The sequence below is a fragment of the Mycobacterium gastri genome (genome assembly GCF_002102175.1).
Lineage (GTDB): Bacteria > Actinomycetota > Actinomycetes > Mycobacteriales > Mycobacteriaceae > Mycobacterium > Mycobacterium gastri.
On sequence record NZ_LQOX01000143.1, the window covers coordinates 1 to 84960 of the forward strand.

67 protein-coding genes and 7 pseudogenes are annotated in these 84960 nt (G+C 66.2%); 30 read left to right on the forward strand and 44 right to left on the reverse strand.

Going from position 1 to position 84960, the window contains the following annotated elements:
- From AWC07_RS28185 to AWC07_RS23125, 5 genes and pseudogenes are all read left to right on the forward strand, one after another.
- A partial coding sequence (locus AWC07_RS28185; protein WP_208622458.1) for a hypothetical protein occupies nucleotides 1-315 on the forward strand: 315 nt, incomplete at its 5' end.
- Nucleotides 316-520: 205 nt separating this feature from the next.
- Complete coding sequence (locus AWC07_RS23110; RefSeq protein ID WP_036411359.1) at nucleotides 521-748, forward strand: ribbon-helix-helix protein, CopG family; 228 nt, start codon at nucleotides 521-523, stop codon at nucleotides 746-748.
- Nucleotides 745-1047 carry a hypothetical protein gene (locus AWC07_RS23115; protein WP_036411360.1) on the forward strand — a complete coding sequence of 101 codons (303 nt, stop codon included), beginning with the start codon at nucleotides 745-747 and terminating at the stop codon, nucleotides 1045-1047. The genes AWC07_RS23110 and AWC07_RS23115 overlap by 4 nt, the downstream gene beginning before the upstream one ends.
- Before the next feature lie 446 nt (nucleotides 1048-1493).
- Nucleotides 1494-2018, forward strand: a pseudogene (locus tag AWC07_RS23120) (PPE family protein); the annotation flags it as partial.
- Between the two features lie 698 nt (nucleotides 2019-2716).
- Nucleotides 2717-3328 (forward strand): TetR/AcrR family transcriptional regulator, encoded by a 612-nt coding sequence (locus AWC07_RS23125; RefSeq protein ID WP_036411362.1) that lies wholly within the window; start codon nucleotides 2717-2719, stop codon nucleotides 3326-3328.
- Between the two features lie 181 nt (nucleotides 3329-3509).
- Here the strand turns inward: AWC07_RS23125 and AWC07_RS23130 are convergent, their stop codons facing one another.
- The gene (locus tag AWC07_RS23130) at nucleotides 3510-3965 is read right to left on the reverse strand and encodes an alpha/beta hydrolase fold domain-containing protein (protein WP_084293422.1); all 456 of its coding nucleotides are present in this window, start codon (nucleotides 3963-3965) and stop codon (nucleotides 3510-3512) included.
- Between the two features lie 443 nt (nucleotides 3966-4408).
- Between AWC07_RS23130 and AWC07_RS23140 the strand changes: the two genes are divergently transcribed.
- The 4 genes from AWC07_RS23140 to AWC07_RS23155 all read left to right on the forward strand — a co-directional run bounded on the left by AWC07_RS23140 (nucleotide 4409) and on the right by AWC07_RS23155 (nucleotide 9118).
- Nucleotides 4409-5866 (forward strand): NAD(P)-binding protein, encoded by a 1458-nt coding sequence (locus AWC07_RS23140; RefSeq protein WP_036411369.1) that lies wholly within the window; start codon nucleotides 4409-4411, stop codon nucleotides 5864-5866.
- Complete coding sequence (locus AWC07_RS23145; protein WP_051507891.1) at nucleotides 5850-6614, forward strand: acyl-[acyl-carrier-protein] thioesterase; 765 nt, start codon at nucleotides 5850-5852, stop codon at nucleotides 6612-6614. Before AWC07_RS23140 ends, AWC07_RS23145 begins: the two co-directional genes overlap by 17 nt.
- Nucleotides 6615-6751: 137 nt before the next feature.
- A complete protein-coding gene (locus AWC07_RS23150) occupies nucleotides 6752-8080 on the forward strand; it encodes an acyltransferase family protein (RefSeq protein WP_036411372.1) in 1329 nt (442 codons plus the stop codon).
- A gap of 126 nt (nucleotides 8081-8206) precedes the next feature.
- Entirely contained in the window at nucleotides 8207-9118 is a 912-nt protein-coding gene (locus tag AWC07_RS23155) for a universal stress protein (protein WP_036411374.1), read from the forward strand.
- A gap of 478 nt (nucleotides 9119-9596) precedes the next feature.
- On the opposite strand, the gene AWC07_RS23165 is transcribed toward AWC07_RS23155, so the two are convergent.
- Together AWC07_RS23165 and AWC07_RS23170 are read right to left on the reverse strand one after the other, a co-directional pair.
- Nucleotides 9597-10265, reverse strand: a complete 669-nt coding sequence (locus AWC07_RS23165) for a TetR/AcrR family transcriptional regulator (protein ID WP_036411376.1) — start codon at nucleotides 10263-10265, stop codon at nucleotides 9597-9599.
- 72 nt (nucleotides 10266-10337) lie between these two features.
- A complete protein-coding gene (locus tag AWC07_RS23170; RefSeq protein WP_036411378.1) occupies nucleotides 10338-10724 on the reverse strand; it encodes a MerR family transcriptional regulator in 387 nt (128 codons plus the stop codon).
- 141 nt (nucleotides 10725-10865) lie between these two features.
- Between AWC07_RS23170 and AWC07_RS23175 the strand changes: the two genes are divergently transcribed.
- Nucleotides 10866-11315: an Hsp20/alpha crystallin family protein gene (locus AWC07_RS23175; RefSeq protein WP_036411393.1), complete on the forward strand. Its 450-nt coding sequence runs from the start codon at nucleotides 10866-10868 to the stop codon at nucleotides 11313-11315.
- Nucleotides 11316-11515: 200 nt separating this feature from the next.
- Nucleotides 11516-11812 (forward strand): annotated as a pseudogene (locus AWC07_RS23180) (GTP cyclohydrolase I); the annotation flags it as partial.
- On the opposite strand, the gene AWC07_RS23185 reads toward AWC07_RS23180, so the two are convergent.
- Both AWC07_RS23185 and AWC07_RS23190 read right to left on the reverse strand, forming a co-directional pair.
- Entirely contained in the window at nucleotides 11809-12696 is an 888-nt protein-coding gene (locus tag AWC07_RS23185) for a universal stress protein (RefSeq protein ID WP_036411380.1), read from the reverse strand. The pseudogene AWC07_RS23180 and the gene AWC07_RS23185 overlap by 4 nt on opposite strands.
- Nucleotides 12697-12940: 244 nt before the next feature.
- A complete protein-coding gene (locus tag AWC07_RS23190) occupies nucleotides 12941-13825 on the reverse strand; it encodes a universal stress protein (protein ID WP_036411382.1) in 885 nt (294 codons plus the stop codon).
- A gap of 243 nt (nucleotides 13826-14068) precedes the next feature.
- On the opposite strand from AWC07_RS23190, the gene AWC07_RS23195 reads away from it, so the two are divergent.
- Nucleotides 14069-14368 (forward strand): cold-shock protein, encoded by a 300-nt coding sequence (locus AWC07_RS23195; protein ID WP_051507889.1) that lies wholly within the window; start codon nucleotides 14069-14071, stop codon nucleotides 14366-14368.
- Between the two features lie 9 nt (nucleotides 14369-14377).
- Here AWC07_RS23195 and AWC07_RS23200 read toward each other — a convergent pair whose 3' ends face one another.
- The 8 genes from AWC07_RS23200 to AWC07_RS23235 form a co-directional block, all read right to left on the reverse strand.
- Nucleotides 14378-15256 (reverse strand): formate/nitrite transporter family protein, encoded by an 879-nt coding sequence (locus AWC07_RS23200; protein ID WP_051507890.1) that lies wholly within the window; start codon nucleotides 15254-15256, stop codon nucleotides 14378-14380.
- A 38-nt stretch (nucleotides 15257-15294) separates the two neighbouring features.
- Entirely contained in the window at nucleotides 15295-15756 is a 462-nt protein-coding gene (locus AWC07_RS23205) for a flavin reductase family protein (RefSeq protein WP_085105252.1), read from the reverse strand.
- Nucleotides 15757-15851: 95 nt separating this feature from the next.
- Nucleotides 15852-16118, reverse strand: a complete 267-nt coding sequence (locus AWC07_RS23210) for a hypothetical protein (RefSeq protein ID WP_023364555.1) — start codon at nucleotides 16116-16118, stop codon at nucleotides 15852-15854.
- Nucleotides 16115-16729: an RNA polymerase sigma factor gene (locus AWC07_RS23215; protein WP_036420010.1), complete on the reverse strand. Its 615-nt coding sequence runs from the start codon at nucleotides 16727-16729 to the stop codon at nucleotides 16115-16117. The genes AWC07_RS23210 and AWC07_RS23215 overlap by 4 nt, the downstream gene beginning before the upstream one ends.
- Nucleotides 16730-16748: 19 nt before the next feature.
- Entirely contained in the window at nucleotides 16749-17816 is a 1068-nt protein-coding gene (locus AWC07_RS23220) for an acyl-CoA dehydrogenase family protein (protein ID WP_036420008.1), read from the reverse strand.
- Nucleotides 17813-18289 carry a cyanase gene (cynS, locus tag AWC07_RS23225; RefSeq protein ID WP_084293783.1) on the reverse strand — a complete coding sequence of 159 codons (477 nt, stop codon included), beginning with the start codon at nucleotides 18287-18289 and terminating at the stop codon, nucleotides 17813-17815. Before cynS ends, AWC07_RS23220 begins: the two co-directional genes overlap by 4 nt.
- A gap of 10 nt (nucleotides 18290-18299) precedes the next feature.
- Nucleotides 18300-18824, reverse strand: a complete 525-nt coding sequence (locus AWC07_RS23230; RefSeq protein WP_036420006.1) for an OsmC family protein — start codon at nucleotides 18822-18824, stop codon at nucleotides 18300-18302.
- Between the two features lie 173 nt (nucleotides 18825-18997).
- On the reverse strand, nucleotides 18998-19834 hold the full coding sequence (locus tag AWC07_RS23235) for a DUF3097 domain-containing protein (protein WP_036420004.1): 837 nt from the start codon (nucleotides 19832-19834) through the stop codon (nucleotides 18998-19000).
- Nucleotides 19835-20237: 403 nt separating this feature from the next.
- Between AWC07_RS23235 and AWC07_RS23240 the strand changes: the two genes are divergently transcribed.
- The gene (locus tag AWC07_RS23240) at nucleotides 20238-20879 is read left to right on the forward strand and encodes a maleylpyruvate isomerase family mycothiol-dependent enzyme (protein WP_036420002.1); all 642 of its coding nucleotides are present in this window, start codon (nucleotides 20238-20240) and stop codon (nucleotides 20877-20879) included.
- Between the two features lie 33 nt (nucleotides 20880-20912).
- Here the strand turns inward: AWC07_RS23240 and AWC07_RS23245 are convergent, their stop codons facing one another.
- The 6 genes from AWC07_RS23245 to AWC07_RS23270 all read right to left on the reverse strand — a co-directional run bounded on the left by AWC07_RS23245 (nucleotide 20913) and on the right by AWC07_RS23270 (nucleotide 27683).
- Nucleotides 20913-21887, reverse strand: coding sequence for a patatin-like phospholipase family protein (locus tag AWC07_RS23245; protein WP_139829843.1), 975 nt, complete (start codon nucleotides 21885-21887; stop codon nucleotides 20913-20915).
- Between the two features lie 44 nt (nucleotides 21888-21931).
- A complete protein-coding gene (locus tag AWC07_RS23250) occupies nucleotides 21932-23002 on the reverse strand; it encodes an ABC transporter ATP-binding protein (RefSeq protein ID WP_036420000.1) in 1071 nt (356 codons plus the stop codon).
- A 4-nt stretch (nucleotides 23003-23006) separates the two neighbouring features.
- Nucleotides 23007-23849, reverse strand: coding sequence for a carbohydrate ABC transporter permease (locus AWC07_RS23255; RefSeq protein ID WP_036419998.1), 843 nt, complete (start codon nucleotides 23847-23849; stop codon nucleotides 23007-23009).
- Nucleotides 23836-24777 carry a carbohydrate ABC transporter permease gene (locus tag AWC07_RS23260; protein WP_244187677.1) on the reverse strand — a complete coding sequence of 314 codons (942 nt, stop codon included), beginning with the start codon at nucleotides 24775-24777 and terminating at the stop codon, nucleotides 23836-23838. Before AWC07_RS23260 ends, AWC07_RS23255 begins: the two co-directional genes overlap by 14 nt.
- 5 nt (nucleotides 24778-24782) lie before the next feature.
- Entirely contained in the window at nucleotides 24783-26099 is a 1317-nt protein-coding gene (locus AWC07_RS23265; RefSeq protein WP_036419994.1) for an ABC transporter substrate-binding protein, read from the reverse strand.
- 237 nt (nucleotides 26100-26336) lie between these two features.
- Complete coding sequence (locus tag AWC07_RS23270; protein ID WP_051508294.1) at nucleotides 26337-27683, reverse strand: MFS transporter; 1347 nt, start codon at nucleotides 27681-27683, stop codon at nucleotides 26337-26339.
- Between the two features lie 328 nt (nucleotides 27684-28011).
- Here AWC07_RS23270 and AWC07_RS23275 point away from each other — a divergent pair, with 328 nt between their 5' ends.
- Both AWC07_RS23275 and AWC07_RS29085 read left to right on the forward strand, forming a co-directional pair.
- On the forward strand, nucleotides 28012-28887 hold the full coding sequence (locus AWC07_RS23275; RefSeq protein ID WP_051508293.1) for a helix-turn-helix transcriptional regulator: 876 nt from the start codon (nucleotides 28012-28014) through the stop codon (nucleotides 28885-28887).
- Nucleotides 28875-29204, forward strand: a pseudogene (locus tag AWC07_RS29085) (transposase); the annotation flags it as partial. The gene AWC07_RS23275 and the pseudogene AWC07_RS29085, both read left to right, overlap by 13 nt.
- A gap of 71 nt (nucleotides 29205-29275) precedes the next feature.
- Here AWC07_RS29085 and AWC07_RS23285 read toward each other — a convergent pair.
- Both AWC07_RS23285 and AWC07_RS23290 read right to left on the reverse strand, forming a co-directional pair.
- Nucleotides 29276-30553: a ferritin-like domain-containing protein gene (locus tag AWC07_RS23285; RefSeq protein WP_084293781.1), complete on the reverse strand. Its 1278-nt coding sequence runs from the start codon at nucleotides 30551-30553 to the stop codon at nucleotides 29276-29278.
- A 16-nt stretch (nucleotides 30554-30569) separates the two neighbouring features.
- A complete protein-coding gene (locus AWC07_RS23290) occupies nucleotides 30570-31676 on the reverse strand; it encodes a ferredoxin--NADP reductase (protein WP_167380125.1) in 1107 nt (368 codons plus the stop codon).
- 172 nt (nucleotides 31677-31848) lie between these two features.
- Between AWC07_RS23290 and AWC07_RS23295 the strand changes: the two genes are divergently transcribed.
- Complete coding sequence (locus AWC07_RS23295; protein WP_036420017.1) at nucleotides 31849-32478, forward strand: TetR/AcrR family transcriptional regulator; 630 nt, start codon at nucleotides 31849-31851, stop codon at nucleotides 32476-32478.
- Between the two features lie 23 nt (nucleotides 32479-32501).
- Here the strand turns inward: AWC07_RS23295 and AWC07_RS23300 are convergent, their stop codons facing one another.
- On the reverse strand, nucleotides 32502-33299 hold the full coding sequence (locus AWC07_RS23300) for a nuclear transport factor 2 family protein (RefSeq protein ID WP_036420015.1): 798 nt from the start codon (nucleotides 33297-33299) through the stop codon (nucleotides 32502-32504).
- Nucleotides 33299-33859 (reverse strand): isochorismatase family protein, encoded by a 561-nt coding sequence (locus tag AWC07_RS23305; RefSeq protein WP_036420013.1) that lies wholly within the window; start codon nucleotides 33857-33859, stop codon nucleotides 33299-33301. Before AWC07_RS23305 ends, AWC07_RS23300 begins: the two co-directional genes overlap by 1 nt.
- Before the next feature lie 96 nt (nucleotides 33860-33955).
- Here AWC07_RS23305 and AWC07_RS23310 point away from each other — a divergent pair, with 96 nt between their 5' ends.
- The gene (locus AWC07_RS23310; protein ID WP_036419990.1) at nucleotides 33956-34780 is read left to right on the forward strand and encodes a DoxX family protein; all 825 of its coding nucleotides are present in this window, start codon (nucleotides 33956-33958) and stop codon (nucleotides 34778-34780) included.
- A gap of 82 nt (nucleotides 34781-34862) precedes the next feature.
- On the opposite strand, the gene AWC07_RS23315 is transcribed toward AWC07_RS23310, so the two are convergent.
- Nucleotides 34863-36848 carry a DUF7064 domain-containing protein gene (locus AWC07_RS23315; protein WP_036419988.1) on the reverse strand — a complete coding sequence of 662 codons (1986 nt, stop codon included), beginning with the start codon at nucleotides 36846-36848 and terminating at the stop codon, nucleotides 34863-34865.
- A gap of 2 nt (nucleotides 36849-36850) precedes the next feature.
- Nucleotides 36851-38356, reverse strand: coding sequence for a carboxylesterase/lipase family protein (locus tag AWC07_RS23320; protein WP_036419986.1), 1506 nt, complete (start codon nucleotides 38354-38356; stop codon nucleotides 36851-36853).
- A gap of 78 nt (nucleotides 38357-38434) precedes the next feature.
- Between AWC07_RS23320 and AWC07_RS23325 the strand changes: the two genes are divergently transcribed.
- The 4 genes from AWC07_RS23325 (at nucleotide 38435) to merB (ending at nucleotide 40461) form a co-directional block, all read left to right on the forward strand.
- Nucleotides 38435-39103, forward strand: coding sequence for a hypothetical protein (locus AWC07_RS23325; RefSeq protein WP_085105253.1), 669 nt, complete (start codon nucleotides 38435-38437; stop codon nucleotides 39101-39103).
- 224 nt (nucleotides 39104-39327) lie between these two features.
- Nucleotides 39328-39444, forward strand: a complete 117-nt coding sequence (locus AWC07_RS23330; protein ID WP_244187675.1) for a MerR family DNA-binding transcriptional regulator — start codon at nucleotides 39328-39330, stop codon at nucleotides 39442-39444.
- Between the two features lie 85 nt (nucleotides 39445-39529).
- A complete protein-coding gene (locus AWC07_RS23335) occupies nucleotides 39530-39802 on the forward strand; it encodes a hypothetical protein (protein WP_036418266.1) in 273 nt (90 codons plus the stop codon).
- Nucleotides 39802-40461, forward strand: coding sequence for an alkylmercury lyase family protein (gene merB, locus AWC07_RS23340; RefSeq protein WP_051508224.1), 660 nt, complete (start codon nucleotides 39802-39804; stop codon nucleotides 40459-40461). Before AWC07_RS23335 ends, merB begins: the two co-directional genes overlap by 1 nt.
- A 1-nt stretch (nucleotide 40462) precedes the next feature.
- On the opposite strand, the pseudogene AWC07_RS23345 reads toward merB, so the two are convergent.
- The 4 genes and pseudogenes from AWC07_RS23345 to AWC07_RS28190 all read right to left on the reverse strand — a co-directional run.
- Nucleotides 40463-41091, reverse strand: a pseudogene (locus tag AWC07_RS23345) (DUF222 domain-containing protein); the annotation flags it as partial.
- Nucleotides 41092-41166: 75 nt separating this feature from the next.
- Entirely contained in the window at nucleotides 41167-43791 is a 2625-nt protein-coding gene (locus AWC07_RS23350) for a sugar epimerase family protein (protein ID WP_085105254.1), read from the reverse strand.
- 70 nt (nucleotides 43792-43861) lie between these two features.
- Complete coding sequence (locus AWC07_RS23355; protein ID WP_085105255.1) at nucleotides 43862-56308, reverse strand: type I polyketide synthase; 12447 nt, start codon at nucleotides 56306-56308, stop codon at nucleotides 43862-43864.
- Nucleotides 56309-56648: 340 nt separating this feature from the next.
- A complete protein-coding gene (locus AWC07_RS28190) occupies nucleotides 56649-57032 on the reverse strand; it encodes a hypothetical protein (RefSeq protein ID WP_084293504.1) in 384 nt (127 codons plus the stop codon).
- Between the two features lie 167 nt (nucleotides 57033-57199).
- On the opposite strand from AWC07_RS28190, the gene rbpA reads away from it, so the two are divergent.
- On the forward strand, nucleotides 57200-57535 hold the full coding sequence (gene rbpA / locus AWC07_RS23365; RefSeq protein ID WP_023364597.1) for an RNA polymerase-binding protein RbpA: 336 nt from the start codon (nucleotides 57200-57202) through the stop codon (nucleotides 57533-57535).
- Here rbpA and lnt read toward each other — a convergent pair.
- From lnt to AWC07_RS23385, 3 genes and pseudogenes are all read right to left on the reverse strand, one after another.
- Nucleotides 57510-60143, reverse strand: a pseudogene (lnt, locus tag AWC07_RS23375) (apolipoprotein N-acyltransferase). The gene rbpA and the pseudogene lnt sit on opposite strands and share 26 nt — an antisense overlap.
- A gap of 178 nt (nucleotides 60144-60321) precedes the next feature.
- Complete coding sequence (locus AWC07_RS23380) at nucleotides 60322-61929, reverse strand: amidohydrolase (RefSeq protein ID WP_036412965.1); 1608 nt, start codon at nucleotides 61927-61929, stop codon at nucleotides 60322-60324.
- A 51-nt stretch (nucleotides 61930-61980) separates the two neighbouring features.
- The gene (locus AWC07_RS23385) at nucleotides 61981-62511 is read right to left on the reverse strand and encodes an FxsA family protein (RefSeq protein ID WP_085105256.1); all 531 of its coding nucleotides are present in this window, start codon (nucleotides 62509-62511) and stop codon (nucleotides 61981-61983) included.
- A 72-nt stretch (nucleotides 62512-62583) separates the two neighbouring features.
- Between AWC07_RS23385 and AWC07_RS23390 the strand changes: the two genes are divergently transcribed.
- Both AWC07_RS23390 and AWC07_RS23395 read left to right on the forward strand, forming a co-directional pair.
- Nucleotides 62584-63294: a dienelactone hydrolase family protein gene (locus AWC07_RS23390; protein WP_036418755.1), complete on the forward strand. Its 711-nt coding sequence runs from the start codon at nucleotides 62584-62586 to the stop codon at nucleotides 63292-63294.
- Between the two features lie 10 nt (nucleotides 63295-63304).
- Nucleotides 63305-63883, forward strand: a complete 579-nt coding sequence (locus AWC07_RS23395) for a hypothetical protein (RefSeq protein ID WP_036418757.1) — start codon at nucleotides 63305-63307, stop codon at nucleotides 63881-63883.
- Between the two features lie 17 nt (nucleotides 63884-63900).
- Here AWC07_RS23395 and AWC07_RS23400 read toward each other — a convergent pair whose 3' ends face one another.
- The 4 genes from AWC07_RS23400 to AWC07_RS23415 all read right to left on the reverse strand — a co-directional run bounded on the left by AWC07_RS23400 (nucleotide 63901) and on the right by AWC07_RS23415 (nucleotide 69160).
- The gene (locus AWC07_RS23400; RefSeq protein WP_036418759.1) at nucleotides 63901-64296 is read right to left on the reverse strand and encodes a PPOX class F420-dependent oxidoreductase; all 396 of its coding nucleotides are present in this window, start codon (nucleotides 64294-64296) and stop codon (nucleotides 63901-63903) included.
- 96 nt (nucleotides 64297-64392) lie between these two features.
- Nucleotides 64393-64809 (reverse strand): hypothetical protein, encoded by a 417-nt coding sequence (locus tag AWC07_RS23405; protein ID WP_036418762.1) that lies wholly within the window; start codon nucleotides 64807-64809, stop codon nucleotides 64393-64395.
- Nucleotides 64810-64817: 8 nt separating this feature from the next.
- A complete protein-coding gene (cobN, locus tag AWC07_RS23410; protein WP_036410628.1) occupies nucleotides 64818-68393 on the reverse strand; it encodes a cobaltochelatase subunit CobN in 3576 nt (1191 codons plus the stop codon).
- Nucleotides 68394-68674: 281 nt separating this feature from the next.
- Nucleotides 68675-69160: a hypothetical protein gene (locus tag AWC07_RS23415; protein WP_036410631.1), complete on the reverse strand. Its 486-nt coding sequence runs from the start codon at nucleotides 69158-69160 to the stop codon at nucleotides 68675-68677.
- 737 nt (nucleotides 69161-69897) lie between these two features.
- On the opposite strand from AWC07_RS23415, the gene cobG reads away from it, so the two are divergent.
- From cobG to AWC07_RS23430, 3 genes are read left to right on the forward strand one after another with little or no spacing between them, the layout of a single operon-like run.
- Entirely contained in the window at nucleotides 69898-71013 is a 1116-nt protein-coding gene (cobG, locus tag AWC07_RS23420; RefSeq protein WP_036410634.1) for a precorrin-3B synthase, read from the forward strand.
- Between the two features lie 4 nt (nucleotides 71014-71017).
- Nucleotides 71018-71644: a precorrin-8X methylmutase gene (locus AWC07_RS23425; protein WP_036410635.1), complete on the forward strand. Its 627-nt coding sequence runs from the start codon at nucleotides 71018-71020 to the stop codon at nucleotides 71642-71644.
- The gene (locus AWC07_RS23430) at nucleotides 71641-73113 is read left to right on the forward strand and encodes a precorrin-2 C(20)-methyltransferase (protein WP_036410637.1); all 1473 of its coding nucleotides are present in this window, start codon (nucleotides 71641-71643) and stop codon (nucleotides 73111-73113) included. The genes AWC07_RS23425 and AWC07_RS23430 overlap by 4 nt, the downstream gene beginning before the upstream one ends.
- A 194-nt stretch (nucleotides 73114-73307) precedes the next feature.
- Here AWC07_RS23430 and AWC07_RS23435 read toward each other — a convergent pair whose 3' ends face one another.
- The 3 genes from AWC07_RS23435 to bla form a co-directional block, all read right to left on the reverse strand.
- Nucleotides 73308-76226 carry an MMPL/RND family transporter gene (locus tag AWC07_RS23435; protein ID WP_085105257.1) on the reverse strand — a complete coding sequence of 973 codons (2919 nt, stop codon included), beginning with the start codon at nucleotides 76224-76226 and terminating at the stop codon, nucleotides 73308-73310.
- Nucleotides 76223-76654 (reverse strand): MmpS family transport accessory protein, encoded by a 432-nt coding sequence (locus AWC07_RS23440; RefSeq protein WP_036409325.1) that lies wholly within the window; start codon nucleotides 76652-76654, stop codon nucleotides 76223-76225. The genes AWC07_RS23435 and AWC07_RS23440 overlap by 4 nt, the downstream gene beginning before the upstream one ends.
- 305 nt (nucleotides 76655-76959) lie before the next feature.
- A complete protein-coding gene (gene bla / locus AWC07_RS23445; RefSeq protein WP_051507780.1) occupies nucleotides 76960-77886 on the reverse strand; it encodes a class A beta-lactamase in 927 nt (308 codons plus the stop codon).
- 69 nt (nucleotides 77887-77955) lie between these two features.
- On the opposite strand from bla, the pseudogene AWC07_RS29090 reads away from it, so the two are divergent.
- Together AWC07_RS29090 and sigC are read left to right on the forward strand one after the other, a co-directional pair.
- Nucleotides 77956-78576, forward strand: a pseudogene (locus tag AWC07_RS29090) (DUF2275 domain-containing protein); the annotation flags it as partial.
- Between the two features lie 159 nt (nucleotides 78577-78735).
- On the forward strand, nucleotides 78736-79290 hold the full coding sequence (sigC, locus tag AWC07_RS29095) for an RNA polymerase sigma factor SigC (RefSeq protein ID WP_244187678.1): 555 nt from the start codon (nucleotides 78736-78738) through the stop codon (nucleotides 79288-79290).
- Here the strand turns inward: sigC and AWC07_RS23455 are convergent.
- From AWC07_RS23455 to AWC07_RS23470, 4 genes are read right to left on the reverse strand one after another with little or no spacing between them, the layout of a single operon-like run.
- Nucleotides 79287-80015 carry a cobalt-precorrin-6A reductase gene (locus AWC07_RS23455; protein ID WP_036409320.1) on the reverse strand — a complete coding sequence of 243 codons (729 nt, stop codon included), beginning with the start codon at nucleotides 80013-80015 and terminating at the stop codon, nucleotides 79287-79289. The genes sigC and AWC07_RS23455 overlap by 4 nt on opposite strands.
- Nucleotides 80012-80761: a precorrin-4 C(11)-methyltransferase gene (gene cobM, locus AWC07_RS23460; protein WP_036409318.1), complete on the reverse strand. Its 750-nt coding sequence runs from the start codon at nucleotides 80759-80761 to the stop codon at nucleotides 80012-80014. Before cobM ends, AWC07_RS23455 begins: the two co-directional genes overlap by 4 nt.
- Nucleotides 80758-81948, reverse strand: a complete 1191-nt coding sequence (locus tag AWC07_RS23465; protein ID WP_036409331.1) for a bifunctional cobalt-precorrin-7 (C(5))-methyltransferase/cobalt-precorrin-6B (C(15))-methyltransferase — start codon at nucleotides 81946-81948, stop codon at nucleotides 80758-80760. The genes cobM and AWC07_RS23465 overlap by 4 nt, the downstream gene beginning before the upstream one ends.
- A complete protein-coding gene (locus tag AWC07_RS23470; protein ID WP_036409316.1) occupies nucleotides 81945-82694 on the reverse strand; it encodes an SDR family NAD(P)-dependent oxidoreductase in 750 nt (249 codons plus the stop codon). The genes AWC07_RS23465 and AWC07_RS23470 overlap by 4 nt, the downstream gene beginning before the upstream one ends.
- A 29-nt stretch (nucleotides 82695-82723) precedes the next feature.
- On the opposite strand from AWC07_RS23470, the gene AWC07_RS23475 reads away from it, so the two are divergent.
- Nucleotides 82724-83140 (forward strand): F420-dependent biliverdin reductase, encoded by a 417-nt coding sequence (locus tag AWC07_RS23475; protein WP_139829842.1) that lies wholly within the window; start codon nucleotides 82724-82726, stop codon nucleotides 83138-83140.
- On the opposite strand, the pseudogene AWC07_RS23480 reads toward AWC07_RS23475, so the two are convergent.
- Nucleotides 83079-84584 (reverse strand): annotated as a pseudogene (locus AWC07_RS23480) (phosphoinositide-specific phospholipase C-related protein). The gene AWC07_RS23475 and the pseudogene AWC07_RS23480 sit on opposite strands and share 62 nt — an antisense overlap.
- Nucleotides 84585-84960: the final 376 nt, after the last annotated feature.

The following is an 84960-nucleotide window of genomic DNA, read 5'->3' on the forward strand; positions in this document are numbered from 1 at the left end:
CATCACTGGCAAACGGGTGGTCCCATGACCGTGGCTAAACCCTGCTCAAACCGGTCCCATCACGGTGGCGGTCGACAAATGTATTTCAGCTGTAACCTGCTTGTCGATAACTGGTCGATCGGTATATGCACTCGCGCAGCCATGTTTGAGACAGGTCGTCATCTTCGGACGATTCGAACGATTGCGCTGAAGCTGGGCAGCCATATTTACAAGGAAATGCTTGCAATCACAATGAAGGTCCGCGGAGCGGCGGCAAGAGAACGACTCCCCGTCGGCGCCGCGGAGCAACTCGCACCCCTTGAGCACGCACCGTAACCAACTAAAAGTAGCGAGTTGCGGTGGTGTGCAACGTATTTCATCATCTAATTCATTACTGCGCAGTCCTTCTCCACGCAGCTTTTGCTCAATCTCGCGCGGCCGCAGACAGGGGGGTCCGCCTTGGCCTTAAGCAGCCACAGACACCGAAGACCCCCGGCGTGATGCGCTAGACCAGTAGTAGGATGATTAGTAGGATGATCATATGGCGAAAGAGAAGATTTCTGTCACTGTCGACGCGGCCGTGCTTGCCGAGGCCGACGCAGACGCCAAGGCGGCCGGGCTGAATCGGTCGGAGATGATCGAGCGGGCGCTGCGGAACGAGCATTTGCGTCGAGCGCTTCACACGTACACAACCCGTACCGCGCCGGCGCTCAATATCGACTCCTACGCCGAGCAAGTCTATGAAGCCAACCGGGCCGCGGGGCTGTGATCGCCCCCGGTGACATCGCTCCGCGCCAAGACACCACCCGCGAGCTCTATGTGGCAGTGCTGTCCAACTCGATTCACCTGGCCGCCAACACCGGCCGTGTGATCACCTGCCCGTTCATCCCCGGCCAAGTCCCTGACGATGCGATGGCGATGGTCGTGCCCGCCAGCCAGCCCGAAGGAACGCTTCTCCCCGAGCTGGTGCAGTGGCTGCCGACTTCGGCGCTCGGTGAACCGATTGGCAACATGGGTCCAGCCGCCCTTACCGAAGCGACATCGATCGTCACCGCGCTGATTTCATAGGGCGCAATCCCACGTTCGAACTGGGCTACGCGGTTGTCAACCGGGCCTCGCTCACGCGTCGCCCTTTCCTGGTTCGCGAGGGCTACTTCGAACTCGCACCTCTTGAGCACGCACCATTACCAGCTAAGGTCGCTGCCACAGGCCAATACGTCACTGTGACCTATCGGCCCTTCCTCGTCTTGCGGTGGTTCCGGTTTAGAGAACCGTGATCGCCTGCACCTCCGCCGTTAGCCCTTGATGCAGCCCAACGAGTCTGACCGGCTCTCGGCGGCAGGTGGTTTTGGTGATTGGCACGCGCAAAGTTGCCTACATTAGCACATCGCATATGACCGTACATCCTATTGGTAAATATATCCAATATGGTATCCCATCCGATACGGTGTTGTATCGTCATTGCGAGGGTCTCGACCCACGAGATGAAATCGGGCTAGGGAGGTAGCGGGGTCATGAACTTCTTGGTGTTGCCGCCAGAGATAAATTCGGCGCGGATCTTTTCGGGCGCCGGCTCGGCGCCCATGTTGGAGGCCGCTGTCGCTTGGAATGCGTTGGCGGCAGAGCTCGATTCGGCAGCGGAGTCGTTTTCCTCGATGACCTCGGGCCTGGCCGCCCAGGCATGGCAGGGTCCGGCGTCTACTGCGATGCTGGCTACCGCCGCGCCGTATGCGGGCTGGTTGCGGACGGCGGCATCCCAGGCTGCCGGGGCCTGTGCCCAGGCCCAAATGGTTGCGGGGGCATTTGAGTCGGCGATGGCGGCCACGGTGCACCCGGCGGTAGTGGCGGCCAATCGTTCTAACTTTGTGTCCCTGGTGCTGTCGAATCTATTCGGTCAGAACGCGCCGGCGATCGCGGCTGCCGAGAGCATCTACGAGGAAATGTGGGCTCAGGACGTGACCGCGATGGTGGACTATTACGCGGGAGCGGCGGCGGCTGCCGCGCAGTTGATCTCGCCCGCGCAAGCGCTGCAGAGCCTGCTGCCCAACTACGGCTACGGCAACATCGGCCAGGGCAACATCGGCTTCTTCAACGACGGCACCCTCAACGTCGGCATCGGCAACCTCAGCCCCCACTTCACCCCCACCGACCCCATCACCACCTTCGGCGGCGTCGGCCTCTTCAACGGCGGCACCGACAACCTCGGCGCAGGAAACTACGGCACCCAAAACGTCGGCGCCTGGAACCACGGCACGCTCAACCTCGGCCTCGCCAACACCGGCATCGCCAACAGCGGCCTACCCCTCAGCGCCCTACAACTCCTCGGCGTAGCCAACCACGGCACCTACAACCAAGGCCTCTTCAACACCGGCAACCACAACATCGGCATCGGCCTCACCGGCGACCACCTCATCGGCATCGGCCCGCTACACATCAGCACCTAGATCCGGGTCCGTTGATGGCCGCCCAACCCGGCCGGTGCGCCCGGACGGGACGGTAGCAGCTACGCCGTGCGCGGCATGCCGTAACGCAGCGTGGGAAATCCGCTGGCCCATCGTAACGGGTTGGCGTGGCCCGGCTTCGGTGCACGCCCATGGCCTAGATGCTCACTGATGTGGAGTTGCCATGGTGCGGCTTGGTCTTTCGGAGCGACATGGACGTCCAGCGCGGCGAAGTGGCCCGTCACGTATCCGATGTGGCAATGTATCGATCACACCACCATCGAAGGCGAGTGCAAATGCCGTCAACGACCACCAGCGACAAGCCAGTACGGGTCACCAAACGCCGCGCCGAAACCCGCGGCCGTCTCATCGAGGCGGCATTCCGGGTGTTCGCCGACAAGGGGTACGGGCACGTGACCATCGAGGATGTTTGTGAGGCCGCCGGCTACACCCGAGGCGCGTTCTATTCCCAGTTCGACAGCCTCGAGGAACTGTTCTTCCTGCTCTATGACCAATGGGCGGCCCGCACCGCCGAACAGGTCCGCGCCGCCATGGAAGGCAGCGAACCTGTCACCGACCTGACCAGTGTCGTCGAACGCATCGTGGACACCCTGCTTTTCGAACGCGACTGGCTGCTCATCAAGATTGACTTCCTGCTCCACGCCGCTCGCCACCCCGACCTCGCCCACCGCTGGGAGGTGCACCGCGCGCAATTGCGCAACGTGATCGAAGAGCGGCTGATTGCCAGCGGCATCGAATTCAACCAGTCCCTCAGCACCGTCGCGGACACGGCCCGGGCAATCGTCGCGGTATACGACGGCGTCAGCATCCAATTACTGCTCGACAGCGATCAGGCCGCCGCCCGCGCCTGGCTCACCCAACTACTCAATGTGGTCCTGAGTCGCTGAGCCGACAACGTTCGTGAGAGTCGTTGTGCGGCACCACACTCGGCGAGGTCGGCGCGTGGTCAACAGTCCGGGCAAAGCCGCCCGGTCGTATTGTTTGATCCCAGAGACGCTTTCACGCTCACCCCTGGGGCGCGGGCACTGGCCAGCGGCGCACCTTGCTCGCTGCACCGAATCTTTGGTGCTAGTGCGCGCGCAGACGCTCGACGATAACTGCCCGCGCAGCACGGGCTTCCGGGATAGGCATCAGCGGGTAGACGTGCAGCAAACCGAAGCGCTCGTGATAGTCAATGTCCACACCGGCCGCGCTAGTCTTCTCGACGAGCGATCGTGCGTCAGGGTTGAGGATGTCGCGAGGCCCGCTGAAAACGGTCAGCGGGCCAAGACCGGTCAGATCCGCCGCTAGCGGACTGACGCGCGGATCCTCCGGAATGAGATCGCCACGCCAACACTCCCCGAACACCGACAGTGCCTCGCGCGCCAGCCACGGATCGGTCAGCTCGACCGAATTGATCATCGGGTTGCTCAACGACACGTCCAGGGCCAGCGAGATCAATACGGTCCGCGGCAGCACCACGTCATGGTCGTCGCGCAGTAACAGGGCGGCCGACAGGGCGATCTCGACTTCCGGCTCGCCCAGCTGGGCCCGCGTGTCAAGGCTCGTTCCTTCGGTTTATCTCAGGCAACGGCGCGACGCCGTGGCGACCGTGAGGGTAAGGCCGGTCATATCCAGCTCCCGGCGTCCGCATCAGAGGGCACCCCGGATGATCCACAGGTGGGCAGGCGGATGTCCACGTTCTTGACACCTCCTCGATAGCGCATCCCCGACCGTCATACACCGCGGCATGCTTCGCGGGTACCTGCGCTGCCCTGGATACAAGGCCCCTCCACGCCGAAGCCGACGTCGGTAGGATCCCACCGGTAACTCACGCCGGCCGCGGCTAATCGCCGGTCGGTCCCGATGCCGGGCTTAGACTCCATTCGGCTCCGTTGCAGCAACAGAGACCGCTCCGCCACGGCGACGACTGGCTCGCTTCCCGCCGGCGACTGGTCGTCCATATCCCAATGGTCGAAGGAGGGCTTATGAAGGGGCCAGCGCAAGGGCCAACGACAGCCATCGAGACCGACTACCTGGTGGTGGGCGCCGGGGCAATGGGAATCGCGTTCACCGATACGCTCCTCGCCGAATCCGAGGCACGCGTGGTCATCGTCGACCGGGCACATCAACCGGGTGGGCATTGGACCGCCGCCTACCCATTCGTTCGGCTGCACCAACCGTCGGCGTATTACGGAGTCAACTCACGAGCCCTGGGCAACAACACTATTGACGCCGTCGGCTGGAACCAAGGACTGAACGAACTCGCCTCCGTCGGCGAAATCTGCGCCTACTTCGACGCTGTGATGCAACAGCAATTCCTGCCCAGTGGGCGCGTTGAGTACTTCCCCATGAGCGACTACCTCGGCGACGGCCGATTCCGGACGCTGGGCGGCGCGCAATACCGGGTCACGGTCAGGCGGCGCATCGTCGATGCCACCTACCTGCAAGCCGTCGTGCCGTCGATGCGGCCGGCTCCGTACCCGGTGGCGCCGGGCATCGACTGCATTGCACCCAACGACCTGCCGAAATTCAGCGCCCGCGACCGATACGTGGTCGTCGGCGCGGGCAAGACCGGCATGGACGTCTGTTTGTGGTTGCTGCGAAACGGCATCACCCCCGAGAAGCTGACCTGGATCATGCCGCGCGACGCCTGGCTGATCGACCGGGCAACGCTGCAGCCGGGACCGACATTCATCAAGAAGTTCCGGGACAGCTACGGCGCCACGCTCGATGCCATCGGCAACGCGACATCGGTCCAGGACCTGTTCGACCGGCTCGAGGCAGCCGGAACCTTGCTCCGGCTCAATCCCGAGATACGACCCACCATGTATCGGTGCGCGACCGTGTCACAACCCGAATACCAGCAGTTGCGCCGGATCGACGACGTCGTCCGGATGGGCCATGTCCAACGCATCGAGCCCACCATCATCGTGCTCGACGACGGATCGATCGCCTCGTCTCCGTCCGCCCTCTACATCGACTGCACCGCCGACGGGGCACCGCAGCGGCCGGCCACACCGGTTTTCGACGGCGACCGCCTCACCCTGCAGGCGGTGCGCGGCTGTCAACAGGTGTTCAGCGCGGCGTTCACCGCACACGTCGAACTTGCCTACCCTGACGATGCGGTGAAAAACGAACTCTGCGTGCCGATTCCACATCCGGACTCCGACGTGGACTGGTTACGGCTGATGCATTCCGATCTGCGTAATTTTCAGCGTTGGCTCGCCGACGCCGAGCTGACCGACTGGCTCGGCTCGGCACGGTTGAATCTTCTCGCCGAGCTGCTGCCGCCGTTGTCGCACAAGCCGCGGGTACGCGAGCGGGTGGTCTCGATGTTCCAGTCGAGGTTGAATGCTGCCAGTGAGCGACTGGAAAAATTGTTGAGCGACCACGGCGGCGATACCGCGGCGACGTTGAGGAGTGGGCGTGCTGCAGCACCCTGATATCGACGCACCCTTGATTGACAAGCCCGACTCGGGATACGTGTACCGGACAAGCTGGCGACTGGCCACCACCGACATCGACGAGCACCAGAGGCTGCGCCTGGACGGAGTAGCCCGGTATATCCAAGAAGTCGGCGCCGAGCACTTGGCCGATGCCGCGCTGGCCGAAGTCCATCCCCACTGGATCGTGCTGCGCACCGTGATCGACGTCATCGAGCCGATCGAGCTACCCAGCGACATCACCTTTAGCCGTTGGTGCGCAGCGCTTTCCACCCGATGGTGCAACATGCGCGTCCAGCTTGAAGGCGCTGCCGGCGGACGGATCGAAACCGAGGGTTTCTGGATCTGTGTGAACAAGGACACCCTGACGCCGTCGCGGCTCACCGATGAATGCATCGCCCGCTTCGGCAGCACCACCGACAACCACCGGCTCAAGTGGCGCCCCTGGCTCACCGAGCCGGTGACCGACGGCACCGAGACGCCATTTCCGCTGCGCCGCACCGATATTGATCCTTTCGAGCACGTTAACAACACCATCTACTGGCACGGCATAGTCGAGGTACTCGGCCAGCTGCCGGCCGGCGCAGAGCTGACCGCGGCTCCATATCGCGTGGTGCTCGAGTACCGCAGCCCGATCAAGTACGGCGAAGCCGTCACTATTCGTTCCGACCAGCACGACGGCCGCATCCGCATGCACTTCGTGGTGAGCGACGACGTCCGTGCCGCCGCCTTGGTGCGCAAGCTTTGAGTCGGATCTCGTTGGCGGCCGCGGATGTCCGCGTATCGGCCCCCGAAGCGTTCCACCGGAGCAGTGTCCGCACCAATTATGTGGGCGCCGGCGAGTACCCTCGCGCTCGTGCAGGTCGCTGAGCTTCCCCCGATCTGATGGACCACGCAGGCACCGGTCGACCGGCCCGCGATCTGGCCGTCGACTTTTACCGGGTGTCGGGCGTGGTCCTCATCGTTCTGGGCCACTGGCTGGCCGGGTCCGTGACGTATCACAACGGACAGTTCGGCCGGCAGAATCCGCTTGTCGACCAGCCCTGGACGCAGTGGCTGACGTGGCCTTTTCAGGCGGTGCCGGTTTTCTTCCTGGTGGCCGGCTATGCCGGCGCGGTGTCATGGACACATCGTTACGGCGACGGCGGTGTGTCGCGGCAGGGCTGGATACGGCATCGGGTGGCGCGAGTGCTCGGACCCACCGCGGTGTACGTGGGGCTGATGTCGGCAGTCGTGCTGGCGCTGCAGGTCTCCGGCCTGCCCGGCTCGGTGCTGGAGTATGCGGGTTGGGCGGTGGCCATGCACCTGTGGTTCCTCGCGGTGTATTTGGTGGTGGTATCGCTGACGCCCGTCGCGATAGCCGCACACCGACGGTGGGGGCTCATGGTGCCGGCGACACTGGCAGTTGCGCTGGCAGCGGTGGACGCCGCTGCGATAGCCGGTCATATGCCCTCTCTGGGCGGTCTGAACTACCTGTTGTGCTGGGGCCTGCTCTACCAGCTGGGAATCTGTTGGCAGGCCGGGCTGTTAGCCGGTCATCGACCGGTGGTGCTTGCCGCCGGATCGGCAGTCGCGCTGGCCCTGCTCATCTGGATCGGCCCCTATCCGGTCAGCATGATCGGGGTTCCCGGCCAGGCGGTACAGAACAGCATGCCGCCGTCGGTGGCGATGCTGGCGTTCGCCTGCACTCAGGCCGGCATCGCGGTGGCCATCGCACCCGCGCTCAACCGCGTGCTTCGTTCCCGCCGATTGCAGCGGCTGTTGTCAGCCGCTAACAGCAATGTGATGGCGCTCTACCTGTGGCACATGGTGCCGGTGGTGATCGTCGCGGTCGTCGCCTACCCGGCCGGGCTGCTGCCGCAACCGGCCCAGGGAACGGCGGCGTGGTGGCTGGCCAGGCTGGAATGGGAGGTTGTCTTGAGCCTGGTGACGGCCATGGAGATGGCATTGTTGTGGGGGCTCCGGCGATTCTTCGCGGCACCGTTGCCGACTATCCGGATACCGCTGCCGCAGCGTTGGGCCGAACCAATCATGCTGGCGGGCACCCTGATGGCTGCTGGCTTCCTGTGGGTGGTCGCCGCGGCGGGATTTGCTCCGGACGGGAAATATCCGTGGATGAGCGCGCTGGTTTTCGCGCTCGGACTGGCGCTCGTGGCATGCCGGTCCGCCAAGGCCACCCGGCGGTCAATCGATACCGCCGCAGGGACCAGCTGAGCTCGGCGCCAATCTCGACGGTGCGTTCCCGGTTAGAGGTCTGAAGGCCCATCGACAAGGGACCAATGCCTCGTTCCGCATTGCCGCTGAACCAATAGCGTTCAAGCGCAAAGAACGAGGAAACGCATGTCCAAGATCGACAGCCATCGGGGAATCGTCGTCGGCGTCGACGGCTCGCCGGGCTCCCAAGCAGCGGTCCGATGGGCCGCCCGTGACGCCGAGTTGCGCAATGTTCCGCTGACCTTGGCCCATGTTCTCCCGCCCGCGACGGGAACGCGGCTGGCCTCGTCGGTAGCCGCAGGACGGACCCGCAGCCGAATTGACGCCGGACAGCAACTGCTCGACGCGGCGCTCAAGGTCGCCGAGGAAAGCTGCGAACGCGGACTAACCCAGATCTACCGCGAAATGACCAGCGGGACAACCGTTTCAACGCTGACCAAACTGTCCGAAGATGCCCATTTGGTGGTGGCCGGTTGCCGCGGCACTGGCTCATTGCGGGGCCGGCACTTGGGTTCGGTGACTTCGGGTCTCATCCATGACGCGCGGTGCCCGGTGGCGGTCATCCATGATGACGTCCCAATGGCCGCCGATTCCGAGCGAGCCCCGGTACTGGTAGGCATCGACGGGACACCGGAGTCGGAAGTGGCGATCGCCATCGCGTTCGACGCTGCCTCTCGTCGCAAGGTGGACCTGGTGGCCGTGCACGCGTGGAAATCTCCGGGCGTATTGGATCCGATCGTCAGTTTGCCGGGTCCCGGCTGGCCGGAACTGAGAACACAAGAGGACAAGATCGTCGCCGAGCGCCTGGCCGGTTGGGGCGAACAGTACCCCGATGTCGTTGTCCGCCGAATGATCGCACGCAACGATGCGGCGCCTGAACTTGTCGGTACGTCCAAGTCGGCCCAACTCGTGGTGGTCGGCAGTCGCGGAAGCGGCGGATTCGCGGGGATATTGTTCGGTTCGGTCAGCGCCGCCGTGGTGCTGTTGAGCCATGTGCCGGTCATAGTCGCACGCAAAACGGTCGCCAAAAGACGCTGACCCCCCGGTTCGCCTGGTTCGGCACAAGCTTCGCAAGTCCCCGCCGGTCGCGGTAGGTTCTCCCGCGAGTTCGGCCTGGAAGTACCCGCCGGAAACCGCACCGGAACTCTCCTGGTTTGACGGGTGTACATATGGGCAGCCTATCCTAACTAATCGTTAGACAGAGAAAGGCTGACTTCGCTCATGTTGCCCATCGATCCACACGCCGACGCCGGCCGGCGCGCCTGGCTACCCTGCCCGAATTGCAACTGGGGCCGCAACGCATGTTCGGAGTGCCGCAGTCGGCGCAATTGCGGGACCCACTGGCAGTATCTGCTGAGCAACCGTGCGACCGAACTGCATCTCCAGTGCCCAGGTTGCACCGCCGTGTGGTCCACCGACACGCGAAACAGCCTGCAAGACAAGGCGGTTAGTCGTCACTGATGTGGCGACGGCAGCGGTTACCCGCCCAGGCCGGCACCGAACCGGCACCAGACCGTCAGCCAACCGAACCCGATTGTCCCCGGGCATCGAGGGCAGGAAGGGGGCGTTGGCAAATGGTGCGCGCCTCCTGGGAATCGAGTCCGAATAGACGCAGCAACCTCTCGGTGACCATGTCGGCAGCCAACGCGTCGTCACGATGCGGATCCGCGCGCAACAAGGTGCCCAGCCCCAGCAACGCGCCCCCGGCAGTCGCTAACGCCAGTTCGGGGTCCCCCACCCGAAACCGTCCGGCTTCGGCGGCGGCCTTGATGTCCCGCAGGGCACGGGGGGCCAGCCCGTGGTCGGATGACAGCAGGTTGGTCCCGGTGGCCAACAGAATGTCACTCTCCAGTGGTCGCCGACGAAACAGCCTGCCGGTGAGCCGGAAACTGACGGCGAACGTTTCGGCAGGGTCGTCGATCGACGCGGTGAGCAGGTCCAGCAACGCCCCGTGGGTGTCAAGGACGTCAGCTACCGCAGCCGCGAACAGCTGCTCCTTGCTGTCGAAGTGGTTGTAGAACGAGCCCATGCCCACGTCGGCAGCCTGGGTGATCTCGAGCACCGGCGCGTTGAACTTTCCTTCGGCAATTAGCCGCTGCGCGGCCCTAACCAACGCTGTCCTGGTGCGTTGTTTGCGTCGTTCGAGCCGGTTCGGCGGCTCGGCGGGGCCGTCACTGGGAGACATCACTATGGCAAGTATGACTCGATCATGAGGATATCGTCAGAAATGTGGCTAGGGTGGGACCGCCTGATCCGGTCAGGCTTCGCCGTTGGCGGCAACCCGGGTGGCTCGGGTCGATCTTGCGGCCGCTTTCGCGGCGTTGCGCAGGGAGCGGTTGTTGGCCTCCAAGTCGTCGTTCGCAGCAGCCAGTGCCGCGTTGTCGTCTTCGAGACTGAGGATGCGCGCAATTCCGGCCAGATTGATTCCGGCGTCAACCAGAGCGCTGATCCGCTGCAGCCGGGCCAAGTCGTCGGCGCTGTAACGCCGTGTTCCACCGTCACTACGAGCGGGTGTCAACAATCCGTAGCGTTCGTACAGCCGCAGTGACTGCACCGCGATACCGGAGAGCTCGGCTGCCACCGAGATGCCGTACACGCCCTGATCGGGCGCCGGCGCGCCGGTTTCGCCGGGACGGTCAGCCATAGCTTATCCCCTCGACTGCTACTCGCATAGAAAACTTCTCTATCACACTTGCATTACAATGTCGATAATGTTATAAAAAATCTATGGCTTTAGCCATAGATATCTACTGGACCCAGCAGATTGGAGTGAAAGGTGACCACCATGCTGATGCGCACCGACCCGTTCCGTGATCTGGACCGCTTTGCCCAACAGGTGCTGGGCACGGCCGCCCGGCCAGCCGTGATGCCCATGGATGCGTGGCGGGATGGCGAAAAATTCGTCGTCGAGTTCGACCTGCCCGGCATCGACGCCAACTCCCTAGACATCGATATCGAGCGCAACGTGGTGACCGTGCGCGCAGAACGGCCCAGCGTCGATCCGAATCGGGAAATGCTGGCCAGCGAGCGGCCGCGCGGAGTGTTCAGCCGCCAGCTCGTGCTTGGCGAAAACCTCGACACCGACCGGATCGAGGCTTGCTACCAAGAAGGCGTCCTGCGACTGGTCATCCCGGTGGCCGAACGGGCCAAGCCGCGCAAGATCTCGGTTGCCCGCGGCAATGGCCACAAGGCCATCGACGAGGCTGACGCGCAACCCGAGGTGATCGAAGCCTAATCGGAAGGTGGATGGCGCGGGGACCGCCGCCGGCATCGCCGGCCCCGACTCGCCGCGCCTCCGCCAGACGTCATGTCGCACAACGGATGACTCGACGCGACTGGTAATTCGAGGTGCCGAGGAACCGTGGTTCGTAGGGCGCGTCGCCTCCAAGCGCCCTCGGCCTTGGGCTTCAGCGCTGCTTATCGGCCTACCGCCCCCATCCCGGTCAGCGCATCGTGGGCCTGTCCAAGCTGGCTCGGCTGGTCCACGGTTACGCCGCGCGACTGCAGGTTCAGGAGCGTATCGGGCACCAGGCGACCGGCGGGATCATGCGCAAGCTCAACCCTTCCGGTGCCATGTGCGTCATTACCGGGCGACACGACTGCATGAGACTGCGTGGAATACGCGAACCAGCCGCCGAGGCAACCGCCGAGTCCCGCAAAGGCATGTGGCTGGACCGGGAATTAGCGCTGGTCCATCAGCTACATGCCAGTGGCCGCCCCGGTGTGTGTTAAGCCGACCGCGCCACGATCACGGGCATCCGCACGGCGTGCACCACCGCGTTGCTCACCGAACCCAGTAGCACGCCGGTAACGCCACCCCGGCCGTGGCTTCCGACCACGACGAGCTGGGCGGTTTGCGACCTTTCGACAAGCTGTCGCGCCGGGCGATCAGCCACGACCACTCTGCGCACAGTCACATCGGGATAGCGCTCCTGCCAGCCGGCCAACCGCTCGGCCAGCAGGACCTGGGCTTCTGCTTCCACCGTGGACCAGTTCAGTCCCGGCAGCTCGACCACCTCGAGGTCGCTCCACGCATGCAGCGCGATCAGCTCGACCCCGCGACGGGATGCCTCGTCGAACGCCACCGCGACCGCGGCCTCCGACGCCGGTGACCCGTCGATCCCGAGCAGCACTGGGGCGTGCAGCGGATCGGGCATCAATGGATCTTCGTCACGGATGATCGCGACCGGGCACCTGGCGCGTCTCACCAGGCTCGAACTGACAGAACCCAGCAGGACCCGGGCCAACGCACCGCGACCGGAGCTGCCGACGACGATCATCTCCGCCTCGGCCGACATTTCGACCATGGTGGGCACCGGCGTGGAAAACACGATCTCGCTTTTCACGGTGAGCTTCCGGTCCCCCGTGACGGACTCGTCGGCGATCTTGTGCGCTGCGGCCAGGATCTTGCGCCCCTCGTCTTCCTGCCACACCGCCCAGGTGTCGGGGTAAGGCATCGGCGGCCAGGTCGCCACATCGGTGCTCACCACATGCGCGATGGTCAGCTGAACGTTGCGCATCGCCGCGTCGCGGGCCGCCCAACATACCGCGGCATTCGAGGCGGGTGAGCCGTCGGCTCCGACGACAACGCCGAGACGCTTCTCCAAAATCGACATTTCGTTGCTCCTCCGATTACCTGACGTGTGTCGGCAAAGCTGCGACCAATGGTGTGTCGACGCCGATTCGGCCCACCGTGGCGGCCCAGCCCAGCGCGCCGGCGCAGTGCCGGCCGATCACACAGGTCATCACGCCAAGCTACAAAACACATACCGCTGTGGCGTCTTCCGAACGGCCTGACCAGCAGGGACCAAAGACCTCTGTTTCGGGTGTTTCGGGTGTTTCGTGCACGGCGGCCGGCGATCAGGCGGGACGCACGACGATGACCGGGATTTTCGCCGAGTGCGCCACGGCAGAGCCGACCGAACCGAGGAGCATGCCGGGAAATCCTCCGCGGCCGCGACTTCCGACCACCACCAATTGCGCGCGCTCGGCTCCCTCGAGCAGCCAGTGCGCTGGCTTGTCACAGACCAGCGACCGCTGAACGTGGACGTCCGGATACTGCTCTTGCCAACCTGCGAGGCGTTCGGCGAGAACCTCCTCTCCCTGACTCTCGCGATCACGCCAGTCCATCCCGAGGATGGGGAAAACACCGACGTCACTCCACGCGTGCAACGCGACCAGGTCTACACCGCGACGGGAGGCTTCGTCGAATGCCAAGGCCGTCGCGGCTTCCGAGGCCGGTGATCCGTCGATGCCCACCAGCACCGGCGCGCTGGTGTCCGGAGCCACACCGTCGTCGGAATGAATGACCGCTACCGGGCAATGCGCATGGTGCAACAGCGCCGAACTCACCGATCCCAACAGCGTTCGGCCCAGCGCGCCCATCCCCTGACTGCCGACGACGGTCATCCAGGCGTCCTTGGAGGCGTCGATGAGCGCCGGCACGATGTTGGCATAAACCACCTCGGTGCGGACATCGGGCGGGGGTGATTCGCCCAAACTCTCGTCCAGCGCCCGGCGCGCCCGTTCGATCACGGTTTGCGCTTCGTCTTCCTGCCACTGCGGCATTTCGGTGTAGAGCTGGCCCACCGGCCAACCGACAACGACGGGGGCGACACCGTGCATCAGGGTGACGGGCATCTTGTGCAGGATGGCCTCGCGGGCGGCCCAGGCCACCGCCGCGTCGGACTGCGCCGAGCCGTCGATGCCTACCAGAATCCCGTACTGCGTTGTATCCCTGGACATTTCACCCTCCTTGCGGCGGCCTGACGGATACCAGCGACCGGCACCGGATCCTCACGTCAGCACCAACCGGGCGGACGCGAGTATCGACCTGACCGTATACGACGGCCGCCCGGTTCAGCAGAGCCCATGGACCCAACTTTGAGGCAGGCGGTCCCCCATCAGCTCGCCGGTGCGCCGAAGAACTCGCGAAATCAGAGTCGAAGGACCCTACGCCGATTCCCCGCTCGATGGATACGGTCGGGCATGTCGGAGTCCACCGGCAGTAACGAGGGGAAGGCTGTCAAAATGCCCGTCATCAATAGCTACAACGTCGAAGCGATGCTGGATTCGATGGCGACCGTGTCGTATGGCGTTATCAACTGGTTCGATGACGAGCACGGCTTCGGATTCGTCCATCCCGTAGACGGCGATCGCGACGTCTTCATCGACTCTTCCGAGATCGTCGATTGGCCTGCTAGCGGCATTCATGCCGGCCAGCGCGTGAGCTACCAAACCGGGGGAACGCGCCACTGGCCGCTGGCGCAAGCCGTGCACATCCTCTGAGGCGCTCGACTACTCCTCCCGCGGCTGCAGACGGGCGATGACGTAAAAGGGCAGCGCCACAAAGATCGTGCCGCCAACCAGATTGCCGAGAGTGGTTACGAAGATATTGGTGACCAAGCCGTGGTCCCCCAAGCCCCAGCTGATCCCGCAGTGGGGTGTATCCTGGTGAAATGCATTGAGCAGCAACGGCATTCCCAGGAATCCGACATTTGCCACGACGTGCTGATCGCTGCCGATCACGAATGCGAAGGGTCCGTAGAACGCCAAGCCCATCCGGGCGACGTCGCTGCGCGCCTTGTAGTACATGCACATGGCGGTTTGCAGGAACCAGGTGCACAGCACCGCCAGGAGGAAGGCGGTCCATAAGGGCTGGCCGGCCTTCTGGGCGCCGACGATTGCCGCACGCGTGGCGAAGGCACCCAGATACGGACCCCCGGCCGCGGCGCACACGGCGACAAACACCAGTGCGCCAACGATATTGCCTATCAGTCCGATGAGCAGCAGCTGTAGATAGCAGCTGATGCGCATGCGTCCCTGCAGCACCGCGAAAAAGCCGGCTGCCATGTCGGCGGTGATCAGCGATGCCCCCGATACCAGGATGAGAACAAAGGACATGCCGAACGCCAGCCCCATCAGCAGGCTGGCGATACCGGGCGTGCTGACCCCGGTGCTGACGACCAACGACAGCAACGCGCCGAAACCCACCATCGCGCCACCGACCAGTGAGCGGATCAGGAAAGCCCACGGATGGGCGGATTTCTCGAGCGCCATGTCCGCTATTCGGGTCACCATGGCCGGGACACCGAGTGGTTCGAACGGATCGCCGGCCCGGCGATCATCGGACAATGGGGGGCCCACGCGGTCTGGGCCCAGGGCAAGCTGGGACATGGTGCGCCTATCGGTAAGTATGGAAAGTGTTGCGTCGCTTAAGAAGCCACCGGGTGGACGGTGTCTGCCCAATCGTGCATCCGTCCCGAGTAGTAGAGCAGCGGCAGGCCGCCGGCGCGGCGCACGGCGCAGGCGCGGATGAGCAGGATGACGTGGTCGCCCGCATCGTAGATCCGGTCGATAAAGCCGCTTACCGAGGCGGCCGCACCGACAAGAACCGGACAACCGCAGTCATCGGTGTCGAATTCGACTCCCTCGAACCGGTCGTCGACCTTGCTGGCGAAACGGCGCGCCAGGCTCGCTTGGTCGTTCGCCAACACGTTGACGGCCACCGAGCTGCCGACGCGGAACGCCGGAAGGCTGCCCGCGCTGCGCGCCACACACTGCAGCAACAGCGGCGGGTCCAGGGACACCGAGGCAAACGAGCTGATGGTCATGCCGACCGATCGGTCGCCTAGTCGGGTGGTCAGGACGGTGACGCCGGAAGGAAAGGCGCCCATGGCGTTTCGCATCGATGTGGCGTCAACGGGTCCCCCCAGTGTCCAAACCTGGTCCGGGCGGCGATCCGGTTGCGACGAGTGTGCACTGGCGTTCGTCATTCTTGGCCTTTCCTGAGGGTGTTGATCGTGTTGATAACCCCCGCGATGTGCTCGTCGCTGAGCTTTTCCCCATCGAATACGTGATTGAGCAGAACCTTGAGGTCCAGCATTTGCTGCAGATACACCAGGCATGGCGGGCACTCGTCGATGTGTTTGGCCACGATCGCTCCCCACTCCTGCGGGTCCGAGTCCACCAGGTCGTCGACGAGTCGGACGAAATCAACGCAGTCGACGGCGGGGACCGTGTTGTCGTAGACGGTCATCGTTGGTACCGCTTTTCCAGTTCATTTCGGAGGTTTGCCCTGCCACGGTAGAGCAGGGCACGTTGCGCCTCGGCGGACAGCTCGAGGATCTCGGATGCCTCTTCGGCGGAGGTGCCGACCAGGTCGCGCAGGATTACCAGCTGTCGCTGCCGCGGCGGCAGCGTATCCAGCGCCGCGCGCACCTGCTCGACGAGTTCCCTTGCGACGGTGCGGTCCTCGGGGAGGAACCGCCTCGACGGCGGCACGCTCCAGTGCCCGGAGTCGGGGTGACCGGCCGGGTGCATCCGCCCCGACAGCGGGTCGGCGTCGTCGGTGGCCAGCACCTCGTGCTCGCGGATCCGGGATTCGCGGCGCCGGTGCCGCGACGCGGTGTTCTTGACGATCCCGAACAACCAGGTGGCCACCGACGAGCGGCCCTCGAACGAGGCCGACGACTGCATCACCTGAACCCATGCTTCTTGTACTGCTTCTTCGGCCACCGTCGGCGAATTCACCATTGTGCAAGCAAAACTCACCATTTGGCGGTGATAGTCGCGCACCAAGCCGGCCAGCGGAACCCCGCCGACCATGTGCTCGGATGCGGATCCGGGTGGGACCGCGACCGGGGTCATCGTCGACCCGAGCGGTCACTCAACGGCATCCCCCCAGTTCCCATCGCAGCTGAGCCTCCGACGGCGACTGCACGGGCAGGAATGCGGCTTCCCGGTATCGGCGGCTCGCCGGCGTCCTGCTGGCATAGCCCTTCCCGCCGGCCGTACGAATCTCCAGCGCGGCGCTGGCACTGGCGATTTCGGCGGCGCTGAGGCGCAGCGAGAGCAACTCCTTCTTGCTCGGCGGCTGCTGGCCGCCGACCGATGCGGCCACGCTGGCCAAGGTGGTCTCGGCCAGCGCAAGCTTTCCCGCGATCAGGTCGACGTCGGGGGCGAACACCGAATTCACTCCGGTGAGGCCGATCCGGCATTGCGTCAGCGTGGTCTTGGCCAGCCCGAGGCACATTGCCGACTGCAGGACCAGGAAGGTGGGGCGAACCGCGTCCAGAAACCCGTCGAAGTCGGTGGACAGCACCTGCTCATCGCCGACGTACACATCGGTCAACTCCAGATATGACGAGGCCGTGCTGCCCATCGCCAAGAGTTCGAAGTGATCACCAATGGTGATACCCGGTGTGCTCAACGGCACGGCCACGATCAATTTGTCGCCGCGTTCGGTGCGCGCCGCGGTCACCAGGACCGAGTCGTGGTACAGGTTGCTGGCCCACCTGATCGACCCGCTCAGCTGGTAGCCGCCCGGGACGGCTGCGGCGGTGAGCTCGAGGCTGCCGCAGCCGGCCGCGTCTTTGAAGGCGGCCGCCATTCCGGTGATGCCCAGCGCGGTGCCGGCCAGCAGCGGCTGGGCCGCGGCCATGCTGTATTCCGTTGCGGCGGTGAGTAAATACTCGATCACCATCCGGTTGGCCCACACGCAGAACCCGGTGCTCATGCACTCGCCGGAGATCATTCGGATCACCTGGGCCATCTGTGGCAGCCGTCCGTCGATGTTGCCGGGAGCACCGAGCCCGAGCAGTCCAACTGCCCCTAGGCCCGCAAAGCTGCGGCGGGCGGTGTCGTCTCCGCGGTCCAGCACACCGGCGTGCGCGCGGATGTCTGCCAGCAGCTCCGAATCGAGCAAGTCGATCGCGGCGTCGATGGTCGCGGTCACGACATGACCTCCTGTTCCGTGTTGTTCCATGTGTAGTCGAGAAACTTGCCGTCGAAGGTCACAATCACCCGATCACCTTGCGGATCCGGGCGCCGCTGCACACTCATCCGGAAGTTGATGGCGCTCATGATCCCGTCGCCGAACTCCTCGGCGATCAGCTCCTTGAGTGCGGGCCCGTAGAGCGACAGCGCCTCATGGAACCGGTAGATCGTCGGATCCGCCGACGCCGATTCGGCGGATCCCCGGTAGGGCATCAACTGCAGAGCGCCGACCGCGTCGGCGTCGAGGTCGAGCAGTGCCGCGACGGTCGAGGCGTCGTCAGCCGACAGCGGGTGCTGGCCGAGGAGCGCCGCTACCGTCCACACCCGGTCCTTGCCGATCGCGTCGGCGATCTTGGTCCAGCTCAATCCCTTTGCCATCCGGGCCAGCTTGATGGCTTCGGCGAGCTGCAGCCTGGTCGCGTTGCACGTCACGTCGCGATGCCTAGTCGATGGTCAGCGTCGAGTCGACGGTGGCCGGACGGCGGAACGTGTTCACCACGGGCGACCAGGCGATCGCGTTGTCGTGGATCTCCTGCAACGTCTGTTCGTCGGCATCTCCGGCCAAGGTGACGCGACAGCGCACCGCGGTAAAGCCGAGGACCTTGCCGGCCGGGGTGTCGCCGACGCCCCACACGGCGGAGATGTCGATGTCACCTTCCATCTCGACCTCGATCTTGGTCAGGGTCACGCCACGGTGGGTGGCGTTGGCCAGCAGACCCACCGAGATGCAGGATCCCAGGGCCGCCAACGTCGTCTCCGAGGGGTTGGGCGCCGAGTCGTCACCCAGCAGCGCGGGCGGTTCGCCGACGAGCATGGGCGCCAGGTCGCGCACGTAGGTCATGTTGCGAAAGCCGCTTTCACACACCGTCTTGGCTTTCAGTGTCTTCTTGCCCGTGCTGGGGTCGGTCTTGGCGCTGCACGACAGTCGGTCCAGGCCTTCGGCATCGATGACGAGCACGTCGGTCATGTAGAGTCCTCCATTTCTTTCCAAAGCAAATAGTTTTCGGCGTCAAGCTTTTAGTGCTCGGCAGACGCGCAGACGTGACGGCTTTCGGCAGCCTTTTACACGATCGACACAAAGCTCACCTGCCGGAAACATGGAGGGCCGCAGCTTTGCCGCTGCCACCGGTCGCCGGGCGGCTAGGCGGCAGGCCGGGTAACGAAGTCGATGAGTTCTTCGACCCGGCCGATCAGCGCGGGCTCCAGATCGTTCCAGTCGCGCACGGTTGACCGGATACGCCGCCACGCCGTGGCGATGTCGGCCTGGTCGGCGTGCGGCCAGCCCAGCGCCTGACAGACTCCGTACTTCCACTCGATGTGCCGCGGCACACTCGGCCACGCCTTGAGGCCGAGCCGGTTGGGTTTCACGGCCTGCCAGATGTCGACGTAAGGATGACCGACGACCAGGGTGTCCGAGCCACCCGGCCCCTGGCGCACCGCTTCGGCAATGCGCGCCTCTTTCGACCCGGCGACCAGGTGGTCCACGAGGACGCCGAGTCGACAGCGCGGTCCGGGCCGGAAATCGGCGACGATGCGCACCAGGTCGTCGACGCCACCCAGGTGCTCCACCACAACGCCTTCGATGCGCAGGTCTTCCCCCCAGACCTGGGCGACGAGCTCGGCGTCGTGACGTCCCTCGACGTAGATCCGGCTGGCACGGGCAACCCGAGCGCGGGCACCGGGGACCGCTACCGAACCGGATGCCGTTCGCTTCGGCGTGACCGGCGCCGGGCGGCGCGGCGCAGTGAGGATTACCGGTCGACCGTCGATCAGGTAACCGGGCCCGAGCGGAAAACCGCGGGTCTTACCGTGGCGGTCTTCGAGGTCGATGCGGCCGTATTCGACTCGGACCACGGCGCCGACGTAGCCGCTTTCGGCGTCCTCGACCACCATGCCGATCTCGACCGGATGCTCCACCGATCGCGGCGCGCGCCGCCCTCCCCCGGACAAGACGTCGCTGCCATAACGATCCACCACGCGGCAATACTAGGCAGTCGCTCGCCGGACGCGGTTGCGGCGCGCCGCGGCCGTCTAGCGAAAATGCCTGTCTCACTCGGATATTCATGGGACCACGAATACGGCTGGTCAACGATGTCCTCTTGCTCAGGCTTGGCTGCCCACGTCTTGGCTCTGTCTTCGGCACGCCGATGCCGCACCTTCGCTCAAACCGCTTGTGATGGCAGGCGTTCGGGGATGTTTCACGTGCTCACCGTTATCGGCTGTCATGCCGCTGCATCGAGTGTGCAGTGTCGGCTCTGAGAGTGAATGTAGGGCGGGAACCGCCACGATCGGCCGCCCGGACGGCACGCTCGGCGCCCTCAGCGTACAGTCGGTGCCTTCAGCCACCGACCCAAGACTTGTTCGGTGTCGAGGTGCGGCCATGACTATCGACGGTGGTGGCGCACAAGCCACCATGATGAGCATGGCCCGTGCCGAGCGCGCAGAACTGACGGAATTCCTGGCGACCCTGACTCCACAGCAGTGGGCCACACCCAGTCTGTGCGCCGGATGGAGCGTCAAAGATGTTGTCGCGCATATGTTCAGCTACGAAGAGCTCAACGCATTCGGGTTGCTGATGCGGTTCGTCAAGGGCCGGGTGGTACGGGCCAACGAGGTCGGCGTCCGAGAATTTTCAGCGCTTACCCCACCGGAATTGCTGGAGTTCGTCGGCCAGCACCTCCAGCCGCGGGGGCTGACAGCGGGTTTCGGCGGAATGATCGCGCTGGTCGACGGCATGATCCACCACCAGGACATCCGGCGCCCACTCGGTCAGCCCCGCACCATTGCCGCCGGGCGACTCGAACGCGTGCTGCAGCTGGTGCCGAAGAACCCCCGGCTTGGCGCTCGACCGCGAATCAACGGACTGCGGCTGCGGGCAACCGACCTCGACTGGACACACGGCAGCGGACCCGAAGTGACCGGGACCGGTGAGGCATTGCTGGTGGCCATGGCCGGCAGGCCGGCGGCCGTCGCCGACCTCAGCGGTCCCGGTCGACGCACCCTCGCGCAACGACTGAGCTGATCGCCGCTTCGGCGGACCCTTGGCCCGGAGCGCTCAGTCCAAAGGGGTGGCGGGGCCGCCGCACTTCGCGATGTAGTCCTGGTAGTTCCAGGTCTGCAGAAACTCTTGACCCGCTTGCACCCCGCGCTGGTACAGGGCCTCGCGTTGTTCGGCGGTGATATCGAAGTCGATCGGGCTGATGGTCTTAGCGGGCACGAAGATAGTGCGCCGCACGGTACAAGGGTCGTCGATGTAGGCGTTGTCCTGATTGCTGACCAACGTCTCAATCGCGGCGATTCCCAACGACACTGGCCCATGAACCGGATGAGTCGGCGGAATGCCCGGACGCGACGACAGCCGGATCCCGAAGGTCGGCCACTCCGGTCCGCCATCGGATCGGTCGAACAGCCCCACTGGAAAGTTCGACAGCAATGCTCCGTCAACCCACGTCGCGCCGGCGACCCGAACCGGCTCGAACACGAACGGAATCGCCGACGAGGCATGGACCGCGCGGGCCACCGAAAAGTCGTCAGGGTCAATGCCATAGGAGTCCAGATCCCATGGGATGCGAACCAACCGGTGCCGAGACAGGTCGCTGGCTGTGACCACCAGCGACCAGGCAAATTGCTCGGGTTCATCGCCGGTACGCAAGTCAGCGAAAGTGCGCACGCCCAGGTCACCGAGCAAGCCGGTGAGCAGCTGTTCCAGATAGGCTCCCCGATACACGCCATCCGACGTCAGCAGCGAGAGCACCCCGCCGATCAACGGCACGTGTCCGGCGAGACTGCGGTCGAGAAGCTTCCGGTAGTCGATGCTGCGCATGATCTCGGAGAGCCGTGTCAGCGGTTCCCCCGCCACCTGCAGCGCCGCGACCAGCGACGCGACGATCGCACCGGCGCTGGTCCCTGCGACACGGGGAAACCTGTAGCCGGCCGCGCCCAGCGCGTCCACCGCGCCGACCAACCCGATCCCCCGGACCCCGCCGCCTTCGCAGACCAGATCGACACGGTGCGTGCTCACGGCCGTCACCATAGTCGCATCGTGGGTGGTTATCGGTGTGCGGCACACCGGTGTCAGGCAATCCGACGGCCGTCGGCTCCGAAGAAGTGCAGTTGGCCGGGTTGAGGGCGCAGACGCACGCGGCTGCCACGCGCGGGCGGCTGGCGGCCGTCCGTTCGAGCGACGATCGCCTGACCGGCGAGCTGGCCTGCCCCGCTGATCCGGCCATACAGATAGGCGTCGGCGCCGAGCTCCTCCACCACGTAGACCTCAATTTCCACGCCGACGTTGCCCACTTCGAAATGTTCGGGACGAATGCCGACAACAATCTCCGGTGCCGCGGTGGCTATCTCGCGCGGCACGTGCATATGCCAATCCCCAAGCTTCACTGCCGAATCGGCAGTCGGGAGGGTAAACAGGTTCATCGCCGGCGATCCGATGAATCCGGCGACGAACACGTTGTCCGGGTTGCGGTAAAGTTCCCGCGGCGCCGCGCACTGTTGCAGCACCCCGTCGCACAGCACCGCGACCCGGTCGCCCATCGTCATGGCCTCGACCTGATCGTGGGTGACGTAAACCGTGGTGGTGCCGAGTTGCCGTTGCAATGCGGCGATCTGATTGCGGGTTTGCACCCGCAGCTTGGCATCGAGATTGGACAGCGGCTCGTCCATCAGGAAAACCCGCGGACGGCGCACAATGGCACGCCCCATTGCCACCCGCTGGCGTTGTCCGCCGGAGAGGTCCTTGGGCTTGCGGTCCAGGTATGGTTGCAAATCAAGCAATTTCGCGGCGGCCAGCACTCTTTCGCGGATCTCCGGCTTTGGCGTCTTGGCAACCTTCAACGCGAATCCCATGTTCTGCGCCACCGTCATGTGCGGGTAGAGGGCGTAGTTCTGGAAGACCATGGCGACATCGCGATCCTTGGGATCGACGTTGGTGACGTCCCGGTCGCCGATCCGGATCTTGCCCGAATCCAATTTCTCCAATCCGGCCACCATCCGCAGCGACGTGGTCTTGCCGCATCCGGACGGTCCGACCAGCACGACGAACTCACCGTCGCCGACAACGAGGTCAAGGCGGTCCAGGGCGGGCCGGTCTGCGCCGGGGTACTGCCGGGTGGCCCCCTCGAAACTCACCGTGGCCATGCGGCTATCCGCCGAGTCCGGTCGCGGCGATACCGCGGATGAACGAGCGCTGCGCCGCCGCGTAGACGAGCACCAACGGCAAGAGTATGAGCATCGACGTCGCCATGAAAACCGGCCACCGTGCCACGTATTCGCCGCGCAACCGCACCAGACCGAGCGTCAGGGTGGCCAGGCTGTTGCGTTGGATCATCAGCAGCGGCCAGAGAAAATCGTTCCATACGTTCACCCAGGTGAGCACTGCCAGCACCATCACCGCCGGCCTGGCATGGGGCAACAGGATCCGCCAGTAGATCTGCCAGGGCGAGCAGCCGTCCAGAATCGCCGCTTCTTCGAGATCGGCTGGGAGAGTGCGGAAAAACTGCCTCATGAGGTAGGTGCCGAAGGCGCTACCGAACAAACCCGGCACGATCATCGCCCATGGGGTGTCCACCCACCCCACGGTGCGCATCAGAATGAACTGCGGGATTACGGTGACCGTCAGCGGCACCATGAGCGTGCCCAGGTACATGACGAACAAGGTGTCGCGGCCGCGAAAATGCAGTCGCGCAAAGGCATATCCGGCCAGCGAGCAGAAGAACACCTGGCCGGCGGTGACGCAGCCGGCATACAGCACGGTGTTGAAAAACATTCGCCAGAACGGCATCAGCGCGAACACTTCGCTGTAGTTGGACCACTGCGGGTGGTCAGGGACCAACTTCGGTTGGCTCACTTCGCCTTCCCTCTTCAACGAGCCCGACAGGGCCCAGATGATCGGGAACAGGGCGCACCAGGCGATCGCGATCAGCGCGGTGTACAGGGCGACAGCGCGAACGATGTTGCGGTTGACCACTCGATCAGCCGAGCCCACGGGAAACCTCCCACGAGCGGCGCCGCGTGAGGCGCAGCTGAAGTACGGTCAACACCAGCAAGACGGCGAACATCACCCAGGCCAGCGCCGAGGCGTAACCGAATTCCAGGAATCCAAAGGCGTTTTGGAAGAGCATGATGCCTAAGACATAGGTTCCGGTTTCCGGTCCGCCGTTCGCGCCGGTGAGAACGTAGACCAGATCGAATGCCTGGAACGCGTGGATGATCGAGATGACAACGACGAATGACATGGCGCCGCGGATCAACGGCACCGTGATCGACACGAACTGGCGTATCTCGCCGGCGCCATCGATTTTGGCTGCCTCGTAGACGGTTTCGGGAACCCCTTGCATCGCGGCCAGCAGCACGACGGTGGCAAACGGCACGCTTCGCCACACACTGACCAGGCACAACGAGGCCATGGCCCACCTGGGTTCGATCAGCCATGGGATGGGACCGATCCCGACCCAGCCCAGCATGATGTTGAGTAACCCGTTGTTGGTATCGAAGACGAACTGCCAGATCACTGCCATCACCACCGACGAAATAGCCAACGGTAAGAACGTGATCGTCCGAAAGACGCCGATGCCCTTGACTTTCCGGTTCAGCACGCCCGCGATGGCGAGGCTGATGAGGACGGTCGGCACGACCGTCCCGACAGTGAAGATCACCGTGTTGCGCACCGCGATGGGAAACAGCGGGTCAGCGGTGAACAGGTTGCGGAAATTCCGCAGACCCACAAACGTTGGCCGGGCGAACAGGTCCCAGCTCTGAAAGCTCATGTACAGCGAGAACCCGAGCGGGAACACCATGAACACCACGACAGCTGCCAGATTCGGTGCGACGAACAGTCGCCCGGCCCACGGCCGCCGGCGCCAGCGGCTCGGCCTCTTGTGGCGCGTCGGGGGTACCGGTTCGGGTGTGTCGATCGATGTCACGGACTGCGCAGCACCTCGTCGACGGCTCGCGACAGCCCGGTCAGCGATGTCGCCGGGCGCGATCCCCGTAGCACCGGTCCGAAGGTGCGTTCCATCAGGGCGTAGACCTTCGGCCACGCCGGGGTGATGGGCAGGCCCTGGGAATGGCTCGGTCCTCCGGTGAGTACGGCGAGGTTGTCAACCCTACTGTGTGCTTTGGCGAATCCAGCGGAGTTGATCGCGGACCACACCACCGGCACGAAAAGGTTGGTTTCGCCGATCAACGCCTGACCGATGGGTCCGGTTGCGAACTTGATGAACTCCCATGCCTGCTCTGGGCGCCGACTGCTCGCCGCGATGGCCAGTCCGGTGGCGCCGATATTGGAGCAGGGCGCGTGGCCCCGCGGGCCTAACGGCAGCGTGGTCACATTGAAATCCAAGCCGTCGGCGCGGTCGAAAGTCTGGTAGCGCCAGTGCCCGCCCAAGGCCATCGCCGCCTTGCCTCGCGAGAACAACTCCGGCGTGGCCGTCGACTGCAGCTCGGATGCGGTGGGCGCCACCTGGTGCTTGTTGGTCAGGTCGGCGTAGAACTGGACGGCTTCGATGAAGGCGGCATTGTCGATGTTGAGGTGCGCCGGGTTCGTTCTCGGCGAAGACCACGGCACGCCGTTGTTCATGGCGAACAGCCCCGCGGAGATGGCTGGGACAAAGGTGTCGACGAACCCCCACTGCTTGACCCGTCCCGCGGCATCGTGCTGGGTGAGCGCGCGAGCCGCGTCGAGGAATTCGGCAAAACTCCACGGCTGCTCCCAGCTCGTGGGTGGTGGCCGAATGCCGGCGTCGGCGAAAAGCCGCTTGTTGTAGTACAGGTAGTTTCCCGACCATTGCTCCGGAAGGGCGTATTGGCCGCCGTTATAGGTGAACGTCTCATACAGTGGCCCAATGCCATCCGACGACAGCTCGGCGGCAAAACTGGGATCCCGCGCCAGCATGGTGTTCAGGTCCAGGAACACACCCCGGTCAGCCAATCCGGCGTAGCTCAACTCCCACGCCATCAGCACATCGGGACACTTGCCGCCGGCGCAGAACGTCGATATTTGCTGCAGGGGGCCGGGTCCGGACAGCAAAGCCCGCACCTTGATGTCGGGGTGCCGGCGGCAAAACTCATCGACGATGCGCATCCGGGCGTCCGCTTCGTCGGGATTGGCGGCGAAGAAGAAAGTCAAGGCGTCGTCGTCGGAGGCGCAGCCGGCGGACCACGGTGCCAATGACGCCACGGTGAGTGCGCCGGCGCCCCGCAACAGGCTGCGCCGTAGGAACGGCTTGTCGAACATGCTGCTCCCGGATCTGGGCCTCGACTCCGGTGCCGACTGTATGCCATTTGGCACGTGATACTTCGTGGTATTCCCGGGATGGCTAACTCGGCAACGCTAAGGCGGCATGCTCGGCATCGGGGGTGATGTCGATCGTCCGGATTCGGGTTGTGCACTTCGAAGTCGATCTGCAGGTACACCTGGCCTCGGCCGGCCGCGCGATCGCGATGCCGGGCGTATGTGCAGCCGCCGATCTCCTTACTGCGCAGGCCGTTTCGGAAGACGCGCGACCACTGGAACGGCGATAAGGACCAGGGTGGCGGCTGCCACAGCGAAGGCGAGGTGGTAACCGGTCAGCGACAAGCCACCATCAGCAGTCACAGCCGTGGATTGGGCGATTCCGGCGAGGACAGTGGGGCCGATAGCGCTGCCGATCTGCAAAGCAGTGACGGTGATGGCAGACGCCATACCGTGCGCAGCATCCGGCACATCCTGTAGACCGATGGCTATGACGGCCGGAAACGTCAGGCCTTGTCCGATACCGGTGATAATCAGGCCGGCGAGGATACCGCCGAGGTAGGGGCTGTGCGTCTCGGCGGTGCACCATAACAGGACACCGCCGGCGGTCAGTGGAATACCCAACGTCAGCAGCACACGGGGACCGCGGGTTTTCATCAACCGGCCAGCCAATAGGGCGGTGGCCGACACGGCAAGGCTGACCGGAAGAATCGCCAGCCCCGACGATGCGGCCGACATGCCGCGCACCTGTTGCAGGTAGAGCGGAAGCAAAAACAGTGAACCGGTGACACAAAAGAAGAACACGCACGCCGCCACGGCCGCGGTGCGCACCGAACCCAAGCGCAGCATCGCCGGGTCCAGCAGACTAGCTTGCTCGCCGTCTGCGCGGCTGCGACGCCACCACAGGTATCCCGCGCTCGCGGCGATAACGAGCATTGCAGCAGCGAGCCCAGCGCCGTTATCGCGCGATGCCATGTCGGCGGCCAGGATGACCAGCGTGATCGCTGTGACCAGTGCGCCCGCCCCGACACGATCCACACGCTGTTGGCATTGACGTGCGGTGACCGGAAGCCACCGCAGCGCAGCCGCAGCGGTGAGCATGGCCACCAGCACCTGCAGAGCAAAAACCCACCGCCACCCCAGCGCGGTGGTGATCAGACCGCCGACCACCAGACCGGCCGCGTAGCATCCGGCCTGCGCCGAAGAGAACACGCCCAGGGCGCGTGAACGCATCGGGTCGTCCGGATACACCGACGTCAGCAGGGCGGTGGCCGCCGGCATCGTGATCGCCGCGCCGATTCCCTGCAATATTCGCCCGACCAGGATCAGCCAGAACACCGGCGCGGTGAACGCGAGCACACCACCGGCAGCGATCATCGCCAAACCCCAAACCAAAACCTGCCGGCGGCGCAGCCGATCGGCCATCGCACCCCCACATAGCAGCAAACCGGCAAATGCCAGTGCATAGCCGCTGACCGCCCACGACAGGGTCTGCGCAGACGTGCCGAACTGCGCCCCCATCGACGGCAGAGCACTGTTGAGGATCGCCACCCCACCGGCGTCCAGCCCGGCCGCCGTGCTTAGCACTACCAGCGGCAAATACCGCCGCAGTCGGCTGCATCGGCTGCTAACCTCAGCGCGACCGACAACCCAGGATGTCGGCCCCAACGCGCTCGAGTCCAAAGACGACGAGACCGACGGCACTGGATGGCAGGTAGGGGTAGTCACACATAGCTCCTAGGTTCAATGGCGGGAAGCTGGCACAAAACACCCGAGCACAACGGGTCCAAGCCGCATCTGCAGCCAGTCTGATCCCAGCTGCACACCACGACCAGACACCGCTTGGGGCGAGTACTGCTGAAGCTTGCTCTGCCAGGGCCACCCTGGCCACGAACGGCCGACAATAATCGAGGGCATGTCAGCGACTGCACCAGTTTCCGACCTGGCCCACTTCCTACGCTCACGCCGGGCCGGTCTGGCGCCCGAGGTTGTCGGGCTGCCCCGCACCGGCAGCCGGCGACTCTACGGGCTGCGCAGGGCCGAAGTCGCCGCACTGGCCGGCATCAGCCCCGAGTACTACACCCGCCTGGAGCAAGGTCGCCAACGCCGCCCTTCCCCGGAAGTCCTCGACGCGCTGGCCACCGCGATGCGGCTCGATGAAGACAGTCGCCGACATCTGCACCACCTTGCCGCCGGCGGCGCCCACCAAGCCAACGACCGGGCACCGGTCGACCCGCCGACGGTGCCAAAAGCCACCTTGCGCCTGCTTAGATCGCTTTCCGTTTGGCCCGCGCACGTAGTCACACCGATGCGCGACATCCTGGCCTGGAACGACGCCGCGGCCTGGCTTCACGTCGACTTCGCATCCCTGCCGACCCGATATCGCAATTTCGCCTGGTTCGCGTTCTGCGATCCACGCGCCCCCGACCTGTTCGCCGATTGGCACGCGGTAGCACACAGCAACGTCAATCGGCTACGCCACGCACTCGCAGCCGATCCGCACAACGAACGCGGCCGCCAGCTCGTGGCCGAACTAGCCTCACAAAGCAGCCAGTTCAAGGCGATGTGGGACAAGCACGACGTACGAGGGCCCCACACCGGAAGCAAAACATTCCTTCACCCCCAAGCCGGCCCTCTTCAACTGGACTACACCGCCTACGTGATCCCCGGCCGGCACGCACTCGAACTCGTCGTACTGACCACAGACGAGAATTCTCCGACGTACGCAGCACTCACCACCGCAGCCAGCCAGCGCCGAGATCGTGTTATCGCGCACCCGCAATGGGATTGACGACTGGTGAGGTCGCCGCGCACTTTGCCGACGTTTACGGGGCGACGGTGTCGACGGACACTATCTCGCGGATCACCGACAAGTTATCGGTGAGATGGCCGAGTGGTGCAACCGGCCGTTGTAGTCGGTGTATCCGGCGGTCGTCGACGCCATCCGTGTGAAGATCCGCGACGGGCAGGTCACCAATCGAGCCATCGACCTTCCCCGTCGGGGACACCTGCGCCGGGGAACGCGACATTCTCGGGTTTTGGGCCGTCGATGGGGCTGAAGGTGCGAAGTTCTGGCTGGCGGTGCTGACTGGCGTGCCCTCAACTTTCCGGACTGCGAACCAAATAAGATCCGATCCGGAAAGGATGGGCTGAACATTGCGGCGCAACCGACGGCTGGATCAACCATTGCCGACTCTCGAGGCCGAGGTTCCCGCCGCCAACTCCTGCAATTCCTCCGGCATCTCGTCGGAGTCGTAACCGGGACCGGCGTCGACGGTCAGGTCGTCCTCGGTGAGCTGTGTGGCGTTCTTGCCGCCCAGATATTGGGTGAGCCCGGACTTTTCGTAGTGGGTCTTGATCCGATCGCTCATCAGCCCGATGTATTCGAGGTTGGGAATGAGCCGCTCGAACATGATGCTGCGGAACTTGACCATGCTGGGCGAGTCCAGCATCTGTTCGTCCCAGACCTTGAGCGGCACCTTGTGGGAGAACCACTCTTCGTACACCTCGTGCATCAGGAACCGGTTACGCATCAGCAGCGCCACCTCATAGACCCAGTCTTCGCGTTCGCGGCGCTCCTTCTCCGAGATGTTCTGGGTGATGTGGTCGCGCAACGCCAGCACACCGTAGTGCACATGGCGGGCTTCGTCCTGGATCACCATCTTGAGCAGTTGCTTGAGCAGCGGCTCGCGCGTCTGCTGGAAAATAGTGGTGAACGCGCCGAGCGCCAGGCCCTCGATCATGATCTGCATACCGAGAAACTTGAAATCCCAACGGCCGTCGGTCATCAGCTCGTCGATGAGCACGAACAGGTTGTCGTTGACGGTGTAGATCTTCTCGAGCTTGGTGTCGAGGTAGCGCAGGAAGACCTCGAGGTGCCGGCCCTCGTCCATCACCTGGGTTGCCCCGTAGAGCTTGGCGTCGGTCCAGTGCACGCACTCGGTCACCTGAGCCGAAGCGAACAGGGCGCCCTGCTCGCCGTGCATGAACTGGCTGAGCAGCCATGCCGCGATGTCCCATGTCAACTTGCGCTCCTCCAGCGCCGTCAGTTTGACGCCGAACCCCTCGATTTCGTTGAACGGCACGAAGCTGCGCGGCAGGATCTGCGCATTCGGGTTGTCGGGGGTGACGTCGAGTTCCCAGGGCAGGTCGGCGTCACCGTCCCACTGCTTGGACACCGCGCGACGGTACAGGTCATACATCTCGGCGAAGTCGCTTTGGTAGTTGAGCCGGAAGTGCGCGCTGTGGTGGGCAGGCATGTCCACGTGGTCGCCGCGCTTGCCTTTGCCCAGCACCAGTCCCCGCACCGCCGAAGGCGCCATGGAGACGGCAACTTTCGGGTTCTGCACCGACAGCATCAACCCGACACTGTCGAGGGTCTGGTGAATCTTGTTCTGCGCCTTGATCGGTAGGCCGCGCACCATCGATTCCACCGAAGTCTTCACTGTCGAAGTCATCTCCAACCTCCTGGGGTTATGCGTCGAGGACGACGCTTTCTTGGGCGTATGCCGAACAGCTGAGGATGTAGCCGTCGGATCGTTCCCGGTCGCTCAGGCAGTTCGGTTCGTCGACCGTCACCGCGCCGCTGATCACTTTGAGCTTGCATGCGGCGCAACCGCCGACAGTGCAACTGAAGTCGAGCTTCACTCCGCTGCGCAGACCCGCCTCCAGAATCGTCTCGCCCGGCTGTTGGGTGACCGTGCGACCGGTAATGCGGAACTCCAGATCGTGCGGTTCGGTCGGCAGCGTGCGAGTGTGCTGGGGCGCTGCGTAGAACCGTTCCCGATGGATGCGACCGGCGTCGACGGCACCGCTCGTCAACGCAGCGGTGGTTGCGTCCATCAATTCCGGTGGGCCGCAAAGAAACACCTGTGCATCCAGGCTTGGCGCCAATAACGCGGCGGCACGCTCGCCGGTTAGCCGTCCGGTCTCGCCCGGCCATGCCGACGCGGGCTGCGAGAGCACGTGCACCACCCGCAGCTGCGGATAGTTGGCGGCCAATGCTGACAGCCGCCGCGCGAAGATGATCTCGCTTTGCCGGCGCGACGCGTACACCAGCGAGATCTCGCGTTCGGGCGACTGTCGCAGTGCGGTTTCGATCATGCCGATCACCGGCGTGATGCCGCTGCCGGCAGCCAGAAACGCCAGCGGCACCGCGTCATTTTCGTCAACGCCGGGAAGGACGAAATCACCCGATGGTCCAAGCACCGTGTACTCGTATCCGGCAGCGACGTCGCGGTGCACGAAGCCTGACACGACCCCGCCGTCGATCACCTTGACGGTGCAGGCCAGTCGATCGCCCTCGGCGGCGCTAATCGAATAGGCGCGCTTTACGGTCACGCCATCGATGGCGAAGCAGTGCGTCAGGTATTGCCCGGCGCGGAACTCGACCGGCCGCCCGTCGGTGACTTCCAGCACCAGTGTCACCGCATCGTCGGTCTCGCGAATCACCTCGACAACCCGAACGCTGCGCCGCGCCGACGCCGTCCCCGACTGCCCCCACCGCCGAGACGGGCCGTCGGGCCGTGGCAGGACAACCGGATTGGACTTCCTCGGGCGGAAAAGGGTAACTCGCGGCATGGTGGGAAGGCTCGGCATCGGGTCCCCTGCCACAAAGTAGGAACTGGATAGTTCCGACAATGTTGACAGGTGTCATGTTTTGGCCGTAGGGCCGAAAGTCCCTAATCCAACCGGATCGGTCCGAGCAGCTCCAAACAGCATGGGCGGCACGACGCTGTGCCAAGATAACGTCGTGATCCCGGTCGTGAGACCATTTCGCGGCGTCAGCGCAGAGGAGCGACGCGACCTGCGGCGAAAGCAATTGCTCGACGGGTGCCTCGAAGTTGCCGGTACCGCCGGGATGGCGGCAACGACCATCGATGCGGTCAGTCGGCAGGCCGGCCTGTCGAAGCGGTACTTTTATGAAAGCTTCCGGACCCGCGACGAGCTTTTCGTGGCCCTGGCGCAGCGTCTGCTGGCCGAAATCAGCAGCGGCGTCCTCGACTCGATGACCGATTCGGCCACCGAACTGATCGATCGCGCGCGGATGGGCATCGGCCGGGTGATCACCGTGCTGACCGATGATCCGCGCAAGGCGCGGTTGTTCACCGAGCTGATCGGCAGCGAACTGCTCAAGGACACCGTCGGCGGGGCCGAGCACGAACTTGCCGAGCTGCTCACCCAGCTGTTGCTCGCCGGAACCGGCAGCGACCAGAGCCAGTACCATCGCCTGCGGCTCGCCACCCTCGTGATCGTGGCCGGTACTGCCAAGGCCGTCACCAGTTGGCTCGACGGCAAGCTCACCGTATCCCGAGACGACCTCATCGAGGAGGTGGCCCAGATGTCGGTCGCCGCGGCACACACGGTGCGCAGCGATCTGTGACAGCTACCGTGGGCCTAACCGAATCACGCCGGGAAGTACCGGATCCGGTTGATCAGATGGCCGCGCCACGGCAGGTCGGCGAACATGATCCCGCGCCCATGATCGGATGCCAGCGACACCGTGACGGTTGATCCGGCGCCGTTGATCTTCGACCAGCTGACCCCACGGAGCTGTTGCCGTAGTTCGGCCAGGTCCAATACGTCGTCATCGCCCAAAGTCATTGCCGCCGTTGGCGACAGCGCGCGTCCCGCGGCGTAGGTGTCGCCGCGCCCCACCGCGTCGAGAAATGTCGTCACCACTGTCTTGCGACGCGCGCCCGCCCGGCGAAATCCGGTCAGGAAGCCGGCGGTGCCGCGCAAACCCTGATTACCCAACAACCCCTGCGACAGCTTCAGCGCCGGCGACATCGCCGGTGATCCGCTCCGCAGGAACTGCAGCATCATCGCCGGCAAATCCCAGTATGCCCGGAGAACGGCAATCTTCCAGTCGCCGTTGACCTTTCGCAGGTCGTAGCGCAAAAAGGCGGGAACGAACATCGTCACGGCGGGGGCCATCGCCACCTCGAGTTCGACGTCGCGCAGGACGACCGGGCCGGAGACGATGTCGAGGTCGCGGTGGAACTTGATATCCCGCGGACCGATGAACGTATCGAAGAACCGGCCGATCTGCTCGTGGCCCATATGCGGCTGCGAACCCACCGGGTCTTGGACCCGGCCGTCGCTGGTGAACAGACCTACCCAGGCGGCGCGGTCGTGAGCTGCGGCGGCCCGCGGCGACCGCTCGACGGCGACCAGTAGGTCGTCGCGATCCGGGAGCGCCATCAGCGGCTCCACGCCAACGCGATGCCAGCGGGGGGCAGCTGCTTCAGCGCCTCGTTGGTGGTATCGGCCGACGCGCCCGCGGTCAGGTCGACCAACACCCTGGTAGTGAAGCCGGCCCGAGCCAGGTCCTCGGCGGTGCGCCGTACGCAATGATCGGTGGCAACGCCTACCACGTCGACCTCGTCGATCCCGCGTTGCCGCAGCCAATTCGGCAGCGTGGTGCCATGCTCGTCGACCCCCTCAGCCCCGCTGTAGGCCGCGCCGTAGGCGCCCTTGCGGAAGACGGCATCGAGGTGGCCGGTGTCGAGGTCGGGATGGAAGTCGGCACCGCAGCTTCCGGCGCGACAGTGCGGAGGCCACGACGAGCGATAGTTTGGGTGGTCAGAGAAGTGGTCGCCGGGATCGATGTGGAAGTCCTTGGTGGCCACCACGTGCTGGTAACCCGGCCGGCCGGCCAGGTAGTCGTTGATCGTGTGTGCCAGCCGGCCGGCGCCGGCCACCGGCACCGAGCCGCCCTCGCAGAAATCGTTCTGCAGGTCGACGATGATCAGCGTTCGCACAATATCCACCCTAGTCCCAACGGTCGCGGGCTGCCGCGGGCTCCCGCGACCGCCCTGGCCGGTTTGCCGGCCCGCGGACCGGGGAATACCCCGGCCATGATGCTTCGCAGAATCGCACGACCCATGCTGTCAGCGGCGTTCATCGGCCAGGGTGTGGAGTCGCTGCTCAACCCCAAGCCCGCGGCGGAAGCCGCCCAGCCCACCGTGAGCCGATTGCGGACGCTGCCGGATCCGGTGGGCAGCAGCATTCCGTCCAATGCCGAAACGTTCGCTCAGATCAACGCCGCCGTTCAGATCGGGGGTGGCGTGCTACTGGCCGCCGGCCGACTACCCCGCCTCGCCTCGGCGGCGCTGGCGCTGACGGTGATACCGGGCAATCTTGGCACTCATATGTTTTGGAGCGAGCCGGATCCGGAGCTCAAGGCGCAGAAGCGGCGTGAATTCCTCACGGACCTGAGCTTGCTGGGCGGACTGATCATCGCCTCGGCGGACACCGCGGGCAAGCCGTCGTTGGCGTGGCGCGGCCGGCGCGCCGCGAGCCGACTCTCGGAGGCCGTGTCCTCGACGCTGCCGGGATCCGACGACACCGTGGTGGGCGCCGAACTCGGAGAGCTCGGCGACAAGATTGTGCACCGCCTGAAGGCCGGAGCCGAGCGTGGCCGGGAGCTGGCCGAGACAGCCGCCGAACGGGGGGCGCCCTACGCCGAAGCCGCCCTGGAACGCGGGCGCCACCTGGCCGGTACCGCGGCGGCAAAAGGCGCGCCATTGGCCGAGGCGGCCCGCGCCCGGGGCGAGAAGCTGGCCAGTAAGGCCCGGTTGCGCGGCCTGGAACTCGCCGAGACCGTGCGCCACCAAGGTTCCCACTTGGCCGACACGGCACGTGAGCAGGTCAAGGCCCCGGGAAAGCGCCTGCAGTCATAGGTAGCGGTCGTCGTCGTCGAGGGTTTCGCCGGCCGCCATCTTGGCGATGTTGGAGAACGCATCGGCGACGTCCGGCCCGTGCTCACACCTGGTTGCGATTCCATTCCAGCCAGCCGACACCGCTGCGGCCGTCGGCGGTGCTGACGCCGACCCAGGCGCGCGGGAATTGGCTTACCCGCCCGTCGACGGCTACCAGCCGCACCGGTGCGTGCGCGCGTACCTCGACGGCCGCCGTGAGCTCACCGTGATCGAGGCTCAGTGTCGCGTGCAGCGGTAAACCGTTGGCGCCGAAGCTATCCTGGATGTCCACCGCCTGCAGCTCGGTGAGTTGCCCCCGAGCGTCTTGAACGTAGCCGACACTGAAGGCTGGTGCGCCCGGGATTTGGATCTTGACGCCGTGCAGATGCGTACCGTCGTCGAGGTGCACCGCACTCCACATCCAATCCATGCTCCACCAATCGCGCACGCCCCAGGAGTGGTCCCGTTGCCCCGGAACGGAGTCGAAGCGGTAGCCGGTTCCATCGACGGTGACGGTTCCCGAAACGGTGCAAGGGATTTCGTAGCGCGACGTCATTCGATACCGATATGGGCTGCCGTCGGTTGTCCAAACCAGGCACATCGTCACTTCGACCGGATCTCCGGGCTCCCCGCGCAACAACGCCGCGGGGTCGGCGTATGACTGCCCACGCGCCCGTAGGTCGACACGATAAGTCTGCAGCGGTGCGCTGACGGCATGGTCCAGCTCGACGGCGTCGGTGCGCACCACCCACGGGTCGTCGGGCAGCGCGACGTCGACGTCGACGACGGCCACGGTCGGCATGTCGGGTCCGCACAGCAGCGCGTGCACCCATGCCGTCTGCTGATTGGCAATCCGGCCCAGCCGAAACCAGCCGCCCAATCCCTGTGGCGCGTCGACGAAGTCGGCGTACCAGCTCTCGCTCCACAGCGGTTCGTCGGTCGGTGCGTGGGCGAGTTCGTCGTCGTCGGAAGGCCGCAGCGGCTCGGGTCGCTCAACGGCCGGCAGCGTCGCCAACGCGTCGGTGTCCAGCACGTGGTCGCAATGGCGTTGCAGCATCGTCATGAACAACCGGTCACCCCGCTCGGTGCGCTCCACCAGCATCGAGGAGACAATTGCCATCATGACGCCGAAAAAGCTCTGCCCGCGGACACCTTCGGCGACCTCGGTCAGGCTGATCGGCGGCTCGGGCCCCAGCGCTTGGTGATAAGTCCGCAGTAGGTCGTCGTAGTGAGTCCGGCGGTCCTGCGTCGATAGCGCACAGCCCAGGAAGTACGCCAGATCGGTCATCGCGGGGCCCCAGGAGACGGTCTGCCAGTCGACCACCGTCAACGCCCGGTCGGCTCCGGCTGCACCGAAAAGCAGGTTGTCCAACCGGTAGTCGCCGTGTACGAGCCCCTGGATTTCGGTGTGCGCCGCCTCCTGGTAGCCATCGAACGCGGCTACCAGCCGGTCGCACACTTCCCGGTATCGGGGTGCAATCTGGTCGCCGTAGCGCTCGACAAAACCGGCGTAGAGCGACGCGATCATCGTCTGATTCAGCGGTGCGTCACGGTTGAGCCACGGCGCATCGGCCAGCGTCGCGTCACCGAGCAGCGGTCCGTGCAGCCGCCCCAGCTCCCTGACCGCAAGCCTGGCTTCTTCGATTGTGGCCCCGGCGATTTCGTCACCAACGACCGCCGGTCCGGCGTCACCGAGCAGCAGGTCGAATGCGCCGGTCGAGACGTCGGCCGCCGCGTGGTAACAGGGGGCTATCGGCCCGTCGAGGCGTGGCGCGATGTCGCGGTAGAACCGAACCTCACGCTGGTAGAGGCCCAGCGTCCGGCCGGTCTGCCGGCTCATCGGATCGGTGGCCGCGACCTTGAGGACTACCGATTGCGGGCCGGCGGCTGCTGCGTAGGCGGGCACGACGCGGTAGCACTCGCTCATCTGGCCGGTGCCGATGCGCTCGACGGTGAAATCGGTGACCGTGCCGGCCCCGATCGCCGCGGTCAGCCACGACGCGGTGAGATCGTCCGGTCGCTCGATGACGCGCTCGCTTTCGGGATCCATGGTCACTGAACCAGCGAAAAGCCGTCCCAGACCAGCCGGCGGTGCTGGTGCGGATCTAACTCGACGCGGCACTCGCGGTCGATCACCAGCACGGCTCGCTCGGTGTGCGTATAGGCCGGCCAGTCGTCGCCCGGCGCACCGGTCTGGCTGAAAGACCGCCAGCGTCTTATGACTTCGTCGCTGACCCGCAGTGCATGTCTCCGGTCGGCGGCAGCAGTCAGCAACGCACCGAACGTGGTCCGGTAGATGTCGAAGACGGCAAGCAGTTCGGTCGCGTGCGTAGCCCCGAAACCGGACCAGCGCAGAGTCCGCGGGGCGTAGTCGTAGCGGTAAAGGTAAGTAGGGGCGTGCGCGCCGTGCGCCTCGGCGATCTGCCAGGCGGCCGCGTTGAACGCGAAATCCCCGCCAAGTTGGATGCATGCCGACGGCTTGGGGTAATCCGGGTAGGCCGAGGTAATGCGTTCCCGGGTAGCCGGTTCCGCGTCGGCCAGTAGTTCGTCGATCATCGCCTTGTTGGTCGGCAGCATCTTGAGGAAGCGGGTGAACAACCGGCCCTCCTCGGCGTTGGTGCCCACGATGAGCGGCACCTGGTGCGATTGTCCAGACCGCATCGCCTCGACGGGATCGATGGGCAGGCAGTCGTCGCCGAAGGTGGGACCAATCGGGAAGGCGCCCAAGCGTTTCTGCATGCCCTGCTCGATCAGTCGGTGCTGGGCTTGGACCAGTTGAGCCGGGGTCGCCCGGATGAGCGCGCTGGCGGCATCGCGCGGGCGGGCACCGAGCAGCTCGGCAAAGCGTGCGGCGAACTCAACGGCCAGCTCACGAGGACGCACCATGCCCGCCGCCGGACTTTCCGAAATCGCCTGCGCAAAAAGGTCTTTCGCGGCCGGCACGGCCAGCAATGTGGCGGTGATGTGAGCGCCCGCGCTTTCCCCGAAAATGGTGACGTTGTCGGGGTCACCACCGAATTGGGCGATGTTGTCCTGGACCCACTGCAACGCCAGCACCAAATCGCGCAGGTACAGGTTGCTGTCGATGGTGATGTCGGCCGTCGACAGCGACGACAGGTCCAGACAACCCAGCGCACCCAACCGGTAGTTAACCGACACGTAGACGCAGCCCCGCCGGGCCAGTGCGGCGCCGTCGTATAACGGGGTGGCCGAGCTGCCCAGGATGTAGCCGCCGCCGTGGATGAAGACCATGACCGGCAGCGGTTCGGGTGCGGGGGCTTCGGGCGTGACGACGTTGAGGGCCAGGCAATCCTCGCTCATTGGTTGATACTTGCCGACGCCGAGCATCGTGTAACGACGTTGCTGGGGCGCGCAATTGGTGAACCCGTGGCAGTGCCGCACACCGGACCAGGGCTGCGCCGGCTGCGGTGCCCGGAATCGCAACGGCCCCACCGGCGGCCTGGCGTAGGGGATGGATCGCCAGCGGTTCACGCCGTCGCGAGTGAAGCCCTCGACGATGCCGGTAACCGTGCGTGCGCGGACGGTGCGCTCGTGCATAACCCGACGTTAGCGGATTGGCAGGGCGCACCGGATGGGCAGCGCCTTAAACCGGGGCGAGGCGGCTAGCCTGAATCGATGCGAATCGCCGTGCTGGTCGCAGTGCCATTGCTGGTTGCCGGGTGCTCGCACGACATCGGCAGCCAGCCGGGGCATTCGCAGACCAGCACGCCGACGTCGGCGGGGTCGTCGGCGAGCAAACCGACGGCCGGGTCGGCCACGCCGGCGGCCGGTGTCCCGATCTCCGAGGTCATTGCCTGGATCGAGGCAGGCCGACCCGCCGATCCCGCGCGCTATCACAGCGTGAGCCGCGACGGTGTCACCACCGAACTCGGCGACGACATCGCGTTTACCGCCCCGGCCGGCAAAGCGTTGTGCCTGACCGACGCCAAACACACCGGCAGCGCGCTGGCCTGTCTGGTCAGCCTGACCAATCCCCCGCCTGCTCCCGCCACCGCCTACGGCGAATGGAAGGGCGGCTGGGTTGACTTCGACGGGGTGAAGCTACAGGTCGGAGCGTCCCGCGGTGACCCCGGGCCGTTCGTCAACGGCAACGGACCCGAGTTGGCGGAGAGGGACTCATTGTCGTTCGGCGACTACCGCTGCCGCGCCGAACAATCCGGGCTGCTCTGCGTGAACTACGCGCACCAGTCCGCGGTTCGGCTCAGCGCCGGCGGCGTCGAACCGTTCGGTTGCCTGCGACCGGTGCCGCCGCCCGACGGCGTGGGAATGGCATTCACCTGCTGAGGTACTCCACTGCCGGGATGCCTCCAGTCTGCCAGCGCGCCCTACGCGGCATATTCGCAGTTCACAGCGGTTCTGGGTCGCGGCGCTACGATGCCGCTATGAACGGGGTACAGACCCGATTCGCCGTCGGCCGCCGGTGGTATCCCGGCGATCTTCTTCCACGGCCATCGGCATGTCGTCGTCGGCTTGACTAGGTAGTTGAATCCAAGGTTCATACTTGAGAGGTGAGAACCAGCGAGGTCGCCAGGCAGGCGCAGGTCAACGCTCAAACGCTGCGCTACTACGAACGCCGCGGTTTGCTGCCCGAACCCCGGCGGACCCCAACTGACCGCGACCTGTGATCGGCCCGCTCCAAACTGGATTGCCCGATCTTGCATGACATCGAAACAGCGCCACCACAACGTCAACCGCTGAGGACTGAACATGATGCGAATTGAACTGCTCACCTCGCCGGGATGTCCCAATGCCGCCGCCGCCAGGGCGACGATCACAGAATGCCTGACTTCGTTGGGCATCGACGTGCCGATAATCGACCGCGTCGGTAGCTATCCCTCACCGACGGTCCTGGTCGACGGGGTTGACGTGATGCGTCCCGAGGCCGGACCACCAATCGGCAATGCGTGCAGACTCGACTTGCCCACGCCGTCGCGGGTTTTCGACGCATTGCGGGCGCACGCGCCCAAGACAACGGAATCGTGATGCCCGACCAGTTCGCGAATGCACCCGAGTCGCCGGCCACCGCCGCCCAGCAGCTCCCGCCGACGATCCGGGAACTGCACCGAGCTGTACTGCGCCGCTTCCTCGACCACGGCCGATGTCACCGTGACGACTTACGCAAGACAGCCAACGCGCTGGGTGTCGAACTCGACGACGCGTTGTACCGACTGGAATCCGACGACCTGGTGCACACCGCAGCTGACGGACACATCGAGGTCGCCTACCCCTTCTCGGGTAGGCCCACAACGCATACCGTCCATCTGACCGGGCACCCTCCGGTCGCGGCGATGTGCGCCATCGACGCGCTGGGCATCCCGCTGATGAGCGGAAGCGACGGCATCATCTACTCCGCCGATCCCGTCAGCCAAACGCGGATACAGATTCGACGCCACGGTAGCGACTGGATATGGCAACCCGCCTCCGCCGTCGTAGTCATCAGCCGAACCGATTGCTGCGGAACCCTGGCCAACACTGCATGCGAGTCGATTACATTCCACACCGCCGCGCAAGACGCGCAAGCACATCTGGACAGCCATCCCGAGCTTCGTGGTGTCATCCTCGGCCAGGCCGACGCGATCGCCATCGCCGACAGCGTATTCGGATCCCTGCTCGCAGCCGACGAAACCACTTCGCCCGGTTAGCACTAATGCGCGACATTCCATCAAGGCCTTGGTTACCCAGTGTCAGGCCGCGTCGTCGGGCCCTGTCCTCATCGGTGTAGCTGCCGTCCGGGTTGAGGCAATCCATCAGCCGCTGAGCCAGCTTGGTCAGTTGGTCGGGGCCGAACTGGGTGGCCAGCCGGGCCAGATGGGCTTCGGCTCTTTCGCGCGTCTCGATGTCCACCCCAAATAGCAAGTGGCGAAAGAAATCTCGATGATCCGCACATGCCCAGCACCGATGCGCCCGTCGCGCTGCAGGTCAGCCGCGGCGCTCAGCTGCGGCGCCAGCGGCTCGCCGGTGAGCGCACACCGTTGCCCCAAATCGGCGGCCTCGCTCACCCGCCGGCTGGCCTCCGCCCGCGTGATACGCAACCAGCTGGCCAACGCCAACGGCAGCCTACCGCCGAGCTCCTCCTCGCTTGACTGCTCACCGATCTGATTGATCAGGGCATGCTGGGCTGCCGGCAACCGGCGCGCCACCCGCTCGAGCCTTTCCAATACGCGTAACCGCTCCGGAGTCGTCAGCGCCTCAAACGACAACTCAGTCAAGTCATCGATCGCAGCGTCGAGACGGTCGAGCACCGCCACCACCGACTCCCGATCCGAACGCATGTTCGAATACTATCGCAGCCCACCGACAAGAACCCGCTCCGTGGGACTCCTGAAACCACAGTGACGTAAGTGATTTCAGTCGCTGGCCAAGCCCCCCGAAGCCAGCTCGAGCACGTGAATCTCCCCGGTTGCGCCGTCAACCTCGACGAGCGCGCCGGGCTGCAGGAATCGCGTCGCACCCTGTACGTCGACTACACACGGGAAGCCGAATTCGCGGGCCACCACGGCCGCGTGGGACATGGGGCCGCCGAGTTCGGTGACCACGGCCGCGGCGTAGCAGAAGGCGGCGGTATAGCCGACGTCGGTGACCTCGGCGACCAGGATCTCGCCCGGCTGCAGGTCGTCGATGGTTTCCGGACGCACGATCCGCACCCGGCCGCGGACCCGGCCACCGCAGACGCCGACCCCGCGCAACGTGTCTCCGGCTCCCAACACGGCCGACGACCCCGTCGATGGCTCCCAAGTCCCGCTGAACACCGTGGGCGGAACGACGGCAGTCAGTCTGCGTTGTTCGGCCCGGCGCCGGGCCACCACTTCGGCGATGTCGGCAGGCAGCGCATCGAGCTCGTCGACCAACAGGTAGAACACATCATCGGGGGTTGCCAGAACACCGGCCTCGACCAGTCGGCGCCCATACTCACGCAACAGATCGCGCAGCACCCAAATCGCGCGGACCATCCTGTCGCGGCGGACTTCCCGATCCCGTAGCTGCCGGGCAGCCAACAGCGCAACCGGCTTGGCCCGCAACGGTACTACCGGACGCTGGGGTTCCGGTGCGGGCGGCGCGCTCAGCGCCTTGGCCACCATTCGGACCAGCAGTTCCGGATTGTCGGCGTAGCTGGTCGACAGCATCTCAACCTCGGCCGGTCCGCGATGGCCGATCAACGAAATCTCTTGCAGCACCAGGGCGTGAAACTGCGGCGCCGCCACCGCCAGCTTGCCCAGGCGCTCCCCCGGTTCCCCCAACACACGCATCACGTCGGGATCGCGCCGCGCCGCACTCGCCAGCCGCTGCACGGCTTCCACCGGACGCGCGCTGACCAATTGCGGCCCCGCCGCCGGCGCCGTGTCCCGTCCACATAAGGCACGCAGGAGCACGTTGAAGGCGGCACACAGCATGAACGACCCGGATGCCAAGACCCACCCGTGAACCACGTGGTCTCGTGCCAGCAGGATCAGGCTCAGCAGCCGGCGATCGTCCAGCTGCGAGATGTCGCGGGTCAGACGCTCCAGGCGGTCGACGTCGTCAAGGTAATCACTGGTGTCCAGTGGCGAGCCCGCGCTCAACCCCACCAGGTTGATGCCGAATACCCCGATGTTGCGGATGGTGCGCAGCAGTCGGCGGGCTCGCCGCGATTCCGACGGCGGGCGCTCGTCGCCGAAGATAGGTAGCGACGCCATACTGGGGCCGAAAAACCCGCTGTTGCTGACGATCATCGCCGGCTTGGCGAACGGCACGGTCTCGGCCATGAAGTGCGCCGAGGTGATGGCCCCATACAGTCGGTGGGCGAAGACCGCCACCGTTCGCATCGCGATTTCCCGCTGAATCACCCCGCCGGGCCGCAGCCGTTCGGCGATACCTACCCCGCCGGCACGCAGTCCGCGCACCGTGACCGACGCCGACGACGGCGAAAACGGACCAGGCAGCGCCTCGGACAAATTCGTGGCCAGGAACGTCGGGAAACGGGGGTCGATCGGAGTGTCGAATTCGCCGTTGACCCCTTGGGGCCCAGCCAATCTGGGAACCACACCGTCGGCTGCCGGGGCGTCGACGGCCGGAAGGTCCTGGATCGTGGCCAGCCGCCAGGGCAGCGATACCACCCTCCTACCCACGCAGACCCGGCCGCGCACCGCGAGCACGAAGTCCTGGATGGCCTCCTCGGCGGTCCACGCCGGCCGGAATCCCCACTCGTGGTGCAGCCGTGACGTGTCCATCATCGGAACGCCTTGCACCAGTGCTAGTTCGCTGAAGGGTGAGACACGCTGCAGCGCCCGGGAGCCAACCGGCAGAACCGGGCGGCCCAGCGCGGCGGCGATCTGGCGAAACGTCGGCTGACCCGCAGCGGCCAGGTTCACCACACCAGTGTCGGTACCCAGGATCGTCCGGATCAGCAGGCGCAGCACGTCGTCGATGTGGACCACCTGCACAACGGAATCGGCCGACCCGTCAGGGAACACCGGCAAGGCCCACACCCGGCGCACCCAATTGTCGACGCTGCGACCCACCATCAGTGCCGAGCGGACGGCGACCCATTTCGCGCCGGAGTCCGCCAGCAGCTGCTCAACCCGCGCTTTGTCCCGGCCCTCGATGGAACCTGGTGCGACTTCGGAGTTTTCAGCGGCCGGTGGTTCCCCAGTCCGGTAGACGTGGGCGGAGCTGGCGAAGACGATGCGTCCGGTTCCGGAGACGCTCATCGCTTCCAAGATATTGCGCGTGCCGTCGATATTGACCTGCTGGCTGAGGTGGCTGTCCGGCCCGGGGCTCCTGGCCCATGCGCAGTGTGCGACGACGTCGGCGCCGCTGATCGCGCGCCTGACCGCGGCCGCATCCCGGATGTCTGCCGTAACAAAATCGGCTGCACTGGGCCAGCTCTCGGGTCGATGGCGGGCGATGCCGATAACCTGGTGACCTTGGCTGAGCAGTCTGGCGACCAGGCCCCGGCCGAGCACTCCGCTGGCCCCGGTGACCGCCGCTCTCACTGTGTCGGCCGGGTCATGGTCACCCGCTCCGCGTCGCTTTGTCCTGCATCGTTGCCGGTGTCGCTCATGGCTATTCGTCGTCGTCCATGAATGCGGCGTTGACCAGGTCATCGAGGTCCATGTCGGCAATGTCTTTCTCGGTGGTCGCTGCCTCAGGCTGACCGTTCACCTCGGTTTCCTGGGCCAGCGACAGCAACAGGTCCAGCACTCCCGCCTGCCGAAGGCGCTTGATCGGAATGGATGCGACCACGCGCTGCAGTTCGGCCTCGCCGGGGGCGGTGGCCGGGGCGTCGTGCGGCGCCGAACCCAATAGTTCGCGGTGCATGTAGCCGGCCAGCGCAGCCGAATTGGGGTAGTCGAAAATGAGCGTCGGCGAAAGCGCCAGACCGGTCGCGGATTTGAGCCTGTTGCGCATCTCGACCGCGGTTAGCGAATCGAAGCCCAGCTCCTGGAACGCCCGGTCCGGGTCGATCGCTTCCGAGCTGGAATTGCCGAGTACGGTCGCGATGTTGGACCGCACCAGATCCAGCAGGATGGCGTGCTGCTCGTCTTCGGGCAGGCCGTCCAGACGTTGCAGCAGCGCGGATTTCGATTTGGCCGCGGCCAGCGAGTCGTCGACCTGGCGCCGGGTGGGCGCGTTGATCAGGTCGACGAACATCGGTGGCAGCGTGCCATTATCGAATTTGACCCGCAACGCGGCAAAGTCGATAATGGCGGGCAACATGAAAGGCTCGTCGACAATCATTGCGGTGTCGAGCAATTCCAGCGCTTCATCTGACGACATCGCCACGATGCCGTCGCGGGCGAACCGCTTGAAGTCGACGCTCGCCAACCCGCCGGTCATGGCGCTGGCCTGATTCCACAGACCCCAACCCAGCGAGATTGCCGGCAGGCCGTGCGCCCGCCGGTGGACGGCCAGCCCGTCCAGGAACGAGTTGGCGGCCGCATAGTTGGCCTGTCCTGACGACCCCACCAGCCCGGCCATCGACGAAAACATCACGAAGGCAGACACATCCAGATCGCAGGTCAGCTCGTGCAGATTCCACGCCGCATCGACCTTGGCCCGCATTACCGTTTCCAGCCGCTGCGGTGTCAGCGAGGTCACCACGGCGTCATCGAGTGCGCCCGCGGTGTGGATCACGGCCGACAGCGGATGCTGGACCGGGATATCGGCGATCACCTTTGCCAACGCGACCCGATCGACGGCATCACAAGCGACCACGTGCACCTGCGCGCCGGCCCCGCTCAATTCGGCCACCAATTCCTCGGCCCCGGGTGCGTCCGGGCCGTGCCGGCTGACCAGGACCAGTCGACGCACCCCGTGACGAGTCACGACGTGGCGCGCCAACGCCGAGCCGGCCATGCCGGTCCCGCCGGTGATCAGCACGGTGCCGGCCGCCCACGCGTCCGGCATGGTCATCACCACCTTGCCGACATGGCGTGCCTGGCTCAGGTACCGCAACGCCGCAGGCGCGCGACGCACGTCGAATGTCGTGACCGGCAACGGCCGCAGCACCTCGTCGTCGAACAGGGCGGCCAGCTCGGCAAGTATCTGCGCAATGCGGTCCGCTCCGGCCTCGAAGAGGTCGAAGGCGCGGTAGCGCACCCCCGGGTGCTGCTGCCCGACCACGCCAGCGTCGCGGATGTCGGTCTTGCCCATCTCCAGGAACGCTCCGCCCGGTGCGACCAGACGCAGCGACGCGTCCACGAAATCACCGGCCAGCGAGTCCAGGACCACGTCCACACCGCGCCCACCGGTAGTAGCGCGGAACTTGTCCTCGAATTCCAGGCTGCGCGAGTCGGAGATATGGTCGTCGTCAAAGCCCATGGCCCGCAACGTGTCCCACTTGCCCTTGCTGGCGGTGGCGAATACCTCGAGGCCCCAATGCCGGGCCAGCTGCACCGCCGCCATACCGACACCGCCGGTGGCGGCGTGCACCAGGATCCGCTGCCCCGGCCGCGCGGATGCCAAATCGCGCAGCGCGTAGTAGGCGGTGGCGAACACCACCGACGTGGTGGCGGCCGCGGTGTGCGACCAGCCCGCCGGAACCTTGACCAGCAGCCTGTGATCGGTGGTGGCGATCGTTCCGGTGCCTTCCGGGAACAAGCCCATGACTCGGTCGCCGACGGCGAAACCACCTTCGTCTGGCCCGGTTTCGGGGCCGGTTTCGAGGACGACACCGGATGCCTCGACACCCATCACGGCGTCGGGGTCGGGGTAGAGCCCCAGTGAGATCATGACGTCCCGGAAATTCGCTGCCACCGCCGACAACGCCACCCGGACGTGTCCGGGCCGCAGCGGGGCGTCGGCGTCGGGAATCGGTTCCAGCCGCAGGTTTTCGAACGTGCCGGCTGCGCTCATGCCCAATCGCCACGGCCCGTCGCCCGGGGGAACCAACAGAGCCCCAACGGCGCGGCTGCCGTGGACGCGGGCAATGTACACCTGCCCCCCGCGCCACAACACCTGCGGCTCGCCGGCGGCCAACACCGCCGCCAGCGCCGATTCGTCCAGGGCCGCATCGGTATCGACCAGCACGATACGTCCGGGATGCTCGGTCTGCGCCGAGCGCACCAGGCCCCACACCGCCGCGCCCGCCAGGTCGGTGACATCTTCGCCGGGAAGCGCGACAGCGCCGCGCGTCGTCACGACCAATACCCCTGCGCCGTCGCGAATCAGCCAGGACTGCAGCACGTCGAGCACCGAGTTCGTGGCGGTGTAGACACCCGCCACCGCGTCGCCAGCCACCGGCATGGATTCGAAGACCACCGTTGAGGAGTCGCTGTCCGCTGTTGTGCCCCACGCCTGTACGGGCACCGGTTCCAGGTCGGCCGACGGCTGGGCCGACCAGTCCACCTGGAACAGCCGGTCCGGACCCGACCCGGATACCGCGGCGCGCAGCTGCTGATCGGTGACGGGCCGCGCCAGCATCGACGCGACCGACAGCACCGGTAAGCCGAGCCCGTCAGCCAGCTCGATCGACACTTTGGACGGCCCCACCGGCGCGATACGCGCCCGAACCGCCGATGCGCCGGCGGCATGCAGCGACACGCCTTGCCAGGAGAACGGAACGAGCACCGAGCCGTCGGCTACGCCGAAATCGTCGGCGCCGTTGGAGGCCAGAATCACCGCGTGCAACGCCGCATCCAGCATCACCGGATGAACTCCGAAGCCCGCGACCGACACCCCGGCGTCGGCCGGCAAGGAAACCTCGGCGAAGACTTCATCGCCGCGGCGCCACATCGCGTTCAGGCCGCGGAATGCCGGGCCGTAGCCGTACCCGCGCTCGGCCAACCGCTCGTACCCGTCGGCGACCTCCACCGGTACCGCGCCCACGGGTGGCCACGCCGCCAAATCGGTTGTCGGAGCTGCGGACCCGTTAGCCAGCGTGCCCTCGGCATGCAATACCCAGCCGGCGCCGGCCTCCGCGCGGGAATACACCGACACCGCACGAGCGCCGGACTCGTCCGCACCGCCCACGATCACCTCAACCGCAACCGATGTCCCGGCCGGTAACACCAATGGCGCGGCGAGGGTCAACTCGTCGACCACTGTGCAGCCCACTTCGTCGCCGGCACGAATCGCCAACTCGACGAAGCCCGCTCCGGGGAAGATCACCACGCCGCCGACGGCATGATCGGCCAGCCAACCCTGCGCGCGCAAGGACAACCGCCCGGTCAGCACCACGCCGCCGGAAGTCGGCAACTCCACCACCGCGCCCAGCAGCGCATGCTCGCCGGCCTGTAGCCCCAGATCGGCGGCGTCGGCCGCAACGCCGTCAGCGGACAGCCAGAACCGCCGCCGCTGGAATGCGTAGGTTGGCAATTCGACGAAATTCGCCTGCCCCACCACCGTGCGCCAATCCACGTTGCCGCCGGCGACGAACGCTTGCGCCACGGCGTTGACCAAAGTCACCGGCTCGGGCCGATCCTTGCGCAGCGCGGAGATCGTCAGGATCCCGGTATCCGGCAGCGATTCCTCAATCGACACGGTGAGGCCGCTGCCCGGCCCGACCTCGAAGAAGCGGGTGGCACCGGCCGATTGGGCGAATCGGACGCTGTCGGCGAAGCGCACCGCCTCCCGGACATGACGCTTCCAGTAGGCCGGGGAGCCGAAGTCGTCGTCGGCCAGCGCGCCGGTGACGTTGGAGATGACCGGAATCGCGGGTTGTCCGGTGGCCAGACCGCTTGCCACGGCTCCGAATTCGTCGATCATCGGGTCCATCAGTGGCGAGTGGAACGCGTGCGAGACGGCCAGTCGATGCACCCGTCGGCCGTCAGCGCGCAGCCGGTCGGCGAGCGCAAGCACCGCGACCTCGGCACCGGAAATCACCACCGAGGCTGGGCCGTTGACCGCGGCGACGCTGACGTCGGCGCTCAGCAAGGGCGCAACTTCTGCTTCGGTGGCGGCCACCGCGACCATCGCTCCGCCGGGCGGCAGGGCCTGCATGAACCGGCCGCGCGCGGCGACCAGTACCGCGGCGTTTTCCAGGGACAGCACGCCGGCTACATGTGCCGCCGAGATTTCACCGACCGAGTGGCCCATCACGAAGTCCGGTCGCATTCCCCAGGACTCCAGCAGCCGGTACAGCGCGACTTCCAGCGCGAACAGCGCCGGCTGCGCGAATTCGGTTGTGTTCAGCAGGTTTTCGTCATGGCCCCAGACGACTTCCCGCAGTGGGCGCAGCAGGTGGCGGTCCAATTCGGCGACCACGGTGTTGAACGCCTCGGCGAACACCGGATATCCGGCATGCAATCCCATTCCCATGCCCAGCAATTGGGAGCCTTGGCCGGGGAAGACGAACACCGTCTTGCCCGCCGGTGTCGCGGTACCGCGAACCACCGACCCGACCTCGTCGCCGGCCAACTCATCCAACCCGGCCAGCAACCGCTCCCGATCCCCGCCGACCACCACCGCACGATGCTCAAACGTCGAACGCCCCGCCAACGACCACCCCACATCGGCGACATCCAGCTCATCTTGGGCCCGCAGATACCCGGCCAACCGCACCGCCTGCCCCCGCAACGCCGCATCCGACTTCGCCGAAACCACCCACGGCACCACCGGCCGCGGCCCGACCTCCCGGCGCTGCTCACCGGCCACCGCCTCGACAATCACATGCGCATTAGTGCCACTGATCCCAAACGACGACACCCCCGCCCGTCTCACCCGGCCATCACCCGGCCACGGCTGCGGCGACGTCAACAACGACACCGCCCCCGCCGACCAATCCACATGCGGAGACGGCTCATCGACATGCAACGTCGCCGGCAACAACTCATGGCGCATCGCCAACACCATCTTGATCACCCCGGCCACCCCCGCCGCCGCCTGGGTATGACCCATATTCGACTTGATCGACCCCAACCAGAGCGGCTCGCTACGACCCTGCCCATAGGTGGCCAACAACGCCTGCGCCTCAATCGGATCACCCAACGTGGTCCCGGTCCCATGACCCTCGACCACATCCACATCCGCCACGCTCAACCCCGCATTGGCCAACGCCGCCCGCACCACCCGCTGCTGCGACGGACCATTGGGCGCCGTCAACCCATTCGAGGCCCCATCCTGATTGACCGCCGAACCCCGCACCACCGCCAACACCGGATGCCCCAACCGCCGCGCATCCGAAAGCCGCTCCACCACCAACATGCCCCCACCCTCGGAGAAGCCGGTGCCGTCGGCCGCGCCGGCGAACGCCTTGCAGCGCCCGTCGGGTGACAATCCGCGCCAGCGACTGAATTCCACGAAGATGTCGGGTGTGGCGTTGATGGTCACTCCGCCGGCCAGCGCCAGGTCGCACTCCCCCGAACGCAGCGACTGCACCGCCATATGCAACGCCACCAACGACGACGAGCACGCCGTGTCCACCGACACCGCCGGGCCCTCCAAACCCAACACATACGACACCCGGCCGGAGGCCACACTGGACAGCTGGCCGGTCAGCCGGAAGCCTTCCACCGGTTCGGCGGCGAACATGCCGTAGCCCTGCGTCATGACTCCGGCGAACACACCGGTGGCGCTGCCGCGCAGACTGCCGGGCTCGATTCCGGCTCGCTCCAAGGCTTCCCACGACAGCTCCAGGAACATGCGCTGCTGGGGGTCCATCGCCAGGGCCTCACTGGGCCCGACGCCGAAGAACGCGGCATCGAAGTCGCCCACCCGGTCCACAAAGCCGCCGGTGCTGGTGTAGCAGGCGCCGCGCACGTCGGGGTCCGGGTTGAACAGCCCCGCCAGCTCCCAGCCCCGGTCGTCGGGGAATTCGGACAGCACATCGCGGCCCTGAACCAGCATGTCCCACAGGTCATCTGGCGAGTCGATCCCACCGGGGTAGCGGCAGGCCATGCCCACGATGGCAATCGGGTCGTCTCCCGTAGCGCGCACGGCCGGTACGGGCTTGATTTCCTGGGGAACACCGGCGAGTTCGCCGCGAATGTAGCCGGCCAGGCTGTTGGGGGTCGGGTAGTCGAAGATAAGTGTGGGTGAAAGCGTAAGGCCGGTGGCGGTTTTGAGCCGGTTGCGCATTTCGACCGCGGTCAGCGAGTCGAAGCCCAATTCCTGGAACGCCTTGTCCGCATCAACGGCCTCAGGGGCGATGTTGCCCAGGACGGTGGCGATGTGGGACCGCACCAAATCCAGCACCACGGCGTGCTGTTCGGCTTCGGGCAGACCGTGCAGGCGATGCGCCAGCGCCGATTTCGACTTGGCGGCAGCCAGCGAGTCATCGACCTGGCGCCTCGTCGGCCCGTTGACCAGATCGCTGAACATCGGCGGCACCGCCACCGCGTGGGCCCGCAGTGCGCCCAGGTCGATGCGAGCGGGCGCCAGGAACGGCTGGTCGACGATCAGCGCGGTGTCGAACAACTCCATCGCCTCATCCGAGGCCAACGCCAGCACACCTTCGCGACCCAGCCGGGCACGGTCGGCGGCGTCGAGTCCGCCGGTCATGTCGCTGGCCTGCTCCCACAGCCCCCAACCCAGCGATATCGCCGGCAACCCGCGGGCCCGCCGGTGCGCGGCCAACCCGTCCAGGAAGGTGTTGGCCGCCGCATAGTTGGCCTGTCCCGACGACCCAACCAGCCCAGCCATCGACGAAAACATCACGAACGCAGCCACATCCAGGTCACGGGTCAGCTCGTGCAAGTTCCACACCGAATCGACCTTGGCCCGCAGTACGGCATCGACGCGTTCCGGTGTCAACGACGAAATCACCGCGTCGTCAAGCACACCGGCCGCATGGATCACGGCGGACAACGGGCGCTGCGCCGGGACGCCGGCGATCACGTCGGCCAGTGCCGCCCGGTCGGTCGCGTCACACGCCACCACCTGCACCTGCGCGCCGGCGGCGGCCAGCTCGGTCACCAACTCCGCGGCCCCGGGAGCGTCGGCACCGCGTCGGCTGAGCAACACCAGATGACGGACCCCGTGGCGGGTCACGACGTGACGCGCCAATACCGAACCGGCCATGCCGGTTCCACCGCTGATCAGGACGGTGCCGGCGGCCCATGCGTCGGGCATGCTCATGACGACCTTGCCGATATGGCGGGCCTGACTCAGGTAGCGCAAGGCCGCCGGCGCCCGCCGGATGTCAAACGTCGTCACCGGCAATGGCCGCAACACCCCGGCGTCGAACAATGCGGCCAGTTCGAGCATGTACTGGTGCATGCGGGGACGGCCGGGTTCGAACAGGTCGAAGGCGCGGTAGCGCACACCCGGATATTCCTGTGCGATCACGCCGGGGTCGCGGATGTCGGTCTTGCCCATCTCGAGGAATACCCCGCCGGGGCCCAGCAGGCGTAGCGACGCGTCGACGAATTCACCGGCCAGCGAGTCCAATACGACGTCCACGCCGCGGCCGCCGGTGACCGTACGGAATTTTTCTTCGAATTCCAGGCTGCGCGAGTCGGAGATGTGCTCTTCGTCAAAGCCCATGGCGCGCAGGGTGTCCCATTTACCCTTACTGGCGGTGGCGAACACCTCCAGACCCAGGTGCCGGGCCAGCTGCACGGCCGCCATGCCGACCCCGCCGGTGGCGGCGTGCACCAGCACCCGCTGGCCTGGCCGAACGTCGGCCAGGTGCACGAAGGCGTAGTACGCGGTGGTGAAAACCGCTGAGATGGCGGCGGCTTCGGCGTATGACCAGTCGGCGGGCATCGGCAGCAGCAACCGAACGTCGCCGGCCACCAGCGTGCCACTGCCGTCGGGGAAGAACCCGTATACCGAATCCCCGACCACGAATTCGGTCACTCCCGGCCCGACCTCGACGACGACGCCGGCGCCTTCGCCGCCGATCAACGCATCGTGGGTGAACATGCCCAGGGTGATCATGATGTCGCGGAAGTTCGCGGCGATGGCGCGCATGGCCACCCGAACCTGGCCGGGACCCAACGGTGCGGCGGCGTTGGGAACCGGCTCCAGCCGCAGGTTCTCGAAGGTGCCCGCACTGCTCAGACCCAGCCGCCACGGCCCGCCGGCCGGCGGCACCAGGATGCCGTCAACGTCGCGGCTGGCATGCACCCGCGGGGTGTAGGCCTGTCCGTTGCGCAGCAGCACCTGCGGCTCGCCCACCGCCAGTGCCACGGGTATCGCCGAATCATCCTGTGGCACATCGGAATCCAGCAAGATCAACCGGCCAGGGTTTTCGGTTTGCGCTGACCGCACCAACCCCCACACCGCGGCCCCCGCCAGGTCGGTGACGTCCTCACCCGGCAACGCCATTGCGCCCCGGGTGGCGACCACCAACACTCCGGACTCATGCTCGGCCAGCCACGTCTGCACGGCCGCCAGCGCCCGGCGGGCGGTTTCGTGGGTCGCGGCCACCGGATCGTCAACAGCGGCAACACATTCGAAGACGTCGTAGCACGAGGGCGCGTCAGCGCTGGCGGTCCTCGCAGGTGACCAGACCAGCTCGAACAGTCGGTCCGCACCCGCACCGGACAACACGGTCCGCAGTTGCTGCTCGCTGACCGGTCGGGCCACCATCGCGGCGACCGACAGCACCGGCAAGCCGAGGTCGTCGGCAAGCTCGACCGAGACCGCTGACGGTCCGGCCGGCGCGATCCGCACCCGTACCGCCGATGCCCCGGTGGCATGCAACGACACCCGTTGCCAGGAGAACGGCAGAACCAATTCGGCGTCCGGATTCGCGATCACCGCGGTGTGCAACGCCGCGTCCAGTAGCGCGGGGTGCAACCCGAACCCGGCCACGCCGCCGGCCGCCTCCGGCAACCTCACCTCGGCGAACAGCTCGTCACCGCGAGCCCATAGCGCGGTCAACCCGCGAAATGCCGGACCATACCCGTAGCCGCGCTTCGCCAGCCGCTGGTAGCCGTCGGACACATCCACGGCGGCGGCACCTGCGGGCGGCCACACCGACAGGTCGGCCGCGGGTTCAACGGTCCCAGCGCGCAACGTCCCCTCGGCGTGGCACACCCACACCGAACCGGCGTCGACGTCGGCGCGCGAATAGACCGAGACGCTGCGCTCCGAAGACTCCGCTGCGGCGCCGACCACCACCTGCACCGCCACCGATCCCGCCGCCGGCAGCAGCAGTGGTGTCCGCAGGGTGAGCTCGTCGACCACCGGGCAGCCGACTTCGTCGCCGGCGCGGATCGCCAATTCGACGAAGCCGGTGCCGGGGAACACCACGACGCCGGACACGGCGTGATCGGACAGCCAGGCCTGGGAGCTGATGGACAACCGGCCCGTCAAAACCACGCCACCCGATGCCGGCAGTTCCACCACGGCGCCCAGCAACGCGTGCTGACCGGCTGTCAATCCCAAACCGGATGCGTCGGCGCCCATGCCCTCGCCCGAGAGCCAAAACCGGCGCTTCTCAAAGGCATACGTCGGCAGCTCGACGAACCCGGCTCCGTCCAGTGCGCCACGCCAATCCACCTGCACACCTGCGACGAAGGCGGCAGCGGCGGACAACAGGAACCTGTCGAGCCCGCCGTCCTCGCGGCCGAGGGTGGGAACGACGACGGGTTCTGAGTCAGCCGTGCAGTGGTTGGCGGTGTCCTCGATGCCGGCGATCAGCGCGGGATGCGGGCTGGACTCGATGAAGGTGCGGTGCCCGTGTTCACATGCGCTGCGCACCGCCTGGTCGAACTGCACGGTCTGGCGGATGTTGCGGTACCAGTAGTCGGCGTCCAACCCTGCTGTGTCCAAACGGTTTCCGGTCACCGAGGAGAAGAAGACCGTGCGCGAGGAACGCGGCTCGATACCCGCAAGGGCGCCGGTGAGCTGGTCCCGAATGGCTTCGACCTCTGCCGAATGCGAGGCATAGTCCACCTCGATCCGGCGGGTGCGCAGCTCACGGTCGGCGCAAACCTGGATCAGCTCCTCCAGCTCAGCCGCCTCACCCGACACCACGACGGCCGAACGGCCGTTGACCGCGGCGATGCTGATCCGAGTTCCGAAGGGCGCCAACAACTCCTGCGCCTGCTCGGCGCCGCACGCCAGCGACACCATGCCGCCCGGACCGGCGAGCCCGGTCAGCAACGAGCTGCGCAGCGTCACCACCTTGGCGGCGTCGCGCAGCGACAGCGCACCGGCAACGTACGCGGCGGCGATCTCGCCCTGGGAATGACCGATGACGGCGTCCGGCCGCACGCCGATCGACTTCCACAACTCGGCCAGCGACACCATCACCGCAAACAGCACCGGCTGCACCACGTCCACCCGGTCGAGGCCGGGGGCGCCCGGGGCGCCGCGCAGCACGTCGGTCAGCGACCAGTCGACGAATTCGGCGAACGCCTCGGCACACGCCTCGATCTGCTGTGCGAATACCGGTGCGGTGTCAAGCAATTCGACACCCATGCCGACCCACTGGGAGCCTTGGCCGGGGAAGACGAACACCGTCTTGCCCGCCGGTGTCGCGGTGCCGCGAACCACCGACCCGACCTCGTCGCCGGCCAACTCGTCCAACCCGGCCAGCAACCGCTCCCGATCCCCACCGACCACCACCGCACGATGCTCAAACGTCGAACGCCCCGCCAACGACCACCCCACATCGGCGACATCCAACTCGTCATGAGCCCGCAGATACCCGGCCAACCGCACCGCCTGCGCCCGCAACGCCGCATCCGACTTCGCCGAAACCACCCACGGCACCACCGGCCGCGGCCCGACCTCCCGGCGCTGCTCACCGGCCACCGCCTCGACAATCACATGCGCATTAGTGCCACTGATCCCAAACGACGACACCCCCGCCCGTCTCACCCGGCCATCACCCGGCCACGGCTGCGGCTGGGTCAACAACGACACCGCCCCCGCCGACCAATCCACATGCGGAGACGGCTCATCGACATGCAACGTCGCCGGCAACAACTCATGGCGCATCGCCAACACCATCTTGATCACCCCGGCCACCCCCGCCGCCGCCTGGGTATGACCCATATTCGACTTGACCGACCCCAACCAGAGCGGCTCGCTACGACCCTGCCCATAGGTGGCCAACAACGCCTGCGCCTCAATCGGATCACCCAACGTGGTCCCGGTCCCATGACCCTCGACCACATCCACATCCGCCACGCTCAACCCCGCATTGGCCAACGCCGCCCGCACCACCCGCTGCTGCGACGGACCATTGGGCGCCGTCAACCCATTCGAGGCCCCATCCTGATTGACCGCCGAACCCCGCACCACCGCCAACACCGGATGCCCCAACCGCCGCGCATCCGAGAGCCGCTCCACCACCAACATGCCCCCACCCTCGGACCAGCCAACCCCGTCGGCAGCGCCCGCGTAGGCCTTGCAGCGCCCGTCCGGCGCCAGCCCCCGGTGCCGGCTGAACTCCACGAAGACGGTCGGTGTGGCGTTGACGGTGGCGCCCCCGGCCAGCGCCAGGTCGCACTCCCCCGAACGCAGCGACTGCACCGCCATATGCAACGCCACCAATGACGACGAACACGCCGTATCCACCGATACCGCCGGGCCCTCCAAACCCAACACATACGACACCCGGCCGGAGGCGACGCTGGAGGTCATGCCGGTCAGCCGGTAGCCCTCGATCTCCTCGGCGAACATGCCGTAGCCCTGGACGATGAGTCCGGCGAACACACCGGTGGCGCTCCCGCGTAACCGCGTGGGATCGATCCCGGCTCGCTCCAGCGCCTCCCACGACAGCTGCAGCAGCATTCGGTGCTGTGGATCCATCGCCAGCGCTTCGCTGGGGACAATGCCGAAGAACGCGGGATCGAAGTCGGCGACACCGTCGACGAACCCGCCGGTGCTGGCATACGACTTGTGGGGTGTGTCGGGATCGGGATCGAACAGCCCGGCCAGGTCCCAGCCGCGGTCGGTGGGGAACTCGGACATCACGTCGCGGCCGTCGGCGACCATCTGCCACAGGGCCTCCGGAGTGTCGACCCCGCCGGGGAAGCGGCACGACATCCCGACAATCGCGATCGGCTCGCTCGACCGCTCCAGCAGTGCGCGGTTGGTCCGTTTCAGGCGTTCAACCTGGACCAGCGCTTTCCGCAATGCTTCGGTTGCATGCTGGAGTTGATCAACCATTACTAACCTCGCCTAACCCTCGCCCAAGCCCTGGTCGTCGTCGACCGGGTGCGGCCTTTCGCCGAATCACGGAAGTTGTTGCACGAATCGGCCTCGCCGTTTCGCCGACCAGCGTCGCTTTTTCGACCGGCGTCGTGCTGCGTTCCGACCGAAGAATGTCGCTGGTGAGTATCGCCAACTGTGGCAGGATTTCAAAACGTCCGATACTCCCAGATATGCGCGGGCGGGCCGGGTGCCCTGGAAGCTGTTGCGGGCGAGCAGCCGCGGCCGCTTGCATACCTGGGTACACCGAGCCCGCCGTCCATGGCGCGACTTTACCCGGTTCGCCAGTGCCTAACGGCTAGACACCCACCCTGCGCCAGCCGTCGGCGGCCCTGGCCGCACGGAGCAGCTCGCCGCACAGCTCACGCAATTCGGGCGCGCCGGCCCCTTCGTCGAGGGCGGTGGCGACGTCTTCGGCCGCACATCGCATCTGGTAGATGCGGTCGGACAGATCGGCCGCTTCGTCGGCCGTCAACACCACCGCGTCGGCGGGCAGGGCCACTGCGGCCCCGGCATCACCCCGCGTCATCATGGTCCGCTGCTCATAGGCCCGCTGCCGGCACGACTGCCGGCAGTATTGGCGGCGGCGGCCCATTCCGGCATCGGTCACGTCACGTCCACACCAGCGGCATGGCTGGGGACGGGCACGTTGACGTCGGGCCGGGCTCACGCCTGCCGACATTAGTCCGCTCGGGCTCCTGATCCCGGTATCATTGATGGTCGCGGATGGTCGTGTCGCGTGCTGTCCACCAGCCCGGGAACTACGCAGCCGGCTGCGGCGTTCGCTAAAGCGGAGAGAATCACTATCCGGAGCCAACCAGCTCAACGAGTCCAGAGGAGTTAGCGTCGATGGCTGATCGTGTCTTGAGAGGCAGTCGTCTGGGAGCCGTGAGCTACGAGACCGACCGCAACCACGACCTGGCACCACGTCAGATCGCGCGGTACCGCACCGAGAACGGCGAAGAGTTCGAGGTCCCGTTCGCCGACGACGCCGAGATCCCCGGCACGTGGCTGTGCCGTAACGGCATGGAGGGCACCCTGATCGAGGGCGACCTGCCCGAACCGAAGAAGGTCAAGCCTCCGCGCACGCACTGGGACATGCTGCTGGAGCGTCGCTCCGTCGAAGAGCTCGAAGAGCTGCTCAAGGAGCGCCTTGAGATCATCCGGTCGCGTCGGCGCGGCTGATCCGGACGCTATCCGGCCGGTTGAGAGCGGTCGCGAGCGTGGGCTGCTCGACTGCGGTCACGTCTGCCCTCAACACCCCATCGGGTGACTTTGACCAGCGCCTCGCGAATGTTGGATCCGCTCATCTTTGACACGCCGATCTCGCGTTCGGTGAAGGTGATCGGAACTTCGACGACGACGAACCCGCTGTTCACGGTGCGCCAGGTCATTTCTATCTGGAAGCAATAGCCCTTGGAGTCGACGCTGTCGAGATCGATCGTCTCGAGTACTTCGCGGCGGTAAGCGCGATAGCCGGCGGTAATGTCATGGACCCCGACACCCAATGCGAGCCGCGAATAAGTGTTGGCCGTCTTGGACAGCGCCAGGCGCCGCCACGGCCAGTTACGGACCGTTCCGCCGGGCACATAGCGTGAGCCAATGGCCAGATCGGCCCCGGCGCCGACGGCGTCCAGCAGGCGGTGCAGCTGTTCGGGCGCGTGGCTGCCGTCGGCGTCCATCTCGACAAGCACCGAGTATTCGCGGCTGAGGCCCCAGGCGAACCCTTCCAGGTAGGCCGCCCCCAGACCGTTCTTGACGGTGCGATGCAAGACATGGGTGCAGCCCGGGTCGGCTTGCGCCAGTTCGTCGGCGAGCTGACCGGTGCCGTCGGGGCTGTTGTCGTCGATGATCAGCACGTGCACGTCGGGGCAGGCGTCCTTCACCCGCCGATGAATCAGCGGCAGGTTCTCCCGCTCGTTGTACGTCGGAATGATCACCAAGACACGCTGGCCGAGACGATTGCCCGGCACCTCGGCCCCAGGTTGGCCGCTGGTCATGTAGCTCCTTCAGGTCGCCCGAACTCGTGGTGGCCGCCCGCGTTGGGCGGAGTGTCTTGCGCGGTCTGCAGGCCGCCCCCGGATTCGTTCCGGAGCGCCGCTTCCGAGTCGTCGCCGTCGTCCGGGGGTCCGTCGGACTCGCCAGCTCCACGCGGGAGCCCGAACAACCGACGCCCCGGACGCGGGAACCACCCATTGTGCCGTATCGCGACCAAAACGACCGCGCCCGCCGCCCCGACCAGAATCCACTGCAGTAACGGAGCCCAGCGAGTCGCCGGCGTCAGCCTGGTCTTCAGCCGCACCTGGGTGTCCAGATAGGCGGGCTCGAAGAAGTCGGTACGGACGACCTCTGCACCGTCTGGGGCGATCACCGCGCTGATACCGGTGGTACCGGCGACCACGACGTATCGGTCGTGCTCGACGGCCCGCACCTTGCCGAATGCCAGCTGCTGCTCACTCATGGTCTGGTTGAAGGTGGCGTTGTTGCTCGGCACCGTCAGCAGCTGGGCACCGTTGAGCACGGCCTTTCGCGGGGCGCGATCGAAGATCACCTCCCAACAGGTGGACACCCCGACCGGCACGCCCGCGATGCGCACCACACCGGAACTCGTGCCGGGCACGAAATTGCCGGCGCGGCTGGCGTAGCCGGAAAGATGGCGGAAAAGCCACGGCATGGGCAGGTATTCGCCGAAGGGCTGCACGATCTCCTTGTCGTGGCGGTCCGCGGGCCCCGTTCCCGGATTCCAGACGATCACCGTGTTGGTGAACTCCGGGTCCTGTTGCAGTCGACCCGGCGCGTCGAGCACGGTGCCGACCAGGATCGGCGCGCCGATCGCCGCAGCCGCCCGGGATATCTGCTGGGCAGCGTCGGGATTGACCAACGGATCGATGTCCGACGAATCCTCGGGCCAGACGACGAATTGCGGTCGCGGGGCACTGCCCGCACGGACATCCTCGGCCAGTCGCAGTGTCTCCTGCACATGGTTGTCCAGGACCGCTCGCCGCTGCGCATTGAAATCCAGACCCAGACGCGGCACATTGCCCTGAATGACCGCGACGGTGACTGCCGGTTCGCCGCCCGCTCCCGCGCCGGCGTGCCGCACCTGCGGCCACACGATGACGGCGGTCAACAACACCAGGCAGATGCACACACCCGGCAGCACCACCGCCGGCGGCGCCGCCGTTTCGGCCGGCCCGGATTTGCCGCCGGTCCGCCACCACATCTCGATTTCCAGCGCGATCGCGGTCACACTGCAGCCCACCAGCACGATCCCCGCGGACAGCAGCGCGACACCTCCCAGCTGGACCAAGGGCAGCAGCGGACCCTCGGTCTGACCGAACGCCACCGACCCCCAGGGAAAACCACCGAACGGCATGATCGACTTCAGCCACTCCTGCGCCGCCCACAGCACCGCAAACCAGATCGGCCAACCGGGCAGCCCGCGGACCACGACGGCCAATAACCCGAAAAGACCCGGGAACAGCGCGGACACCGTCGCCAACACCAGCCAGGGCATCGGTCCCACCAGCGAGCCGATCCACGGCAACAACGGCACATAGAACGCCAGACCGAACAGCAAGCCGTAGCCCAGCCCACCTACCGGCGTGGTTGCCCGGTGCATCAGCACCCAGGTCAGCAGCGCGACCGCGACAATGGCCGCCCACCACCAGTTGATCGGCGGGAAGCTGGCATACAGCAACAAACCGGCCCCGACACAGACCAGCAGACGCGGCAGACGCGGCCGGACCGCGGCCCACAGCCCCGGTAGCCGCGTCACCGCCCCGGTGCCCATCGCCCACAGGCGCCGACGGGCCGCGGCGCTGAGCCGAATGGTCGCCGTCGAGGTGCCGGCGTCCAGCGCGGACTCTTGCGGATAGGTGGGATCGGCGGCCATCTCGGCGTCAGGCACCTCAACCGCCGAATCGACCTCGCTGCGGTCGAGGTTCGGCACCTTGCGGCCGGGCCATCCCCTAGCCATAGATGACCGCACCCCGATGCACGGTTTGACGACAGCGCGGCAACGCGTCCTGCGGACCCAGCCGAGGTAGCGCCGGCACCCGGGACCGCGGATCGGTAGACCAACGCTGAACGGCGTCACGCGGCGCACTGACGTCCAGAACATTGACGTCGTCCCACACGGCGTACGAGGCCGGCGCGCCCGGCACCAAGGTGCCGGTCTGCCCATCGCGGACACCGCCGGCCCGCCATCCCCCGCGGGTTGCCGCGGCGAACGCCGCCCGCGCCGACACGGCGCTGCCCGGGGTGCGGTGGTTGACCGCCGCAGCCACGCTCGCCCACGGGTCGAAGCCGGTTACCGGCGCGTCGGAACCAAGGGCGAGTGGCACGCCTTGGGATGCTAACAGCGCAAGCGGGTTGAGCCGGCACCCTCGATCCCGCCCGAGGCGCTGGGCGTACATCCCGTCGACGCCGCCCCAGAGTGCGTCGAAATTGGGCTGCACGCTGGCGATGACACCCCAGGTGCCCAACTTGGCGGCCTGATCGGCAGTGACCATCTCCACGTGCTCCAGACGGTGTCCGCACCGGGCGACCGCGACCACGCCGAGGTCCTGCACGACCCGTTCGAAGGCTGCGACGACCGCCGACACGGCGGCATCGCCGATGACGTGGAAACCGGCGGTCACCTGCGCGGCGGTGCACGCCCGCAGATGCGCTTCGATGGCGTCTGAGTCGAGGTGACAGGTTCCGGTGCAGCCGGGCGCGTCCGCGTACGGCTCATCCAGCCAGGCGGTGCGCGACCCGAGTGCGCCGTCGACGAAAAGGTCACCGGCCAACCCGTGGGCTCCGGTCTGCTCGATCAACCTTCGGGCCTGGGTCGGTGTGGTCACTGCCTCACCCCAGTAACCGATCACTTCGACGCCCTGTCGGAGAGAGCGCAGCGCCAGCCAGTCGTCGAGCCCGCCGATTTGCGGGCCGGCGCACTCGTGCACGGCGACGACGCCGGACGCGGCCAGGGCCTGCATCGCCGCGGCCCGGGCTTCGGCCAGCTGCGCGTCGGTCAGCAGGTCGCGGGCCGCGGCCCGGACCAGGTGGTGAGCATCCCCGGTCAACGGCTGCTGTGCGGCGAAACCCGCGGTGGCCGGTAGTTCGGGGACCAACCGCCGCAACGCCGACGAGGCCAGCGCCGAATGCACGTCCACCCGGGCCAGGTAGGCGGGCCGACCGTCGAGCACGGCGTCCAGGTCCGCGGTGCTGGGCGCGGTTTTTTCGGGCCAGGCCGACTCGTCCCAGCCGTGTCCCCAGACCGGCCGGCCGGGGTGCGCCGCGGCGTAGTCGCCAACCATGCGCAGGCATTGCGCGCGTGAGGTCGCGGAACGCACGTCCAGCCCGCTGAGCGTCAGACCGGTCGCGCTCAGGTGGATGTGGCTGTCCACGAATCCGGGCGCGACGAATGCGCCATCGAGGTCCTGAACTTCGACATCCGGGAACTGGTCGCGCGCGACATCGTCGCTGCCCAGCCACGCGACGATGTCGCCGCGCACCACCATGGCGGTGGCGTCGGGGTGGGTCGGGCTGTAGATCCGGCCGTTGACCAGCAGCTTGGAGGGAATCTGCGTCACACCGCAAAACTACGTGGGAAGTCCAACACCTAGTTCTGTCCTAGCTCTGTCCTAGGTCCAGGTCGGGGCTTGGTCGGGAATGCGAGCCTGCGGCAAGGTCGGTGGTTCTCCGTCGATGACGTCGATGACCTCGCCATCGATGAAGTCACGCTGATCGGGTTGCTCGCGGCGGGTGAACGCGCCGGCCATGCCGGCGGCCGCGGTCGCCGTCAACGGCACCCGCCGCAGGATCCCGCGCAGCGCGATCGCGGTCAGCCCGGGGCCGGCGGCCGCCCGGATCGGCGGCGCCAGCAGCAACAACCCCACAGCGGTGCTGACCAGCCCGGGAACCAGGACCAAACCGGTGGCGACGGCAACCAGGGCGCCGTCGCTCAACGCGCGGTGCGGTTCCTGCACGCCGGACCGCAACTGCATGAGGTGCCGCCCGAGCTGCCACCCGCCCATCGGAGCCCACAGGACCAACCCGAGGACGAAGGTGGCCAGCAGCACCACCAGGGCCCAGCCGAACCCGATGGCCGCCGCCAATCCGATGAAGGCCATGAGCTCGACGACGGCGTAAACGAGAAGCAGCCGACCTAGCATGTGATGCCAACGTCTGCGGGCGGCGCCCGAGTTCCGCAAGCGGTCGCGTCACGGCTGCAGTTAGATGACGCTATGACCACGATCGACATCGACACCCCGGCCGGACCGATCGACGCGCTGCTGAGCGTTCCCGCAGGAGAAGGTCCGTGGCCGGGCGTGGTCGTCGTACATGACGCGGTCGGGTATGCCCCGGACAACGAGTCGATTTCCCAGCGCATCGCCCAAGCGGGTTATGTGGCGCTGACCCCGAATATGTACGCCCGCGGCGGCCGCGCCCGGTGTATCACCCGAGTCTTTCGCGAGCTGCTGACCAAACGCGGTCGTGCCCTCGACGACATTCTGGCTGCCCGTGATCACCTGCTGGCCATGGCCGAATGTTCCGGCCAGGTGGGCATCGCGGGCTTCTGCATGGGTGGCGGGTTCGCGCTCATTTTGTCGCCCAGAGGCTTTGGCGCCTCGGCGCCGTTCTACGGCACACCGCTGCCCCGCCATCTCAGCGAGACCCTCGAAGGGGCATGCCCGATCGTCGCGAGTTTCGGCGGCCGGGACCCGCTGGGGGTGGGCGCTGCCGACCGATTGCGCACCGTCATCCAGGCAAAAAGGATCACCGCGGACATCAAGGTCTATCCGGGGGCCGGGCACAGCTTCGCCAACAAACTTCCCGGTCAACCGCTGATTCGGGTTGCGGGATTCGGCTACAACGAGACCGCGACCGAAGATGCGTGGCGCCGGGTGTTTGCGTTCTTCGGCGAGCACCTGAGTAGCGGAGCCGACGGGCAGTGAGGACCCGACGATGCATGCTGGGCTGAAGAGCGCATCCACGGTATTCGCGGTGTTGGGGGTTCTGGCCGGAACGGGTGTGCTGACGCGTGGCGCGCCGGCGTCGGCCCCGACGTCCACGCTCGTGACGGGTATCGCAACCACCGAGGCTGCCGCTGAGCCGTTTACCCCGACCGAACAGCAGATTGTCCGGCTTTTGCCGCCTGGCTACTCGGCCGGTTCGTGCACGCGAGCCACCAACCCGTTTCCTGCTGCCATCGCCAGCCTGGACTGCACCGACGACCGGCAGTCAGACACGCCTGACTATGCCCGCTTCACGCTGTACGACAATGTCGACTCGTTGACCGCCGATTTCTATGCGACCGCCGAAAGCATGGCGGTGTCACCGTGTCCCGGGGGCAACGCCTCGCCCGGCAACTGGACTTACGGATCGAGCCCCGGCGGTGCCGGCGGCAAGATCGTGTGCGGCAGCATCGAGGACCGTGCTGATCTCGCCTGGACCCGCGACGCCCAGCTGCTGCTGGCCACGGTCAACGGCGGAGGCAGCCTCAACGACCTGTACCGGTGGTGGTTGCGCTATGGCGGCTCTTGAGCTCCCGTCGGCGGTGACTAGGCGCCAGCCACTCTGAGCTCCAGTCCGACGTTGTTTTCCATGCCGCCGCGCAGCTTGCTGACAAAGTTGAAGACCTTGCCGAGGATGCCGTACCGCTTGGCGATCGCGTCGTAGACGGCGCCGGTCTGCGAATCGTCGAGGATGGCCGCGGTGCCCTCGACGGCCTCGCTCTTCGGGCGACCGCGCACGTCGCAGATGGCCATCGTTACTCGCGGGGTATTGCGAATTCGCTTGACTTTCCACGCTTTTTTCTCGGTGATGACCAGCAGCCGGTCACCGCGGTTCTTGTCCCAGGCGGCCCAGATGGGGGTCGGCTTGGCCCGGCCGTCTTTGGTGAAGGTGGTCAGCAGGATGTACTGCGCCTTGGCAAGGTCGGCGAAGGTGGGCGTCACGGTGTCAACTTAGCGCTGAGCAGACGCGGAATCGCACGCGGAAGGCATTCCGCGTGCGATTCCGCGTCTGCTCGCCGGCGCTTCCGTAGCCTGACATCACGGGACCACCCGGTCCTGTCTGACGTCGACGATCAGGTCGCCGGAGAAACCCCGAGTCGAGCCGGGCTCGACTCGGACAAATCTGTCCTCGCCTTGGTAGTCGCGGACGGTCAGCGCGACAGCAACTTTCGCACCCGCCACCACCGCCAGAATGTTGCGCACCGGCAGCCCCTGCGACGGGGTGCCCTCGCCGACCAGGCTCATCGACGGCGTGCCCACCCATGGGTACGGTGCGAAACACGAGCGGTCTATCAGGTCTGTCAGTGGCTCCGGGCAGCCCACCTCCCAGTGCGCACCCGCCGCGGGGGCAGAAGTCGGGCCGGGGTCGGCCCAGGCCGGCGCCGACGTCCATCCGAGGGCACCGGCGGCCAGGGCAGCAGCCGCCGTGGTGAGCCGGAAAAGGCGTGTCCTCATCGGATGGCTCAACCCTCCAAGTCACCTTCGGTGTCCAGCAAAACCTGACGCAATCCGTCGAGGGTATCCGGTTGCGGCTGGGCCCACATGCCGCGACCGGCCGCCTCCAGCAGGCGTTCGGCCATCCCATGCAGCGCCCACGGGTTGGACTCCGCCATGAACTTGCGGTTCTCGGCATCCAGCACATAGCTCTGGGTGAGCTGCTCGTACATCCAGTCGGCCATCACCCCGGCCGTCGCGTCGTATCCGAAGAGATAGTCGACGGTGGCGGCCATCTCGAATGCGCCCTTGTAGCCGTGGCGGCGCATCGCGGCCATCCACCGGGGATTGACCACCCGGGCCCGAAACACCCGGGTGGTCTCCTCCGACAGCGTGCGGGTGCGGATCGCGTCGGGCCGGGTGTTGTCGCCGATGTAGGCGGCGGGCGCGTGGCCGGTCAACGCGCGCACGGTGGCCACCATGCCGCCGTGGTACTGGAAGTAGTCGTCGGAGTCGGCGATGTCGTGTTCGCGGGTATCGGTGTTTTTGGCGGCCACCGCGATGCGCCGGTACTGGCGGTTCATGTCGTCTACGGCTTCGCGACCGTCGAGGTCGCGTCCGTAGGCGAAGCCGCCCCACGCGGTGTACACCTGGGCCAGGTCCGCGTCGTCTCGCCAATTGCGGCTGTCGATAAGCTGCAGCAGCCCGGCACCATAGGTTCCCGGTTTGGAGCCGAAAATCCTTGTGGTGGCGCGACGTTGGTCGCCATGTTGGGCCAGGTCGGCTTGGGCATGGGCGCGCACGTAATTCATGTCGGTGGGTTCGTCAAGATCGGCGACCAACCGGACCGCGTCGTCGAGCATCGTCACCACGTGCGGGAAGGCGTCCCGGAAGAATCCGGAAATGCGTACCGTCACATCGATCCGGGGCCGGCCCAGCTCGGTCAGCGGGATAGCGGTGAGATCCACCACGCGCCGCGACGCGTCGTCCCAGACCGGCCGAACACCCAGCAGGGCAAGCACTTCGGCGATGTCGTCGCCGGCGGTGCGCATCGCCGAGGTGCCCCACACCGACAGGCCCACCGACTGCGGCCACCGGCCATGGTCATCGCGGTACCGGGCCAGCAGTGAATCAGCCAGGGCCACACCGGCTTCCCAGGCCAGCCGCGACGGCACTGCCTTCGGGTCGACGGAGTAGAAGTTGCGACCGGTGGGCAACACGTTGATCAGACCGCGCAGCGGTGACCCCGACGGGCCGGCCGGGATGAACCGGCCGTCCAAAGCCCTCAATACCTGCTCGATTTCGGAAGTGGTGCCGGCGAGCCGCGGCACCACTTCGGTTGCGGCGAAACGTAGTACCGCCGCGACGTCGGCGTTGTCCGTGAGATGATTCGCGGCGGCCGGGTCCCAGCCGGTGGCTTGCAGCGCGGCGACCAGCTTCCGGGCGGCTGCCTCGGCCTGGTCGACCGAGGCGCGCTCGTCGGTGCCGTCGTCGGCCAGCCCGAGCGCCTGTCGCAGGCCGGGCAGCGCCTGCTCGCCGCCGAACAGCTGGCGGGCCCGCAGGATGGCCAGCACCAGGTCGAGTTCTTGTTCGCCGGAAGGCTTTTGGCCCAAGATGTGCAGGCCGTCACGGATTTGGACGTCCTTGATCTCGCACAGCCAGCCGTCGACGTGCAGCAGCATGTCGTCGAACGAATCTTCGGGCGGCCGCTCGGTCAGCCCCAGATCGTGGTCCATCTTGGCGGCCCGGATCAGCGTCCAGATCTGCTGACGGATGGCGGGTAGTTTTCCGGGGTCCAGCGTGGCCACGCTAGCGTGCTCGTCGAGTAGTTGCTCCAAACGCGCTATGTCACCGTAGGTTTCGGCGCGCGCCATGGGTGGGATCAGGTGGTCGACGAGTACGGCGTGCGCTCGTCTTTTCGCCTGGGTGCCCTCGCCGGGATCGTTGACCAGAAACGGGTAGATCAGCGGCAGGTTGCCCAGCGCCGCGTCGGACCCGCAGGCCGCCGACAGGCCTAATGTCTTTCCCGGCAGCCACTCCAGGTTTCCGTGTTTGCCCAGGTGTACCACGGCGTGCGCCCCGAATCCCGCCTCCAGCCAGCGGTAGGCGGCCAGATAGTGATGGCTGGGCGGCAAATCCGGGTCGTGGTAGATCGCGACGGGATTGTCCCCGAAGCCGCGCGGCGGCTGCACCATCAGCATCAGATTGCCGGATCGTATACCGGCAAAGACGATTTCGCCGTCCGGATCATTGGTGCGGTCGACGAACAACTCCCCCGGCGGCGGCCCCCAATGGTGTGTCACGGGCTCGGTCAGCTCGGCGGGCAGCGTGCCGAACCAAGCGCGATAGTCCTTGGCGGACACTCGGATCGGGTTGCCGGACAATTGCCCCTCGGTGAGCCAATCGGGGTCTTGGCCGCCGCGTTCGATCAGCGCATGGATCAGGGCGTCGCCGTCGTTTGACTCGACACCGGGCAGGTCGCCCAGCTGGTAGCCGCGCTCGCGCATCGCCTGCAACAAGGCGACCGCGCTGGCCGGGGTGTCCAATCCGACCGCGTTGCCGATCCGGCCGTGTTTGGTCGGGTAGGCGGAAAACACCACGGCCACCCGCTTATCGGCGGGTGCGACGTAGCGCAGCCGCGCATGGCGGACCGCCAGACCGGCGACCCGCGCGCAGCGCTCGGGATCGGCGACATAGGAGATCAATCCGTCGTCGTCGATCTCCTTGAACGAGAACGGGACCGTGATGATCCGACCGTCGAACTCAGGCACCGCCACCTGGCTGGCGACGTCGAGGGGGCTAAGTCCGTCGTCGTTGTCGCACCACTGGTCCCGGGCGCTGGTCAAGCACAGGCCTTGCAGGATCGGGATATCCAGGGCGGCAAGGTGTTCGACGCTCCAGCTGTCGTCATCGCCGCCGGCTGAGGCGGCAGCGGGCTTGACTCCCCCGGCGGCCAGCACGGTGACCACCATGGCGTCGGCGTCGGCAAGTCTGTCGAGCAGTTCCGGTTCGGCGGTGCGCAGCGACGCGCAATACACCGGCAGCGCCCGACCACCCGCGTCCTCGATGGCCCGGCATAGCGCCTCGACATATGCGGTGTTTCCGGCCAGGTGTTGCGCGCGGTAGAACAGCACCGCGATCGTCGGGCCGTCGACCTTGGAGCCGTCAGCGCGGGCCAGTTCGCCCCAGGTGGGCGTCACCAGCGGCGGGGTGAAGCCATAGCCCGTCATCAGCACCGTGTCCGACAGGAAGGCGTGCAGCTGCCGCAGGTTGTCCACACCGCCGTGGGCCAGGTAGATGTGCGCCTGCACCACCGTGCCGGCGGCAACCGTGGACAGGTCGGTCAACTCGGCGTCGGCGGCCTGCTCACCACTGACCAGCACGGCCGGCACCCCACTGGCGATCACCACGTCGATGCCGCGCTGCCAGGCGCGGTAGCCACCCAGGATCCGCACCACCACGATCGAGGCGCCGGACAGCAACTCGGGCAGCTCGTCGTCGGACAACCGCGACGGGTTGGCCCGCCGATAGTCCTTGCCGCTGGAGCGCGCGCTGATCAGGTCGGTGTCGGACGTCGACAACAGCAGGACGGTCGGCTCGGCCACTCACCATTCGTACCGCAAACCCGTAAGACCGTCCCGGGGCGGGTCGCGTAACCAACTCCGCGGTCAGCGCAAAGGTGGCTTTCGGTCGATGGCAGATCTTTCGGTATCGGCGGCGGCTGCGGGATTGGAGGCGACAAAGCGCCCATCCTGCACGGTTTCTCGAATTGCCAGCCGACCGCAGTCGGATTCCAGTGCAGAGCAGTCGATTTCGCCGCCCCGATGCAGGTGACGCAACCGTCGTTGCGGTCATCACCGCACGGACGCGCAACCAAAAAGGGCCGTCAGCCCTTATCGCGCCACCACTGATACAGACTGGCACTGTCTTTGCCCTCGACAACGGCGAGCCGGAGTTTGGCATTGTCGGTCCAGATGACCGCATAGTTGCCCTCGACGGAAGTGCCGCACTCGACCTGACCGGCGGTCTGGTTGGAGTTGCGGTAACTCCATGTGCCGGGAGAAGCGCCGCCGCCCGGACACGACGATGCCACAGCGTATCCGCTTCTGCCGGGTCCCTGGCGGAACTCCGTTGCCAGGTCGCTGCCGCTCCCATAGAGAAGGAACACGCCGTAGGAAGGTCCGCCCGGGTCGGTGCTTTGGCCGCACATCACCCTTTCGAGCGAACCTTCCACCGGGTCTTTCTCCTGGCAGTTAGTCGAGGAGAAGCCCTGCGGGAGCATGTCCATCAGCTTGCCCGACGGCGCTGCGGCGCAATCGGCTGTGGAGCCGAGAACAGCAGCAGCACCGCTGCACGCGGCAATCGTGATCAACCTGGCAGCGCCAGTGCAAAGAGACATCTCCGACTCCTATGGGCGCAGTGACTGAGGCTGTCGGTCAGCAACGGCTCCGAGCGCACCGCATGCCTCACCGCCTCAGTGGCAAACGATATCGCCGCCCGGCTGATCACAACGGCGGTTCCGCCAAATGTCCGGCCGCACGCGGCCCGAAGACCTGGCAAGGCCAGCGGCCCGCGCTACCACTCGCCGATCACCGCAGGGAGATGTCGTCTTGATTGCTTTCTCCCGGCGGTGCCGCCTTCGATGGACTTCCGGATCTCGGCTCAACTGCTTATGCCGCAACGGTTTCCGAGGCGCCGGGGCTACCAGCGAATGGACAGCCGCCGAGGCGGCCAACGCCTCGCCGTTGCAGACCGTGGTGCAAGACCTTTTGGGCGTGATCAATGCCCCCGGCGGGGCTGCCGGAACAGGGGGAGCCGGCGATCCGGGCACCGCCATCCTCACCGCCCCCGGTCCGGCCGGTTCCAGCTACACCTTCAGCATCCTCAACAACACCGCCGGATCCGCTAACGTCTCCTCCAACTGCGGTGCTAGCCTCGGGCGCCACGACCACGACGACGGTTGCGGTATCCGCGACCTCGGCCACCGGGTCGGCCGGCAAGGTCGTCTCGCTCGACCACGGTCACCGGCCGTCACCGTCCGCATGGATCACGAGGGTGCCCAGCCGACGGGGGATCCAATCGTGATTGCCGGGGCCGTACCGTGGACGGGTGGTCAGGTCTCGCGACACCGACGCGTGCCCGGGCGCGCTGCAGGTGCACCAGGCCGCCGACGGAGCGCTGGTGCGGGTGCGGTTGCCGGGCGGATTGGTTACCGCGGCTCAAATGGGCGCGCTGGCGCGGGTTGCCACCGGCTTTGGCTCGGCAACGCTGGAGCTGACGTCGCGCGGCAACGTGCAGTTGCGCGGTGTCACCTACGTGGCAACGGTCGCCGAAGCGATCGCCAAGGCGGGCCTGTTGCCGTCGCCGACGCATGAGCGGGTCCGCAACATCGTCGCGTCACCGTTGTCGGGGCGAGTGGGCGGAAACACCGACATCCGGGACTGGGTCGACGAGCTGGACGCCGCGATTTGCGCCGAACCCCGGCTTGCCGGCCTGGGCGGCCGGTTCTGGTTCAGTCTGGACGACGGTCGCGCCGACGTCTCGGGTCTGGCTGCCGACGTCGGCGTCCACGTATTCGACGACGGCTACGCCTTGACGCTGGCGGGCCGCGACACCGGAATCCGGGTCAGCGATGTCACCGCGACACTGGTCCGGGTCGCGCTGAGGTTCATCGAGATCCGCGGAAAGCATTGGCGGATAACCGAATTTGCTGACTTGGGTGACTTGGGTGCCCTGCTCCCCGGAGCGCAACCCGGTGCTGCCTTTTCGCCGGTCACCACACCGCCGGTGGGCTGGATACCCCAGGACGACGGCCGCGTCACGTTGGGCGCCGCCGTTCCGCTGGGGGTCTTGCCCGCTCGCGTCGCCGACTGCGTGGCCGCGATCGAGGCCCCCCTGGTCATCACGCCATGGCGGTCACTGCTGATATGCGATCTCGACGAAGCCGTTGCCGACGCCGCGCTACGGGTGCTGGCGCCACTGGGCCTGGTGTTCGACGAGACCTCGCCCTGGCTACGGGTCAGCGCCTGCACCGGCAGCCCCGGGTGTGCGCACTCGGTCGCCGACGTCCGGGCCGACGCGGCTGATGCGCTGGACGCGGACACCGCCGTGCACCGCCACTTCGTCGGCTGCGAACGGGCTTGCGGCAGCCCGTTGTCCGGTGAGGTGCTGGTCGCCACCGGCGACGGATACCGCGCACTGCGGAACAACGACGTCTTAGGGTGAGCGGGTGCTCGACTACATTCGCGATGCGGCCGAGATCTACCGTCGGTCGTTTGCGACCATCCGCGCCGAAGCCGACCTGACCCGATTTCCCCCCGACGTGGCGCGGGTGGTGGTCCGGTTGATCCACACCTGCGGGCAAGTCGACGTCGCCGAGCACGTGGCCTATACCGGCGACGTGGTTAGCCGGGTCCGGGCCGCCCTGCGCGATGGCGCGCCGGTGCTGTGCGATTCGTCGATGGTGGCCGCCGGGATCACCACCGCGCGGCTGCCCGCGGACAACCGGGTCGTGTCACTGGTTGCGGAGCCGCGGGCGGCCGAGCTGGCCGCGCGCCGGCACACCACCCGCTCGGCGGCCGGTGTGGAACTGTGGGCCGACCGGCTGGGCGGGGCCGTCGCGGCGATCGGCAACGCGCCCACGGCTCTGTTCCGGTTGCTCGAATTGGTCGACGACGGGGTCGCGGCGCCGGCGGCGGTGCTGGGCGGGCCGGTCGGCTTCGTCGGCTCGGCACAGTCCAAACAAGAGCTCATCGAGCGACCGCGGGGCATGTCGTATCTGGTGGTGCAGGGCCGCCGTGGCGGCAGCGCCATGGCCGCCGCGGCCGTCAACGCGATGGCCGCCGACACCGAATGACGAACCGAGGAACCTTGTGGGGCGTCGGGCTGGGGCCCGGCGACCCGGAGTTGGTGACGGTCAAGGCCGCCCGGGTGATCGGCGAGGCCGATGTGGTGGCCTATCACAGCGCCCGCCATGGCCGCAGCATCGCCCGCGGTATCGCCGAACCGTATCTGCGGCCGGGGCAAATGGAGGAGCACCTGGTGTATCCGGTGACCACCGAGACGACCGGTCATCCCGGCGGTTACGCCGGCGCGCTGGAGGATTTCTACGTGCAGGCCACCGAGCGCATTGCCGCGCATCTGGACGCCGGACGCAATGTGGCGCTGCTCGCCGAGGGCGACCCGCTGTTCTACAGCTCGTACATGCATTTGCACACCCGGCTGACGCAGCGGTTCAACGCGGTGATCGTGCCGGGAGTGACCTCGGTGAGCGCCGCCTCGGCGGCCATAGCGACGCCGCTGGTGGCCGGCAACGAGGTGCTGTCGGTGCTGCCCGGCACGTTGCCGGTTGCCGAGCTGACCCGCCGGCTCGCCGACGCCGACGCTGCCGTAGTACTCAAACTTGGCCGTTCGTATCACAATGTGCGCGAAGCACTTTCGGTGTCCGGCCAACTTGACGACGCTTTCTACGTGGAGCGGGCCAGCACCGCCGTTCAACGGGTGTTGCCAGCGGCTGACGTCGATGAGGCCAGCGTGCCGTACTTCTCGCTGGCCATGCTTCCGGGGGGACGGCGGCGCGCGTCGGTTGTCGGTTCGGTCGCGGTGGTGGGCCTGGGTCCCGGCGACATGGACTGGATGACGCCGCAGAGCCGGCGCGAGCTGGCGTGCGCGACCGATCTGATCGGATACCACACCTACCTGAACCGCGTTCCGGTGCGTGACGGGCAGCGGCGCCATCCCAGCGACAACACCGACGAGCCCGCCCGCGCCCGGCTGGCCTGCTCGCTGGCCGAGCAAGGTCATGCGGTGGCGGTGGTGTCGTCGGGTGATCCGGGTGTATTCGCCATGGCCACGGCCGTTCTGGAAGAGGCGAAGCAGTGGCCGGATGTGCAGATCCGGGTGATTCCCGCGATGACGGCCGCCCAGGCGGTGGCCAGCCGGGTTGGCGCCCCGCTGGGGCATGACTATGCGGTGATCTCGTTGTCCGACCGGCTCAAGCCGTGGGAGGTGATCGCCGCACGGGTTGCGACCGCGGCCGCCGCCGACCTGGTGCTGGCCATCTACAACCCCGCTTCCAAGGCGCGCACCTGGCAGGTCGGCGCGATGCGGGACCTGCTGCTACAGCACCGCGAGCCGGGCACCCCGGTGGTGATCGGCCGCGACGTGTCGGGCCCCGATGAAGACGTTCGGGTGGTGCGGCTGGCTGACCTGAACCCCGCCGACATCGACATGCGTTGCCTGCTGATCGTCGGGTCCTCCCAAACCCAGTGGTACTCAGCAGGTTTCGATGACCGCGTGTTCACACCGCGGCGGTACCCGACCTGAAGCCCGTTACCATGCGTCATCCGGTGCGCACCGTCAGCGGGCACTAACGCACCGAATCGTTGCAAGGCCGGCGCATGCTGGTGCGCCGAGCGTGACATGGCTGCGCAAAATCGGCCAAATTCTCACGCTCAGAACACGTTCGACGAAATCCGGTGGCGGCGATCAACGCGCGTACGCTACGCCGGCCACCCCGGCTATGCGGGTGGGTGACCAGCACCAACCACCGGTTTGGGAGCCGGCACATCCGCAGGCTCACCCAACAGCAGGGAACGAACCAGCCGGCGCGGCCCGAACGGCCGAAGCATGTAGCTGGCCGGGCGCGTGCGCACCCGTTGCGGCCACCAGAACCAGCGCCCGAGCAGCGCGGCGATCGACGGCGTCATCAGCGAGCGCACCACCAGGGTATCGAACAGCAGACCCAGACCGATGGTGCTGCCGGCCTGGCCGATGGAGCGCAGGTCACTGGCGACCATGGACATCATGGTGAAGGCGAACACCAGACCGGCCGCGGTGACGACGCCACCCGTTTCGCCCATCGAGCGGATGATGCCGGTCCGTAGCCCGGCGCCGAGTTCCTCCTGAAAACGTGAGACGAGCAGCAGGTTGTAGTCGGATCCGACGGCCAACAGAATGATCAGCCCGAACACCGGCGCGATCCAGTTCAGCTCCAGGCCGAAGATGTGTTGCCAGACCAGCACGGACAGCCCGAAGGCGGCGCCCAGCGAGATCAGCACCGTGCCGACGATCACCAGCGAGGCGACCAGGGCGCGGGTGATGATCACCATGACCACGAATATCAGTGTCAGAGCGGCGATTCCGACGATCATGAGGTCGTATTTAGAGCCGGTCTGGATATCGTTGTAGACCGCTGCCGTGCCGGTGAGATAGAACTTGGCGTTGGTCAGAGGTGTGCCCTTTACGGCTTCGTGCGCGGCGTTGAGTTCCGGTTTGACGGCCGCAATCCCTTTGGGAGTCGCCGGGTCCGCGTCATGGGTGATGATGAAGCGCGCGGCCTTACCGTCCGGCGACAGGAAGAGTTTCAGGCCGCGCTGAAAGTCGGGATTGTCGAACGCCTCCGGGGGTAGATAGAAGTAGTCGTCGGCCCTCGAGGAGTCGAAAGCCTGGCCCATCGCGCTGGCGGTGTCGGTCATCCGCGACATTTGCGTGACCAATCCGGAGAAGCTGCTGTGTAACGTCAGCAGGGTTCCCTGCATGGATTTCGCGACGGCGATGATCGGCGGGAACTCCGCGAGCAGTTGCGGTAGTAATGCGTCGACATTGTTCATTTCTTTGAGCAGTGTTTGCATGTTCTCGCTGAACTTGTCCACGCCGTCGATCGCCTCGAATACCGACTTCGCCGCCCAGCACACGGAAATGTTGAAACAGTGCTGCTCCCAATATAAATAGCCGCGCAGCGGCCGCGCGAAATCGTCGAAGTCCGCCAGGTGGTCCCTCATCTCGTCCAGCGTGGCCTTCATGTCGGTCATGTCACCGACCATGCGATGAGTCGTGCTGCTCAGCTGCCCCAGCAAGCCATACATGCGTTCCATCGAGCCGACCATGGCGCCGAGGTCGTCGCTCATCTCGAGCATGTCGGCCATCCGGTCCCTCATGAATCGCAGATTCTCTTGGATCGGAATGGCTTGCATGCTGATCTGGAACGGGATCGAAGTGTGTTCGATGGGGCTTCCCAGCGGCCTGGTAATGCTTTGTATTCTCTCGATTCCCGGGGTACGGAAGATGTTCTTGGCGATCCGGTCCAGGATGATCATGTCGCTCGAATTGCGCATGTCGTGATCGGTCTCGACCATGAGAATGTCGGGATTCATTCTGGAGGGGCTGAAATGACGCTCTGCCGCGGCGTATCCGATATTCGACGGCAAATGAGGAGGTATGTAGAAGCGATCGTTGTAGCTGATCTTCATGCCCGGCACCACGAGCATGCCCACCAGCGCGATCAGCAGCGAGGCCACGAAGATCGGCCCGGGCCAGCGGACGGTAGCGGTGCCGATCCGGCGCCAGCCACGGACCTTGATCATCCGTTTGGGGTCGAGCAGACCGAACCGGCTGGCCACCGCGACGACCGCCGGCGCCACCGTCAGCGCACCCGCGATCACAATGAGCAATCCCAGCGCGGAAGGAATGCCCAGCGCCTTGAAATAGGCCAGCCGCGCAAAATGCAGGCAGAAGCTCGCCCCGGCAATCGTCAGCCCCGAGCCCAAGATGACGTGATAGGTGCCGCGGAACATCGTGTAATAGGCCGTTTCCCGATCTTCACCGGCTTGCCGTGCCTCCTGATAACGTCCGATGAGGAATATCGCGTAATCTGTTCCCGCCGCAATGGCCAGGGACGACAACATGGCGACGACGAACGTCGAAAAGCTCAACAGGTCGTTGTACCCGAGAATCGCGATGACTCCCCGGGCCGTCAGCATCTCGAGGAAGACCATAAAGAGCACAAGCAACACGGTGCTGACGGAGCGGTAGACAATCGCGAGCATGATCATGATGACCACGCCCGTCACGCCCATCATTTTGAACATGCTTTTATCGGCGGCCTCGGTCATGTCCGTGGTGAGCGCTGCCGGACCGGTGACGTAGGCCTTGACTCCGGCGGGCGGTTTCGAATCGTCGACGATCTTGCGAACGGCGTCGACGGACTCGTTGCCCAGGGTGCTGCCCTGGTCGCCGGCGGTATTGATCTGCGCATATGCGGCTTTGCCGTCAGTGCTCTGAGCACCGGCGGCGGTCACGGGGTCTCCCCACAAATCCTGGAGGTGCTGCACGTGTTTGCGGTCGGCCTGCAGCTTTTTCACCAGGCCGTCGTAATAGCGATGGGCTTCTTCGCCGAGTGGTTTATCGCTTTCCAGGACAAGCATCACGATGCTGTCGGAATCGAATTCCTGGAATTTCTTGCCCATGTGTTTGGCGGCGATCATCGCCGGCGCATCTTGCGGCGACATCGTCACCGCGTGTGATCTCGCGACGAATTCGATCCAGGGCACGAGAACGTTCACGGCGATCGTCAGCAGCAGCCAGGCGAGAATGATCGGGATTGCGAATGTGCGGACGGCCCGCATGAATCTCGGGCGGGTGTCGTCGTGGGCGTTCATGCGGCCTTCACCAGACAGAAGGCCTGCGCGTGGTGCCCGCTGGAAGATTGTTCGTCTTTGACGGCACCGTTCACGGTGATGCGGCACCCGATACGGTCGCTGTCGCCTTGCGCCACCACGTTGGCGATAACGGCCGGTAGCGTCATCGTCATCGTGTACGTCCAGGGCAGGCTGGTGAAGTCCGCTTGCTCGGGCTGGGTCAGCTTGTTCAGGTAGCTCACACTTCCGGCGGTGCCGGCGGGCCCGAAAACCTCATAGGTCACGTGTTTGGTGTTAATCGACTCGATCACGCCAGAGTTGGCGCCCGTCCACGTAAAGATCGGGTCGGAGCCGAAGACGCCGCGGAGCCTGTCCACGGCTATGCCCCCGGCGGCCAGGGCGATAACGACAACGAGCGGTATCCACCCTCGCTTGAGAAAGCTGAGCACTGAAGTTCCCCTCCGCTCATCGCCTTGCCGGTTGGTCCGGTTCGCACGTAGTCCACGCTCCCGCCGCCGCGTCGACTAGGGCCGTTCGGCCCGGGGACGGTGGTCGTAGGACACACGAACTGCGGTTGCACGACCACTATATACCATACCCCCTATGGTATTTTCCCTGGCCGGTCGCAGCGCGCCGACCAGCACGCCGGTGCTGGTTACCTCGATCGCCGCCGGTTAAACCCAAATCCCCTCTCGTCGAGGCGATGACGCGATCCGGGCAGGCGACGCCGACGGTCGATATTCGGACTACCTGGCTACCCGAGCAGCTGGGCGACGCACCTGGCCGCATCCGCGACCAGCGCCTCGCTCGGTTCGGCGTCATACCCGCCGCCGGCACGATCGGACAAGATCGCCACCACGTGCGGTATGCCGCTGGGCGACCACACCACTGCCACATCGTTGGCCCGGCCGTAGTCACCCGAACCGGTCTTGTCGATCACTTTCCAGTCCGCGGGAAACCCGGCCCTGATCCGTTTGGCGCCCGTGGTGTTTCGCGCCATCCAGTCGGTGAGCATCGCCCGCTTGTCGGCAGGTAACGCATCGCCGAGAACGAGCTGCTGATAGTCGAGCGCGATCGCGTGGGCAGTGGTGGTATCTCGCTCGTCGCCGGGAGGGTCGCGGTTCAGCTCCGGTTCCTCTTGGTCCAATCGGCTCACCGAGTCGCCCAGGCTGCGCAGATATCCGGTGAACGCCGTGGTTCCGCCGATGTCGGCCAGCAACAGGTTGGCGGCGGTGCCGTCGCTGTAGCGGATCGCCGCGTCGCAGAGCTCGCCGACACTCATCCCGGTCGCGACATGCAGCTGGGTGATCGGCGAGGTCGAGCGGATGTCAGCGCTGGTGTAAGTGACCACCTTGTCCAAGTGGCTGAGCGGGTATTGATGCAGCACCGCGGCAACGAGCAGGCCCTTGAATGTGGAGCAGAAGGCGAACCGCTCGTCGGCGCGGTAGGCGATCGCCGCCGTCGGGCCGGATGCCGGCACGTATACGCCCAGCCGCGCCGCATACCGGTGTTCGAGTTCGGCAAAGCGGCCCTGGACATTTGGTGTCGGTGCTGCCGTGGTCGAGGCGGGGTGATCACCGCTGCCGAGGCGGGCGCAACCGGCGAGGGGAACGCACATGGCTAGTGCCAGCAGTAATTCACGACGGGATATCGCCGCCAAGCGTGGATGTGATGGGTTCATGTCGCGAAAGAGTCTGTCACGGTCCCCGTCTCTTTGCGCCAAAGACAGCCATGCGCAACGATGCGAGGCATGCGCTGTGACGTTGCGCGTGAGGAGCTATCGGCGCGGCTGGACGGTGAGCGTCCGCGGGTGCTGGCCCAGCAGGTCGATGCCCATCTGGAATCGTGCCGTCGTTGCCGCGCCTGGCTCATCGACGCGGCCGCACAGACTCGCCGGTTCGCTGCCGTCGGCACCTCCCCCGGTCCGGACCTGGCCGGTCAGATCATGGCCCGCGCCGGCGTCGCGCCCACCCCGCGCTATCGCCGGTGGCTGGGCGCGGTGGGGCCGGGCCACTGGCGGTGGTGTCTGATCGCGGTCGGCGTGTTCCAGATAGCGATCGCGGCTGCACAGATCGGCGGCATCGATTTCGGGATCATGTCGCACCACGGCCACGACGCGATGCACGGCGAGCACTTGCTGCACGAGTCCACCGCGTGGCTGCTGGCTCTGGGACTGGCCATGATCGTTGCCGCCGTGTGGAGCAGCGCCGCACTGGGCGTGGCCGCCATTGCGGGCGCGTACTCCTTGGCGCTGGTGGGTTACGTGGCCGTGGACGCCTGGCATGGTGAGGTGACGGCGGCCCGCATCGCCAGCCACGTACCGGTGCTTGTGGGCACGGTGTTCGCGTTGCTGGTAGCGCGAGACCGTACCGGGGCACCGACGTCACAGCCATCCGAGGCCGAACCTGCCGCACCTGTCCGGTCGGCGGCCCTGACGCACCGTCGGCGCCACCGGAATCTGCGGCCGGTCAACCGTTCTACGACAGCCGGTCGTATGCCCGGGGAGCCTTGCCGTTTAAGGTGGATGCCCATGACCGCGGCAACCGACGACGAGGCCGTCACCGAACTGGCCTTGGCGGCTGCAACCGGCAATGTGCGAGCCCTCGAGGCGTTCATCAAGGCCACGCAGCAAGACGTGTGGCGGTTCGTGACCTTCCTGTCGGATGCGGGCAGTGCCGATGATCTGACCCAGGAGACCTTCCTGCGCGCTATCGGCGCCATCCAGCGGTTCTCTGGGCGCTCCAGCGCCCGTACCTGGTTGCTGGCGATCGCGCGCCGCGTGGTCGCCGATCACATCCGCTATCTCCGGTCCCGGCCCCGGACCGCCCCCGGCGCCGATCCTGAGAGTGTGCTCGACCGCCACGGTCACGCTCGCGGTTTCGAGGAGCTCGTCGAAGTGACCACGATGATCGCCCAGCTGACCGCCGACCAGCGCGAAGCGCTGTTGCTCACCCAGCTTCTCGGGTTGTCCTATGCCGATGCCGCGGCCGTGTGCGGCTGCCCGGTCGGCACCATCAGGTCCCGCGTCGCTCGGGCGCGCGATGCGTTGCTCGCCGATACCGAACGCGACGAACAGACCGGTTAACTCAGTCCGTCGACCCAAGCGGCGGCTTCCGCCACGGTGCTCACAGTCGTGACGCCGGCGGGCAGCGGCGGACGTTCCACCATCAGCACCGGAATATCCAGTGCCGCAGCGGCATCCAGTTTGGCCCTGGTCATGTTGCCGCCGCTGTTCTTGGTGACCAGCGCGTCGATGTGGTGTTGGCTAAGGAGCCGGACTTCGTCGTCGTAGTGATATGGGCCGCGGGACAGCACCAGCTGGTGGCGACGCGGCAACACGGTGTCGTCAGGCGCGGTGACCGCGCGGATCAGAAACCACGCGGGACTGTCGGCGAAGGCCGCGACGCCCGAGCGGCCGGTGGTCAGAAAGATGCGTTGAAACTGTTGCCGGGCAACGGCTTCGGCGGCCTGCGTATCGGATGTAACGACAATCGCGTCGCCGGGGTCCCACGGCTTGCGGGCCAGCACCAGATAGGGCATTTTCAGTTCACGGCAGACCTGCGCGGCGTGCGCGGTCATGGTGGCCGCGAACGGATGGGTGGCGTCGACGACGGCGTCGATGCGCTCGTCTGCGAGCCAGCGCCGCAGGCCGTCGACGCCGCCGAACCCGCCGATGCGCACCGGGCCGACCGGCAGTGCGGGGTCGGGCACCCGGCCGGCCAGTGAGCTGACGATGTCGACGTGCGGGTACAGCCTTGCGGCCAGAGCCCGTCCCTCGGCGGTGCCGCCGAGCAGCAGCAGTCGTGTCAATGCGCCTCCCGACGTGCGGCCGAATACAGGTAGCTGTCGGTGAAGCCGTCGGCCCCCAGCACGTCGCCGACGATGATGACGGCGGTCTTGGTGATGCGGGCGTCGTGCAGTTGCGCGGCGATACCGGCCAGCGTGCCGCGCAGCACCGCCTGCTGTGGCCAGCTCGCGAAAGCGACGACGGCGGTCGGCGTTTCGGCACGGTAGCCGCCGGATAGCAGCTCCGGGACGATGGCGTCGATCTGGGCGGCGGCCAGATGTAGGACGAGGGTGGCGCCTGATTGCGCTAGCGTGCTGAGACTTTCACCGGGCGGCATGGGTGTCGACAGGGTGGCTATCCGGGTCAGCGTTACCGTCTGCGCTACCCCGGGGACGGTGAGCTCGCGTTTCAGAACGGCGGCCGCGGCCGCGAAAGCCGGTACTCCCGGGACGATTTCGTAGTCGATACCCAGCGCGTCGAGCCGGCGGCATTGCTCGGCGAGCGCGCTGTACAGCGACGGGTCGCCCGAGTGCAGCCGGGCCACGTCATGGCCGGCGGCGTCGGCGTCAGCGAGTTCGGCGACGATCTGTTGCAGCGTCAGCGGTCCGGTGTCGACGATCTTCGCGTCCGGCGGACAGTGCGCGAGTAAGTCTTTCGGCATGATGGAGCCCGCGTACAGGCATACCGGGCATCGTTGGAGGAGGCGCTGACCCCGGACGGTGATCAGGTCCGCGGCGCCCGGTCCGGCGCCGATGAAATAGACGGTCATCGCTTGGTCACCTTGGTCACCTTGGTCAACGTCCATTGCGTCACCGGGCGCTGCGGGCTCCAGCCGGTGAAGCCGCCCAGCGGCTCGCCGTGGTAGTGCTGGAAGCGTCGCAGTTCGCCGCCGTGTTGTGAATATGCTTGTGCCAGTGCGGCTTCTGACTCTACTGTGACCGCGTTGGCGACCAGGTGGCCGGTTGTCGGCAGGCTGGCCAGGCAGGCGTCGAGAAGGCCGGGCTGGGTTAGGCCGCCGCCGATGAAGATCGTCGCCGGAGTTGCGGCGTGGTCGAACTGGTCGGGCGCCTGGGCGCGCACCTCGACGTCGACGCCGAAGGCCGTGGCGTTGCGCTCGATGTTGCGGCGGCGCCGTTCGTCGCGCTCGAACGCCACTGCGGTGCAGCCCGGCGCGCTGCGGCACCACTCGACCGCGATGCTGCCCGAGCCGGCGCCGACGTCCCACAACCGCTGTCCCGGCCGGGGCGCCAGTGCGGCCAAGGTAACGGCCCGGATGCCGTGTTTGGTGATCTGGCCGTCGTGGATGAACGCGTCATCGGACAGCGACGAGATGCGCTCGTCGGGCAGGTAGCGGATGGCGATGACGTTGAGATCGTCTATGTCGCTTGGGGTTTCAGTGGCCCATTGGTTGGCGGTGCCGTGGCGGCTGCGTTCATTGCGCCCGCCGAGTTGTTCGAGGACGCTGAATTCTGAGTCCCCGCGGCCGTTTTCGTTGAGCAACCCGGCCAGCTCCTTGGGGGTGGTCTGGTCCTTCGAGAGGACGATCGCCTGGCCGCCGCGGCGTATCGCGGTGTGCAGTGCCGAGGTGACCAGGCTGATCACCTCGGTGTCATGGACGTTCCAGCCCATTCGGGCACATGCCAACGTCACTGCCGACACCTGCGGCAACACGGTGACTTTTTCGGTGCCGAACAGCCGGATGAGCGTGCCGCCGATACCGTGCATCAGCGGGTCGCCGCTGGCGACGACGTGGATGTCGGGCCCATCGGCCGGTAATTGTTGGAGTGCGGGCAGCATGGGCGACGGCCACTCATGTCTGGCGGTGGTTATCGTGTCGTCGAGCAGGTCGAGTTGCCGTTTGGAGCCGTAAATGACGGTAGCCCTTTGCAATTCGCGCTTTGCCGCGTGCGAGAGGCCTGGCATGCCGTCGGCGCCGATACCGACCACGATGATCATCGCGGCATCCTGCGCCACACGAACTGCGGCAACAGCCGCATCGCGAAGAACATCGGCCGCAGCGCCCACGGGACCCAGGCGGTGCGCCGGCCCTTCGCCAGGGCCCGCGCGGTGGCCTCGGCCACTTGCGCCGGGGTGCTGGACAGCGGCGCGGGCGACATGCCTTCGGTCATGCGTCCGATCACGAATCCCGGCCGCACGATCAGCAACCGCACTCCGGTGCCGTGCAACGCGTCGGCCAAACCGCTGGCGAAGCCGTCCAAGCCGGCCTTGGCCGACCCGTAGACGTAATTGGCGCGACGGACCCGTACCCCGGCCACCGAGGAGAACACCACCAGTGTTCCGGTGCCGGCCTGGCGCATGGCCACGGCCAGATGAGTGAGCAGACTGACCTGGGCGACGTAATCGGTGTGCACGATGGCGATCGCATGCTCGGCGTCCGTCTCGGCCCGGGTCTGCTCCCCCAGGATGCCGAAGGCCAGCACCGCGGTGCCGATGGGTCCATAGTCGTTGGTGATCGCGGTGACCAGTGGGCCGTGGCTGGCGAGGTCGTCGGCGTCGAATTCTGTGGTGTGGACGGCTGTCGCCGCTGCCGCCTTGACCGCGGTGACTTGCTCGGTGAGCTGGTCGGCCCGGCGTGCGGCCAGTATCACCGTCGCGCCGGGGGCCAGGCGGCGCGCGAGTTCGGTGCCGATCTCGCTGCGGCCGCCGAAAATTACCACCGGAGCTGCGCCCGTGTCGTCCACGGCTGCGATTATCACCTGCGCTAGCGTGGGTGGCGATGGCGAAGACCACTACGCGGCTTTCCGACGACGCAATGGCGTTTCTCACCGAACGCCATCTGGCCATGCTGACCACACTGCGGGCCGACAATTCGCCCCATGTGGTAGCGGTGGGATTTACTTTCGACCCGATCACGCATATCGCTCGGGTGATCACCACCGGCGGCTCGCAGAAGGCGGTCAACGCCGAGCGCGGCGGGGTCGCGGTGTTGAGCCAGGTGGACGGCGCGCGCTGGCTGTCGTTGGAGGGTAAGGCTTCGGTGAATCGCGATATCGACGCCGTCCGTGATGCCGAATTACGCTATGCCCAGCGCTATCGGACCCCGCGGGCCAATCCGCGACGGGTGGTCATCGAAGTTCTCGTGGAGCGGGTGTTGGGGTCGTCGTCGTTGCTTGACCGGGTGGAGTAGCTGCTAGGTAGCGCACCCATGCGCCGCCGACGGGTCCGGCCACGGCGTGCAGCCGGGCGTTCTGATTCCCCGTTCGCGGCAGGGCGAAGTCTGCGTTGACGGCCGCACAGGCTAACGGCGCCTGGTCGAACCTCACCGGATTTGGCGTCAACGTCCAGGCGCCCGCGGCGTTGAGGCAGGCGGCGGGGTGCGGGGCTTCGCACGGCGCGGCCATCCAGCGGCCGTTGGCCGCTTGGAGGGTGCAGCTTGCGGCGCTCGCACGCGGTTCGTCGGGCGCCCAGCTCCACAGCGTGGCCTGGATACGCCCGTCTTCAGGGAGCAACTGGTCGAAGCCGAACAGGTTGACACCGCAATCGGTCATCGCCTGCACCTTCGACGGTGTCAGCGCCTGTGGGTTCGCCGGGGGGCCGGGTTGGGCTGGTGAGGGCCGACACCAACGTGGAGTCCTCGTAGTAACGAACGAGCTTTGTTGCATACACGTCGCTGCCGTAGGTGGCGTCGCAGCTGGGGTACGGTAGCTCGACGTGGAGCCGCTCTCCACCTCGGGGCCCTTCCACGCGAAGACGTCATTTGACCAGCTCGGTACACACGAACTGACGAGCACAACTTGTGCGCCCGCGGCGCGGACATCGTTGCGTGACGTCTGTAGCGGGAGCGGGACGCAGCCATTGGCGGCGCCCTGGTCCGGGTCGGGGTGATAGATCAGGCTTGTTCCGTCGGGACGCCGGAGGGTGTCTTCCAGTGTGGCGAGTGTTGACGAGTATGCCGCGGCGTCCTGCAGCTCGTCTTCGAGGTAGAGCAGGATGACCTCGTCGGTGTGACCGGGGGTGTTGAGCCAGTTCTTGATCTGTGGGAGCACCGCGGCGAACGGCGGCTCGTTGGTGCAGCCCAGGTTGCCGTTCGCGGGTGCGAGCCCGTGGCAGACCGTGACTTCTCGCTTGCCGAGGAGCTCCACCCTTGGGATGTAATGCAAGTCGAGTTCGAGGCCGCGGACGTCGATGTCCAGCTGTTGGGTCAGCGAGAGCTGCTGGTTGGAGTCGGCATGCGAGAGCGTAAATGAGTCGCTGAGGCTGTTGAACGAGTTGTGGGTGCCCAGCCACTGAGCTTGGCTGATCGGCAATGCGTCTCCAAGCGCGTACTGGAATTGCGCCGTGCGGTGCACCCATGACCGCAGATAGGCGTCCCGGGCTGCCTGGGTGACTTTATGGGCGAGCGGGAGTACGCAGTGTGTGTCCGCGATGCCGACGCGGCGACATTCCGCGGCGACGGCGTCGGCGAACTTGTTGAGTGCCACGCACGGAATGGCGATGGGACTGATGGCGTCGCAGGGTGCTGTGGGCGAGGCTTGCTCTGGCGGGTCGGCGGCTACCGGTGCGGGCGTGATCAATAACAGACTGGTCACGCTAACGACGGCCGCTGTCTGCAGCCATCGGGTGCCGGGCATGCGCGGTACTTTGGCACTTCGATGGGCGGGTTTCTAGGGATGTTGTCGAAGTGTTGTAATCGGGGTTTGGTGGTGGGCGGTGGCGGTTACGGGGGCGAGGCGAGCAGCTGCCGGGCTATCCGGCTTGATGGATATACCCGCCGCGGCGGACGGGTTCCAACCTTGCCGAAGTTCGTCTCGTCTGTAACCAAGAAGACCACGATGACGACGGAGCTGGTGCTCGTCTATCGATCTCGAAACAGCGGCTTTCCACTCCGATCAAAGCACGATGCGACAATCTCATCAATTGATGCCTTTAATACTGCAGCCGTAGTTCGTGATCATTGGTTTTCCTGTCGCTGGTAGTGGGATAGCTGGGCTCGGTATTGGTGTCGTC

Excerpts from the sequence above, each read along its gene's own strand:
- merB (WP_051508224.1), top strand. The coding sequence starts at position 39,802 with ATGCCCGACCAGTTCGCGAATGCACCCGAGTCGCCGGCCACCGCCGCC.
- AWC07_RS23395 (WP_036418757.1), top strand. The coding sequence starts at position 63,305 with ATGCATGCTGGGCTGAAGAGCGCATCCACGGTATTCGCGGTGTTGGGG.
- bla (WP_051507780.1), bottom strand. The coding sequence starts at position 77,886 with ATGAACCCATCACATCCACGCTTGGCGGCGATATCCCGTCGTGAATTA.
- AWC07_RS23170 (WP_036411378.1), bottom strand. The coding sequence starts at position 10,724 with ATGGCTGACCGTCCCGGCGAAACCGGCGCGCCGGCGCCCGATCAGGGC.
- AWC07_RS23205 (WP_085105252.1), bottom strand. The coding sequence starts at position 15,756 with ATGGGCGCCTTTCCTTCCGGCGTCACCGTCCTGACCACCCGACTAGGC.
- cobM (WP_036409318.1), bottom strand. The coding sequence starts at position 80,761 with ATGACCGTCTATTTCATCGGCGCCGGACCGGGCGCCGCGGACCTGATC.
- AWC07_RS23405 (WP_036418762.1), bottom strand. The coding sequence starts at position 64,809 with ATGAGGACACGCCTTTTCCGGCTCACCACGGCGGCTGCTGCCCTGGCC.
- AWC07_RS23195 (WP_051507889.1), top strand. The coding sequence starts at position 14,069 with ATGTCGGAGTCCACCGGCAGTAACGAGGGGAAGGCTGTCAAAATGCCC.
- AWC07_RS23210 (WP_023364555.1), bottom strand. The coding sequence starts at position 16,118 with ATGACCGTCTACGACAACACGGTCCCCGCCGTCGACTGCGTTGATTTC.
- sigC (WP_244187678.1), top strand. The coding sequence starts at position 78,736 with ATGACCGCGGCAACCGACGACGAGGCCGTCACCGAACTGGCCTTGGCG.
- AWC07_RS23385 (WP_085105256.1), bottom strand. The coding sequence starts at position 62,511 with ATGCTAGGTCGGCTGCTTCTCGTTTACGCCGTCGTCGAGCTCATGGCC.
- AWC07_RS23325 (WP_085105253.1), top strand. The coding sequence starts at position 38,435 with ATGCGAATCGCCGTGCTGGTCGCAGTGCCATTGCTGGTTGCCGGGTGC.
- AWC07_RS23300 (WP_036420015.1), bottom strand. The coding sequence starts at position 33,299 with ATGGCGCTCCCGGATCGCGACGACCTACTGGTCGCCGTCGAGCGGTCG.
- AWC07_RS23390 (WP_036418755.1), top strand. The coding sequence starts at position 62,584 with ATGACCACGATCGACATCGACACCCCGGCCGGACCGATCGACGCGCTG.
- AWC07_RS23140 (WP_036411369.1), top strand. The coding sequence starts at position 4,409 with ATGAAGGGGCCAGCGCAAGGGCCAACGACAGCCATCGAGACCGACTAC.
- AWC07_RS23110 (WP_036411359.1), top strand. The coding sequence starts at position 521 with ATGGCGAAAGAGAAGATTTCTGTCACTGTCGACGCGGCCGTGCTTGCC.
- AWC07_RS23200 (WP_051507890.1), bottom strand. The coding sequence starts at position 15,256 with ATGTCCCAGCTTGCCCTGGGCCCAGACCGCGTGGGCCCCCCATTGTCC.
- AWC07_RS23250 (WP_036420000.1), bottom strand. The coding sequence starts at position 23,002 with ATGGCCACGGTGAGTTTCGAGGGGGCCACCCGGCAGTACCCCGGCGCA.
- AWC07_RS23240 (WP_036420002.1), top strand. The coding sequence starts at position 20,238 with ATGACTATCGACGGTGGTGGCGCACAAGCCACCATGATGAGCATGGCC.
- AWC07_RS23285 (WP_084293781.1), bottom strand. The coding sequence starts at position 30,553 with ATGACTTCGACAGTGAAGACTTCGGTGGAATCGATGGTGCGCGGCCTA.
- AWC07_RS23185 (WP_036411380.1), bottom strand. The coding sequence starts at position 12,696 with ATGTCGATTTTGGAGAAGCGTCTCGGCGTTGTCGTCGGAGCCGACGGC.
- AWC07_RS23175 (WP_036411393.1), top strand. The coding sequence starts at position 10,866 with ATGCTGATGCGCACCGACCCGTTCCGTGATCTGGACCGCTTTGCCCAA.
- AWC07_RS23320 (WP_036419986.1), bottom strand. The coding sequence starts at position 38,356 with ATGCACGAGCGCACCGTCCGCGCACGCACGGTTACCGGCATCGTCGAG.
- AWC07_RS23335 (WP_036418266.1), top strand. The coding sequence starts at position 39,530 with ATGCGAATTGAACTGCTCACCTCGCCGGGATGTCCCAATGCCGCCGCC.
- AWC07_RS23190 (WP_036411382.1), bottom strand. The coding sequence starts at position 13,825 with ATGTCCAGGGATACAACGCAGTACGGGATTCTGGTAGGCATCGACGGC.
- AWC07_RS28190 (WP_084293504.1), bottom strand. The coding sequence starts at position 57,032 with ATGTCGGCAGGCGTGAGCCCGGCCCGACGTCAACGTGCCCGTCCCCAG.
- AWC07_RS23275 (WP_051508293.1), top strand. The coding sequence starts at position 28,012 with ATGTCAGCGACTGCACCAGTTTCCGACCTGGCCCACTTCCTACGCTCA.
- AWC07_RS23310 (WP_036419990.1), top strand. The coding sequence starts at position 33,956 with ATGATGCTTCGCAGAATCGCACGACCCATGCTGTCAGCGGCGTTCATC.
- AWC07_RS23125 (WP_036411362.1), top strand. The coding sequence starts at position 2,717 with ATGCCGTCAACGACCACCAGCGACAAGCCAGTACGGGTCACCAAACGC.
- AWC07_RS23230 (WP_036420006.1), bottom strand. The coding sequence starts at position 18,824 with ATGACCGACGTGCTCGTCATCGATGCCGAAGGCCTGGACCGACTGTCG.
- AWC07_RS23150 (WP_036411372.1), top strand. The coding sequence starts at position 6,752 with ATGGACCACGCAGGCACCGGTCGACCGGCCCGCGATCTGGCCGTCGAC.
- AWC07_RS23465 (WP_036409331.1), bottom strand. The coding sequence starts at position 81,948 with ATGATCATCGTGGTCGGTATCGGCGCCGACGGCATGCCAGGCCTCTCG.
- AWC07_RS23355 (WP_085105255.1), bottom strand. The coding sequence starts at position 56,308 with ATGGTTGATCAACTCCAGCATGCAACCGAAGCATTGCGGAAAGCGCTG.
- AWC07_RS23435 (WP_085105257.1), bottom strand. The coding sequence starts at position 76,226 with ATGAACGCCCACGACGACACCCGCCCGAGATTCATGCGGGCCGTCCGC.
- AWC07_RS23265 (WP_036419994.1), bottom strand. The coding sequence starts at position 26,099 with ATGTTCGACAAGCCGTTCCTACGGCGCAGCCTGTTGCGGGGCGCCGGC.
- AWC07_RS23215 (WP_036420010.1), bottom strand. The coding sequence starts at position 16,729 with ATGACCCCGGTCGCGGTCCCACCCGGATCCGCATCCGAGCACATGGTC.
- AWC07_RS23315 (WP_036419988.1), bottom strand. The coding sequence starts at position 36,848 with ATGGATCCCGAAAGCGAGCGCGTCATCGAGCGACCGGACGATCTCACC.
- AWC07_RS23165 (WP_036411376.1), bottom strand. The coding sequence starts at position 10,265 with ATGTCTCCCAGTGACGGCCCCGCCGAGCCGCCGAACCGGCTCGAACGA.
- AWC07_RS23155 (WP_036411374.1), top strand. The coding sequence starts at position 8,207 with ATGTCCAAGATCGACAGCCATCGGGGAATCGTCGTCGGCGTCGACGGC.
- AWC07_RS23430 (WP_036410637.1), top strand. The coding sequence starts at position 71,641 with ATGACGAACCGAGGAACCTTGTGGGGCGTCGGGCTGGGGCCCGGCGAC.
- AWC07_RS23290 (WP_167380125.1), bottom strand. The coding sequence starts at position 31,676 with ATGCCGCGAGTTACCCTTTTCCGCCCGAGGAAGTCCAATCCGGTTGTC.
- rbpA (WP_023364597.1), top strand. The coding sequence starts at position 57,200 with ATGGCTGATCGTGTCTTGAGAGGCAGTCGTCTGGGAGCCGTGAGCTAC.